The following is an 86,179-nucleotide window of genomic DNA, read 5'->3' on the forward strand; positions in this document are numbered from 1 at the left end:
GCACCGCTGGTGTACCTGTTATCGTGCCAACGGTAAACGCAGGGTAGCCATGTGCGGAGCGGATAACCGCTGAAAGCATCTAAGTGGGAAGCCCACCTCCAGATGATTGCTCTCATGGCATTAAGCCAGTAAGGTCTCGGGTAGACTACCCGTTGATAGGCTCTAGATGGAAGCTCGGTAACGAGTGCAGTCGAGGAGTACTAACCGACCGAGGGCTTGACCTGATTCTTCTTTCACCACTTTTTTCCTAGCTTTTGCAGTCTTGAGGGTTCTACCCTTCCTGGTGTCTTTAACGTGATGGCACCACTCCGATTCCATCCCGAACTCGGTTGTGAAACTTCACCGTGGCCAAGATACTTGTCGGGTTGCCGACTGGGACAATAGCTCGATGCCAGGATTATTCTTTCCTACCCCTCAATCCGACAAGATTGGGGGGTTTGGTTTTTAGGAAAAATCAGAGGATTTTAAATCTAAACCTCGCTCAAATATTGTATCTATGGCTAACATTTCTCCGTCGCTAGTCATAAATTTATGATCTTTGGTTGCTTGGATAGTTTGGCCATTTTCTAGGGTGTATTCAAAGACTTCTTGTAAACCTCGCTCGTGCCATTGAGAGATTGGTTGACTATAGATAAAGCCATTTTTATCTACACTATAAACAGTGCAGTTAATTTCTTCGCTCACAATTTTAGCAATTGGTAATAATCCGTATTCCTCAGTTAAAATTAACGTCTCACCTCCCAGACAATATTCGGCAAAATTTACCATCTGTTCAAAGAGATTTTCAGCGATTCTTTTTTCCACACCATTTTTAGCAGCACCATCGATAAACATCTCCCTTTGTTTCTGCATTTCGGAGGCTTTTTTCTTACCCATTGCTCGACGTAATAGATCTGCTTCTCCGAGAGAATAACCCGCTAAATCCTGCGCCATTTTCATAATCTGTTCTTGATAGACTAAAACTGCGTAGGTTTCCTTAAGAATTGGTTCCAATAAAGGATGATCATAACGAATGGGTTCTCTACCGTGTTTTCTGCCAATAAAGAGAGGAATTAATCCCGCATCTAAAGGACCGGGGCGATAGAGTGCTAGGATTGAAGATATGTCCTCAATACCCGATGGTTTTAACTCTTTAACAATCTGTTTCATCCCCGACGATTCTAACTGAAAAATACCTTCTAAATCCCCTTCTTCTAGTAATCCGTGGGTTTTGAGAATATCGGGAGGTAGTTTTTTATGTTCCCCTTTAGCCCGAATTTGCAGGGCTTTTCTTTCATCTAAAGGCAATTGATCAAGATCGATATCTATGCCCTGATTTTGTTTAATTAAATCGGCGGTTTTTTTCAAAGTGGTTAAATTTCTTAACCCTAAAAAGTCCATTTTTAACAATCCCAATGATTCTAAATCCTCCATGAAATATTGGGTAATTACCGCCCCATCATTATTTTTCTGGAGGGGAACCACTTCATCTAAAGGTTGGGAAGAAATGACGACTCCCGCAGCATGAACTCCGAAGGTTTTGTTAGTACCTTCGATACGAATTGCCATATCTAACCAATGACGCACATGGGGTTCCGTATCGTATCTTTCTTTAAACGCTGGTTCGGGAGTTTCATCGGAAATCATCACTTTTAAAGGTGTGGGTTTACCGCGAGAAACGGGAATCATTTTCGCCATTTTATCCGATTCGGCATAGGGAATATCTAACACCCGCGCCACATCTTTTAAAACAGCTTTTGATGTCATGCGGTTAAAAGTAATGATTTGAGCAACATTAGCCTCACCGTATTTTTCCGTAACGTATTGGATCATTTCATCCCGTCTCTCGATACAGAAATCCGTATCAATATCAGGCATAGATTTCCGTTCAGGATTGAGAAAACGCTCAAATAATAAACCGTGATGAACGGGATCAATATTGGTGATTTTTAAAGAATATGCTACCAAAGAACCCGCAGCAGAACCCCGTCCTGGACCGACGGGTATATCATGATCTCTAGCATATTTTATATAGTCCCAAACCACGAGAAAATAGGTAGAAAATCCCATTTTCTGTAACATTTTTAATTCGTATTCAAGCCTTTCTTTGTAAACAGGCTCAATCTCGTGACGAGAAGGACATTTTAATCTTTCTAGTAATCCTAACCAAGCAATTTCTTCTACATAACTATCAGCAGTATGTCCCGCAGGAACTGGATAATTAGGCAGTCTTGGTTCATTAAATATGTTATAAGGTTCGACTTTTTCTGCTACTTCTAAGGTGTTATTAATCGCTTCTTCAATCACATCTTCTGGCAGATGATCACGGAAAAGTAAGCGCATTTCATCAGCAGATTTTAAGTATTCTGTGCCACTATAACGGAGGCGTTTGTCTTCAGTAATTAACTTGGCAGTTTGAATACAAAGTAAGGCATCGTGTGCCTCTACATCGTAACAGGAAATAAAGTGAGAATCGTTAGTAGCAACTACTTTAATTCCTAATTCTTTAGCAATTTTAACTATTTCTACATTGACAATCCGATCTTCTTTGGAACCGTGGTCTTGAATTTCTAAGTAAAAATCATCACCAAAAAGTTTTTTATACCATTTAGCAGTTTCCTTAGCCAGTTTCCTGTTATTAGCTAAAATCGCTTGGGGAATCTCTCCACCCAAGCAAGCACTGGTAACTATCAATCCTTCGTGGTATTGTTGGAGTAAATCTTTATTAATACAAGGACGAGCAAAAATCCCTTTACCCTGAATACCTTTCAGATTAGAAATACTCGTTAATTTAACCAGATTTTTATAGCCTTGGGTATTTTTGGCTAAAACAACTTGATGATATTTTCGGTGGCGAAGATTGACTTCAATATCACCATTGACTACATACATTTCGTTGCCAATAATTGGTTTTATTCCCTTATTACGGCAGGTTTTAATTAATTCGATCGCACCATACATGACTCCATGATCGGTTAAAGCGATCGCCGGTTGTCCTAATTCGATCGCTCGATCGATTAGTGCCGGCAATTGGGAAGCACCATCAAGTAAGCTATAATCACTGTGAATATGTAAACCGACAAAAGACATAATTTTTCAGAAAAAAGTGACGAGGAAAAAGGAAAAAAACAAGAATTTACTGACCTTTAATTTTCAGCAACTACAGTCTATTTTTAGGGTTGATTGAGAATCCTATAGGGGAAAGAACTTTCTTCTAAATTAAACCATTGTTCTCGTAGTTTCTGGTTATCATTGCTGCCGACAACAGTATCAACAAATTTTTTCCATTCGGGATCGTTTTTGGGTAAAATACAGCCATAAAGTTCGGTGGTAATCGGTTGACGGGGTAGTAGCACAAATTGTCGCGGATCCTGTCCTTGTTTAACGATTTCCCCCAGTAGAAGAATTCCATCACTAACCACTGCGTTTACTTCTCCCCTTTGTAATTTTGCCACTGCCTCACTTAGATCGCTGACAGCTTGCCAATTAGCCAGAGGATAGACATAACGAATAATACTATCGGTGGTGGTGTGGGGAATATAGGCGATCGCAACTGCCGCTAAAGTGTTATTAATATCTATTTTATCAACATTTTCCCTTTTAGTTAAAAATTGCGCTCCTGTCATAAAATAGGGAATAGAAAAATTAACCCTTTCTAGTCTTTCTTCCGTAATTGTTGCCGCATTACAGGATAAATCTACTTGTCCCTGTTCCACTTGCTGAAAACGATTATTAGTCGTCGCTTCTGTAAAGGTTATTGTAATCGGTTTACCCAATTCTTGTGCTAATCGACGTTGGACTAAGCGCATTAATTCCACTCCGTAACCTGTCCATTGTCCAGTTTTCTCATCGATATAACTAAAGGGAACAGCATCTTTTCTGGCTGCCGCTTTTAATTCTCCTGTGCGAGCAATTCTTTGTAAAACTGTTTCTGCCAAGGCTGATAAATGTAGATTATTTATCAGTAAAAGACCTAGAAAAATAAAGCAAAAGTTTTTAGACATATCAAGAAAGCAAGAAGGAGATAGGGAGAAAAAAGCTAACAGCCGATGTGCGATTAGCAAATGCAGCTATATTTTAACTACGATCCTCAAATAATCCACTCAAACGTTCTACTTCTGTTTGTGCTGTGTACATAGGAGTTCCGGCCAGAATTCCGGTAACATTGCGGAAAGGTTGACCGATGTGCATACCTTGATGATCGATCGAAAACTCACGAATATCCTTATCGTGCATAGAACCGCGCATTTTTAAAACAGTGATACCGCGGCGCATTTCTCCATACATTTCAACATAACGCAGCAGAATAATTGAATCAGTAATTGTAGAAATATGTGCTTCTGTAATCGAGGAACCACCTAATAAAGTGGGAGTGGTGGAAGTAAATAATCCTCCTACCTCTTTTTGCTTAATAAAAGAAGTCAAACCGATAATAAATTCCCGAAATCCTTTCAGATTAGAGACCCTTTCTAAAGCAGATAAACTATCTACTGCCACTCGATTAGGTTGAAACTCCTCGATAATTTCCTTCATCATAATTAAATGATTTTCTAAACCCGTAGTTTCGGGATAACGACAGACTACCTTTAATTTACCTTCCTTTTCCATGCGGTCATAATCCACCCCCCAACCAGTAGCATTTCTAAATAACTGTTCGCGACTTTCCTCGAAGGCAAAAATTAAACATCTTTCCCCATTGGTTACTCCCCCGGCCATAAATTCTGTCACCATCAGGGTTTTTCCTGTTCCCGTGGCTCCTGAAACCAAAATAACCGAATCGCGGAAGAAACCACCACCACACATTCTATCGAGTTCCAGACTGCCGGAAGTAATACGAATATTCGAGGATTTTTGTTCTAATTCAATAGCTGATAAAGGAATAATCACGGCCCCTTTATTGGGAATAATTGTAAAAGGAAATTCTCCTTTTTGGTGATCGGTTCCGCGATATTTTAAAATTTCGATCGTCCTTCTTCTTTTCTCATCGGTTAAAACGTTGCGTAAAATCACCACATTATCGGCCACAAACTCCTCCACCCCATAACGACTGATTTCGCCGTATTCTTGGGTTCTTTCTGCGGTCATAATCGCTGTTACTTCCAATTCTCGCAAAGCGGTTGCCAGACGAAAAAGATCACTTCTCACTTGAGCGCTATCACTCAAATGGCTAAAAATTGCGCCTAAAGAATCCATAGACACCCGTTTGGCTTTATTTTTGCGGATAGCAAACTCAATGCGAGCGATTAATGCGCCTAGGTCGTATTCTCCTGTCACCATCGGCTTTTCTTCCGGTTGGGGGGAAGCATCAACAAAGGCCCATTGGCGATTCTCCTCCCACTGCCGGATATTCCAACCAAAACCACCCATATTTTTTCTGAGTGCGTGGGGTGGCTCCTCAAAGGTGACAAAAACGCCATTTTCTCCATTTTTGATGCCTTCTGCGAGAAATTGACAGGCAAAGACCGTTTTAGCACTTCCTGCCGTCCCCGCTATCAAAGTTGCTCTTCCTTTCGGTAATCCCCCTTCCGAAAGAAAATCAAAGCCGGGGATTCCTGTTTCTAACTTCTCAATCAACTCTAGGGGATTATTTTGCGTCATTCTAAGTTCTCTATGAAAACGAGCTAATGTTTATTGTACCTATTTCAGTGACCAGCGATACCAGAAATTCATCCCTAGTTTGAGAGTTTGAGCATTGGTAATAAAATTTCCAAGACATCGTTTAAATGCAGGACAGCTTAACCCAAGAATAAATGGAAACTATATAATACTAAATCCGTTGAGTAACGCACAGAAAACGGGGGCTCTTCTGGTTTCTGTGTGAAAATGAGGTCTATACTGATAGTTTATTTAACAAAATAGTCCTAAAAGTCTTTCCCAGTAAACATTTCACGATTTCATAAGCAAAAATTATCACACAAAGTCGAGAAGAACCAAACGGGTTTCTCCGAGAAACCCGTTTTCTACTCATGCAAAAGGCAAAACGGAGAATAAATAATCAGTTTTTAATAACTGGATTTAGTATAAGCAGGCAAATCTCCGCCACAATTAACACAGGAAGGAGCCAAACCGAAAAATAGATAAATTCTGTTTATTTCAGGGTTCCTTGAGATGCGTCAAATAATGGCGCATCTCAAGGAAAAATCAAGTAAATTTCTCTAACTATAAAGGAACTTTAGTAATCCAATCTTGATACTTTGGTTCCTGATTGAGAACGATAGAACTTAACTTTTCTTTTAACTGATAAGTAATCGGTTTAGCCGCAGGTAAAGAAAAAGTTTCAATTTTTTTAATCGGAGTAATTTTCGCCGCAGTGCCACTTAAAAACACCTCATCAGCGATAAATAACTCCGTCTTATCTACAGGTCTTTCAATAACCGGAATACCCAAATCCCGTGCGATAGTTAAAACACTATCTCTAGTAATCCCCTCTAGAATATCTTGGTCAAAACTAGGAGTAATTAGCTGACCATTTCTGATGATAAAAATATTCATTCCCGTCGCTTCACAGACTTTACCCTGAGAGTTCATTAAAATTGCCTCATCAAACCCCGATTCTACCGCTTCCGTTTTTGCTAAAGCAGAAGTGATATAAGCGGCGCTAATTTTACCTCGCAACGGGAAACTTCTATCTTCTTGACGATACCAAGAACTAATCCGACAGTTAACCCCATCGGCTGCTAAATAATCATCCATTTCTAGACCATAGACTAGAAAATCCTTCTCGATACCATGTAATCGCGGAGCAATTCCCAACCCTGAACTATAGACAAGGGGACGAATATAAAAAGGTCGATTACACTGATTATTTTTGACAAAATCGATAATTATTTCATAGATTTTATCAGCAGAAATCTCGTAATTAAGAAACTTAGCACTTTGACTTAAACGCTGACAATGACGTTCTAATCTAAATAATAATATCTGTCCTGGATTGTTAGGGTCGGGAGTACCTCGTAAACCCCCAAAAGCGGCGGTTCCGTAGTGTAGTGCGTGGGTAGCAACAGATAATTTTGCCTCACTAAAAGGGATAAATTTATTCTCAAAATAGGCGAGAGGAAGGAAAGGAATTTCGGCGGTAATAGACATTTTTTTGTTGATTTAACCAAGAGCTAAACGGGATTTACCCATGCGGAAAAATTTTGTTTCTGGCTATTAGAAGGATTTTCTACCCTGATAATTTCATAGCGAATCGTCTGCGGGGTGGCCAGTGGAACAGCAAGGGTTCGCAATTCATCGAGATGAAAGACTGTTATCTGAATAATATCACCTGCGCGGTAGTCTTTTAATCTTTCGTTTAACTGTTCCGCCGTCACCCGCAATCCATCGATAGCCAATAATTCATCATCAGCATTAATTCCCGCTTTTTGGCAAGGGGAACCCATCTCGACAAATTTAATTATTTCTTTACCCGCTTCACTCTGTACCCGCATTCCCAGATAAGGTATCGTCTCCCCATTGCCAACACCCCGCAGATAGAGTCCAAAAGGTTCAAGATATTCATTAAAGGGTAATTCTGCCAAACCGTCGATATAACGCTGGTAGAAGTCGCTTAAATCCACTCCTGCGGCAGATTCGAGAATTGCCTGCAACTCCCCATCGGTATAACCAATCTCCTCTTTCCCGAAATGTTGCCACATCGAGCGTAAAACATCATCGAGAGAACGACGGTTATCGGTGTGGGTGCGAATTAGTAAATCGAGAAGCAGCGACAATAATTCCCCCTTGAGATAGTAGGAAATTTGACTATTATCGCTATTGCTATCCCGTCGGTAGAGTTTTATCCAAGCATCGAAACTCGATTCGCCTAGAGGTTGGACAAGACGGCCGGGTATATTGAGATAACGGGTGATTTCTTTGCTTAAAAGCTCTAAAAAAGTCTTACTATCGTATATTCCCGCCCGTAGAGGGATTACTATATCGTAATAACTGGTGGTTCCTTCGGCAAACCAGAGGGAAGAAGTATAATTTTCTGCATCATAATCGAAGCTTTCTAAAGCTTTTGGGCGAATACGCTTGATATTCCAGAGATGAAAGAACTCATGGGCGACTAATTGCAGAAAACGATTATATTTATCCTTATCTCGTAATCCCAAACGCGCATAGTTAAGGGTACAGGAATTTTTATGTTCTAGTCCCCCGTAACCGCTGGCCGAAAGATGTAGCAAAAAGAGATAATTATCATAGGGGAGTCCACCGAACATAGCCGACTCGGTTTGAATAATTTTAGTGGTATCGGCGATAATTTGACTAGGATTAGCGTTTCCCCGTCCCCAGATAGCTAATTGATGGGGTTTTCCCTCGACGACAAAATCGTATAACTGATGAATACCCACTTCCACAGGACTGTCCACTAGGGTATCGAAATCGGGAACGTAAAAGGTGTTTTTCTGTCCGGGTAAAGATTTTAAGGCAGTGGTAACGCGCCAATCGCCATGGGGGGGGATAATTGTCAGGGTGAGGGGATGTTTTTGATAATCGGGGATATAGAAAAATAAAGCAGCCCCGTTGAAGTAACCGTGAGTATCATCGAGATGGTTGGTTCTGACGCTTAAATCGTGGGCAAAAACGCGATATTTGACCGTTATTTCGGAACTGTCACCATTGTCAATCTGCCAGTGATTTTTAGCAACTTTGCGACTCTTGAGGTTAACAGCTTGAAAATCTTGGACTAAACGGGAGTATTCCCGCACCAGATAGGAACCGGGGGTCCAAACCGGCATTTTTAGGTTTAAAATCGGAGCTTGCCAACCGGTAATCTGTAGAGTGACTTCAAAGAGGTGTGAAGTCGGTTCCGACATAGCCACTTGATAGCTGAGACTTAAACGAGTTGAGGAGATGGTAGTGGGGGAAATAAGACTGGTCATCGGCATTAAACAAGCTTTTAAGTTATTATAGCGGCAAGCTTTCGGCCAATTTACCCGGTTTCACCGCCAAAAATCCGATGGTTTTGCAAGATTTTACCGAGCAGTTTTGGCACTGTAACCCCCGCAAATCCTGCGAGGGTTGTCGTGCCGATTCAGCGTCTTTCTGCTGGGGGTGCGGGAGGAGCCACATCGGGGGGAGGAGTTACCGGTAGGGGAACCGAACGAGTTTCGGGAGCTGCCACAGTGACGGGAACGGTAATCGGTTCGGCTGCTGCGGGGGCCGTATTTTCAGGACTAGGAGCAGCGGCACTGGTAGGAGCAACGGTAGTACGCCGACGACTAGAACGACGTTGGCTCGGTTCGCTAGTATTAGAACGGACGATAGTTTGCTCACGACTTACCCGAACCCGTCGCCGTCTGCGGATGGGTCCTTCGGTGGGGGAACCCTCATCGCTGCTGGCTAAACGATTGTTAGTAGTTTGGGTAAAGTAGGTACGTCGGGGTTTAATTGGTTCCGCTTTTAATGTCACCGGACGTTTACCTAAATTCGGTTCTGGGAAACCTTGATAGGGAATATCCTTGATTGCTTCTAACATAAATTGTCGCCACATCCAAGCGGACATGGTACTGGCTCCATTGGTGGGTTTATTATTGTCATTACCGAGCCAAATTCCCGTGACTAATTGGGGAATATAACCGACAAACCAAAGGTCGCGAGCCTTGTCAGAAGTGCCAGTTTTTCCTGCCACCGGACGACCAATTTGTGCGGGGGTTCCCGTTCCCGAATTAACCACATCCTGCAGCATCCAAGTCATCGTCGCTGCCGTGTTTTGATTCAGAGCAGTTTTCGGTTTAAAATTGGCTTGATAAATTACTTTACCATTGCGATCAAGTACCTGATTAATACCATAAACTGGTTGATGCACACCATTATTAGCAAAAGTGCCGTAGGCGCTGGTCAATTCTAAAAGATTGACTTCCGAAGCACCCAAAGCCAAAGAATAAGTGGGTAAAAGTTTCGACTGGATCCCCATATCTTGAGCTAATTTAATCACCGGATTCCAACCGACGGCCACTAACACCTGAACTGCCACCACATTCAGGGAAGAAGTCAAAGCATCGCGCATGGACACCTCGCGGCCACTATACCTATCGCCGTAGTTTTCCGGTTTATAACCATCCACCACATACTGAGCATCTTTATAATTAGAATAAGGGGATTTACCCGCCGCAATCGCCGCCGCATAGACAAAAGGTTTAAAAGTAGATCCTGGCTGACGTTTTGCCTGTGTGACCCGATTGAATTGATTCTTATCGTGGTCAATTCCCCCGACCATAGCCTTAATTTGCCCATTTTTGGGGTCAATTGCCACTAAAGCCGCCTGTTGGAAGTGCTGCCACCTGCCATAACGAGAAACCGCTCTTTCTACCACTTCCTCCGCTTCGCTTTGCCAACGAGGATTAAGGGTAGTTTTTACCACCAATCCCCCCGCTTCTAGGGTTTTAGCGGGAACCAGTTGCGGCAGTTCTTTTTCCACATAATCGGTAAAATAGGCTGCTTGCCGTTGCAGACGTTTTAGGGGACTGGTTTTCAGTCCCAGGGGAGATGCGATCGCTTGTTCGGCTTGAGCGTTAGTAATAAATCCCACCTCGGCCATAGTTTTGAGGACGATATTACGCCGTTCTAGGGCAGATTTAGGGTTTTCGAGGGGAGAATAGAGACTAGGAGCGGGAACAATGCCGGCAAGGGTGGCAGCTTCGGCTAGAGTTAATTTATCGACGGGTTTACTGAAATATAACCAAGCGGCATCGGCCAGACCGTAGGCCCCGGAACCGAGATAAACTAGGTGAAAATAACGCTCTAAAATCTGGTCTTTTGTGTATTTATCTTCTATTTTCTGAGCGATACGCATTTCGCGTAATTTGCGATCAAAGCTCCTTTCTTGGGATAAAAAGACAATCCGGGCCAATTGTTGGGTGATGGTGCTGCCTCCTTCCACCACTCCCCCGGCTCTCAGGTTAGAAAAGAGAGCGCGAGCAATACCCTGGCCATCAACTCCCCCGTGTTCGCGAAAACGGCGGTCTTCACTAGCGATAAAGGCCTCCTGTACCAGTGGGGGAACTTGGGCAATTTTCACGGTTTCGTAGGTACTAGGGCCATTTTGCTTGAGGATTTCCCCATTAGCGGCTTGAATTGTCAGGGTGCCTGGACGAGCATAGGTTTGTATATCGGCGATATTTTGCGGTAGAGAGGTTTCAAGACGATAAATGCCCCAACCTACCCCCAAAATACCCCCAGTTACGCCTAATCCCAATCCCAAGTACAAGCCAAAGCGGGGATGTTGTCGCCATTGCGGTAAGGGAGAACTGCCAATCAGGGTAGTAATTTTGTTCTTTAAGGGTTTAAATGTCTCTAGAGCCTTGCTACTGGTTTGGGAGACTAAATTAACCTTTTTTTCTTCGGGAGTGGCTTCTACTGGCTTTTCTGGGGCAACTGGCGCAGATTTGGAGTCGATAGGATCGACTTTAGGGGGTTGCTCGGAATTTTCTAATTTATTAGCAAGATTATGAAAAAATTGACTAAGTTTTTGTTTGTATTTCATGTTAGTTGAGCGGGTGAGGGAGTGGGAATTATGAATTATGAATTATGAATTGGGGAGAGGGGAGCAGGGAGAATAAATAAAAATAATTTCCCGACGACCGACTCCTGACTCTTTAAAGATCGCTAAATTGTCGCCACCATTGCTGGAGAGGGTAATAGAGGAGGGGAGTCCAGAGACTACTAAGCAGAGCAGAAGTGAGGCCAATGCGTTGATAATCGAGCCAAAGATCAGCGAGATTTTTGCCTCCTTGTAGATAGTATTGAAAAGCGAGCGCACCATCAGCGATTAAAGTCATAACAAAGACAATTAAGACCACGGCGATCAATTCTTCTTTAACATAACGTTGTCGGTGTAAACGGGAAGTAAGGAAACCGATCAGACCAAAAACCATGATATGGGAAGGATAATTAGAGGTTAAACTATCTTGAATAGCGCCGATCGCTAATCCGGCCACCACACTATCGAGACAAGAGCGATTGAGACTCCAACTAACCAACCAAATCAGTAACCAGTTGGGAGCGATGCCTAAAATCTCCATACCGGGCAGCCGCATTAAGGAAAGAAAGGTACAGAGAAGCAGTGAAGCGATAGTGACTAAAATATTCAGGATAAAACGAGAACGGGCTGATAAACGGCTTAATTTCAGCATAATTCACCCTCTCACTGCTGGGGTTGCGGGTGAACGAAGACCCATTCGAGATTGTCCACGGTGGCGGTAAATTCAATTTTGGCGGTGGGGGCGGGATTTTCCTGTAAATTAAGGGAAATTATGCGACCGATGGGCAACCCTGGCGAAAAAAGGCTACTAAAAGCCGAAGTTGTCACCACATCTCCCGGTTTCACATCGGGAGCTTTTTCAAAAAAGCGCAGGGTGGCGACCTGGGAATTCTGACCTTGAATTAAACCCATGGCCCGACTACGGTTCACCGTTGCTCCGATGCGACTTTGGGAATTACTGATCAATAAAACTTTGCTGGTGTGGGGAGTAACTTCCGTAATCCGTCCCACTAAACCGCCAATTCCCGTCACCGAAGCACCCACTGGCACACCATCGGCGCTACCCCGACCAATAATTACCTGTTGCCACCAATCATCGGCGCTGCGGCCAATAATTGGGGCAGAAATCAGGGGTTTTTTCTGGGTTTGATAATAACCAAGCTGTTTTTTTAATTGTTGATTTTGATATTCGACTTCACTTAAACGATTTTGTAATTCTCGCACCCGTTGATCGGCCAGAAGTTGCTCTTGCAGATTAGTTTCCTCTCCCTGAAAAGGGCGGGTTAATAAACCATACAATTCTAAAATCGCCCCACTTTGATAGGTGCGAATGTACCAAGCCCCCCCCAGAGCGGCAGCGAGCAGAAAAAGCCGCCATCCCTGCTGTGTCCATTTTCGTCGTGCTGAATACATGAGCGATTTTAAACCTCTTGGCTGTGTAGAGTGAGAATCCGTGTATTTTGCCGCTAACCGATCCTAGTGACCTTTAGACATTGCGAGTTGTTTCATTAACGATCCGCTCAAAGAGTTTCTGATTTTTTAACACTTCTCCCGTGCCTTTGACCACACAGCGCAGGGGATCTTCAGCGACATGGGTAACGATACCGGTTTCGTGACTGACTAGGCGATCGAGTCCCCGTAATAAAGCACCTCCTCCCGCTAACATGATGCCGCGATCGATAATATCGGCCGCTAATTCGGGGGGAGTTTTTTCTAGGGTACGTTTGATCGCATCAACGATCACGGAAAGTGGCTCATCCATACTTTCCCGCACTTCCTCCGCTTTGATCGTCACGGTGCGGGGTAAACCCGACATAAGATGCAATCCCCGCACTTCCAGAGGAGGAAATTCATCTCCGGGGGAGGGATAAGCCGAACCAAGGCGAATTTTAATATCTTCGGCCGTGCGTTCCCCGATAATCAGGTTATGGACTTTTTTCAGATAGGCGATAACTGCTTCCGTCAGTTCATCCCCGGCCACACGGACTGATTCGCTGATCACGGTCCCATCAAGACTGAGAATGGCCACTTCCGTGGTGCCACCACCGATATCGATGATCATATTACCCGTCGCTTCCGAGACGGGTAAACCGGCACCCAAGGCCGCCGCAACCGGTTCATCAATTAACCCCACTTCTCGGGAGCCGGCATTTTTGGCCGCATCCACCACCGCACGTCTTTCTACGCCGGTAATGCCACTGGGAACACCGATTACCATGCGGGGATTGCCAATCGTGCCATCGAGCGCTCGTTTGATGAATTCCGCTAACATGATCTCGCAACTGTAAAAATCGGCGATTACCCCATCGCGCAGGGGTCGCAGAGCGGTGACATGGCCCGGAGTGCGACCGAGCATTTTTTTGGCCTCCTCCCCGACGGCGACCGGGTTACGATCTTGATCGATCGCCACTACCGATGGTTCCTCTAAAACAATACCTTTCCCTGATACATAAACGAGGGTGTTTGCTGTCCCCAAGTCTATACCTATGTCCCTTGATAAGCCTAGACCTCTAAAAAAACCCGCCACTTGTTTTCACTCCTGTTCTTATAAAACGTTGCTATAGCTAGACTTTCGATCGAATCGACTTGGATTTTATTACGTTTTGTTTCTCAAGTCTAGTTAATTATCGCTTCTTTCTCCCCAGATTTACGCAAGTCTTCGGCCTAATTTTCTGGCTGCCCACCGGTCAAGTTCAAGGTTTCGGGCTAAAATAAACATACTATTGTACTAAATTGAGGATTTAAGACCATGAGTTTAAATCTGGTTCATTTGGTGGGACGAGCGGGGAGAGACCCGGAAACCAAGTATTTCGAGTCTGGCAAGGTTTTATGTACCTTCACTTTAGCGGTTAATCGTCGCTCTAAAAATAGCGATCAGCCGGATTGGTTCGATCTGGAAATTTGGGGCAAAACGGCGGAAGTGGCCGCTAATTATGTAAAAAAGGGCGGTTTAATTGGGATTAAAGGTTCTTTAAAAATGGATACCTGGAATGATAAAAACACGGGATTAGCTCGCTCTAAACCGGTGATTCTCGTCGATCAATTAGATTTACTCGGTTCTAAACGCGATAGTGAGGCTTATTCCGAGCGAGAATTTTAAAGCTTGAGCGGCATCATTTTCCGATTTTAGGTGTGTTAGCCTCTAGTAACACACCTTTATTCGACCTCTTGTAAAAATCAAAAATTGTTGTTAGGGTCAGGAGTCAGGAGTCAGGAGTCAGGAGTCAGGAGTCAGGAGTCAGGAGTCAGGAGTTAGGAGAATTAAGAATGAATAATAATCAATTAAGTAGCTGGTTATAGTTAAATTGAAGATAGATTTTGGGTTCGATCCCCCCTGAATCTCCTCTTGATCAGGGGAGTATCTGACAGTTTTTAACACCTACCTACTTAAATAATCTATTCACAGATTTTATGCCATTTAATCCTTATTGTTATTGATTCTCAAATTGACTGGAAAAATATTGCTGTAAATCTGGCAAAATTTCTCTATAAATAGCTGTATTTATCTGTAGATTCCATCCAAGAATAGAATTAAAAGGGATAATTTCCACCAGAGAATTACTATAGGCGATCGCTTGTAAAGTCCTGACAAATTCAGGAGTCCAGAGATTTTCTTCTAGGGAAATATTTTGTTTTTTTAACCAGCCGATCAAAGCCGAGCGCCCGATCCCGGGTAAAATATCAGCAGTCAGCAGGGGTGTGTACCAGCAATTATCTTTCCATCCCCATAAATTGCCGGTGCTAGTTTCTAACCAATTCCCAGATTGATCGACTAATATCGCCTCTTTTGCTCCTTTTTTTTGAGCAGTTTGTGACGCTAACCAAGGGGTTAAATAATTACCAGTTTTATGTTCTCCTAAAACCCGTTGCCAAGCGGGATTATCTATTACCCAGCCAATAATTCCCCGCTCTTGTCTAAGGTTTAAATCTTCGGGGAGAAATCTGCCTTTAATCCACTCCCTACCATCGGGAAAAATTGTGATTCTCAGGACAGGATAGAATCGGGATAATTCTTCGGCTCCTTGGCGAATTCGCCGCCAATCGGGAGTGGACCAGTGGAAAACTTGTAAACTAGAGTGCAGACGTTGGAGATGTTCTTGCCAATGGGTCAGGGGATGATCTAAGCTTTGTTGATAGATACGCAGGGTAGTAAATATTGTCGCTCCATAAAGCAGCCCAATATCATCAATACCCAGACTGATTCGCTCATTCTCGATTAATTCGCCATTATACCAATACATAATCAGTTATCAGTTATCAGTTATCAGTTATCAGTTCATTAGAGTTCTTGCATAATTAATTTTTGAGAGGGCAAAAATGAGAAAAATAGACATAAAATTGCATAAAAGCCCTAAATAGAGCATTTAATTGATTAATGCTCATTCTTAATTCTCCTGACTCCTGAATACTGGCTCGGAGACTCCTCACCTAAGGTCAGATTTTTGATTTTTGCAAGAGGTCTATTAGACATATCCAAAAATTATAACTCAATCAGAGCTTGCTTGGCCGCCTTGTACTAATGAGTAGTTCGATGCTTATATGTATCATTGATAATTCAATTTAACTGAAAAATATGGGGAAATTAAAATCATTTTTACTTGGGTAATTTGCTTATCTAGACAAAATTTTAGTCTTGAGATAATATTAGGTAGAAGTCCACTGATTACTGATTACTGATAACTGCCCTAGCTTATGAACCGTCAAAAATTCACTTGGGGATATTCTAGTTATAAATTGCGTCAGAGAGAAAATTTTAAAGAATTTCTGTGTTTACTGGGATTATTAATAGCGGCCTTAATTATCTATCTAGTGGGATTAGGTAATTTACCCTTGCGGGATTGGGATGAAGCGACCATCGCTCAGGTGGCCAAGGAAATTAGCCAAACCCCCCTGGAACAATTGCGCTGGTTATTTCCTAGTTTTTGGGGTGATCCCTACCTGAATAAACCGCCGTTGATTCATAGTCTGATTGGTCTAACCTACCATTTCTGGGGCATCAATGAGGCCAATACTAGACTAATGCCTGCTTTTTTAACAGCTTTATCGGTGCCACTTCTTTATCTTCTCGGTCGAGAAATTTTTCCCGCTCGTTTGCCAGCTTTACTGTCGGCCTTGATCTATTTAACTCTTTTGCCGGTGGTGCGCCATGGCCGTTTAGCCATGTTGGATGGAGCGGTATTATGTTTTGAAATCCTGATGTTTGTTTGTTTACTGCGCTCACGGCGGGATTTACGCTGGTCTCTGGGGGTGGGGTTAGGATTTGCCCTTCTTTGTCTGACGAAGGGGATTATGGGGCTATTATTGGCGGGTATCGGCTTTATTTTTCTGCTCTGGGATACCCCCCGGTTATTAACTTCTGCCTATTTTTGGTCGGGTTGGTTATTGGGAGCATCCCCCGCTTTTGCTTGGTATGCCGCCCAATTTTGGCACTACGAGCGGGAGTTTCTCGATTCCCTTTTTGTTCAACAGTTAAAGCGAGTTAGTGACGATCTGGACAATCATCGCGGACCGTTTTGGTATTATCTGCTGGAAATTCTTAAATATAGTTGGCCCTGGTTAATTTTCTCGGTTTGGGGTTTACGTTTAGCACGTCAGGAATATCTCTACAGTTGGGCGAAGTTACTGTTAGTTTGGACGGTGGTTTATCTGTTCGTGGTTTCGGTGATGGCAACCAAGTTGCCTTGGTATATTCTGCCGATCTATCCGGCCTTGGCTTTAGCGGCCGGTTATGCCTTAGCGCAGCTGGTTAATCTTCCCATCGATCGCCCCTATAATCCAATCTGGTCAATTATTCTGGGTATTATCGGCGTTGTGACGGGTTTATTAGCTTTAATGGCCTATTTTTCGGGTCATTTTGCCCCGATCAAATCCATCCATCCCTTAATTCTTTTAACCTTATTGTCACTTTCCCTGACTATGGTGACAACGGCGATTTTGTTAGCTCGGCGCTCGGAACAATTCAGCGTGGTTTTACTCTGGGGAATGTTGGTTTCTTTGTTTATTTTTGTCAATTCTCCCCTGTGGATCTGGGAATTAAATGAGAATTTCTCCGTCAAACCGGTGGCGAGTTTAGTGCAGAAATATGTGCCGGCCGATCACCCTGTTTATATTGCTTTTGCCTACGAGCGCCCCTCGTTAAATTTTTATAGTGGTCGTCGGGTTTTTCCCCTTGCTGCTGAAGAATTAATCAATTATTGGCAAAGTCACAAGCAACCTTACCTAATTATCGATCGTCAAACTAAAGAAGCTACTGATTTAGAAGGATTAAAGGCGATCGGATCTACGAATTCCGGTTGGTTTTTGGTGACGAAGCAGTAGTGATACTAAATCCGTTGAGTATAGGCTACTTATGAGGACAGGCAAAAGGCAATAGGCAAAAGGAGCAATAGATAATCAGTTTTTAATAACCGGATTTAGTATGAAGTTAATTTTGTCCATAGGTCGATAGCAAATTAGCTTAGGCTTTAACTTGCTGGCTTCAAATATTACAAAAATTTTACAAGTTGCGTTAAAATCACCCCTAGCGATGAAACGCAGCACTTTTGTAATTGTTGAAACCGAGATTAATATGCTAAATAGGTCAATTACGGCCGAGAAAACCGAGGAATTCGCTCCTGCTGACCTGCAAGACCTGCTAGACTGTACCGATAGCTTTGTTAACCGTCATATTGGGCCGACGGAGACGGAAATCGAGAAAATGCTGGCGGTTTTGGGTATTGCTACCCTTGAGGAATTAATCGCTCAAACGGTCCCGTCAGGAATTCGTTTACAAAAAAGCCTTAATCTACCACCTGCCTTGAGTGAATACGCCGCTCTTGCCCAATTAAAAGCGATTGCCTCCAAAAATCAGGTATTTCGCTCCTTTATCGGCATGGGCTACCATGACTGTATCACCCCGCCGGTAATTCTCCGCAACATCTTAGAAAATCCGGGTTGGTACACCGCCTATACTCCCTATCAAGCGGAAATCGCCCAAGGACGCTTAGAAGCTCTCTTAAACTTCCAAACTCTCATCACTAGCTTAACTGGTCTGGAAATTGCTAACGCTTCCCTCCTCGATGAAGGAACAGCAGCCGCGGAAGCGATGACTATGAGTTACGGACTGTGTAAAACTAAAGCCAATGCTTTCTTTATCTCTAGTAGTTGCCATCCCCAAACGATCGAAGTTGTTAAAACCAGAGCGATTCCTTTAGGTATTGATATTATTATCGAGGATCATCGTCTCTTTGACTTCCAAACGCCGATTTTTGGCGCATTATTACAATATCCAGCCACCGATGGCGTAATTTATGACTATCGGGAATTTATCGCCAAAGCGCAGGAAAATGGGGCTTTAGTCACCGTTGCCGCCGATATTCTCAGTTTAGCCCTGTTGACTCCCCCCGGCGAATTGGGGGCTGATATTGCCGTGGGTAGCAGTCAACGCTTTGGGGTTCCCTTGGGTTATGGGGGTCCCCATGCCGCCTATTTTGCCACCAAAGATGTCTATAAACGCAGTATTCCGGGGCGCATTGTCGGGGTATCGAAGGATAGTCAGGGTAAACCCGCACTGCGTTTAGCTTTGCAAACCCGGGAACAACATATCCGCCGGGATAAAGCCACCAGTAATATTTGTACCGCACAGGTGTTACTAGCGGTGATTGCTTCCATGTACGCGGTGTATCACGGACCGGAAGGAATCAAGAAAATCGCCCAAAGAGTGCAGAAATTAACCGTTTTATTGGCAGCTGGCTTAAAACAGTTGGGTTATGAGGTGGGGAAAGAACCGCACTTCGATACGCTCAAAGTTACGCTATCCACGGGAGTTGAGGACATCCTTGCGAAGGCAAAAACCCATAAGATTAATCTGCGTTATTTTGATGAGAATAATCTAGGAATTAGTGTCGATGAAACCACCACTCTCAGGGATGTGTGGGATTTATGGCAAATTTTCGCCCCAACCGAGGAATTACCCTTTACCACGGCGGAATTAGTCGAGAAAATTAGTCTAGAATTACCCGCTAATCTAACCCGTACCAGTGCCTATCTTACCGAGCCGGTGTTCAATCGTTACCACTCGGAAACGGAATTACTCAGATATCTGCACCGTCTGGAAACAAAGGATCTAGCCTTAAATACTTCCATGATTCCCCTCGGTTCCTGTACGATGAAACTCAATGCCGTAGCGGAGATGATTCCGGTAACTTGGGCAGAATTCGGCAAATTACACCCTTTTGCCCCGATTGACCAAGCAGAAGGCTATCAACTGCTCTTTCAACAGTTAGAGACTTGGTTAGGGGAAATTACCGGGTTTGATGGCATTTCTCTACAACCGAACGCCGGTTCTCAGGGAGAGTATGCTGGTTTACAGGTAATCCGAGCCTACCATGAAAGTCGCGGTCAAGGTCATCGTCAGATTTGCTTAATTCCTGAGTCCGCTCACGGGACTAATCCTGCCAGTGCCGTTATGTGTGGTATGAAAGTAGTGGCGGTTAATTGCGATTCTCGGGGCAATATTGATATTGATGACCTGAAAACTAAGGCCGAGAAGCATCAGGATAATCTAGCGGCTTTGATGGTGACTTATCCTTCCACTCACGGCGTTTTTGAAGAGGGAATTAGCGAAATTTGCGCCTTGATTCATCAATACGGTGGTCAAGTCTATATGGATGGCGCCAATATGAATGCTCAGGTGGGTTTATGTCGTCCGGCGGATTTTGGCGCTGATGTCTGTCACTTGAATCTCCATAAAACTTTCTGTATTCCCCACGGTGGGGGGGGACCGGGTATGGGACCAATCGGAGTAAAATCCCATTTAGTGCCTTTTCTGCCGGATGTTTCCTTGGTTTTGGCGAAATTATCCCCAGAAACCGCTAACGGTAAGCATCAGGACTCGATTGGGGCAATTTCGGCCGCGCCTTGGGGTAGTGCCAGCATTTTGGTTATTTCTTGGATGTATATCGCTATGATGGGGGCCGCCGGCTTGAAAAAAGCGACAGAAGTGGCAATTTTGAACGCTAATTATCTGGCTTTTCGTCTGGAGTCGGCCTATCCGGTGTTATTTAAGGGTAGCGCGGGAACGGTTGCCCACGAGTGCGTGATTGATTTACGTCCCCTGAAAAAACAGGCCGGCATCGAGGTGGAAGATGTGGCAAAACGCTTGATGGATTTCGGTTTCCACGCGCCGACGGTTTCTTGGCCCGTGGCGGGTACAATGATGGTGGAACCCACGGAAAGCGAATCTTTGGGCGAATTAGACCGTTTTTGTGAAGCTTTGTTAACTATCTATCAAGAAGTACAAGCGATCGCTAATGGTAGCATGGATCCCCACGATAATCCCTTGAAAAATGCCCCCCACACAGCTGCGGTTTTAACTGCCGATGATTGGAGTCGTCCCTATTCCCGTCAACAGGCAGCTTACCCGCTTTCTTGGCTAAAAGATTATAAATTCTGGCCGGTAGTGGGACGGGTTGATAATGCCTACGGGGACAGAAATCTGGTTTGTTCCTGTGAGGGTATGGACGCTTATAAGTAGGGTTTGCTGAAAAAGCTTTTCCTGGGGGTGGGGTGTAGGGTGTGGGGTGTAGGGGAAGTGGGAAGGATAAATAAAAATAATCTTCTGAATCCTATCTCCTATCTCCTATCTCCTGTCTCCTGACTCCTATCTCCTGACTCCTGAATCCTAACAAAGGCCTATTTTAAACACCTCTTGTGCCACTCGCTCACAACTGCCTACTGTTCCTAAACCGGCCTTGGTTTCTGCGTATTCATCTAACATTTTTTGGCGACGTTGCTGATTTAATAATAGGTCTAGACATTCCTGCATAATTCTCTCTGGGTTAGCTTCCTCTTGTAATAATTCGGGAACAATTTCTCGCATTAGAACTAAATTTACCGGTGAGACAAATGGTACAGAAAGCTTCATAATATTGCGGGCAATCCAAGCAGTAACTGCACTTAAACGGTAAACCACCACCTGCGGCACATTTAACAAAGCAATTTCGAGATTAACTGTACCAGACTTAGCCACAGCCAGATCGGCCGCAGCAATCGCTTCTAAAGTCTGATCTCGTTCCATAATCACCGCATTTAATCCATATTCCGCCACTAATTCTCGCATTTTTGGTTCGTATAAAGCTAGGGGAACGGGAATTAAAAACTTAATATCGGGAATTTTTTCCTGTAATTTTTGGGCAGCAGCGCACACCGTCGGCACGAGATATTTAAACTCCTGTTGACGGGAAGCGGGTAACAAAGCGATCACTGTTTCTTCGGGTTTTATTGCCCATTTTTGCCGCATTTCTTGGCGATTGGGAGCATTGGCCATACGATCCACTAAAGGATGTCCCACCCAAGTTACTGGTAAACCTTTTGTTTCAAAAAAACGAGCTTCGGCAGGAAAAATTGCCAATAATTTATCGGTGACGGCGATTAATTTTTCCGTATTAAATAACTTTTCTGCTGTGGATCTTAGTTTAGCTGAAGGGATATTTTCTTCTGACCAAATCCACACCTGTGGGGCAATATAATAAATTATTGGCACATCGGGAATAATTTTTTTAGCTGATTGACCGATCGCCACATTTGCCCCCACATAATCAATTAAAATAATCAGATCAGGGGGATTATCTCTAAAAAACTCTTTTGCTCGTTTTTGTAGTTGTAAAGTTGGCCAAATAAAGGGGATAGATTCAATTAATCCCATGGCAGCCAGTCGAGTGGTTTTACCCAACATTTTTGCTCCGGCTAACTCCATGCGATCGCCACCTAGGGCAAAAATTTCTAACTCAATTGCCTGGGTTTTAGCTAGTTTAAAAAGGGATTCAATCAGCATCGCTGCCTGTAAATCACCCGATACCTCACCCGTGCTAATAAATATACGCATTTGGATAATTATTTGATAATAAAAGAAGTCAGGAGTCAGGAGTCGGGAGATAGGAGTCAGGATTGAGAAGACAGACTTCGGAGTGAGCTTTTGTCGAACGCTTTTTCTTCCCGCTCCCCAATTCATAATTCATAATTCATAATTCCCACACCCCACAGACTGTTCCTCAATCAAGAAATTATTTTCCTGGAATTAAACCGCGACGTTTTTCTCCGGTGGTAGAGGATTGTAAAAATTGACAGAAATGTTGAACATGGGGATTATCGGTTAAGAGAGAAACTTGTTCTAAAGCCTCCTGAAGATTTATATTAGAACGATAGATAATCCGAAAAGCTTTTTTCAGTAAAGCTAGATCTTCATCGGTAAAACCGGCCCTTTGTAAACCGACTAAATTAAGAGTTCGCACGCGACAGGGATTGCCTTCCACTAAAGTAAAAGGGGGAACATCGCGATCAATACGACTCATTCCTCCTAACATGGCCATTTTGCCAATATGAACAAATTGATGTACTCCTAAAACTCCCCCGATAACTGCTTTTGATTCGATCTGGACATGACCGGCCAAGGCGACACTATTAGCGATAATAATGTTATCTTGCAAAATACAATTATGGGCAACGTGAACATAGGCCATTAATAAATTATTATTGCCAATTTGGGTAACTTCTCCCGTATCGGTGGCACGATTAATCGTGACAAACTCGCGAATTTGGTTATGATCACCAATTTCTACGCTACTTTCGCCCCCTTTATACTTTAAATCCTGTGGTTCGTTACCAATAACAGCCCCAGAAAAAATATGATTACCCTTGCCAATTTTGGTTGGACCCTCAATGACCACATGGGCATCAATAATTGTATCAGCTTCAATTTCCACATGGGCCCCGATCACAGCATAGGGACCAACTTTAACCTTGGGATCAAGTTTTGCCGACGGATGGATAACCGCAGTGGGGTGGATTAACGTATTCAAAGGGAAGTCTCCCGCGCTCAACTTCGTCACTGTATGAATCATGGTATAGCTTATCCTATATTGGACAGATTGTGATCAAGATTGATAGCGGTTGCTTAGGGAGGGGACGACTTTAATGGGGAACCAGAACCCGATAAACTATTAACCAGATTCTCTTGGTTCCTTCGTCCCTCCCATCCTGATAAAAAATATATGAGCAATAATAGACCTAAAATTATAGTCTTAGATGATGACCCGACAGGTTCCCAAACAGTCCATAGTTGTCTGTTATTGATGCGGTGGGATGAAGATACTCTCCGCTTGGGATTGGCAGATAATGCGCCAATTTTCTTTGTTTTGACCAATACTCGCGCTTTAACCCCCGAAAAAGCCGAGTCTGTCACGCGAGAAGTCTGTCATAACCTGAAAACTGCCTTAACTAAAGAGGGAATCGAGGATTTTTTGGTGGTTAGTCGTTCCGATTCTACCCTGCGCGGGCATTATCCGATCGAAACTGATGTTATTGCCGAAGAATTGGGCGGTTTTGATGCTCATTTCCTGATTCCGGCCTTTTTTGAGGGGGGAAGAGTCACCCGCGATAGTATTCACTATTTAATCATCGATGGCGTTCCCACTCCCGTCCACGAGACGGAATTTGCTCGCGATTCGGTTTTTGCCTACCATTACAGTTATCTGCCGGATTATGTGGAGGAGAAAACGAAAGGTAAAATTAAAGCAGATGATGTAGAGAGATTTTTACTGGCAGATATCCGTCAAGGTAGTTTAGAACGACTGCAAAAGCTCAAAAATAATCAATGTGGCGTGGTAGATGGGGAAACTCAAGCGGATCTCGATCGCTTTGCTGAAGATATTTTAACCGCCGCAGGGGAGGGAAAAAAATTTTTATTCCGTAGTGCCGCCAGTATTTTAACTTCTTTGGCTAATTTAGGAACTCAACCGATCGCACCCGAATCTATGGGTAAGTATAAGCCCACGGGGGAAGCCGGGGCAATTATCGTCGGTTCCCACGTCAAAAAAACTAGCCAACAATTAGATGAACTGCTTCAACAACCCAACACCGTCGGAGTCGAAATCGATGTGACGGCATTGCGCGATCGTCCTGAGCAACGAGAGCAACTCTTAGCACAAGTTCTGGAAAAAGTCAAGCTTATTCACAAAAATAAACAAACCCCCGTGATCTATACCAGTCGGCAAGAGTTAACCTTTGCTTCTGTGCAGAAACGTCTTGATTTTGGGGTTGCCGTCTCCACCCTGTTAATGGACATTGTTAAGGGTTTACCCAGTGATATCAGTTTTTTAATCAGTAAAGGCGGAATTACCTCCAATGATGTCTTAAGTACGGGTTTAAGTCTGCAATCGGCCCGTTTACTCGGTCAGATTCTCCCCGGTGTCTCCATGGTCCGCACAGCAGCCGATCATCCCCTCTTTCCTAATTTACCTGTGGTTCTTTTCCCGGGTAACGTCGGTGATGTCCAAGCTTTGGCCACAGTTTATCAACGTTTGTGTCAATAGAAGGGGATAGGAGACAGGAGATAGGAGACAGGAGACAGGAGACAAATTCAGCTTTTTCTCCCCAACACTCAACCTCATCTGCTCACTCCTATCTCCTATTCCCTGAGCAAGGTTCATAATTAAAGAAACATCTATACTGATAGCCAGTTAATTTTTATGAAAACTGTTGCCGATACGGACTTGCAAAGGCTAGAAGACTTAATTATCAACGGACAAAAAGCGATCGAAACTCGTTTCACGGCGATCGAGAATAGTATCATCGAAATTAAGGCTGATATTGGCGAAATTAAAGCTGATATTAAGGAAATCAAGCAAGATGTTAAATCCCTAGAGATAGGACAGGCAAAATTAACCGAAAGAGTCGAAGGGATGGATAATCGCCTCAAAATAGTTGAGGGCAGTCAAAAAAATCAAATTTGGGCATTGATAACCATTTTAGGCGGTTCACTGATTACCGCTTCCGTCGGTTTGCTGATCGCTATTTTGCGCTTTGTCTTGTTTAAGTAAAAAATTATCTTTATGGATGAAACTAAAACCGAAATAAATCAAGAAATCGACCTAGAAACCGAAAAAATTGAGCCATCAGCTTCGTTAAGGTCAAGATACGCCCAAATTCACCTAAAAAGTGAGGGCGAGAAATTGGTGCTAATTTTACCCAAAACCGGCGCCGGGGAGACAAGTCAGGATTGGACAGATATCTTGACAGGATTGAAATATTATCTCCGTAATAGCGGTCAAAACTGCCCTGCTAGAACACCAGTACACCTACGGGCAAGCGATCGCCTGATGGATACGCGGCAACTACAAGCGATCGCCACAATTTTAGACAGTGCCGAATTACCCCTGCACACGATCCAAACCCAAAGAAGACAAACCGCAGTGGCAGCGGCAACCATGGGTTACAATGTCGAACAAATGCGCTCAAATCCCACGGTTTTCGGGGACGAGCAACCTTCCCAATCTCCCCTCGCCGAACCTTTGTACTTAAAAACCACCCTGCGATCGGGTGTAGAAATCCGTCACCCGGGTACAGTTATGGTCATGGGCGATGTCAACCCCGGCGGATCGATCGTCGCTGATGGCGATATATTAGTCTGGGGGAGTTTACGCGGTGTGGCCCATGCTGGATTCCGCGGCGATCGAGCAGCGGTAATTATGGCCCTGCGAATCGATTTAACTCAACTGAGAATCGCTGAATTAGTGGCACGGGCCCCGGCTTTAGATAGCGATCGCATGGAACCAGAAATTGCCTGTATCAGCGAAGGAGGAATTCGCATCATTGGGGCTTATAATTTTTCCAGAACCTACACCTTTAAAGATAAAGTTGGATGGGTCGAAAAAAAGTGATCAGTGACCGGTAAACAGTGATTCAGTGACCAGTAAACAGTTATCAGTGACCAGTAAACAGTGATCAGTAAACAGTGATTCAGTGACTGGTAAAAATAGGGATTAACTGCGTTGAAACGAAAAACTCTATAAAACTGATAACTGATAACTGATAACTGATAACCGGTAACTGATAGCTGATAACTGATAACTGATAACTGATATAAATTATGGCTCGTGTAATTGTGGTGACATCGGGAAAGGGAGGAGTCGGTAAAACGACAGTAACGGCGAACTTAGGTTCAGCCTTATCTCAATTAGGCTGTCGAGTCGCCCTTGTCGATGCCGATTTCGGACTAAGAAATCTCGATTTATTGTTAGGATTAGAACAGCGTATCGTTTATACTGCCCTCGATGTGGTGGCGGGAGATTGTAGCCTTGATAAAGCTTTAGTTAAGGATAAAAGACAGGAAAATCTGGTCCTATTACCGGCGGCACAAAATCGTACCAAAGAGGCAATTACTGCCGATCAAATGAAAGATTTAGTCGCCCAATTGTCAAAAAGTTATGATTATGTATTGATTGATTGCCCGGCAGGAATTGAAATGGGTTTTCGCAATGCGATCGCACCTGCCCAAGAAGCGATCATCGTTACTACCCCAGAAATGTCGGCGGTGAGAGATGCCGATCGAGTGGTGGGATTACTAGAAAGCGAGGATATTAAAAGTATCCGTCTGATTGTCAACCGGCTGCGGCCGGAAATGATTCAACTCAACCAGATGATCAGCGTCGAGGATATTCTCGACCTCTTGGTAATTCCCCTGTTGGGGATTATTCCCGACGATCAAAAAATTATTATTTCCACTAATAAAGGGGAACCATTAGTATTAGAGGAGAAGACTTCCCTTCCCGCCATGGCCTTTAGAAACATTGCCCAACGTTTACAGGGTCGCGATGTGCCGTTTCTAGATTTAATGGCCGGTCAGGAAGGTTTTCTTACCCGTCTGCGTCGTCGCTTGTTTGGGCCTTAAACTCTCTCATCTCAACCCCTTAACCTACTATGAATGACCTGATCGATAAACTTCTAGCATGGCGCGGTTCGGGCAAGAGTGGCGACCAAGCTAAAAAACGCTTAAAACTTATTCTAGCCCACGATCGCGCCGATCTTAGTCCCGAAATTCTCAATATGATGCGTCAAGAAATCTTAGAAGTAGTCAGTCGTTATCTTGATATCGACACCGAGGAAACCGAGTTACTCTTAGAAAGTGACCAACGAACTACCGCCCTGATTGCTAATTTTCCGATTCGTCGCATCAAACGCCGTCCTTTAACCTAAAAATTGCCATGAAAACTCAACCGATCGAGCTTTGGCTTAGTCTAGCGGTCAGTCCCTTTCTTCTCTCCTATCTGGCCTTGCGGTCCCTCAATCATTGGTTAATTGAATTGGGCCAGGAAAGTGAGGAATTGTTTCGCGGCGATCGCTTACCCCTTCTCAATATTGCCGATCAGTTACCGGCAAACAGTGACCGATGATCTTTTCTGGAAAGAGTTACCAGGAAAAAAGTCCTTTTGCTCCTGAAAAGAGGCTAGGATAGTGAAATTTTTGTTAAAAATTGCAAAAAATGTGATTCTTTAGGATACAATCTCATTTTTGACAAACCGTAAAGAATTAATCCCCATAGATCAGCAATTGAATTACAGCGTTTTTCATTTCAACAAAGTACATCCCGATATATCAGGGGACAGGGGATAGGGATTTAGGGAGATAGGGATTTAGGGAGATAGGGAAATTTCAGCCCCACTGCCCCACTACCCCAACACCCCACTCCTGACTCCTGACTCCTGACTCCCGACTCCCATCTCCTTTTCACTTTTTACTGAAATTATGAGCGTCCTTGTCCCCTCAACCGAAACCGAACAGGATATTTTCAGCACTTCCAACCTGTTTTTGCAGCAAAGACTGAAATTAATCGAAGATTTATGGAAAGAAGTCTTGGTCTCCGAATGTGGTCAAGAATTAGTCGATTTACTGGAATTACTGCGCCATCTCTGTTCTGAGGAAGGACAAGTGACCGATGATAGTCCGGAAGCAACGATCGCCAAAATGATCGAAGACTTGGAACTAGGGGAAGCGATCAAAGTTACCCGCGCTTTTGCCCTCTATTTCCAGTTAATCAATATTATTGAACAACATTACGAACAAAGGGATCAGCAACTACTGCGACGGACGGTGATCGGGGAAGAAAACGAAAGTCCCAAGACTGACCCAAGGCAAAAAAGCCTTTTAGCCACCATTGTCGGGGCCGATTGGCTAGAAAAAACCCTGAACGATTCCGATAACTCCAGCCCAAAATCGGGACTATTTCACTGGTTATTTCCCTATCTCAAACAGGTTAACGTCCCTCCCCAAGAAATTCAGCGTCTTCTCGATCAGTTAGATATTCGTCTGGTTTTCACGGCCCACCCCACAGAAATTGTCCGTCACACCATTCGCATTAAACAGCGCCGCATCTCGGGCATTCTCGAAAAACTCGACCAAGCAGAAGAAATCTTTCGCAGTATGGGGTTAACCAACTCCAGAGAAGCACAAACAGTCACCAAACAGTTAAAAGAAGAAATACGTTTTTGGTGGCGAACAGATGAACTACACCAATTTAAACCCACTGTCGTCGATGAAGTGGATTATGCCCTCCACTACTTCGATGAAGTTCTCTTTGAATCCCTACCCCAGTTAACCCTGCGTCTGCAGCAAAGCCTACAATCCTCCTTTCCCCGTTTACAAGCGCCGAAAAATAACTTCTGTCGCTTCGGTTCTTGGGTGGGGGGGGATCGGGATGGCAATCCCTCCGTTACCCCCGAAGTCACCTGGAAAACCTGCTGTTATCAGCGCAATCTGGTTATTAAAAAATATCTCGATGCTATTCGCGACCTGACCAGTATTTTAAGTGCCTCCCTGCACTGGTGTCACGTCTTGCCGGAGTTGCTAGACTCCCTGGACAGAGATAAACAGCAAATGCCCGAAATCTATAGCCAGTTAGCCATCCGCTACCGTCAGGAACCCTATCGCCTCAAATTGGCCTTTATTCAAAAACGTCTGGAAAATACGCGTGACCGCAATAATCGCCTTAATGACCCGGAAGAACGACAATTATTAACTAAACTCAACGAAACCAACATCTATCGCTCTGGTTCCGAGTTTTTAGCCGAATTAAAGCTATTACAGCGCAGTCTCCTTCAAACCGGTCTTTCCTGTCAAGAACTGGATCAACTGATCGCCCAAGTAGAGATTTTTGGCTTTGTCCTGACTCAGTTAGATTTTCGGCAAGAATCTACCCGTCACGCCGAATGTATCGAAGAAATCGCCGCATATCTGGGAGTTTTACCGAAACCCTACGGCAAATTAACCGAATCAGAAAAAATCGCCTGGTTAGTGGAGGAATTAAAAACCCGTCGGCCCTTAATTCCCCGGGAAATGCCCTTCTCGGAAAGAACCTGCGAAACCATTGAAACCCTGCGAGTTTTAAGAAGTCTGCAAGGGGAATTCGGTCTGGACATCTGCCAAACCTACATTATCAGCATGACCAACGAGGCCAGCGATGTGCTAGAAGTGCTGTTATTAGCCCAAGAAGCCGGGTTATACGACCCCGCCACTAGCCGCAGTTCCCTGCGCATCGTTCCCCTCTTTGAAACCGTCGATGACCTCAAACACGCCCCCGGCATCATGCAGACTTTGTTTGAATTGCCCCTCTATCGGGCAACCCTAGCTGGCGGTTACGACTATTTAGCAGCTTTAAACGGGGAGGACGTGACCCCGGAACCGGCCATCCTCGAACCGGGTAATTTACAGGAGATTATGGTGGGTTACTCCGATAGTAACAAGGATTCTGGCTTTTTAAGCAGTAATTGGGAAATTCATAAGGCCCAGAAGGCTTTACAAAAAACCGCTAAACAATACGGCGTGGATCTACGTCTTTTTCATGGCCGGGGCGGTTCCGTCGGTCGCGGTGGTGGACCGGCCTACGCCGCTATCCTCGCCCAACCCCGGGGAACTATTAACGGTCGCATTAAAATCACCGAACAGGGCGAGGTTTTAGCCTCGAAATACTCTTTACCGGAATTGGCCTTGTATAACCTCGAAACCGCCGTAACGGCAGTTATACAGGCAAGTTTACTGGGCAGTGGTTTTGATGATCTCGAACCCTGGAATCGCATCATGGAGGACTTGGCCACCTGTTCACGGCAAACCTATCGCAGTTTGATTTATGAAGAACCGGACTTTTTAGACTTCTTTCTGTCTGTAACTCCCATTCCTGAAATTAGTCTTTTACAGATTAGTTCCCGACCGGCCCGCCGGAAAAGTGGTCAACAGGATTTAAGTACCCTGCGGGCAATTCCCTGGGTGTTTAGTTGGACGCAAACCCGTTTTCTTTTACCGGCTTGGTATGGTTTAGGGACAGCTTTACAGATGTTTCTCGATGATTCTCCTAGCAGAAATTTGGAATTGTTACGTCATTTTTATCACAAGTGGCCTTTCTTCCAGATGGTGATTTCTAAGGCAGAAATGACTCTATCGAAGGTGGATCTACAGATGGCCTATCACTACGTCAGTGAACTTTCTAAACAGGAAGATCGAGAACGTTTTCAACGTCTGTTTGAAAGGATCAAAGAGGAATATAATCGCACTAGCGAGATTGTTCTCCAGATCACCGGCGAGAAACATTTATTGGATAATGATCCGAATTTACAGCGCTCGGTGCAGTTACGCAACGGTTCGATCGTTCCCCTCGGTTTTCTACAGGTGTCTCTCCTGAAGCGTTTACGTCAATACAATAGTCAAGCTCAATCCGGTGTGATTCATTTCCGCTATTCTAAAGAGGAGTTATTAAGGGGTGCTTTAATGACGATTAATGGTATTGCCGCAGGGATGAGAAATACCGGTTGATTACAGATAATTAATGGTAATTTTCGGGGGGGTTATCTTGAAGGTAATCCACCCTGTTTTTTGGATTTGTAAACTTTTTGTAGAACTTCTACTAGGTTGTTATTTTTAAAGGGAAAATCACCGCTAAAATTGGGCATTACTTCCGATTTTATCACTCAATCCAAGCTTTTGGGGGGTTCTACCCCCCAAACCCCGGAGCGCATTAGCTTTTCGGTGGGATGCTTACAGGCAGCTGCTGATACATTTGTAATTATTTAAAAGTCACTGATAATTGCTGATTATCGGTATTTCTGCAAATGTGAGATGCACCCAATCTGCTTAACCCGAACTGACGTTAATATTACTATTACTTATTGACTAAAAATGAAGATTTTACCGCTAACAGTTGACAATTGATCATCGCTTCCGAAGAGAAACAATTAAGCTCACTGGTGTGTCGGAAGATTAGAGATTGTGCCAAAATGGAAGAAGTGACCCAATGATTACAGGTAAATTGTTAAAAAAAGGATCGAGTAACCGTGACTGATACGAACTTAGATATACTATCCTTGACGGATCCAGCGATCGCAGGGATTTTGCAAAAAGAACTGCAACGTCAAAGAGATCACCTAGAATTAATCGCTAGTGAAAACTTCACCTCGGCTGCCGTCATGGCCGCCCAGGGTTCGGTTTTAACCAACAAATATGCGGAAGGACTGCCCAAAAAACGCTACTATGGCGGTTGCGAATACGTTGACGAAGCGGAACAATTAGCGATCGATCGGGTTAAACGACTATTTGGGGCAAACCACGCCAATGTACAACCCCACTCCGGGGCCCAAGCTAATTTCGCCGTTTTTCTGACCCTCTTGCAGCCAGGCGATACGATTATGGGCATGGATCTATCCCATGGTGGTCATCTTACCCACGGTTCCCCCGTTAACGTTTCTGGGAAATGGTTCCGAGTAGTACAGTATGGAGTAAGTCCCGAAAGCGAGCGCCTGGACTACGATCTCATCCTTGACATCGCCCGCAAAGAAAAACCCAAACTAATTATCTGCGGTTATTCTGCCTACTCGCGCCAGATTGATTTCGAGAAATTCCGCGCCATCGCTGACGAAGTGGGGGCCTACCTGATGGCAGATATCGCCCATATTGCCGGTTTAGTGGCCACCGGTCATCATCCTAACCCCCTACCCCACTGTGATGTGGTCACTACCACCACTCACAAAACCCTGCGCGGTCCTAGGGGGGGGTTAATTATGACCAAAGACGAGGAATTAGGCAAAAAATTCGATAAATCCGTCTTCCCCGGTACCCAAGGCGGACCCCTAGAACACGTGATCGCGGCGAAAGCGGTGGCTTTTGGGGAGGCCCTGAAACCAGAGTTTAAAATCTATTCGGGCCAAGTAATCGCTAATGCCCAAGCTTTAGCCAGTCAGTTGAAGGCTAGAGGGATTAAAATTGTCACTGATGGTACGGATAATCACTTGATGTTACTCGATTTGAGATCCGTGGGCATGACTGGAAAAGAGGCCGATCGCTTGGTGAGTACGATCAATATTACCGCTAATAAAAACACTGTTCCCTTCGATCCCGAGTCTCCCTTTGTCACCAGTGGTCTGCGCTTGGGTTCCCCGGCTATGACCACCAGAGGACTAGGAGAAACGGAATTTATCGAGATTGGCAACATTATCGCCGATATTCTCCTTAATCCAGGTGATGAAGCCCTGAGAACTGCTTGCCGTCAACGGGTAGCCAAACTCTGTGAAAGCTTCCCCCTCTATCCCCATCTCCATATTTCCGTCCCCGCCTTGGCCTAAAACGAGAGATAATAAAAATTCATAATTGGTGATTGCCTGTCAGTTGCCAATTGTGAATTAAATCGCCCCCCAATTCCCATGTCCGGAGATTTATACTATCTAATTGCCTTTCTGATCGCCCATACCGTGGTACTTTGGAGTACCCCCCTCGTCAGAACCGTCGGACTGAAAAGCGGTTACGTCGATAAACCCAACGAAAGGAAGGTCCATGAAAAGCCTATGGTTCGACTGGGGGGAGTTTCGATCTTTATCGGTGCTTTAACTGCCCTCCTGATTGTTTGGTGGTTGGGAGGGTTTGCCGGTTTAAACAGCGATCGAGAATGGGAAGTGTGGGGCGTAACCCTAGGCGGTTTGGGCTTTTTCCTCATCGGTTTAGCGGATGATCTTTTTAATCTTTCGCCCCTCAATCGTCTGGTAATGCAGTTTAGCGTCGCTTTTCTAGCTTGGCAAGCCGGCGTTAGGATCGATTTTCTCTCTATTCCCTTCGGCGATTTATTACAAATTCATTGGCTAAGTTTACCGGTTACTCTCCTCTGGTTAGTGGGGATGGCTAATGCGATTAACTGGATTGACGGTTTAGATGGATTAGCGGCGGGGGTTTCGGGTATATCTGCCGTGGTGATTTTGATTGTAACTTTGGTGATGGGACAACCGGCCGCCGCTATTATCGCCGCCGCTTTAGCGGGTGGGGCCTTGGGTTTTCTGCGTTACAATTTTAACCCCGCTCAAATTTTTATGGGGGATGGTGGGGCCTATTTTATGGGTTTTACCCTGGCGGGTGTGGCGGTGATTGGATTGGCGAAAACTACTGCTGTGACTACTGTTGCCGTTACCGCCGTCCTATTACCCTATCTCATCCTCGCGGTTCCTCTCCTCGATATGTCCACGGTGATTATTTCCCGTCTCAAACGCGGAAAATCCCCTTTTGTGGCTGATAAACGTCATTTACACCATCGTTTACTGAAAGCGGGTATCTCTCACCGTCTGACTGTATTATTTATCTACGCTCTAACTCTCTGGGTGGGCAGTTTAGCCCTCGGTTTCTCCAATGTTCCCAGTGGTTGGGGTTTTGCCTTTGGTGCGACTCTCCTCCTCGGTTACGTCGGTTGGCAAGTCTGGCGCAATCGTGGCAGTGAACCGTAAGCCGTCTTAAACTAGAAAAAAGATTAATAATTAAGATAGCGGCAGGATAACTCTGGGAGTTTAGCAAAATGTCTAACGAAACCGTAACTTATTCCCTAGAAGCGGTCCTGACAAGGATTGAGGGAAAAATCGACTCTTTACAAAGAGATGTTAATGAGCGTCTAACTAAGCTAGAGATAGGACAATCAGAAATAAAAGGGGATATTAAAGCCCTAGATTCTAAAGTTATGGAAATAGAAAAGCCTATTGATGACCTGAATGCACGGGTGAATATTACTACTAATGGGTTTCTTGGCATTGTCGGAATTGTGGTGACAGGAATACTAGGCATTCTGGGAAAAATCGTCTTTTTCCCTAATCCCTAAAAGTTATCCCTAATGGTAATTCGTACAGATTTGTTTACTCTACAATTTTCAAGGATACAGAGAAAAACAATCTGCAAAAATCCCTCTTTCCGTTCTCCTCTCTGCCACTGTAGCGCCTCTGCGTGAAACAAAAAATATAAAACTCAAGCCCTAATTACAGTAATTCTATATTGATTTTCTGTCACCACAACTTCAGTGGATAATCTTTCTTCCATTGGTAAAGCATTTTTCCGCCTATCAAAGATAAATAACCAACCAAAATCTAAACCCAAACGTCCTAAATAAGATTCTAATTGTTCAATTCCATCAGCTTGCGGATTGCGTTTTTTATCCCGCCATACTTTCAATTCAATCCCTAAAATTACATCTTTATACTGTAAACATAAATCCATTCTATCGCTACCAATTGCATATTCCCTTTCTAAAACTCCCCCACCATTAATCACACGATGTAAAAAAGCCATTAATACAATATGCGGTGCGATTTCATGATAGCCAGTGCTACCTAATAACGGTTCTCCGTGCTGTCGCCAAAATTTGAGAAATGCTGTTAATAAAGCATCTATATTTAACTCCCCTTCCAGTGTTAACCAAGTCGGTGCAATCATTGGTAAAGAAGCCATTGGTGTGACAGTTAATACTCTGGGTAACACTTCCCGATAAATGGGATTAGCAATAGTTAAACCTCCGTAGGGGTGCATTTTACATAATCCCAAATCAATCACAAATTGAATATCATCATTAGGTATATTTCCTAATTCTAAACCGGCTAACATTGGTTCAATAATGGCTTTAATTCTTGGTTCTCTTAACCTTTCCGCTAAACTATCTAAATGAGTATCCTGACGAGCTATTAATATTTCTTTGGCTGTTAAAATATGTTCTTTAGTAATAGGAATACTTCTATCTTTCACCATTTTTTCTACAATTTCTTTAGCTAAAGCATTAACTAACCAAGGTTGTCCTTGAGTTAAATCATAAGCTGTTTCTATTGCTTCAGGTGTAAAAATTTGTCCGGTTGCTGCTGTATGTTGTTGATATAATTCTTCTACTTCTGCAAGATTAAAATTTCGCATAGTCAGAGAAGCAACTTTTATATTAAAAGGACTAGAAGTATTTAATCTGTCACTACCTCCCGATGCTACTTTATAATCTCGCACATCTCGTAAACCAATTAATCCTACAGATGAGGGAAAATTTTCAGGACGATTAGGAAAACCATCTCTTAACTGTCGCAAAACTGATATTAATGTTTGGTCTTGTAAAGAGTCAATTTCATCTATAAATAATACTATGGGACGATTGATGGCTTTTGCCCAACCTCTTAAAAAAGCCTTAATTCTGCTTCCTGGTTCTTCCTGTTGCCATTGTTTAGCAGCAGGTTGTAATTCGGTCGGTAAACTATCCTCAATTGTACTATACCAAGTTCCTAAAATTGCCAATTCTGCGGCAGTAGGATCATGATTAAATGCACTTCCTACTTCCACTGATACCATGACTGCGGCATAATTTCCAGTATCGGTAAGTTGTTTTGCTAGGGCTAACATTGCGGTGGTTTTCCCCGTTTGTCGTGGTGCGTGAAGGACAAAATAACTACGTTGTTGAATTAGCTCCTCTAAATCTGGTAATCGCACTGTGGGAGAGAGCATATAGTGGATATCGTCTTTACAGGGACCGGCAATATTAAACCAGCGAGTCATAGCATTTTATTATTTAGTGGACATTTTAATTTTAGATGATTTTGGTGGGGTTTGTAATGGCGGGAAGGAAGATGTGATGATCGGCAATACTTTGTTCTGCTTGATTATGATCAATTATTGTTATATAAGGGAATAATACGCTGATTTTATGTTTGCTAAATCAGATATGGGCTGTTCAGCAAGAAAGTGGCATTTAATATACAAGACCTTGATTGTTGATAGCTTACTGGTATAATGTGGGAGCGCACTGGTAGGGTTAACTTCCATGACCATCGTTACCTAAACCCGATCGAACGATGGTGACAGGAGATCAGTTAATGATCAAAATTGAAAATCTTAAGCTAATTGTCAAAAATTATGGCCGCTGAAATTATTTGTGTAGGAACGGAATTATTATTAGGGGATATAGTTAACACTAACGCCCAATATTTAGCCCTAGAATTGGCAAAATTAGGCATTCCCCATTATTATCAAACGGTGGTGGGGGATAATGTAGAAAGACTGAAAAAAGCGATCGCTATTGCCCGAGAACGTTCTTCAATTTTAATTTTTACCGGCGGACTCGGACCTACTCCCGACGATTTAACCACAGAAACAATCGCCGATTTTTTCCAAACGCCCCTCAGAGAAGATAAAGAGATTTTAGCGGAAATCGAGGCTAAATTTACGAGTTTAGGGCGAGAAATGCCTCCTAGTAACAGTAAACAGGCTTTAATACCCGTGGGAGCCGATTTTTTGCCAAATCCGACGGGAACCGCCCCCGGGATGATCTGGCAACCACAAGCTAACGTGACTATTCTTACTTTCCCCGGAGTACCCGCAGAAATGAAGAGAATGTGGGTAGAAACGGCGATTCCTTACCTAGAAAGTCAAGGATGGGGCAAAGAGAGGATTTATAGTCGTTCTCTCAAATTTCGCGGTATCGGTGAGTCAGCTTTAGCGGAAAAAGTTGTCCATTTATTTGATCTGACTAATCCCACCGTTGCCCCCTATGCTGGTTTAGGCGAAGTGCGTTTGCGAATTGCGACGAAAGCACCTTCTTTAGAGGCTGCTTTGCAGGTAATTGAACCGGTAGCGACGGAAATTAAGGAAATCGCCGGATTAGATTATTTTGGGGCTGATGATGATACTTTACCTGCGGTGGTGGGGGAACTTTTGCGGCGGCAAAAACAAACTTTGAGTGTGGCAGAATCCTGTACCGGAGGGGGATTAGGGGAAATTATCACCCAAATCGCCGGCAGTTCCGATTATTTTGGGGGTGGGGTTATTTCCTACGATAATCGGGTAAAAGTTGCCCTCTTAGACGTAAATGAGCAGGATTTAAATAATGTCGGGGCTGTCAGTGCCATTGTTGCCCAACAGATGGCCCTAGGGGTGCAAAAACGCCTCGCTACGGATTGGGGGATCAGTATCACGGGTATTGCCGGACCAGGAGGAGGCAGTGAGACGAAACCCGTGGGCCTAGTTTATATCGGTTTAGCCAGTCCTGACGGAAAAGTGACTGTATCTGAGCATCGTTTCGGAGAAAATCGATCTCGCTCGACTATTCGCCAGATTAGTGCCTATACCGCCCTCGATCGCCTACGCCGGAATTTATTAACAATATCTTAAAAAAGAATTGCCAAGAATATATACTCAGACTAAAAAGTTATGTTAAGCTTAACATAAGTACAAGATATAGATTCCCCCGTTCGTCAGATTGAACAGCCAAACGATAAAAATTAGTTAAAATTCTCTAGAATCAAGCTTTTGCGTGGCTGTTGCGGGGATCAATCGACGAAAACTCATAGCTAGTATCTCAAAGGAGCCATTTGGTCAATGGACTATTTAGATGAAGTGATAGACAAGTTGAGAGAATGGGCGCGCAAACTAATCGAGAGTGTTTTTGGTCCGGAACCCGAACCCGAACCCGAACTAATCCCGATCCCCGTGCGCGATCACAGTCGATAAAGCCACCAGTCAAACAGAATATTGCGATAATATCAGTGCAAACTTACTATGAGTCTGCACTTGATTTTTAGGTGAAGCCAAGCCTAGCTTAATTTGGTGACAATTTGATTATTTAGTAACAATTCTTGACTGAGTAAATCTTCCACATTAATCCGCAGAAAACACTGATCATCAATCCAGAACTGCACTTTAATGCGATCTTTACCCCGGAAACCTAAAGGCTCGAGTTTAGCGATCGAACGGGCCCCCTCGCGATCATTTAAGGGTTGGACGCTAGTTTCTCCATTACCCAGGGAACGAGTAATTAATTTATCGCCATCAAAATAGACCTCCATTGCCCCACTTTCTCTGCCTAATTCGCCGATAATTAACTCAATGCTGGGTTGATTGTCCACGGAAGCACCTAGGACTAATTCCACGGGTTTTTCCATGGGATAGGGTTGTCCAGAGTTAATAATCGGATGCCAAGCGTGGGCATTTTTGCGACGATTCCAGTAACGAATCCCGTAGCTATGATAGAGAAAATCTTTGACTTGATAACCTTGGGCTAATTGTAACGCTCCTAAAGCGATCGCTTCAAAGGGTCGATCCTCTTTAATTTTACTACTATCAAAATACTGTCGCACCCAATCTTTTACCGCCGGAATTTGTACGGTTCCCCCGACTAATAACACCGCATCGATATCGCTAACTTCAATTCCATTGCGTCTTCCCTGTTGCAAAACTCCCGTCATTAAATCATCTAATTGATTAAAAAAGTTTTGTTGTTGGAGAATATCGGTCAATTGTTCTCGATCTAAACTTAACTCGTAACTCTCGAAATTTTCCTCATCAAAATATACCTCCTCGGCGGTTAATTGGGAAGAAAGTTTAATTTTTAATCTTTCTGCTAGACGAGTAGTCAAGGAAGTTTTCCCTAAAGATTGCTTTTGGGCAAAATAATCGACAATCCAATCGTCGATATCTGACCCCCCTAAATTTGTCCCCGCCTTGGCTAAAACTCTCGCTAGTTTAGTTTTTTGGGCGGAATTATTGCCTAAAAGTTTTTCTCCCCACTTGAGAATAAAACCTTGATTTTTTTGAGGATTATCTAAATCTAATTGTACCAAAGAAAGATCGAGGGTGCCACCGCCAAAATCTACCACTAAAATCACCTGATCACCCGTGGTTCCATAACCCAAAGCGGCGGCCGTGGGTTCATCAATTAGTCGAATTTGTTCGATTTCCCAACCCTGACAAACATTGCTTAACCAATTGCGGTAACTTTCAAAACTATCGACGGGAACGGTTAAAACTAGAGATTGGGGGGTTTCTGGGGTGGTGTTTTTTAATTGGTCGATGATGCTATCGAGAAACCATTGACCAACCCCCTCGAAACTGAGGACAGTTTCCTCTAATTCTGGTAAAAATCCTTGAATTTTTGCCCCGATACCTCGTTTAAAGCGACGAAAAAAACGCGGATCTCGATCGATATCTAAACCCCGATCGCGCACTGCTTGACCGGCAATTACTTGCAGAGGATTGGCCGATTTAATATAGAGTAAACTGGGAATTAGGGGGGGATTGTCGGCTATTTGTTGGGATAACTCCGATAATTTCACGGTTTCGGCCCTATTTGTCGCCCCATTCCAACGAGTAATGACGGTATTACTGGTTCCGAAATCAATAGCGTAGAACACGATCGATGGTTTTTAGATAAATTTAGTTAATTATTCGCTATTGTAACCTGTTATTTACTGAACCCGCCCGATCAAGGTGGAAGCTTCCGAAAAACCTAGGCAATTTGGTCAGCGCAAGCTCAAGAAGTCTGTGCAGAAACTTGACAAATAATCTTTAATAGTATATATGAGTTCCACCTGATCAAAGGATTATGTTAGCAGTTACTACCTCACCCGAAACCCTCTCCTTAGAAATTCCTATGGCGATCGCTCTCTCTATTACCCTTGAACAGTTTGAAGCCCTTGCTGTGGTCAACCGTGACTTAAAATTAGAACGTACAGCCCAAGGAGAATTAATCGTGAATCCCCCGACAGGTGGCGAATCAGGACAGCGTAATTTTAGCTTAACGACTCAACTGGGTCGCTGGTGCGAAGAAAATGAAGCTTTAGGAGTCGGGTTTGACTCTTCCACTGGATTTATACTACCAAATGGGGCGATTCGTTCCCCCGATCTATCTTGGGTGAGTCGAGAAAGCTGGGAATCTTTAACCCCTAAGCAGAAAAAAGGATTTATTCCCCTCTGTCCCGATTTTGTGGTGGAATTGCGGTCTGAATCCGATAGTCTTGACAAATTACAGAAAAAACTGCTCGAATATAGAGAAAATGGCGCAAGGTTAGGCTGGTTAATCGATCCCCAGAATCGGCAAGTTGAAATTTATCGTCAGGGAAAGGAGGTAGAAATATTAGAAAATCCCACTGATTTGTCGGGGGAAGATGTTTTACCCAATTTTAGCTTAAATTTAAAGCTCTGATGTTTTCAGGAGTAATCCTGCGATATTAGACTTCTGGCAGAAGTCTGGCAAGAGGCAAGCTAAATTGGTTTACCAAATCAAAGTAAGATTTAAACTAAATTCTGGCAGCATATTTTCCCCCGATAAACTCTCTGGATTAGTTAAAATTTCTACTGCCTGTCCTTGACGATAAATTTCTACTTCTCTAGTTTTTCTATTGATTAACCAACCTAAACGAGTCCCATTATCTAAATATTCCTGCATTTTTTTCCTAGCGGTTTCTAGGCTATCACTAGGAGACATTAATTCAATGACAAAATCGGGAGATAGAGGTAAAAATCTTTCCTTTTGTTGTGGGGTTAAAGCTTGCCATTTTTCTAAAGGTATCCAAGCAGCATCGGGAGAGCGATCGGCCCCATTCGGTAGTTTAAACCCCGTGGAGGAATCAAAAACTACACCTAATTTATTTAGGTTATTCCATAACCATAATTGGGCAGTGATTCCAGCGTTAGAATTGCCCGTTTTTCCCCCCGTCGGTGGCATAATAATTAAATCTCCTTTGGTGTTGCGTTCCAAGCGCAAATCTCGGTTATCCTGACAAAGTTGAAAAAACTGTTCATCGCTGAGTTGCCAAGATTCAAATTTAATTTCTACTACTGCCATCATAGATTCTCTTTTATAGAATTATAGAATTACCAAATATTATCAAGTTCTAAGACAAACTGAGATAAAATATTCTCCCCCGATAAACTTTCTGGATTAGTTAAAATTTCTACTGCCTGTCCTTGACAATAAATTTCTACTTTTCTAGTTTTTCTATTGATTAACCAACCTAAACGAGTCCCATTATCTAAATATTCCTGCATTTTTTTCCTAGCAGTTTCTATATTGTCATTAGGAGACATTAATTCAATGACAAAATCGGGAGATAGAGGTAAAAATCTTTCCTTTTGTTGTGGGGTTAAAGCTTGCCATTTTTCTAAAGGTATCCAAGCAGCATCGGGAGAGCGATCGGCCCCATTCGGTAGTTTAAATCCTCCAGAAGAATCAACAACTACACCTAATTTATGTAGGTTATTCCATAACCATAATTGGGCAGTGATTCCAGCGTTAGAATTGCTGGTTTCTCCTCCAGTCGGGGGCATAATAATTAAGTCTCCTTTTGCGTTGCGTTCCAAACGTAAATCTCGGTTATCCTGACAAAGTTGAAAGAACTGTTCATCGCTGAGTTGCCAAGATTCAAATTTAACTTCTACTGTCATTATTATCCCCAACCTACTCTCGTCTAAAATTCATGGTAACGCCCTAGGGCAAGAGATGTTCCTGGATGAAATTAGTGTAAACATCTCCGGCTAAAAAAGCTGGAGTTTCCAGTATTTTACGATGGAAATCAATAGTCGTCGGTACTCCCGTGATCGCACATTCCCGCAGGGCCCGTTTCATGCGTTTAATCGCAGTTTCGCGATTTTCTCCCCAGACAATTAATTTCCCAATTAGGGAATCGTAATAGGGGGGGATTTCGTAATCGGTGTAAACGTGGGAATCCATGCGGACACCAGGACCACCGGGGGGCAGATAACCGCTAATTTTGCCGGGGTGGGGGCGAAAATTGCGATCGGGATCCTCGGCATTAATGCGACACTCGATCGAATGCCCTCTAAATATCACCTGATCTTGCTTAATTTGCAGTTTTTCGCCCTGTGCTACCCGAATTTGTTCTCGGATCAGGTCTATCCCCGTGATCATCTCCGTGACGGGGTGTTCCACCTGAATACGGGTGTTCATTTCCATGAAGTAAAAATTACCGTGTTTATCGACTAAAAATTCCACGGTTCCCACCCCGACGTAATTAATTGATTTAGCGGCTTTAACGGCGGCATTACCCATTTTTGAGCGTAAATGGGGCGTTAAGAAGGGACTGGGGGCCTCTTCTAGCAGTTTTTGGTGTCGTCGCTGAATCGAACAGTCTCTTTCTCCTAAATGGATCACGTTACCGTGACTATCGGCCAAAATCTGAAACTCGATATGTCGGGGACATTCGATAAATTTTTCTAGATATACTCCCGAATTGCCAAAAGCCGCTTCTGCTTCCCCTTGGGCGGCTTTTAACATACTACCTAGTTCATCTGCACTATTGACAAGACGCATCCCACGCCCTCCACCCCCAGCAGTGGCCTTAATCAGGACAGGATAACCGATGTCATCAGCGATACGCTTTGCTTCCGCTTCCGAGGTAATTAAACCACCACTGCCGGGGATAGTGGGAACTCCCGCTTTTTGCATGGTTTTTTTAGCGGTGGATTTATCGCCCATCGCCAGAATAGCACTGGGAGACGGACCGATAAAAGTTAACTGATGATCGGCACAAATTTCGGCAAAACGGGCGTTTTCTGCCAAAAAACCGTAACCGGGATGGATCGCAGTGGCGTTGCGTGTTAGGGCAGCCGAGATGATATTAGGGATATTTAGGTAACTTTTGCTGCTCGGAGGCGGACCAATACAAACACTCTCATCGGCCAATTGAACATGAAGGGCATGGCGATCGATGGTAGAGTGAACGGCAACGGTTCTAATGCCCAATTCTTCGCAACTATGAAGGATTCTTAAGGCGATTTCCCCGCGATTGGCGATTAATATCTTGGCAAACTGCATTGGACGACCACGAGATCAGGCTGGTGTGATAGGCGACTATTTAGTAGAATATCTGGTTTTGTTACCTTGGGGAAATCCGGAAGTGGGTAATTATAAATTATGAATTATGAATTATGAATTATGAATTGGGGTGTGGGGTGTGGGGAGAATAGACCTCTTGCAAAAATCAAAAATCTGACCTTAGGTGAGGAGTCTCCGAGCCAGTATTCAGGAGTCAGGAGAATTAAGAATGAGCATTAATCAATTAAATGCTCTATTTAGGGCTTTTATGCAATTTTATGTCTATTTTTCTCATTTTTGCACTCTCAAAAATTAATTATGCAAGAACTCTAATAAATAAAATAATCTCCTATCTCCTGACTCCTATCTCCCGACTCCTGACTCCCGACTCCTGACTCCCGACTCCTGACTCCCGACTCCCGACTCCTGACTCCTATCTCCCGACTCCTGACTCCCGACTCCTGACTCCTATCTCCTGACTCCTGACTCCTATCTCCTGACTCCTATCTCCTGACGGCTAAAATAACCGACTTCGTCTCCCTCCCCGGTCAAGATTGAAAGCGATAAGCTAGAGTGTGAGAAGTGAAAACCTTTTAATCTCGTTTCGCCCCTAGAGGATAATAGCTCGATGTTGCGAATTATCACAGAGCCATGGTCAGCCAGAACGGAACTGAGACGAATTCGGGAACGGTTCGACGATCCGGAAATTCGGGAAAAAGAATCGCTTGTCCGAGAGATTGTCGATCAGGTGCGACTTACTGGCGATCGCTCGTTGGTGGATTACACGGAAAAATTCTACCAACAGTCCCTTAATCTACAACAACTGAAGGTGAGTGGCTCGGAACTCGATGCTGCTTATCAACAGGTGTCCCAGGATTTATTAAATGCGATCGCTGTTGCCTGTGAAAAAATGGAGGCTTTTCATCGTCAGCGTCTTCCCAAAGCTTGGGTGCAGTTTCCTGAGGATGGTACGGTTCGGGGGAAACGTTATCAACCGCTTAACAGTGTGGGAATTGTTGTTCCCGATGGTAAACGGGCCTATCTCAGTTTACTGCTCCAACAGGCGATTCCTGCCAAAATAGCGGGGGTTAAACGGATTGTCATGGTATCTCCCGCCGATGAGGATTTACGCATCCATCCGGCAATTTTAGTGGCAGCCCAATCGGTGGGTATTAGTGAGATTTATCGGGTGGCTGGACCACAGGCGATCGCCGCTTTAGCCTACGGCACAAAAACGATCGCTCCCGTGGAGATGATTGCTGGAATAGGTGATTTTTATACTAATTTGGCTAAAAAACTGGTTTCTGACCATGTAAAAATCGATTGTCTCTCTATTACTTCTGATTTGGTTATTATTGCCGACAGTCAAGCTAATCCCAGACAGTTGGCCCTAGATCTATTAGCGCAAGCGGAACAGTATTCCCTAGCGGCAGCGATTTTATTGACGACGGATAAGGCTTTGGCCCTAATAGTACAGGAAGAGGTACAAAAACAGTTACAGGTACATCCCCAGAGATTGTTAACGGAAAAAGCGATCGCTCATTATGGTTTAATCGTGGTGGTGGAATCATTGGCAAAAGCGATCGAATTATCGAATCTTTTTGCTCCCACCCATTTATCCTTAATGATCGATGAGCCTTGGGAAAAACTATCTTCTGTGAGACAATCGGGAACTATTCTCCTCGGTTCCACTACTCCAAAAGGGGTGGCTGATTATTTAGGTTGTCCCGTGGGAGTGGAAACTTTTCTCGATTCCGCCACTTTGATCGAATATCCTGCCGATTCTTTCGCCTCCATAGCCCATAATCTGCAAATATTAGCGCAAGCGGAGGGCTTGACCGCAACGGATGCGGGTATAAAATCCCGAGGCCAGGACAAGAACTAGAAAAACTATAATCTTCTCAAAGCAACTATTGGGTCTAATTTAGCGGCACGATGAGCGGGAACAACACCGAAAATCAGACCGATGGCACTGGAAACTCCTAAAGCGAGAATTATGGCAGGGATTGAGACACTGGTGGTTAAAGCGGCAAAAATTCCAGCTAGGTACATTCCTTGAATGCCGACAAAAATCCCGATAATTCCGCCAGTAGTGGCTAAAATCACCGATTCAATCAGAAATTGACCTTTTATATCCCCTTCTTTCGCTCCTAAAGCCTTTCTTAACCCAATTTCTTGGGTTCTTTCCGTGACTGACACGAGCATAATATTCATGACACCGATTCCCCCGACAAAAAGGGAAATACTGGCGATCGAGGCTAACATTCTAGTTAAACTATCGTTAGTTTCTTTGGCCATTTCTAAGACTGCGGTTTGGGGGAAAATCTGCACATAATTCTCGTCGCTGACCTGATGACGCATTTGCAGTAGGTTGCTAATCTGAAACTGGGCGGCTTTAATTTGGGCAGAGTTTTTGGCCAAGACAGAAATATGAGTCAGGGGAATGCCAAAGATAGCTCTGCGGCCTTGAACCTGATTAGACATGGTAGTTAGGGGAATTAAGGCTCGATCGTCCTGATTAGTCTCAAATAAGGAGCCTTTCGCCTGTAAAACTCCAATAACTTGAAAACTAAGATTGCCGATGCGAAGATTTTCGCCCACGGGATTGCGATTACCAAAGAGATTTTTGGCTAATTCCGATCCCAAGACAATCACCCGATTATCCCGTTTCAGGTCAGATTCCATGATAAATCTACCTTTAGATAGTTGACGGTTACGCACATTTAGGTACTCGGCTCCCACCCCGATTAGGGGACTATTACTGGTTCTATTACCGAAGGATAGGATTTTTTTACCGCTCAATTCGGGAGAAATGGCGGCAATGGAGGGAACTTGAGATGCGATCGCTTGAGCGTCTTCGTAGGTGAGCGGCCGGGGATTAGGAATTGTCCGCCGGACATTGCGCGAAGAGGTGGAAACAAATAAAACATTCGGACCGAGGGCTTCAAATTGCTCGATAGCAACTTTTTGCGCTCCTTCACCCACTCCCACTAGGGCAATGACGGAGGCGTTACCGATAGCAATCCCCAGCATAGTCAGACCACTACGCAGTTTATTGGCCATCAAAGCGGAAAAAGCCATTTTCAGGTTTTCGAGCATTTCCATGGTTAGTTACATTCAGTGATCAGTGGGGAATTATGAATTATGAATTATGAATTATGAATTATAGCGTTTCCCAATCTCATGAGGTACACCAAAATCTTAACTCCTGACTCCTGACTCCTGAATCCCGAATCCTGACTCCTGACTCCTGAATCCTGAATCCTGAATCCTGAATCCTGACTCCTCAAAACCTAAGACTCTGTACCTCACAACTATGGGAATTGCTATAAGTACCTAAGCAAAATTAATTACACATTTCGATAAAGCTTTTGCCTATTGCCTATTGCATGAGTGCCTATCCTAACCAAGAAATTAATTTTGCACGACTACTTATGAATTGGGGAGTGGGGAGAATAAATAAAAATAATCTCCTGACGACTGATAACTGATAACTGATAACTGATTAGCGTGCAGAGATTTGGATCGTTTCTGGTTTACTTAAATCGCCAGTAATAGTTAAACTGCGCCCATTAGCGTTGAGATGACGGACGATTTTATAGATAGCCTCAACTTGGTCACTAGAGCCGATTTTGGCCGCTAGTGTGGTTAGGTCGAGAGCAGTTCCCGTTTCCCGAACAACTTGCACGATTTTTCTTTGTAAATCCAGAATAGAAGCGGCGGCTTTTTTCCCCGCTTCTACCCCAGGTTGATGGTAGGCGTTAATATTAACTAAACTAGCATAGAAACTAACAGCCCTTTCGTAGAGGGCGATTAAAGCCCCCACCTGACGAGGAGTAACCTCTGGGATAGTGATAGTGATAGAGTGGCGACTTTTTTCGTATAAAGCTTGTCGAGTACCTTGCAGTAATCCTGAGAGGAAATCGCCAGCAGTGGAGCCGGTTTCCACTTCCATGGAATCTCCTTGTCGGTCTTTTAACACTTCAATAAAAGTGGCGAAGAAATTGGGAATCCCTTCGCGTAATTGTTGGACGTAGGCGTGTTGGTCGGTGGAACCTTTGTTACCATAGACGGCGATACCTTGGTACACCGTCTTACCATCGAGGTCTTTTTCTTTACCGAGGGATTCCATGACCAATTGTTGCAGATAGCGGCTAAAGAGATAGAGACTGTCTTTGTAGGGCAGAATCACCATATCTTTCTCTCCCTTGCCATTGCCCTCATGATACCAAGCTAGAGCAAGTAGGGCGCTAGGATTTTGTTTCAGGTTATGGACGCGGGTGGCGATGTCCATTTCTTTGGCCCCGGTTAACATTTCGTCAATGTCGATACCCTGCAAAGCGGCCGGGAGAAGACCGACGGCGGATAGTTCTGATGTACGACCACCGACCCAATCCTGCATGGGGAAACGAGTTAGCCAATCTTGGGCGTATTTGTCCAGTTGGCTACCCGGCATGGTGACGGCGACCGCGTGTGGCGGAAAGTCTAAATCCTGTTTTTCGTAAGCGTTGCGGACTTCTAACATTCCATTTCTCGCTTCGGGAGTGCCGCCGGATTTACTGGTGACGATAACCAGGGTGGTAGCTAGGGGTAAATGGGCTAGGGTGCGATCGATCCCTTTGGGGTCGGTATTATCAATAAAAGCAATCTCTAAGGGGGGATTAAGGGGGGATAGAGCCGAACCGACGAATTGGGGACCCAAAGCAGACCCCCCGATGCCTACACAGAGAATATGGGTGAATTTTGACCGATTGGGCGGCTTAATTGCTCCGGAGTGAATTTTCTTGACAAATTCTTTGATCTGTGCTAGGGGTTCGGTGATTTCGTCCCGCAATTCCTGGTTAGGAGCGAGTTCAGGAGCGCGCAGCCAGTAGTGGCCGACCATACGCTGTTCGTCAGGATTGGCGATCGCACCCTGTTCTAAAGCTGTCATATCTTGGAAAGCACGCTCAAATTTTGCTTCTAGACCTTTGAGAAAAGCCTCATCGAAGGGAATCCGACTGACATCGAGATAAAGTTCTAGGTTAGGGTGATAGTATAACCAATCTTGGTAACGTTGCCAGAGTTGCAGATTATCCATAAAAAAAAGCGAAATTTTTGTTTAATTACTCGTTTAGGAGAGATAAGATTCTATCCTCTCCAATCATCATACAGGTAGTTTTAGACTAGAAGATGACGGTTAAGCATATATTATGGGGTTGGCAAAATGCTAACAGTGACCGAACTATCCCCTAATTGTTCGGTTTGCTGGTGTTGGCTGTTGATTTTTTAACTGGTTCTATGGCTATCTACTCATCTCCTCTCAAAATCGGTAACTTAGCAGTACATAGCCGGGTCTTGCAATCACCTTTATCCGGTGTCACCGATTTAGTTTTTCGGCGCCTGGTGAGACGCTTTGCTCCTGATTCCATGCTCTATACCGAGATGGTCAACGCGACAGAAATCTCCCAGCTGCAAGAGTTACCGCAATTGATGGTTATCGGGGACAAAGAACAACCAATTAGTATGCAGTTATTTGATTGTCGTCCCGATTTTATGGCTGTGGCGGCGGAAAAAGCGGTTAAAGAAGGGGCGATGACCATCGATATTAATATGGGTTGTCCTGTTAATAAAATTACTAAAAAAGGCGGCGGTTCTTCACTTTTACGACAGCCAGAAATTGCCGAGCAAATTGTTAGGGAAGTGGTGAGAGCGGTATCGGTGCCAGTAACGGTGAAAACTCGCTTAGGATGGAACGCTCAGGAGATTAATATTATCGATTTTGCCCGTCGTTTGGAAGATGCGGGAGCGCAAATGTTGACCCTGCACGCACGCACTAGGGAACAGGGTTATCACGGGCCGGCCGATTGGCAATGGATTAAACGGGTGAAGGAGGTTTTATCGATTCCTATCATTGCTAATGGTGATATTGTTTCTGTGGAAGCGGCGATTAATTGTTTGGAATTTACCCGGGCCGATGGGGTGATGTGTTCGCGGGGAACCCTCGGTTATCCCTATTTGGTGGGGGAAATCGATTATTACCTCAAAACAGGCAAAAAGTGGCCGAAACCCACCTCTATTGACCTGTTAAGCCTAGCTAAAGAGCATTTACAGGGGCTATGGCTATACAAGGGACAACGCGGTATTTGGCAAGCGCGGAAACATCTGGCTTGGTATTGTCAGGATTTTACCGGTGCGGCGGTTTGGCGCGATCGGTTTTCGCGCATCGAATCCCTGGGGGAGGGCTGTGATTTGATTGATGGAGCTATTGCCCAATTAAACCTTGAAAACGAGAATATTTACAGATAATGATCGCACCGACCCGCTATCATCAACCTTGAATGATATTATACTAAATCCGTTGAGAATCTTGTCATACTCGGAGTGCGACCCAACCCAGAACCAAACTATCTTTTCTTCGTCTGACTTTTTAATCCCTAATGCTCGCCATCCAATGCCGACTCTGACTGACCAGATTTTTTCTCTTGGTTTCACCTCTTTGAACTCTAGGCTGGGGTGAAATGGATTTTCTTGCCAAATCTCGTAATTTTTCTTGGCTGTTTCTTGTACCCTTTGCGGCAAACTGAGAAAAAGTTGACGAAACCTCTTGGTTCTGGCTGACTTCATTCTTTCCCAAAGCCTTTATCTTCTGTTCTCCCCTCTTGTTCTTCTATCAGGGCTTCCTGTGCCATTGTTATTAAAGCTCCCAATTCCAGATCTTCGTTAGAAAGGCTTTGCTGCCATTTTAATTCACTTTCAATATCTTCTAGCAATTGTTGAGCAAGTTCATCCTGAAGAGACTCTGGCAGTTTCTGGATTTCTGTGAATGCTTTTTGCAACAGAGTAGTCATGTTTTGTTCATGTTTTACAGGCATGGCACTATTTTACTACTTTTTCTACTCTTGCAATTCAACTATTTGATTATACAGAAACTTTCCGAATAACCAGAGTAAGGATATGCCGAAAGTTTCCGCATATCACCCCGTTTTGTGGATTCCTGACAATCAGCCGAAATAACATCAGCTTTTCCCCAAGGTTGCAGCACCAATTGTTCAATCTGACTGCACTTCGTAACAAAAATTTACAACTTGATCATAAGCGATCGCACTCCCATCGATCACTGTGCCTAGACGTTTTTAGATTATTATCATTTACTTGAATCAATGAGCATGGTGCGTTCCCCAAAATTGATCGCTGCAGCGGTAGGAATTGCATAAGGGAACGCACCCTACCAGAGCAGCGATCATACTATTCCCAAGTTAGAGTTATGCCTTCTAGGTTGCATACTCTCTGAATAGTTTCCAGTTTACTTTCAGTCAATTTCCCAAATAGGTGAACTCTCATTTTATGCTTGGGATAATACTGTCCATAACTCTTTATTTGCCCGATCGCTGATTTCCAGCCTTTTGTATTTTTAACTTCAATTATTTCCGTATTAGTTAAGACATCTATTCTACCTACCTTATCAATGTAAACCTCGGTTTTTCCTCCTAATTCTCTAGCCAGTTTGTCCCGATACCAAGCCTCTGTCTCCTTCACAGGAGTATTTATCTCCGGCTCAATAACTATGCCATTAAGCTGATTAATAAAGTCCCGAATTGCTCCTCTTACTAATTTTTGAGCAGCATTGGGGGACTGTCTTTTCCGTTTAGCCATTGCTTACTCAGTGAATAATTTAGAGATCCCATATCCAGCTAAACCAATTACTGCTCCTACTGCCGCTACGGGAGCCATTGTCACTGCAACTGCCGTCCCCCCTACTGCTAATCCCATACCCCCAACCAATGCTGATATACCGGCTCCAGCACCCGCACCAATTGCCGCTGCTCCAATTGCCGTTGCGTCTTGTTCTTCTATTGCTTTTTTGGTTCCGTAAACTGCTGTGCCAACCACTGCTCCTGCCGCTGCTACTGGAGCCATGCCGACTCCTAGAGCAGTTCCTCCTACAGCAAGTCCCATACCGCCAACTACTGCCGATGCACTAGCTCCAATGGCTGTACCCACTCCCACTGAAATCATTGCCTGTTGAACTTCTTCTGGCTTATTTTTGTCCGTCATTTCTGGCTTATTTTTGTCCGTCATTATTTTGCCTCATTTTTTAGGTTTAACTAATTATACAGAAACTTTCCGAATAACCAAAGTAGGAATATATGGAAACTGTTGGCATATCACCCCGTTTTGTAGATTCCTGACAATCAGCCGAAATAACATCAGCTTTCCCCAAGGTTGCAGCACCAATTGTTCAATCTGACTGCACTTCGTAACAAAAATTTACAACTTGATCATAAGCGATCGCACTCCCCTCGATCACTGTGCCTAGACGTTTTTAGATTATTATCATTTACTTGAATCAATGAGCATGGTGCGTTCACCAAAATTGATCGCTGCAGCGGTAGGAGTTACATTAGGGAACGCACCCTACAGCTTGGAGATGTCCATTAATTATACCGCTCCCTGCTGCCAACTCCGGCACTCATGGACAGTCTTTTAGAGAGTCAACCGCTTAGTGGTCTGTCAATCTTGAAATTGTGGATAGGGGAATGCTGCCAAACTATTCGCCCCCAATCCCTCAAAATCATCTTAACAGACCAATAGAATCGCCCTTAATTTTTGTGGATTGTCGGTCCCTAACTATATTCTTCCCCGACACTGAGATTAAAGAGCATTTGCAGGGATTGTAAACAGCGCTTGCGGGCTTCGATATCCTGTTGGGCGCGCAGTTGTACCATGGGTTCGTGAAGGATTTTATTGACGATACCGCGGGTCATCGCTTCGATAACTTCTTGGTGTTTTTCGGCGAATTCCGTCCCCAGACGGGAGAGGGCCTTTTCTAATTCCTGTTCGCGAATATCTTCAATTTTGCTTCTTAAACAGCTAATTGTCGGTACAGTGTCCAAAGAACGCCACCAAAGCTCGAAAGCTTCCACTTCCTGCTCTAGGAGTGCCTCTGCTTCCCTGGCCATCTGACGGCGACTTTCCTGATTGGCGGCCACCACCGCTTTAAGATCATCGACGTTAAAAGCTTGCACCTGTGCCAATTCCTTCACGTCGGTGTGGACATTGCGGGGAACAGAAATATCGATCAACATCAGCGAGTTAGCAGTAATCGTCACTTCTGTCAATAAATTTTTGGTTAAAATTGGTTCCGTGGCTCCGGTACTGGTAAAGACGATATCCGATGCCGCTACCGTAGCCATCATCTCTTCTAAGCCATATAGTTGGATTGGTACGTTAGGAAATTCACGGGCTAACTCCTCGGCCCGTCTTTGGGAGCGGTTGACGATCGCAATTTGCTGAGAACCCTTAGCCAGAAGGTGCGTAACTAATAATCGGGACATTTTCCCTGCCCCGATAATAGCGATTTTCTTGCTGCTGAGGTCTGCCACCTTAGCATGGGCTAACTCCACCGCCGCCGAACTGATCGATACGGCTCCCGTGCCGATGCTGGTTTCAGTGCGGACGCGTTTACCGGCAGTCATCGCTTGTTTAAACAGGCGATCGAGTAATTGGCTAATACTATTGTACTTCTGAGCTAATTTATGGGTATTTTTAACTTGAGCGAGAATTTGTCCTTCCCCGAGGACAAGACTTTCTAAACCGGCCGACACCCGGAGCAGATGGCGGACAGCGTCCTGATGCAGTAGGGTAAACAGATAACGACGCAGGACATTAAGGGGAATATGCCCAATTTCAGCGAGAAACTGGGTAATTTCTACCACACCCTTCTCCGTATCCGTAACCACGGCGTAGATCTCCAAACGGTTACAGGTGCTGATAATAGCCACCTCTTGGATGTGGGGATAACCCTTGAGGTGGGTAAGGGCGGACTCGATTTTCGCTTCCGGGATACTCAATTTTTCGCGAATTTCCACCGGGGCTGTCTTGTGACTCAAGCCCACTACAGCAATATTCATTTATGTTCTCCTACAAATGTTGCTCAGGCTACAAAAATTATTGATAAAGATCAGTGCGTTATGTCTCTAATTGTTGCAATTTAGTCCCAATCGGGATGCAAATAAAAGATGTTTGAAAAAAAACTTTATATATTTTTACCAATGGGGGCGAGGTGAGCCATGCCCACCCCACCCGATCAGAGAATTATCTCAGTTGAATGTATTTGGGTTGGTCGAACAGGTGAACGGTATCGACAAAGCGAGCGGTTTTCGATTGGGTGGAGATAACCAAGCTTTGGGTACGAGCGCCACCATGGAAGAAGCGTACCCCTTCCATCAGGGTGCCGGGGGTGATCCCACAGGCGGCAAAGAGGACGGTTTGGCCACTGGCTAATTCCTCGCAACCGTAAACGCGATCGGGATCGGTGATGCCCATTTCTTGCAGACGAGCGATATTACCCTCGCGACTTTCACCGATTAAACCGGTTTTGACCACTTCGGGATCATAGATTAATTGTCCCTGGAAGTGACCGCCTAGACAACGCATAGCCGCTGCCGAGATTACCCCTTCTGGAGCGGCACCGATACCCATGAGAGCATGAATATTAGTTCCCGAAAAAGCGCAGGAAATAGCGGCCGATACGTCACCATCGCTGATCAGACGAACTCTGGCCCCGGCGTTGCGGATTTCTTGGATTAATTCCTTGTGACGGGGACGATCCATAACCACTACCACCAGTTCTTCGATCGAACGATTGAGACAATCGGAAAGAACTTTCAGGTTTTCCGTCGCCGATTTATTAATATCCACATGACCTTTAGCTGCTGGGGGAGCGGCTAATTTTTTCATATAAAAGTCAGGAGCGGCGAATAAGCCGCCTTTTTCGGAGATCGCTAACACGGCCATAGAACCATTTTGACCGTAGGCGACCAAGTTAGTGCCTTCGCAGGGATCGACGGCGATATCGATTTCGACTAATTCGTCGGGATTACAATATTGTTTGGCATCAACTTGGGTACAGATACCCACTTCTTCGCCAATATAGAGCATGGGAGCTTCGTCTCTTTCCCCTTCTCCGATAACGATGCGACCGCGCATATGGATTTTATTCATCCGTTCGCGCATCGCTTCCACAGCGACGTGATCGGCGGTATTTTTTTCGCCTTTACCCATCCACTTGGAGGAGGCAATGGCAGCCTGTTCGACCACTTCGATAATTTCTAACCCTAGCGTACTTTCCACTCGATGATCCTCCCTACAGCTGATCTATGATTTATCTAGTGAGTTTGTTTCCTTAACAGTCAAAAGTCTATCACCAGACGGGGATCATTCTTAAGTTTTTATGTAGATCATCTGGAGGAGACCGGTATGCCTAGGGAGTTTTTGCCGGCACTGTCGCCTCCATCTCGGTTATGGAGAGCTTGATCGCTGATTGCGGCTCGCGATCGCATGAAGGAAAGTTCTTGCCCCTGTTGTCAGTGCTAGACAAGGGCAGCTTTGTCGATACTAAACATCTGCTATAGTTTTGCCGAGCAAAATTATCCACCCTATTCCGTTAATCCTTCAGTGTGTTTAACCGATGCTAGAATGCAGCAAGAGACTCGGTTATTCTAGACAAGCTAAAACCCACTTTTCTTGGCAATTGAGTTAAAACGTCATCGGGTCAGGTTTTAAAATCAGCCATTTTAGTTGACAGTCTTTCTCATAAAGATGCAGTATAACCTAATTTGCTATCGACGACCGAGTCCCCAAAGGGAAAATTTCTTACCTCATCATTAAGATAAGCTAAGACGCATTTTAACCGCCTATAACTCGGTTTGTTAACGAAGAAAATAAACTATAGCGATAATAATACTGAGAATTACCACAGTCTTACGCAGATAACTAGGAGAGATAATTCTAGCTAGTTTTCCCCCCAATAAACCCCCAATTAAAGAGCCAATTGCTACCACTATCGCCGCCGACCAATATACCTGATTAGAAAAGAGGAAAAAGCAAGCTGCCGCCACGTTAACCACCAAAGAAAGCAACTGTTTTAAAGCATTTAATCTCGTGAGATTATCCTTGAGAAATAAGCCCAAAATTGCCAACTCAATCACACCTAAACCCGCTCCGAAATAACCACCATAAATTGAAGCGAGAGCGATGGGTAAAACCGCCAAAATTTCTGGGATATGACCATTTTCGTCCCCCTTTCGCCGCTGTAGCCAAGAGCGTAAAGTATCTTGAAAAGCCAATAAAGCCGCCGCTAAAAGAATCAGAAAAGGAATCAGGCGCTCAAATACTTGATCACTACTATTTAACAGTAAAATACCACCGATAATGCCGCCAATAACTGCCGATGGTAGTAATAACCGAATCCGTTTTTCTTGCCCGTGCAGGTCTTTTTTTTGGGCGAGAGTTGCCCCCAGATAACCGGGGCATAAAGCGACGGTATTAGTCACATTTGCCATCACCGGTGGGATACCCACCGCCATCAGGGTTGGAAAAGTAATCAGACTACCGCCACCGGCAAGAGCGTTAATTAAGCCAGCAGCCACGGCAGCGATTGCTAGGAAGCCATACTGAATAGGCGTGAGCATTTAGGCGTTAGGGATAGTAATTAGGGCTAAATCAATTTTTTCCTCGTCAACTTGCTTAATTTCGGCTCTAATTCCTGGTCCAAAGTATCTCTCGATTTTTTCCTGTTTTGCCAGCCACTTTTCTAGGGGTAAAAGGGGCGATTCAAATTCTAGGGTGAGACAATAGGCGGAATCAACAGCAGTTTCACGAATTGCCACTAAAGTCGGTCTTTCCTCGTCCGTGGGGCTTAATCCCAGCTTTTCTAGGGCTTCATCCAGATGCACTTCCTGTCCGTAGCGATAGCGGGTGACATCGTTGCGAAGTTTGGTTTGGGTGACAGTAGCCTGTTGTTGGCGCAATTGCAAGATTTCGGGGCTACTGGGTTGACTAAAGGGTATAGGTTTGATTTCTGAGGCTTTTAGGGCTAAACCTCCCAATAATAACGGTAATCCGTAGAAAAAACCCGCTAAATTGACCGTGGCGTTACCTTGGGCATAACCAATAATCCCGATAACCGTTAAAATACTGCCTAAAATTAAGCCAAAGTACGATAGTCTAATTTTCCTGAGCATGAAATAATTTTTTTCTTGAGTACGCTAATCCTTTAGAGATTATACAACTCAAGAGAATCTTTTTTGCAGAGGGGCAGTGGGGAGATTTTTGAGCTATCAGTAAACAGTCATCAGTCATCAGTGAAAAGAAAGCGGCGAACTTGCCACTTAATAAGTAAGTAATCTGAATTAATTGTTAGATAGTGGCACAGGCTTCTGGTTCTTTGTATTTTATCTTTGATTGTAACCAGCTACTTAGTTGATGATAGGTGGTGCGTCAGGAATTTTTGTCGTCTAACGCACCCTAGGTTTTACTATTGCCTATGTACTCGCAATTTTTCAATTAATTGAGATAATTTCTGGTCAGAAGCGGCAGTGATAAAGTCTAATTTAAACTTTTGTCCCTGACTGAGATATTCTGCATAACTAGACAGAAGAAAAGGACGAAACTTGTCATTATCGGCAATATAAACTTCAAAAAAAGCCACCAATAAAGCCCCCGCGTAATCCCCGATTAAATTTTGATCGGGTAAAGTGATATTGACCACAGACTTCAGTGTTTTTTGCATTCCTGCATCCAATTCCGTAAAATTTACATGAGCTTGTCCCTCCACCATGGCCAGATATTTATCCGGGGTTTTTAACCAAGTAAAAGGAATGGCCTGTTCAAAAATCGGATTAGCTGCCGGGTCATAACTTCCCGAACCCAAGAGGACAGGAATTGCTATTTTGCTTAAACCTTTTTCCCCAAAAATACTGCGGTTAACGGGATTAGTCGCAAAGACGGCCGTGACTCGTTCATCGCGAAAATTATAGACCTTTCTAGGCAATTCCAGGGCGCGACATTCCAGTAAAATGGCGATATTAATCCCGGAGTAAGGACGATTACAATCTTGGGCGAGATTATCAAAGTCAATTTGTGCGCCAGCAACAGCTAGAGATGTATAACCCCCGAAGGAATGACCCGCTACTCCCACATTAGTGAGGTCCAGTTTACCTTGAAATTGACTAGGATTACGTCTTGCTAATTCATCGATGACAAAGCTAATATCTTTGGGTCGATTAATAAACTCATTGCCATCAAAAATATTGCGATAATACCCCCCTAACATTCCTTGCAGGTATTTGATATCACTGCCGGGGTGTTGCGGTGCCGCTACTAAAAATCCGTAGGAAGCTAGATGTTCAATTGCTTGGGCATAATCTTCTGGTCGCGAGGCTAATCCGTGGGAAAAAATAATTACAGGTGTTTTGCCTTCTCGGAAAGTTTGCGGGATATAAACATTGACATATAAACTGCGATTGCGACTGCTATCGGTTAGGTTCCAAACTTCTTTTTTTACCTGAAAGCTACCGCGCTGGCGCAGATCGGGTAAACTGGTATAATTAATCGCTGGTTTAACGGCAGCGGCTTCCTCGGCTGTCCAGAGGCGCATATCTTTAATAAATATTTCCGCCACATAAACCGCATAATCGATGGTTTTAGCTAATCCGAGGATTTCTTCCCCCTGTAACTGGATATTATTGGGGAATTTTTTCAGCACATTTAAAAGGGTTAATCCTCCCGGATCGAAAGCGGCACTAACAATCGCACCCCGCAGGGCATATTTACCATTAATTCCCCCTTGAATGGTGATGCCTTTGCCCAAACGAGAGAGCATATCAGCACCCATCACACTATTAAAAAAACGAGATAGTAAAATAGGATCGATGTCAATTTTTTTTAATAAAGCCTCACGAAACTTCTCTCTTGCCTCGGGAGTTGCTCTGGCCATAAATCTTTTTAAATTAGCATCGATTTTTCCTTCTTTAGCAAAGGTTTCTAGGGATGCTACCGATACAGAAAAGACGAGGGGAGTATAGACAAATTCAATTTCTTCGGCGGCTTTTAGGGGTAAAGTGGTGATACCTGCAGCGAAAAGACCTAGGAGAAAAGCTCGTAGCCGACGGGTGGGATTATTTCTGGGAAAACGATTTTGTAAACGGGGGATAATCATGGGATTTTTAGTTAGGGTAAATGACAACAATTAAAAGGGAAAAGTGGGACTACGAGTGATGTCCATAAGGCCAATTTAAGGCTAGGGCAAGCGATAAAGTGCCAAGCAAAGTAGGACGAAAAAGCATTAGCAAAACCTCGATATATTCATCTGGGATATTTTAATTATAGATTATTGATAATTTGTGAATATACTATCTAGAATAGTAAGTTATAATTGTTTTTATGTCAAGATATTAACCATTAATAAAAAACGATAAATACATGAATTTAATAAGTGAAAGTGATATATTTGGCGATGAAAATAATCAGATAAGATTTTTGACCAATATAAATTGCTAATTATTACGAATGTGAATATTTTGTTGCGGGAAGGGAATCTCGATACCCTGTTGAGTAAACCGATCAAGAATAGCACAATTAATATCACTAATTACTCGCTTTTTTCTGTTGACATCATCCAACCAAAACTTTAATTCAAAGTTTAAACTAGAATCGTCAAAATTAAGAAAAAAGGCTACTGGTTGCGGGTTTTTAAGTATGTGAGGATGTTGATCGGCAATCTCTAGCAATAAATTCATCACCTGTTGGGCGTTAGAATTATAACCAACTCCGATAACAATTGAACAATAAATCAAGTTATCACTACCCGTGTAGGTGGTGACATCCTCAGTAAAAAACTTTTGATTGGGAATAATTTTTTCGGAATTGTCTGTAAGAATTTGCACTGTTGTCGCTCGGATACCTAGCTTTTTTACCTGAGAAGTCTGTCCTTCAATATTAATTATATCACCGGGTTTGAGAACTTTTTCAAATAATAGTAAAATACCGCTAATGAAATTACTTACCACTTGCTGCATACCGAAACCAATACCCACCGATAAACCGCCAGTAATTGCCGCTATTGCTGTTGCATTAACTCCCACATAACCCAAGATGATAATAAAACCTAAGACAATGAAAAAATAACGTCCTAACAGTAAAGTTGCTTCAATTTCACCGCGACTCGCTTGCTGATTTAAATTAGTAATACTCAGAATTATACTCTCTATAAGAATAACAATAATTACCAGAAAATAGGGAGCTATTATCAAAATAAATATGCTTCTCAATGTGATCGGACTATTGAATAAATTGAAGGGAGATACTTGGGCAATTTCTTGAATATTATTGTAAACACCAATAATAATAGTTCTCAGGAGGAATAATACCAATAAAGGTGCTAAAAGCCGACCATGATAATATTTAATTGTCTTGAGGGAAAACTTGGCGTATAATCCAGCTAATAAACCACGATAAACTAAATAAAACCACATTAGTTTTATCGATAAACTAATCATTCCTCTTGTCCAGTTTTGACTCAAAAAAATTAGATAATTAAAGTCAAGTAAAATTATACTAATAACTGGAAAATTAAGAAACTGTATCAGGATAGCAAAATATTGACGGAGGGTTAAATTTTTATCCCTATGAATAAAACTGGTGACGTGAGGAAATCTTTTTTCCAAGTAAGACCATAACCATTTTGATAATAACCAAGCAACAATTAAAGAGAGAAAAATAATCGTTAATTGATTTTGAACGTCTCTGCGTCCTAAAAATAATAATTGGTTAGCAATTATTTCCGAAAGAGAGGGAATATTGTTGTTCATATTACTGATCAAGATCTGATTGAATATAAAGTGTTAGTTTTTGTGCTGCTGCTGAGGAAGATATTTCACCAGCGATCGCTCTTTCATACCAAAATTCTCCCTCTTCTAAAATTTTATTCAACTTTTCCCAATCATCCAGAGGAACTGCCACAGCATTGTGAGATTGTTGTAATAATACCGACTCAATCGGTAGTAAATTTCCTTCGATCTGCACCCGTCGATTAGTGGGAATAAAACTTTCTGTTTGGATGATTGCTTGCAATTGTTGTTCGGGATTAGTGAGAAATTTTCCTAAAGCTAATCCCAAACTATTTTCATTATCACTATTATTGCGATTAAATACCATCACCCTTGTATAGAGAATTGGTGCTGCTTTACCTTGAGTTTCTTGGGGAAGTAAAGCGACTCTGAGATCATCTTGTAGGCTATTTTTTAAATCGGCAATTTCAATAGAACTACACACATAATAGGTTAAGCGGCCTCTAGCAAAGGCATCATGGAGTAATTCCCGTTGACGATTGAGGATAAAATTAGGCTGTGACGAGGCAAATTTTAGCCATTCTAGCCATTTTGCCCAACCATATAGGCGAGGTTGCAGGCTACCCTGATCATCCCACAAATAGCCGCCAAAAATTGCCATTCCCCAAAAAGTATCTTCAAAAGAGGACACCATCCCCACAGAATAGCCTTTGCGCGCACGTTCCACTAATCCCTCTAAACTGGTGGGAGGTTGCTTCAGCAGCGGATCGGGACTAACTTGTAATTTTTTTTGATTATAACACAGTACATTGGTACGAGAACCCAAGGGAATGCCATAGATTTTTCCTTGATAGCTAACTTGTTTCAGCGTCGGGGGATAATAAATAGATAAATCTAGATTGTTCTGGTCAATTTCCTTCAGTACTCCTTGGGATACTAATCTGGGTATATTTCTCGAAAAAATTAGAATAACACTCGCACCCAATCCGCTTTGAGATTGTTTAAACAAAAGTTCGGGTATCTCATCGACAGGAATAGCTTGTTCGAGAATTGTCACTTGCGGATTTAATTTTTCAAACTCTTGCAAACCCAGACCTAGTACTTCAGTTAAATTTCTCTCTTCTGGATACCAAACCGAGAGGGTTCCTTGCAGTTGCTCCGATGATTGAGTAGGAAGATAACTAAAACAGGCATAAAGAAAAATTGGCATCAAGATAAAAAGCAATAGGAGCGATATAATTCTCCTTATTTTTTTACTTCCCCAAGCAGTTTTAACTTTGAGCCTTAGAAATTGCATCGCTCGTGATCCTTCAAAAATCTTGCCATATATTCATAGTACATGAAAAGGTGAATAATAATCTTCATCAGAAAAATAATTAACATGATCTTTTGTCAAAAGCCACCAGTATAGAAACAATTCCAGTTAAAAATTTGTGCGAGTTAAGCTGCTGACGTATCTAAATTACCTGTTACGTCCAGAAACCTATTTAGAAATCTTTGTCAAGTACAATTTATATTAAATTGGGTGAGCTTACCCTGCATACCAAATAGGTTTTTAATAGTATGATTAACCCCCGAGTTATGGATTATTTCTCCCCGCTCTCCTATACCTTTCAAATAGGATTTAGTATCACTCCTCCTCATTTCCTCAAAATCTTTTCCCATTTGGGGCATTTAATCCCTCCTTTTCAAGGATAATTGGCTAGTGGCAATAAATATTAGGATGAGGATCGGGATTTTGGGGAGGAGGGGATTTAGTTAAATAATCTTTGCAGAAAAGTGCTTTGATCCCGCAGAAAAACCTGAGCGCAATTACGCCCCGGCATCCCCGAAATTGAGCCGCCGGGGTGAGTTCCTGCCCCAGTTAAATAAAGGTTTTTAATGGGGGTTTTGTAGTTAGCTATTTCTGGCAAAGGACGCAGGAAAATCATCTGATCTAAGGTCATATCAAGATGATAGTAATTACCTTTATAGGAACCCAAACGATTAGCTAATTCCGCCGGACTTTCCACCCGACGAGCAATAATGGCGGATTTGAGATTGGGGGCATAATTGGCCAGTTTATCAAGAACTCGATCGGCCACGCGATTTTTTAATTCTTCCGTCCATCCCGTGCCGTTTAATCCCGTTCCCTCAGCCCCGGCAATCTGATAGGGGGCAAAAAATTCGATCCAGAGGGTATGCTTGCCCTGGGGAGCCATAGAGGGATCGAGAATAGTGGGTACATCTAGGTACATCGAGGGATTTTCGTCGGGAATCTGCCCCAAAATCGTTAAAGCGTGGGCTTGTTCAACGTGACGCACGGAATCGGCGATAAGAATCGTTCCCTGTAAATACTCCTCTTTGTGATCGTAAGCCTCGAACCTTGGTGCTTCCGCGAGGGCGCAATCAATTTTAAGAATTGTTTCATTGTTATTGACAATTCGCCGTTCTACCCTTTCTCGCAATTCCGGATCGGCGGCATCCACATCGGCGGGGGCGACTAACTGTAAAAAGACTCGTCTAGCGTCAATATTAGAGATAACCCCCGCTTTTGCCAGATATTCCTGCCCAGAGTCCACCCTAACCCCGATCGCTTGTCCTTCCTCGATTAGAATCTGTTTAACTTTCTGCTCGGTTAAAATCACCCCACCGAGACTGACAACACATTTCACCAGAGCCTCCGTTAGTGCGCCCGTACCACCACGAGGGCGAGCTACCCCGGGGGAGTGACGCATCGCCATCATCATCATCCCAGAGGTAATGCCTTTTTGGGAGGGAGGAGCGCCAATTTCCGCCGCTAGACGAGCCAGGGGTGCTTTGACAAATTCGCTTTCGAACCACTCATTAAGGACATCTTCGGGGGAAGTAATCATCGTGCGGATGAAGTCGAGCAGTTTCTTTTTCGAGCCGATCGCTTTCCAGACACTAGCTAAGGCACTAGAGTTATAATTGCGGGCGATTCTGAGCAAATCTTGAGGCGGAGCGTTAAACCAAGGCCCGATCGCATTCATCAACTGCGCCCAATAGTCGATAAACTGAAGGTAGCGATCGGCATCTCGCGGACAAAACTGGGCAATTGCGGCGTGAGTTTTTTCCAGAGAGCGATAGGAAAGAAAATATTGGCCAGAAGGATGGGGACAGAAAACGGTAGGATCGAAGAATAAATACTCTAATCCGTGGCGTTTTAGCTCTAATTCCTCAATTACCGGCCCCAAAAAAATAAATTCGTGATCGATCGCACAGAGATTAAACTTAAAATCGGGGGCCAGATCCGGGATAACCGCTTCTGTGGTAGCTGCTCCTCCCGGTACGCTACGCTGTTCCAGAAGGAGGACGCGATAACCGGCTTTGAGGAGATAGGCGGCACAAACTAAACCATTATGCCCCGCACCGATGAGGATGACATCGTAACTTTCCATGCAGTTTCAAAAATTCCTATTTTTAATTTTGCGCTTTTCTTGACCCTAATATGTTAAAAATAGTTAAAGATTGGCTGCTGTCAGCAGATTTCAGCGAGCAGTTATCAGTGAGCAGGTAGAAAACCTTTAATTTTTCCTTTTTTTATGAGTTCTTCCATCAAAGTTATTCAACCATCGGGTATTTTAGATGGCAACCAAGCTGGCCAATTTCGCCAAGAAATTGCCGAAGCCGTGCGGGGAGGTTCCGAGGTTATTATCGTTGATTTCAAGGATGTCACCTTTATGGATAGTTCTGGTTTAGGGGCGCTAGTTTTATCCTTAAAAACCGTGCGTTCTGCGGGGGGTAAACTATTGATCTGCTCGATTAATGATCAGATAAAAATGTTATTTGAATTGACCGATATGGATCGAGTTTTTGAAATTTTTAATAACCGAGAAGAATTAGAACAAATAATCTCGGAAATTAATTAATAAAAATCCACCTGCATGATCGAAAGATCATCCTTAAAATTACCATCGAATTGTAAAGCTTGAATTTTTTCAATAAAATAATCGAGATTTTTGGCGTAATTACAATGATAATTTCGTAAAGATTGAATAAAGTTCTCTAGTCCCCACATCCTGCCATCAGCACAATCGATCTCGTAAATTCCATCGCTAAAAAGATAAAGCCTACTGGGTAAATTCAGGCATTTAACCTGATTAATATATTCCGCTTCTGGAAACATCCCGATGGGAAAACCGGGGGCTTTCAGTCTGGTTTCAATCATCTGGCCAAAAGGTTTTTGCGTCAGGAGAACTGCCGGGGGATGACCGGCGCTGGCATAGGTTAACTGTTGTTGTTTCCGATCATAAATTCCGTACCAAATAGTAAAATATTTATCATTCTTAGGGCTGATTTGATACACTTGATTTAACCCCTGTAAAACCTGATTAGGTTGATAGTAATTCACCTGAGTTAAACCACGAGAACGGAGTAAATTAATCACCGAAAGGGAAGGTAAAGCCGCTCGCAACCCATGGCCCGCCACATCTAAAAGATATAACACCAAATGGTCATTATCTAACCAATAATAATCAAATCCATCCCCCCCCAATCGACGAGAAGGAAGGAAGCGAAAATCGATAGCAAGTTTTGGAGAAATAAAAGGTTCTGGTAACAGCGATCGCACATAGTCCGCCGCCTCCGCTAACTCCATTTCTAGTAATTGTTTTTGCGCTTGCAGATCATGACTTAATTGATGCAAACGAATTCCCGCTCGCACACGCGCTCTTAACTCATTAATCTCGATCGGTTTACATAAAAAATCATCGGCCCCCGCATCCAATCCCTTCACCCGATCCTCCACCGATCCCAAAGAAGTTAAAAGGATAAAAAAAGTCGTTGACAGTTGGGGATTGAGCTTAATGTGCCGGCAAACTTCCAACCCATCGATCCCCGGCATCATCCAATCACAAATAATCATCGCCGGTTTTATTTGCCCCGCTTGCTTTAATCCTTCTTCCCCATCACTGGCAACAAAAACCTCGTATTCCTTCTCCAAAGCTCGTCTCAGAAACGTTTGAATTACTCCATCATCATCAATTACTAAAATTCGTACCATCTTTTTTGTGACTCGACTATCTCAATCTTACTGCTTACACTAGAGGGGAGTGGACGACTTTGCTTGTACCTCAAGACAGGATTAAATCCAGAATCGAGCTAATACATCAGTCATAGTTTGGGAAAAATGGTATAACTTCTAGCGTAAGGCATTGCAGAGGTAAACCGGGGGTGAAGATTTCTTTTCAGGTAGATAGCGATCTCAGGTCCTTAGATACCGTTTTAAAGTATTTTGAGCAACTCGAACCGGCGGGCATTCCCCAAAAAGACTGGCTCCAGTGTCAGCTTGCTCTTGCCGAAGGTTTTACCAATGCTGTCCGTCACGCTCACCGACACCTCCCCCCCGAAATCCCGATCGAGATCGAAATCGAGATTAGCCGATCCCGGATGGAAATTCGCATCTGGGATCGGGGTTCCGTCTTCGATTTAGATGGCTTTATCGAGAAAAACGCCCATCTTCGCCATAGTTTCTCCGGTCATGGGCAAGGACTGCCGATCCTCCAAAAAATCGCCGATCAACTCAGTTATACTCGCAGCGAAGATCAGCGCAACTGTCTGTTAATTATTAAACAATTTTCCCGCCATGAATCCGATCGCGCCCCTCGTTTCTCCTAGTTGGTTAGTGACTAATCTCGATCGCCCCGATCTGATGGTCATTGACTGTCGTTTTCAATTAAACGATCCCGATCTCGGTTATCAACAGTATTTAGCCAATCATATTGAAAATGCCTTCTATTTACACCTCGATCGCGATTTATCGGCTCCCATTGCCCGTCATGGCGGCCGTCATCCTTTACCGAATCCCCAGACGATAGCCGCTAAATTAAGCTCTCTAGGGGTGATTTCTGGTCAAACCCATGTCATCGCCTACGATGCCTCCCGTTTTGCCTTTGCCAGTCGTCTCTGGTGGTTATTACGTTATCTGGGCCATGAACAAGTCAGCATTCTCGATGGTGGTTGGCAAAATTGGTTAAATGCCGGTTATCCCGTCTCTAATCAGATACCTGTGCCGAAAACCGGCGCTTTTCTCCCCCAAGTTCGAGAGGATTGGGTAGTCACAATTGAGCAGGTAAAAAGGCAAAAAGAGCAAGGGGGAGTGGTGTTAATTGATGCCAGGGAAAGCGATCGCTATCGGGGTGAAAGGGAACCGATCGATCCGATCGCCGGTCACATCGAGGGGGCGCTGAATTATCCCTGGTTGGAAGTCACCGATAGTCAGGGTTTTTCTCAACCCCTGGCCCAGCAAACACAACGTTGGCAAGAGCGGCAAGGCGATCGAGAAATTATCCTCTACTGTGGTTCAGGAGTGACAGCCTGTGTTAATATCTTTTCCCTTACCCTAGTCGGATACGAGAATGTTAAGCTATATTCTGGAGGTTGGAGTGATTGGTGTTCCTACCTGATCTAACCGGCCCTATTGATACCCATCTATCGAGAAAGATTATCAAAATGACCTAATTACTGTACAATCCCTCTATTATCACTTTTAATTATTCCGAAACTATTATCTAATTTGTCTCCTAAGTGGGTGGGTGGAATTAAATATAAGATGAACGTAGGTTGGTCTTCGGCCGTGAGCTTTTGCCGAACGGTTGAAGCATGAAACCCAACGCCAGATTATGTTACGCTACCGCTAACCCATCCTACAAATAATTGTGCCGCCCTACTTAGACAAAAAAGCTAATTTTTATTTTAGTTGCTATCTTTTTGCTCTCAAATCACCGCTATTCCTCAAAGAATAGTCATTTTCCCCCGTAAAATTACTAAAAAGTAATTTTATAGTTAAACTCTATAAAAAATTAGGTATGTATTTTGTATGACAGAAGCCGGTCTTTGTCATTGTAATGGTGGCACCCGTCCGAAAGATCGCCTTTCGATTTTTGTGGATGGCAATAATATGTTTTATGCTCAACAAAAAAATGGTTGGTTTTTTGACCCGCGCAAGGTGTTAAATTACTTCACTAATGACCCGAATATTATGTTAATTAATGCCTTTTGGTACACGGGTTTAAAAGATTCCCAAGATCAAAGAGGTTTTCGCGATGCTTTAATTAGTTTGGGTTATACGGTGAGAACAAAAATTTTGAAAGAATATTATGATGATAGTTCCGGTCGTTTTTCTCAGAAAGCTAATTTAGATATCGAAATTGTCGTCGATATGTTTAATACCGTCGATCAATACGATCGAGTGATTTTATTTAGTGGTGATGGCGATTTTGAACGAGCGATCGAACTATTGCGCTCTAAAAATACTCATATTACCGTAGTTTCTACGGAAGGGATGATCGCTAGGGAATTGCGAAATGCCACCGATCGCTATATTGACCTGAATGATCTTCGCAAAGATATCGAAAAAAGTGATTATTAATCGGCCGTTTTGTCTTTAAACCGGCTATTTATCCCATTTTTCTTTATTGGTATTCCTCACCCCAATCCCTCTCCCAGAAGGGGATAGGTGAGGCAATTAACCATCTCTTGTTTATTTTTCCTTGAGTCGAAAGAGTAAAAACTGATTGACCTGATTCGGATTAAAATTATCATCACTGACTAAAATCAAAGAGCGACTACCATCAGCTAATCTTGGACCGAGGGTCATTCCTTCTAAATTATCTAAATCAATCCCCAAAGTCCCTAAATCTAGTAATAATTTTTTCCGCAAGGGTTGCACCTGTAAAGCTTCTAATTCTCCCGGTATCCGAGCAATTTTCGACGTATCAGTGGCACTCCCATTAACTACCTGAAATAGTTTCGCTCCAAAACCTTCTAAACCAAAAGTTCGCTCTAAACTGAGAAAATAACCCTCTTTTTCTAAAGCTAATAATTCCGTTAAACCGTAGTATCTCGCACCACTGGCCGGCTCATCTAACACATACAATTGTTCTGATACTAACACCGGCGCACCAATCGGATCAATAACATAATGAAGAAGTCGCACTCTGAGATTTTCTGCTCTTTTTCCCGTGGGACTATCTTGAATTAAAGCGTTTTCTGTGGCAGTAAACAAACGAAAAGGATCGTCTTTGAGAGTGCTGGTAATCCCTAAAGTTAAGGATTCAAACCCTAAATTATCCTCTATTCCTTTTTGATTGCTATCATCCGGTAAAAAGCGATTAGGAATTAACAAAGACTCCTTTAATTGTCCCTGCAAATCAAATTCAGCAATAAAAGGAGCAATTCCCTGTTTAACCGCACCTTCACTGGAAATAAACAAAGTTTGTCGGGGCGAAAAAGCGATACCTTCTGGGTCGATCGATCCCTTTTTAAAAGTTTCTCCCTTGCCATCTTTTAGGAACGTGACCGCCTCTAAATTCACTTTTTTGATTTTTTCATCATTTATCTGCAAACTAGCCCGATAAAAGCGGGCTGGAGCTTTCTGAGAACGATCATCACTGAGGAGATAAAAGCGGTTATTGGCGCGATCATAGGTAATTGCCGATAATCCCCCCACCCTTGTGTCTTGATAATCCGCTTCTGGTAATTGATATTCTCCCAAAAACTCGATCGAGAGGGGTAGAAACATTCGTTGTTCTGCCAAAACTTGCGGGGAGACACCACAGGCAGCCAGACTAAAGGTTACAATTAAACTAGCAATTAAACCCAAAATTGGGAAACGGAAATTTTCGGCAGTCAGTCTCTTATAGAATTGATCGATCACAAAATATCATCCTCTACTACGCTCCTATCAATCTATTATGCTACGTTTTTCTCTCAGTTTATGGCTCTGTTTGATCGGTACTTCCCTTCCTCTCCTAGCACAAACAGAAACCCCTACACCCAATCCCCTCGAAACTCCCCTAAAAAGTCCTTTATTACCCGCAATCGATCGCCCTTTAACTCCCTTAGAGCGTCGTCAACTGTTATTATACATCGATCAACGCGATGCTGAAGCTCAAGCTAAATACGATGCGGGATTAAATGAGGAAGCTTTTCCTATCTGGTATGAAGTGATTAAATTAAATCGTTATTTAGGAGCCAAAGAAGAAGTAAAATCTTTGGGAAAAGTGGGGTTAGCCGTTTGGAATCGAGATCGAACTGAGGATGTTAAATTAATTACTGCTCGTTTAAAATCTCTGCAACAAACCGCAGAAAATAACCGGACAATGGACGAGGAATTATTAGCATTACTAGGTACATCCTATCAACAGGTACGAGCTTTTAATGAGGCGATAATCATCTATGATCAAATCCTAGCTAATGCCAGAAAATCTGGGGATAATGTGGCAGTAGAAGCAACTTTAAATCAACTTGGTCAAATTCATTTATCCCGTTTTGATTATCAAAAAGCCGCCCCAGTCTATGAGGAATTATTAACTATTTCTAAGGCACAGAATAATTCTTTAACTCAAGGTATTTATCTGCAAAGATTAGCAGAAATTTATCGAGAATCTCTGCAGCCAGCTAACGCAGTAAAAATTAAAGAAGAAATAGCTGAAACCGAGATCAGAAATCAGCAAATACAGTTAATCCCCGCTCTAAAAATTCAAATTGGTTTAGATTATCAAGCTTTAAAAGACGCAAATAAAGCCAGCCAAAACTTTCAAGAAGCCTATTCTCTCGCTTTTGCTTTACAACAGTACGGCACCGCAGGAGAAGCTTTAAGTAAGTTAGCCGAACTTTATAAAAGTTATCAACAGGTAGATTATGCTTTACAAATCTATCAAGAATTAATTAAAGTCCATGAATTGGGTTATAATTACTACGGTTTAATGAACACCTACGATCAAATCGGTCAAATTTATCTAGAGAGAAAAAATTATCCCCAAGCTTTACTAGCTTTCCAAAAAGGTGGGGAATTAGCCCAAGCTATCCGTTATCGTGAACAATATTTTCAAACCCAAATCACCCAAATTAATCAAGCAATAAATAATCCTGAACAGTGATCTTTAAGTAGGTAGTCGTTAAAAATTATCAGATCCCCCCGCCTATCGGCACCCCCCTTATCAAGCTATCCCTTATAGGGATCTTTCTTAACAATTTTTGCAGTAAGCACTCCAACCCTTATCCTGACTTGATTTCAGTTTTTTCCTTGTCAGTAAGGGTGTCAACAAGGAATATTACAGATTGTTAACCGAGTCTTGAAAGCCTTGTGCTACAAAGGTTTGAAATGTTAAGAAAGATGTGACTAAAGAACAGCTTATCAAGGGGGGCAGGGGGGATCGAACATAAAATCCATTTTTAATTTAATTATAACCAGCTACTTAAGTCTTTGAATAGTTAACTGTAGTCATTTCGATTAAGATTGAGAATATCAAGGCCAGAGTTCCTAAGGGTTTAACTGGTCTAGAATGTATCAGACTTATCTGAAATGACTATAAACCCTAGGCTAGAGTTTCTGGACAGTATCCTAAACCCTTAGTAAATTGTTGGCGAAAAGCCTCTATATCTTGCTGATCTGGGGTACCATGGGACACAATCGCCACTTGGTAACGACGCATAACATCAATGGGAGATTGTCCCGTTTCCAAACTCCAAAAAACCATCTGGAGACGCATTTCCGGTTGATGGGGAATCCCTAACTCATTCATGTAGGCGCGAAAATCACCGTGTTGGCAAGGAGTGAGCATTTGATTAAACTTGACCTTGACTACCCAACCGTTGATCTGATGGATAACCGTCATCACGGAGGAGGGCAGATGAGTCATCGATCGCAGGTATTCGGTGACTCGTAGCGTTAAACTAGCATTAGCAAGAAAATAGAGATAGTCCATAGTGGCCGCTGGGCTGTTGGCTAATAGTCACAATTAGTGTTATATCTCTAGTCTGACGATAAACCGTCCTATACACCAAGGGGAGAAATCCCCGATTTAGTGAAGTTCGCCTGGGTAGGATTACCCAACTTTTGCGAAGATCTTTATTATGATAATGATGATGATCCCTGACCAATTACTCTCCAGCTACGATTATCACCTTCCTCCGGAGTTAATTGCCCAAAATCCCGCAGAACCCCGAGACAGTTCCCGTCTTTTGGTGGTAGATTCTCCCAATAGTCATAATTTGGCTATTTTTCGGGATTTACCCACCTGGTTAGAGTCGGGGGATTTGCTGGTTTTCAACGATACTCGCGTGATTCCAGCCCGTTTATTTGGACGTAAAACCACGGGCGCCCCCGTAGAAATATTACTACTAGAAGAACAGGATGACCATCGTTGGTTATCCCTAGTCAAACCGGGAAAACGCTTTAAAGTCGGTTCAGAAGTCCTTTTTTATCCGAAAACAGGGCGAACGGAAGACGAAGCAAAATTATGGTTAGCGAAAATAATCGACCGAGATATGAATACCGGTGGTCGTCTGCTGGAATTTCAACGTCATCCCGGACGCAGTTTTTGGGATATGTTGGAGGAGTACGGTCATATTCCTTTCCCCCCCTACGTCACCGAATCAGAGGCGGAAGAAGACCGTTATCAAACAGTTTACGCTGATAAACAGGGTTCTGTGGCCGCTCCCACGGCTGGACTACATTTTACTCCCGAATTGTTCCATAAGCTCGCCCAGAAGGGTATAGATACCGCCTATATCACCCTTCATGTGGGAGTGGGAACCTTTCGTCCCGTGGAAGTGGAAAATATTGCAGAACACATAATGCACCAAGAATTTTTAGAGATTTCCGCCGAAACTGCCGAAAAAATCGCCCAAACAAAGGCCAGAGGTGGCCGGGTTATTGCCGTGGGAACCACGGTAGCCCGGGCCCTGGAAGGGGCAATTAAAGAAAGTAAGAGCGAGAAATTAACCGCTTTTCAGGGAAAAACGAATTTATTTGTCTATCCAGGTTATCAATGGCGGGTTATCGACGGCATGATCACTAATTTTCACCTACCCAAGTCCAGTTTGATGATGTTAGTTAGTGCCTTAATCGGACGGGAAAGACTACTGGCATTGTATCAAGCAGCTATCCAAGAGCGTTTCCGTTTCTATTCCTTCGGTGACGCTATGTTAATCCTACCCAGCGCTCGCAGCAGTAATCGGTAAGTAGAAGGAGGGCTAGAACTGCGGAAAGGACAACAGGGAAGGGAAAAATATGTGTAAGCGGCCCTCGCATCTAAATTGGTCTAGGTCAATTATCCAACCACCTCTAACCTGTTGTCTATCCTAACCAAGAAATGAAAAGAAAAGACATTAAAATCGGTCGCCGCTATTCTAGCAAACCCCTGCAAATATTTTTAATTATTGCCTTCATCGTCGCCGCTCCCTTTGCTATTTTTTATCTTATTGCCTTGGCTTATCTTTGGCAAGGCGATCGACTTTTGGCCGCGGGGGAGAAGGAATCGGCTCTGTCTGCTTACCGAACAGTTTTATCTTTTCACGAAAATTCAGTCCAAGCCCATATAAAAATCGCTCAGGTCTTACAAAGTCAAAAACGCTATTCTGAAGCCTTACAAGCCTATGATCGTGGCTTTATCATTAATGATAAACCACCGATGGAACCCTCCCTAAGTAATCATTTAGTCGCTTTGGGAGATATTTTCGCCCAAGAGGAAAAATGGTCAGAGGCGATCGATGCTTACCAAAAAGCAATGATCATTAAACCAACTTTTAAAGGGCAATTTCAGCTAGGAAAAGCCCTTTATAGTTTACAACGTTGGGATGAGGCGGCGAAAGCTCTGCAAGCAGCGGTTTTTCTCGATCCTCGTCAGGGAAAAGCCTATTTTTATCTGGGAAAGGCCTACAGTGAACAGCAACTCTGGCAAGAGGCCAGTTATGCCTATCAGCAAGCTCTAGAATTGATACCTAGTCAGGGTGAAATCTACAAAAAATTAGGAGAAACCCTAGCAAAACAGGGAAAATGGGAGCAAGCAGAGCAAATATATCGACAGGCTCTAATTTACTCCCCTAAAGATGGGGATATTTATAATTATTTAGGGAAAGCTTTAGCGGAACAGGGAAAACTAGGGGAAGCCATGGCAGTTTTTCAACAGGCACGCCAAATTAGCCCCAAAAATGCCGAGATTTACGAAAATCTCTGTTATACCTATATCAATAGCGGTCAGATCGATGAGGGTCTAAATTGGTGTCGGCAGGCCGTAGAAATTGATCCCAATTTATCAGAAGTTAGATTTATTTTACAGGAAATCCAACGGGGGCGATTAATTCACGACAATCCCGAATTATTAAAAATGCCAGAGATAATTCCCAGTGTTAACAGTGATCCTCTGGTGAATTTAAAACGCTCAATTGTTAAAATTATCGTGCGCGGCAAAAATAACAATGGTATCGGCACGGGTTGGTTATTAAAACGAGATCAAGATAGAGCTTGGATCGTGACTAATCGCCATGTGGTCACGAATTCTCGTCAAGAAATCGATGCAGGGTCCCGCATTTTTGTGGAGTATTATAGCCAACCACCCCAGGGAAAAATTCGCAAGCGTTCAAAAGCTAAAATTCTCCACACTACCCCCCCTAACGATTGGCTAGATTTAGCAGTATTAGAGGTAAAAAATCCCCCCCCAGATTTAAAACCTTTAGCTTTAGCACCCCTACCAATTGCCGCTAATCAACCAGTAATCTCGATCGGTAATCCTTTTAATCAAAAAGATTGGACTGTCAGCAAAGGCACGGTTAATGATAATAACGAAAAATCCTTAAGTTTATCCATGTTTGTCGTTTCTGGACAGTCGGGAAGTCCAGTTTTAAACGATAAAAATCAAGTGGTGGGAGTGATTTCCCAAGCGAGTTTATTTTGTGCCAATCCCTCTACTCCTAAACCCCTAGAAAATGCCGTTAAATTGGGCTGCGGTTTAGCGATTCCCATTGACAGAGTGCGAGAAAGGTTAAGGGAGTGGCAATTATAAATTATGAATTATAAATTATGAAGTGGGGATCATCTTATATTTAATTCCACCTCGCTTGCCCTGAACTAACTACATCCTTGCCAACTTGTTCGGCTAAAACTTCCCCAGTAAACTCGGCAATGGCAGCATCATAGTTTTTCACTTGATCGCACCATTGGAATTGAGAAGATAACTCATATAGCTTTTTTTCAGATCCTCCGGCTTTTCCCACTGATTTCTTGGCAAGCTTGCTGATTTAGCGATCGCCACCCAAAAGGCAATAACTAAGAAAAATTTGATAATCTTTTTCTGATTCATTAGACAGCTTTGGGGGTAGATTTATGGCTGTCATTGGGGAAAATAGATTTTATTTCAATTAAATAATAGCCTAAAATACAGGTAGCGACCACATTTTTTCTAACCGTTATCAGTCTGATATTTAGAGTGATATAAGCTATCGGTTCCGATCTATACAATCTGTCAGTATTTGCATTTCGTAGGGAGTGATTGCGTGTTTTGGATCATTTTCTGGAATACCCGCCTCAGATGCACAATTTTTTACAAGCTTTGTCGCTGGATCATCCGCTTGTTGATATTCATCCCATTCTGAAGATGAGGGGGAATATGTTTCCTTTTGAGTTTCTGAAGATGAGGGGGAATATGTTTCCTTTTGAGTTTCTGAAGATGAGGGGGAATATGTTTCCTTTTGAGTTTCTGAAGATGAGGGGGAATATGTTTCCTTTTGAGTCGGAAAATAACTATGGTTTATCCAAGCTAATGCGAACCCACCCAAAATAGTAAAAAAAATTATCCTCTTTATTGTTAGCGACATAACTCTATCCTGTTTTTTACAATAGCGTTACTATCCTACTTTAGTCAAGATAAGGGTTTAAAGGTATAGTGGTTAAATAAGAAAATAACCAATCTCCCCATTTTTCCCTCTCTCCAAGAAAAATTAATAAGAGTTAGACATAAGCGGGAATAGAATACATCCAATCTTATCATTATTTTTGACAAGAAAAACATAAAGAGTAACGAAGATCCTTATTAACCGCGAAAACGAGAGATGGTTTTCACCTGTCCTGGTGTTGCCTGATAACTGATAACTGATAACTGATAACTGGTCACTGATAACTGATAACTGCTATGCTACTCTAGGCAGAAAACCATTCGATCGAGATCACCGTGGCTAACCAAGAAGCAACTTCCCCCGCTATTCGTACCCCTTTATACGAGCTAATTGCCCAACAAACCAGCAAATTTACCCCTTTTGCGGGTTGGGAGATGCCGATACAGTTTAGCGGCCTAAAAATCGAACATAATGCTGTCCGCAATGGTGTGGGGATGTTTGACATTTCCCACATGGGCAAATTTATCTTAACTGGCGATAATCTGGTTCAATCTCTCCAAACCCTAGTTCCCTCTAATTTAGCCCGTTTAAGGGCAGGAAAGGCACAATATAGCGTTTTACTTAACCCGGACGGTGGCATAATCGATGATATTATCTTTTACTACCAAAGCGAAAACCAAGGCGTATTAATTGTTAATGCCTCAACCACCGATAAAGATCGAGAATGGATTTTAGGCAATTTAGAGGGATCGGGGGTCAAATTAAAGGATTTATCCCGAGAAAGGGTCTTAATCGCCCTGCAAGGACCCAAGGCGGCGACAATTTTACAGCCCTTGATCGGGGAAAAATTAAGCGATTTTGGCCTATTTAATCACTGGGAAAGCCAGCTTTTCGGGGAAAAAGTTTTTATCGCCCGGACCGGTTACACGGGAGAAGATGGTTTTGAAATTATGGCCCCCCCTGAAATCGGACAGCAACTTTGGACGGAATTTTTAAATTTAGGGGTGACTCCCTGCGGTTTGGGGGCGCGGGATACCCTGCGTTTAGAGGCAGCTTTAGCCCTTTATGGACAGGATATCGACGATAGCACGAGTCCCCTAGAGGCTGGCTTAAATTGGTTGGTTCATCTGCCAGAAAAAGGCGATTTTATCGGTCGCAATGTCCTTGAAGACCAAAAACTTAATGGTGTCAATCGCCTCTTGGTGGGATTGCAGATGTCCGGCAAACATATCGCCCGTCACGATTATCCGGTAGTATTCGCCGGGGAAGCGGTGGGTAAAGTCACCAGTGGCACTTTATCACCAACTTTAAACACAGCGATCGCTTTAGCCTATCTTCCCACACCTTTCGCCTCGATCGGACAGGCGATCGAAGTGGAAATCCGCGGCACCACCTACCCCGCTACCGTCGTTAAAAAACCCTTTTATAAAAGTAAAAAGTAAAAAAGGGGATTTGGAGTCAGGGAGTCAGCTATCAGTTACTCCTGTCTCCTGTCTCCTGTCTCCTGTCTCCTGAATCCTGAAAATGCAATCCGTAGACTTTACCACCCTCAGCGCCACTTGTGCCGAAATTGCCGCCACTTGGCTACCGGCGAGACTAGAACAAGTGTATCAAATTGATCGCCAAACGATCGCCCTCTATTTACGAACCTTCGATCGCAAGGGATGGTTAATTATTTCTTGGCATCCCCAAGGGGCGCGGCTGCATATTGGTGATCCACCGCCAAAAGTCCCCGATACCTTCACTTTTAGCGATCAATTGCGTCATCAACTCAATGGTTTTGCGCTGACAAAATTAGCATTTGTTGCCCCGTGGGAAAGAGTCATCGATCTACAATTTGCCCAACGTCCCGATGATCCGGCGCTGTGGCATTTGTATATAGAAATTATGGGCAAATATAGCAATGTCATTTTAACTGCGGCTGACAATCAAATTGTCACCGTTGCCCATCAAGTCAATGCCACCCAGTCTAGTGTTCGCACCGTACAAACGGGACAAATCTATCAACTACCCCCCGTTTTATTGGCCACAGATCCCAGTTTAGAAGAATCCTTGAGCAGTTGGCAAGCAAGAGTTAGTTTAATCCCTAAAACTATCGAAAAACAGTTAGTTAGTACCTATCGTGGAGTTAGTCCAGTTATCGCTCGATCGCTGTTGCAAAAAGCCAAGATTAACCCGAAATTAAACACGGATCAGTTAGATAATAACGATTGGGAAAAGCTCTTTTCAGTTTGGCAAGAATGGTTAACAATGCTCGAAAATAAAACCTTTCAACCCGGATGGACAAGAGAAGGTTATACAGTGATCGGTGGGGAGATACTGGCAGCGGCTAAAAATGTTCAAGAATTATTAAACCGTTATTATAGCGACCAAATTAATCAAGAAAGCTTTCGACAACTACAGCAAAAGTTAAATCAAAAAATCACATCTTTACTGACTAAACTGCAAACTAAAGCCGCAGGATTTCAAACAAGACTAGCAGAATCTGCTGATGCTGATCGCTATAAAGAGCAAGGGGATTTATTAATGGCCAATCTGCAACAAATACAGCAGGGAATGACTAGCATTACTTTGGCGGATTTCCAGACAGGAAAACCTGTCATTATTCCTCTCGATCCCGAAAGAAATCCCGTACAGAATGCCCAATATTTTTATAAACAACATCAGAAATTAAAAAGGGCCCGGTTAGCGGTGGAACCTTTATTAGAGGAAGTGGTCAGTGAAATTAATTATCTCGAACAAGTGCGATCGAGTTTAAGTCAACTAGAGAATTATAGCAGCGGCGAAGATTTACAGGCTCTAGACGAGATACAAGAAGAATTAATCCAACAAAAGTATCTAGAAAGCAATTACCAGCGTAATCGGACGAATAATAAAGAATCGGAACCTATGCGCTTTACTACTCCCTCTGGAATAGAATTATGGATCGGCAGAAATAACCGTCAAAATGATCGGCTAACTTTTCGTAGCGCCGGCGATTACGATATCTGGTTTCATAGTCAAGAAATCGCTGGTAGTCACGTTTTACTCCGTTTAACCCCCGGTACAGTTCCAGAAGCCGCCGATCTGCAATTTGCCGCCGATTACGCCGCTTATTATAGCCGCGCTCGCCATAGTGAACAGGTTCCCGTCGTCTATACCCGCCCCAAATACGTCTATAAGCCCAAGGGCGCCAAGCCAGGTATGGTGGTTTACAAACAGGAAACGGTAATCTGGGGCTGTCCTCAGAGGGTTGAGGATTACCGCAAAAAATAATTTTTTACCAAATTGTTTACTTTTTTTTACACAAAATGGGTATTGTCTGTTACAATTGTTACTAGAGAGACAAATGCAGTTCAGGCGCTTGGGAACGCAAGAACTATATTTCCTCGGATTACAACAACAAACAACAGCAAACCAGTGGTAGCAGCCGATAGTCTCGGGAAAGACACAAAAAACCGACTATTTAGGTGGTATTAAAGCGACCACTGGTATTTTATCTTCACCTAACTGGTTCTGTCACATTTTGTAGTCGTGCAAAATTAATTTCCCTGCAGCCAGAAGGCTTTAAAACATCTAGCCTTTTCCTTGATCCCAGCCATGTAAACTTTGATTAAGAGAAAGATTTCTAGCCCCGATCCGATGTTATATTAATAATTGAAGCTAAAGAAAAAAGCTTCCCTGACAGATCAACTGGCAAGGTTATAAGGTCAAGTTCACAAAGGAGTAAACCCTGTTAAAGTTACATTCTGTCTCGATGACGACGATAACAGCGATCGACCTGAACGCTCATATTTCCTAGAGTAGAGAACAAGGGAGTTAGGCAATTGGAACTAAGGTTCAATGCTTCTCCAACCAGTCTCAAGTTGTGAGGGGAAATACCTGAGAATCGGTAAACTGATCGCTGTTATTGTTTGTCAACACAAGTAATTGATAATTGCAGTCGTTCTCCTTTGGTGAGATAATAGAAAGTCTTCTGTTCAAAAGGATATCGATAGGATGCGACTCTCTCAACAGCTTTTTGTCACTCTCCGGGAAGACCCGGCCGAGGCGGAAATCCCTAGTCATAAATGCTTAGTCCGTGCCGGTTACATTCGTCGCATTGGCAGCGGCATTTACGCCTATTTACCCCTGATGTGGCGGGTTTTACAGAAAGTCTCCCAGATAGTCCGGGAAGAAATGAATAAAGCCGGCGCCCAAGAATGTTTGCTTCCCCAACTGCAACCGGCGGAACTCTGGCAAGAATCAGGCCGTTGGGACACCTACACAAAAGCAGAAGGGATTATGTTTGCCCTGACGGACCGGCAAAACCGGGAGTTAGGATTAGGACCGACTCACGAAGAAGTAATTACTGCCGTCGCTCGTGATTTAATTCGTTCCTATCGACAATTACCAGTTAATTTATATCAGATTCAAACTAAATTTCGCGATGAAATTCGCCCTCGTTTTGGTTTAATGCGAGGACGGGAATTTATTATGAAAGATGCCTATTCTTTCAATCTCGACGAGGAATGTTTAAAGAAAACCTATCGAGCGATGGATATAGCTTACCGCAATATTTTCCGCCGTTGTGGGTTAGCTTTTCGGGCAGTAGAAGCCGATTCTGGAGCGATTGGTGGTTCCGCATCCCAAGAATTTATGGTCTTAGCTGATGCCGGAGAAGATGAGGTTTTATTTACTGCCGATGAAAAGTATGCGGCTAATGTGGAAAAAGCCGTTTCTTTGCCAGCAGACAAAGTGGCTTCTCCCTTTAAAAAGTTTACTAAAAAAGAGACTCCTAACACCAACACGATCGAAAGTTTAGCTAAATTTCTCGATTGTTCCGCCACTGCTATCGTCAAAAATGTTCTCTACGAAGTGGTGTATGATAGCGGCATAACTGTTTTAGTTTTGGTGAGCATTCGCGGCGATCAAGAGGTTAACGAAGTTAAACTACAAAATGAATTAGTTAGACAGGCGAGCCGTTACAATGCTAAAACAATTTTGGCTTTAAAAATACCCGATGCTGCCGCTCAACAGAAATGGGCAACTAAACCTTTACCTTTAGGTTATATTGCTCCCGACTTAGAAGATAATTTGCTCAAAAAAGCCAGCGATATAGCTCCTCAGTTTTTACGCATAGCAGACAACACGGTGACAGACTTAGAAAACTTTATCACTGGTGCTAATGAAACCGGGTTTCATGTAGTGGGAGCCAATTGGGGTAAGGATTTTATCTTACCGGAATTAATCGTCGATCTACGCAAGGCCCGGGTAGGCGATCGAGCTATTCATGATCCTAATCAAACCTTGCAAAGTGCCAGAGGAATTGAAGTCGGTCATATCTTCCAATTAGGCTATAAATATTCTCAAGCCATGAATGCTTTTTATACTAATGAAGCGGGAGAATCTACCCCCATTTGTATGGGTTGTTATGGCATAGGAGTATCGCGTTTAGCCCAGGCAGCCGTAGAACAATCCTACGATAAAGATGGCATTATTTGGCCCGTAGCTATTGCCCCCTATCAAGCGATTGTGGTTATTCCTAATTTAGCCGATGCCGAGCAGGTAAAAACCGCCGAAAGTTTATACAATGAGTTAAATCAAGCGGGCATTGAAACCCTTTTAGATGACCGGGATGAACGTGCAGGAGTTAAGTTCAAAGATGCGGATTTAATTGGGATTCCCTATCGCATTGTCACGGGTAAATCTCTCAAATCGGGTAAGGTGGAATTAGTCGAAAGAGCCAGTAAAAAAGCGTCAGAAGTAGCAATTAATGAGGTGGTTTCCTATTTAAAAACTGCTATTTCAAAGGTAAATGCTTCTGATTAAGTGATTAAATATACAGATAATTTTGCCTGTTTATGGTTATGATGATCGAATATGAGTCGGGAAACCTCCTGTTATAAAGGGCATCTCAAAAGCTATTGACAATTGGCCAATTTTGTGATCCGCGTGGGCATTTTAAGTGATACCAGTCAATCAGAATAGTTACGAACTCGACCTATTTGGTCGATTGTTGCTTAACAATTGAGATGGCAAATTCTACTCAAATATGCCTGAATTGCCCTCTGGGTAGGCAACCCACATAAAGTTCATTTTGTCAAGGATTGTTAGGATGCGCTTACCCTGGGATGCTAATATGCCATAGAGTTTTTTATCTTTGTGTTCGAGGCAAAAGGTGCGAAAACGTTGCAAAACACTTTTTATACTAAATCTGGTTATTAAAAACTGATTATTTATTCCCTTGTTGACTAATTTCCTTCAGTTGTTTGTCAGTTTCTTTTTGGGCAGCAGTTAATTCGGCTAAGATTCGCCATACGTCTTCTGATGTAGTTGCCATAGATGATTTTTTTACTCTGATTTGTTCTATTACTATTTTACTAAATTCTTCCTATTCATGAAGAAAAAAGTGTTTTTTCCTGTGGGGAAGAGAGCAATCACATCTAAATTTTTAATAGATTTGAGGTTGAAAATTATCGGGAATATCGAGTTCAAACACTTGGTCATGAATCCGAGCCACATAAAACCCTTCTTGCAGAATTTTTTCGCGTAATCCTGGGGATACATGAACCGCCGCTAATATGCCATAGAGTTTTTTATCTTTGTGTTCAGGGAAAAAGCTGCGAAACCGTTGCAAAATACTTTTTAATTGTGTAATAGATTCCTCTCTAGCATGACTTTTAACCTCGACGATATAGGCAGTATTTAACTCACCATTAGTATAGGCAAGGACATCAATTTCTAGGTGTTGTCCATCTTCGCTGGCTCGCACACTGGGACTAACAACTTTCATGCCGAACCGTTGTCTGAGAATCGTTTCCATTGAAGGGAGAGCAAGTCCTTCGGTAAAGCTGCCGAATTTTGCCCCGAGTCCCCCAATTTGCTGACCTAATTCTTTGAGTTGTTTGTCAGTTTTCTGCTGTTGTCGGTCAGTTTCCTTGATTTGTTGGGCGTTTTCCTTCTGTTGTTGACTAACTTCCTTCAATAGTAGGTCAGTCTCCTTCAGTTGTTTGTCAGTTTCTTTTTGAGCAGCAGTTAATTCAGCTTGAGCAGTCGCTAATTCGGCTAAGATTCGCCATACGTCTTCGGATGTAGTTGCCATAGATGATTTTTTCCCGATGTCACCTATTAACTATGTTATCGGATTTCTGTGCTTGTCGAAGACACTGGGGAGCAGACTGCTGATTCAATTGGATAAGGCGGAGGCTAATTCATAGAACAAGAATCACCGCCACCAGCGACTAACATCCCTAATACTTTAATACACTTCTCTTAAAGCGACCAGTCCCCCAAAATGAAGGATTAAAGGGACTAAGTTGGGAATAGAATTAACAATTATCTTCATTCTCTTTGATTTTTTGACTAATTCATGACTGGTTCGCTGAACGCTGGAAAATGCTAACGTTGATGGGTTATTCATTTGACAGATCATAGAGTTCTAAGCCTTGAATAAAACAAAAATCTCTCAAATTCAATGTATATAGCTTAATATTCTGCACTAATGCTGTTGAGGCAATGATAGCGTCAGGGATGTTGAGTTTGTGACTGAGGGAGTAGGTTTCCATTAAGTTAATAAATTGATTGGATATTGCGACATCTACAGGAAAGGTATGTAGCAATCCGAGATGTCTTTTGATTTTGTTTAGTTCATTTTTATTGATTGCTCCATAATATAATTCGGCTTGAGTAATGGAACTAATGGCTAGTTGATTTAGTCCAATATGGCGAAGCTCTTCGATAATTCTATGGTTGTTTTTATAGAATTAAATGAGGATATTGGTGTCACATAAAATCATCGTTTTTCTTCTCGCCATGCTGCTTCACGGATAGATTTAGGGGTAATATCCCTGTCTTCCCACAATCCTGCTAGGGCAAAGAAGTCTTGCTCGTGATCAGATAATGTTGTTTGATCTTCGATGATTTCTACGGAGTCAACAAAATCTAAAGCAGTTAAAATTTTAGAGAGTGTTTCTGCTTTTTCTTGGTCACGAATGTGTACGATTAGTTGTTTCATGGTAGTTTATTTTGTATTGATTTGGTATTAATGATCATTGTCTAATTCTGTTTTTAGCCAATTAAGAATCGGAGAACTAATACGAATTCCATAATCAACTAACTGTTGTGATAAATCTAAAATTTTTTGTTTAGATAGATAACCTGCATAAAAACCAACCAAGAGAATTCCTAATGTTCCTTTGACGGGTAATTCCATAGCTTTGGCAACTCTTCTTGCTAATTTCTCATCTATAATTACCCAGTCTGGTTTGATTGAAATTGCCAAGAGAATAACTTCTAATTCTCCTCGATCTAATCCTAGTAATAGCGGTTCAAGAGGAGATGATGATGCAACTTCTTGAACTTGAATCCAATTGGCATTTTTGAGTTCTTTTGCCCCCGGTTTATTATCTCCAGCGATGACAATTTCTTGATAAACTGCCCAAGGAATAATCACTTCATTAAATAGCTGATTAAGAAGATCTAATTGATTAATCAAAGATAAGGCGATGATCGGTGTAGAATTAACAATTATCTTCATTCTCTTGGATTTTTTTGGCTAATTTACGGCTGGTTTGTATTTCTGATTCCCATTCTTCTGCTGTGTAATCAATAATGGAAAAACCATACTCAGAGAGAAGTGTATAAAATGTATATTTATCGCATCCTAATACTTGTGCGCCGATTCCTGCTGAAATTTTTCCTTCTTGATAAAGATGCCCTAATGTATAAATTATGACTTTACGAGAGAATGCTTCTTTTTCTTCTCTGGCAGCAATGAGGAGTTCTTCGGGAAATGTTACATTAATGCTCATGAGTGTTTAAAAATAATTTGTTTTTCTTGATTTTAGCAGGAATAATATCGCTAATTAATTGATGGTTGATAATTAAGATTCTCTATATTGTTCTCTTTAGTTGTTTATAAATTTCATCATCGTTTCGTTTGTCAATCAGCAAGATTTCTAGTGTTTGCTCCTCAACACGATAAACGATTCGATATTCACCAATATCGGCTCTATGATAAGAGTATCCTTTTAACTTTAGAGAATCTTGGGGATAGGGATTTGTTCTCAGTTCGGTTATTTTTGTGGCTACTTGTTTGGCGTGTTTATCTGGCAGTTTTTTTAAGCGTTTAGTTGCCTGTCGAGATAGGTTAATCTTAAGCATTTAAAATTTCTGACAGTAAAGCCTCACTTTCTGTTGTTCCGATAAAACCTTCTTGATGAGCTTTTTCTGCCTGTAAAGCCAAAAGTTGATTTTCTAACTCGGAAAATCTCTCAAATTCCTCGATTGACAGCACGACTGCAACATTACGTCCCTTTTTTGCTATCTTTACTGGTTCTCTTCGAGCCAAGTCTAACAGTTCGCCAAAGCGATTTTTTGCTTCTGAGGCTCCTAATGTTTTCATAACTAACCTTTATAGAAACTAGCCATTATGACCATTTTAGCTATTATAGCAATTATTGACAGGAGAATCACCGCCACCAGCGACTAAGATCCCTAATCCCTTGAAACACCTCTCTTAAGGCGACCTCTCCCCCAAAATGAAGGATTAAAGGGACTAAGTTGGGAATGGTTTCGAGGAAATTAGGACGAGTGAGAGTACCCAAAGCATGAAGGATATCTTGCCAGAAAGATAAGTCAACATTAGCAGGGGTTAAGGTGGCGGTTAATGCTTTTAATGCCTCTGCACGCGGGTATTCAGACCCAATCGTTCTGGCAATTTCTAAGGGTTTCGGGTAACACTTCAGTTGACATACTCCGCGCCGTGAACGGACGTGGATTCTTCTATCATCACTGATTGGAATTTCTGGCTCAACGAGTTCGCTTAAATCAGACCCCTTGCGGTATCTAACCCAGAGGCAAGTCTCTCCTCAGACTTTCGCGACCTTACAGAAGCCTGTTCTCGTATGCCCTACGATACAGTTCAAAACCTCTAAAATAATTGGTTTCTCTGGTACTTGATGCTTAGAGCTTTTACCCATAAAAGCAATCCTTTATGGAACCCTATAACTCTAGTTTTCAAGGTGCGCCTATCGATTAGATAGCTAGGTTTTTAGAGCGGTTGAATACCTTATCCGCTATGGTCTAGAATTATACATCAGAAGCTCCTCAAGGGTGATGATATGAAGATAGGTCAATTTACTTTATCCTGCCAGCGTTTTTTGATGGCGTTGGCGGTCGCCTGTTTTCTCACTTTAGTTTGGATGAATCCGGCAATGGCACAAGAACAAGTATTACGAACGCTGACAGTTACCGGACAGGGTTTAGAAAGGATTCCCACCACCCTGACACAAGTGCAGCTTGGGGTAGAAATTCAGGATAAGACAGCAGCAGAGGTACAGCAGGAGGTCGCCAAGCGCACCTCAGCTGTCGTCGATTTCCTGCGCTCTCGCAAGGTGGAACGGTTACAGACTTCGGGCATTAGCCTACAACCGAACTATCAATACAACAATAATGAAAGGCGCTTGCTGGGTTACATTGGCACGAATACGGTTAATTTTCGCCTCCAGACGGAGCAAGTGGGGGCGCTGTTAGATGAGGCGGTGAAAGCGGGAGCTACCCGCATTGATGGCGTGAGTTTTACCGCTACTGAAGAGGCGATTTCTGCCGCCCAAAAAGAAGCCCTCCGCCAAGCGACTACAGACGCGCAGCAACAGGCGGAGGCGGTTTTGGGGGCTTTAAATTTTACGGCTAAGGAGGTTGTCAGTATTCAAATTGGGGGAGCTAGTCTCCCAAACCCCAGGAGGGCTAATAATGAGCAATTTGCAGGTGGAGGGGCTAATTTCAGTACACCCGTTATTGGTGGTGAACAGTTAGTGCAAGCTTCGGTCACTCTACAAATTAGCTACTAATATCGCTTTCTAATTCTTTTTACCTTTGAGTCCTGAACCTAAGCCTAAACCACCGATTACTAATAACCCTAGTATGGTAGATGGCTCAGGAATTGGACTTTCCGCAACTGCCATATTTATCCAACCACTAACGTTGCCTGCCCCTATTTGATTATAAGTAAAGCGAAGGCGATTATCGATAGGATCATTAAAAATCTGTCCAAAAGTTCGTTGTGCCGGACCAGTTCCTGGATCTAGAGGATCAATGAAATCAATAGTGGCATTTTCACCTTGTTGAATAACTCCATCCATATTGGCATCAATCCAATTAAAACTCGAGAGGGTTAAGGCATGACCACTACCACTATCATACTGAAAACCAATTTCAATATCTTGACCACGAGAAAGTTCATTAAATAAAAAGTTCCATGTTGGAAAAACAGATTCTATAAAACTAGGTTGTGGTCTTTCTGCGGTCCAAGAACCATCTTTCACTTGCCCATGAATAGAAGTTGTTCCAGGAGCTTTGTCATTAAAATAATTGATCTTACCCCATACAAAATCGTGTGCGGAAGTACCACCATTAGCTAGATTGGTTCGCATATAGTTATATCCTGCTAAATCGAGAGCGGTTTGCTTCCAGCTTTCGTATGTGTTTCCTGTCAACTTATTACCGTAAATACCTGGGTACATATTTTGGAGAAAAATGAAGGAATTGACCGTAGCAACGGGGACACAAGCAACGGTACCAATTCCGGGAACATGATTTTGATTCAAGTAACCATACTTATTGATGTCCAGGGAAACATTATACGTTGTAGAAGCAAGAACCTTAGATCCTAATCCATTTGCAGAGAAGATACTAACTACAGAAGCTAAGAATGTATAACCTATCGCTTTAAGTTTCATGGTGTACATATTCCCTCGTTCAAATTAATAGTAGTGCAATCGCCTCCTCGTCGATACGTCAAGCAGCAGCCCAACTCAACTCCAATGGCGACTTAAAACAAATATGCACCTCCCCCCCCCCCCCCAC

72 protein-coding genes, 2 rRNA genes and 2 pseudogenes are annotated in these 86,179 nt (G+C 43.1%); 31 read left to right on the forward strand and 45 right to left on the reverse strand.

All coding sequences use genetic code 11. The features are described from left to right. Positions 1 to 224: ribosomal RNA gene (locus N0824_RS13815) — 23S ribosomal RNA — on the forward strand; the annotation flags it as partial. 55 nt (positions 225 to 279) lie between these two features. Then, positions 280 to 397 (forward strand): 5S ribosomal RNA (gene rrf, locus N0824_RS13820). Positions 398 to 444: 47 nt separating this feature from the next. Here rrf and N0824_RS13825 read toward each other — a convergent pair. The 9 genes from N0824_RS13825 to N0824_RS13865 all read right to left on the reverse strand — a co-directional run bounded on the left by N0824_RS13825 (position 445) and on the right by N0824_RS13865 (position 13,970). After that, complete coding sequence (locus N0824_RS13825; RefSeq protein ID WP_108937168.1) at positions 445 to 3,069, reverse strand: DNA polymerase III subunit alpha; 2,625 nt, start codon at positions 3,067 to 3,069, stop codon at positions 445 to 447. Positions 3,070 to 3,152: 83 nt separating this feature from the next. Continuing rightward, positions 3,153 to 3,983, reverse strand: a complete 831-nt coding sequence (locus N0824_RS13830; RefSeq protein WP_108937169.1) for an amino acid ABC transporter substrate-binding protein — start codon at positions 3,981 to 3,983, stop codon at positions 3,153 to 3,155. A gap of 73 nt (positions 3,984 to 4,056) precedes the next feature. Continuing rightward, positions 4,057 to 5,577, reverse strand: coding sequence for a circadian clock protein KaiC (gene kaiC, locus N0824_RS13835; protein ID WP_002744832.1), 1,521 nt, complete (start codon positions 5,575 to 5,577; stop codon positions 4,057 to 4,059). A gap of 561 nt (positions 5,578 to 6,138) precedes the next feature. Continuing rightward, entirely contained in the window at positions 6,139 to 7,065 is a 927-nt protein-coding gene (locus tag N0824_RS13840) for a branched-chain amino acid transaminase (RefSeq protein WP_108937170.1), read from the reverse strand. Positions 7,066 to 7,088: 23 nt separating this feature from the next. Next, positions 7,089 to 8,849 carry a M61 family metallopeptidase gene (locus tag N0824_RS13845; RefSeq protein ID WP_108937171.1) on the reverse strand — a complete coding sequence of 587 codons (1,761 nt, stop codon included), beginning with the start codon at positions 8,847 to 8,849 and terminating at the stop codon, positions 7,089 to 7,091. Positions 8,850 to 8,995: 146 nt separating this feature from the next. Continuing rightward, the gene (locus N0824_RS13850) at positions 8,996 to 11,446 is read right to left on the reverse strand and encodes a transglycosylase domain-containing protein (protein WP_108937172.1); all 2,451 of its coding nucleotides are present in this window, start codon (positions 11,444 to 11,446) and stop codon (positions 8,996 to 8,998) included. A 112-nt stretch (positions 11,447 to 11,558) separates the two neighbouring features. Next, a complete protein-coding gene (mreD, locus tag N0824_RS13855; RefSeq protein WP_108937173.1) occupies positions 11,559 to 12,095 on the reverse strand; it encodes a rod shape-determining protein MreD in 537 nt (178 codons plus the stop codon). A gap of 11 nt (positions 12,096 to 12,106) precedes the next feature. Continuing rightward, entirely contained in the window at positions 12,107 to 12,856 is a 750-nt protein-coding gene (gene mreC / locus N0824_RS13860; RefSeq protein WP_108937174.1) for a rod shape-determining protein MreC, read from the reverse strand. A 73-nt stretch (positions 12,857 to 12,929) separates the two neighbouring features. Beyond that, positions 12,930 to 13,970 (reverse strand): rod shape-determining protein, encoded by a 1,041-nt coding sequence (locus N0824_RS13865; RefSeq protein WP_046660454.1) that lies wholly within the window; start codon positions 13,968 to 13,970, stop codon positions 12,930 to 12,932. A 222-nt stretch (positions 13,971 to 14,192) separates the two neighbouring features. Here N0824_RS13865 and N0824_RS13870 point away from each other — a divergent pair, with 222 nt between their 5' ends. Further along, positions 14,193 to 14,543, forward strand: coding sequence for a single-stranded DNA-binding protein (locus N0824_RS13870; protein WP_008202758.1), 351 nt, complete (start codon positions 14,193 to 14,195; stop codon positions 14,541 to 14,543). 331 nt (positions 14,544 to 14,874) lie between these two features. Here the strand turns inward: N0824_RS13870 and N0824_RS13875 are convergent, their stop codons facing one another. Beyond that, on the reverse strand, positions 14,875 to 15,684 hold the full coding sequence (locus N0824_RS13875; protein WP_108937175.1) for an aminotransferase class IV: 810 nt from the start codon (positions 15,682 to 15,684) through the stop codon (positions 14,875 to 14,877). Between the two features lie 451 nt (positions 15,685 to 16,135). On the opposite strand from N0824_RS13875, the gene N0824_RS13880 reads away from it, so the two are divergent. Beyond that, positions 16,136 to 17,761, forward strand: coding sequence for a glycosyltransferase family 39 protein (locus tag N0824_RS13880; RefSeq protein ID WP_108937176.1), 1,626 nt, complete (start codon positions 16,136 to 16,138; stop codon positions 17,759 to 17,761). A 208-nt stretch (positions 17,762 to 17,969) separates the two neighbouring features. Continuing rightward, a complete protein-coding gene (gene gcvP / locus N0824_RS13885; protein ID WP_199224918.1) occupies positions 17,970 to 20,957 on the forward strand; it encodes an aminomethyl-transferring glycine dehydrogenase in 2,988 nt (995 codons plus the stop codon). Positions 20,958 to 21,104: 147 nt separating this feature from the next. Here gcvP and lpxB read toward each other — a convergent pair whose 3' ends face one another. Together lpxB and lpxA are read right to left on the reverse strand one after the other, a co-directional pair. Then, the gene (gene lpxB, locus N0824_RS13890; protein ID WP_108937177.1) at positions 21,105 to 22,307 is read right to left on the reverse strand and encodes a lipid-A-disaccharide synthase; all 1,203 of its coding nucleotides are present in this window, start codon (positions 22,305 to 22,307) and stop codon (positions 21,105 to 21,107) included. Between the two features lie 178 nt (positions 22,308 to 22,485). After that, positions 22,486 to 23,322 carry an acyl-ACP--UDP-N-acetylglucosamine O-acyltransferase gene (gene lpxA / locus N0824_RS13895; protein WP_108937178.1) on the reverse strand — a complete coding sequence of 279 codons (837 nt, stop codon included), beginning with the start codon at positions 23,320 to 23,322 and terminating at the stop codon, positions 22,486 to 22,488. Positions 23,323 to 23,472: 150 nt separating this feature from the next. Between lpxA and N0824_RS13900 the strand changes: the two genes are divergently transcribed. The 10 genes from N0824_RS13900 (at position 23,473) to N0824_RS13945 (ending at position 34,370) form a co-directional block, all read left to right on the forward strand. Beyond that, positions 23,473 to 24,792, forward strand: coding sequence for a four-carbon acid sugar kinase family protein (locus tag N0824_RS13900; protein WP_108937179.1), 1,320 nt, complete (start codon positions 23,473 to 23,475; stop codon positions 24,790 to 24,792). 156 nt (positions 24,793 to 24,948) lie between these two features. Beyond that, positions 24,949 to 25,299, forward strand: a complete 351-nt coding sequence (locus tag N0824_RS13905; RefSeq protein ID WP_108937180.1) for a hypothetical protein — start codon at positions 24,949 to 24,951, stop codon at positions 25,297 to 25,299. A gap of 12 nt (positions 25,300 to 25,311) precedes the next feature. Continuing rightward, positions 25,312 to 26,139, forward strand: coding sequence for a septum site-determining protein MinC (minC, locus tag N0824_RS13910; RefSeq protein ID WP_108937181.1), 828 nt, complete (start codon positions 25,312 to 25,314; stop codon positions 26,137 to 26,139). A gap of 209 nt (positions 26,140 to 26,348) precedes the next feature. Next, positions 26,349 to 27,149 carry a septum site-determining protein MinD gene (gene minD, locus N0824_RS13915; protein ID WP_008203116.1) on the forward strand — a complete coding sequence of 267 codons (801 nt, stop codon included), beginning with the start codon at positions 26,349 to 26,351 and terminating at the stop codon, positions 27,147 to 27,149. A gap of 29 nt (positions 27,150 to 27,178) precedes the next feature. Beyond that, complete coding sequence (gene minE / locus N0824_RS13920) at positions 27,179 to 27,454, forward strand: cell division topological specificity factor MinE (protein ID WP_002802177.1); 276 nt, start codon at positions 27,179 to 27,181, stop codon at positions 27,452 to 27,454. Positions 27,455 to 27,462: 8 nt separating this feature from the next. After that, positions 27,463 to 27,651, forward strand: coding sequence for a hypothetical protein (locus tag N0824_RS13925; RefSeq protein ID WP_108937182.1), 189 nt, complete (start codon positions 27,463 to 27,465; stop codon positions 27,649 to 27,651). 352 nt (positions 27,652 to 28,003) lie between these two features. Further along, on the forward strand, positions 28,004 to 31,060 hold the full coding sequence (gene ppc, locus N0824_RS13930; protein ID WP_108937183.1) for a phosphoenolpyruvate carboxylase: 3,057 nt from the start codon (positions 28,004 to 28,006) through the stop codon (positions 31,058 to 31,060). 518 nt (positions 31,061 to 31,578) lie between these two features. Then, positions 31,579 to 32,862 (forward strand): serine hydroxymethyltransferase, encoded by a 1,284-nt coding sequence (glyA, locus tag N0824_RS13935; protein ID WP_108937184.1) that lies wholly within the window; start codon positions 31,579 to 31,581, stop codon positions 32,860 to 32,862. A 78-nt stretch (positions 32,863 to 32,940) separates the two neighbouring features. Next, positions 32,941 to 34,005, forward strand: a complete 1,065-nt coding sequence (locus N0824_RS13940) for a glycosyltransferase family 4 protein (protein ID WP_080754268.1) — start codon at positions 32,941 to 32,943, stop codon at positions 34,003 to 34,005. A 68-nt stretch (positions 34,006 to 34,073) separates the two neighbouring features. Further along, positions 34,074 to 34,370, forward strand: a complete 297-nt coding sequence (locus tag N0824_RS13945) for a DUF4164 family protein (protein ID WP_108937185.1) — start codon at positions 34,074 to 34,076, stop codon at positions 34,368 to 34,370. A gap of 143 nt (positions 34,371 to 34,513) precedes the next feature. Here N0824_RS13945 and N0824_RS13950 read toward each other — a convergent pair whose 3' ends face one another. Continuing rightward, positions 34,514 to 36,070 (reverse strand): AAA-like domain-containing protein, encoded by a 1,557-nt coding sequence (locus tag N0824_RS13950; protein WP_108937186.1) that lies wholly within the window; start codon positions 36,068 to 36,070, stop codon positions 34,514 to 34,516. 357 nt (positions 36,071 to 36,427) lie between these two features. Between N0824_RS13950 and N0824_RS13955 the strand changes: the two genes are divergently transcribed. Together N0824_RS13955 and N0824_RS21610 are read left to right on the forward strand one after the other, a co-directional pair. After that, a complete protein-coding gene (locus tag N0824_RS13955) occupies positions 36,428 to 37,681 on the forward strand; it encodes a competence/damage-inducible protein A (RefSeq protein WP_108937187.1) in 1,254 nt (417 codons plus the stop codon). Between the two features lie 207 nt (positions 37,682 to 37,888). Further along, positions 37,889 to 38,020 carry a hypothetical protein gene (locus N0824_RS21610; protein WP_002757361.1) on the forward strand — a complete coding sequence of 44 codons (132 nt, stop codon included), beginning with the start codon at positions 37,889 to 37,891 and terminating at the stop codon, positions 38,018 to 38,020. Positions 38,021 to 38,103: 83 nt separating this feature from the next. On the opposite strand, the gene N0824_RS13960 is transcribed toward N0824_RS21610, so the two are convergent. Next, the gene (locus tag N0824_RS13960; protein ID WP_108937188.1) at positions 38,104 to 39,699 is read right to left on the reverse strand and encodes an Hsp70 family protein; all 1,596 of its coding nucleotides are present in this window, start codon (positions 39,697 to 39,699) and stop codon (positions 38,104 to 38,106) included. Between the two features lie 191 nt (positions 39,700 to 39,890). On the opposite strand from N0824_RS13960, the gene N0824_RS13965 reads away from it, so the two are divergent. Continuing rightward, entirely contained in the window at positions 39,891 to 40,490 is a 600-nt protein-coding gene (locus tag N0824_RS13965) for a Uma2 family endonuclease (protein WP_108937189.1), read from the forward strand. A gap of 69 nt (positions 40,491 to 40,559) precedes the next feature. On the opposite strand, the gene N0824_RS13970 is transcribed toward N0824_RS13965, so the two are convergent. The 3 genes from N0824_RS13970 to accC are packed head-to-tail and all read right to left on the reverse strand — an operon-like array spanning position 40,560 to position 43,121. Beyond that, positions 40,560 to 41,135, reverse strand: a complete 576-nt coding sequence (locus N0824_RS13970; protein WP_108937190.1) for a Uma2 family endonuclease — start codon at positions 41,133 to 41,135, stop codon at positions 40,560 to 40,562. Between the two features lie 26 nt (positions 41,136 to 41,161). Next, positions 41,162 to 41,731: a Uma2 family endonuclease gene (locus N0824_RS13975; protein ID WP_108937191.1), complete on the reverse strand. Its 570-nt coding sequence runs from the start codon at positions 41,729 to 41,731 to the stop codon at positions 41,162 to 41,164. A gap of 43 nt (positions 41,732 to 41,774) precedes the next feature. After that, positions 41,775 to 43,121, reverse strand: coding sequence for an acetyl-CoA carboxylase biotin carboxylase subunit (accC, locus tag N0824_RS13980; RefSeq protein WP_108937192.1), 1,347 nt, complete (start codon positions 43,119 to 43,121; stop codon positions 41,775 to 41,777). Between the two features lie 628 nt (positions 43,122 to 43,749). On the opposite strand from accC, the gene hisD reads away from it, so the two are divergent. Further along, positions 43,750 to 45,006, forward strand: a complete 1,257-nt coding sequence (gene hisD, locus N0824_RS13985; RefSeq protein WP_108937193.1) for a histidinol dehydrogenase — start codon at positions 43,750 to 43,752, stop codon at positions 45,004 to 45,006. A 5-nt stretch (positions 45,007 to 45,011) separates the two neighbouring features. Here the strand turns inward: hisD and N0824_RS13990 are convergent, their stop codons facing one another. After that, positions 45,012 to 46,226: an ABC transporter permease gene (locus N0824_RS13990; RefSeq protein ID WP_108937194.1), complete on the reverse strand. Its 1,215-nt coding sequence runs from the start codon at positions 46,224 to 46,226 to the stop codon at positions 45,012 to 45,014. A gap of 400 nt (positions 46,227 to 46,626) precedes the next feature. After that, positions 46,627 to 48,201: a glucose-6-phosphate isomerase gene (locus tag N0824_RS13995; protein WP_108937195.1), complete on the reverse strand. Its 1,575-nt coding sequence runs from the start codon at positions 48,199 to 48,201 to the stop codon at positions 46,627 to 46,629. Between the two features lie 200 nt (positions 48,202 to 48,401). Here N0824_RS13995 and dusB point away from each other — a divergent pair, with 200 nt between their 5' ends. Then, the gene (dusB, locus tag N0824_RS14000) at positions 48,402 to 49,409 is read left to right on the forward strand and encodes a tRNA dihydrouridine synthase DusB (RefSeq protein WP_108937368.1); all 1,008 of its coding nucleotides are present in this window, start codon (positions 48,402 to 48,404) and stop codon (positions 49,407 to 49,409) included. A 54-nt stretch (positions 49,410 to 49,463) separates the two neighbouring features. Here the strand turns inward: dusB and N0824_RS21375 are convergent. The 12 genes and pseudogenes from N0824_RS21375 to crtO all read right to left on the reverse strand — a co-directional run. Further along, a pseudogene (locus N0824_RS21375) lies at positions 49,464 to 49,727 on the reverse strand (hypothetical protein); the annotation flags it as partial. Continuing rightward, a complete protein-coding gene (locus tag N0824_RS14010) occupies positions 49,724 to 49,951 on the reverse strand; it encodes a hypothetical protein (RefSeq protein ID WP_002765161.1) in 228 nt (75 codons plus the stop codon). The gene N0824_RS14010 and the pseudogene N0824_RS21375, both read right to left, overlap by 4 nt. 397 nt (positions 49,952 to 50,348) lie before the next feature. Further along, positions 50,349 to 50,756 carry a hypothetical protein gene (locus N0824_RS14015; protein WP_108937196.1) on the reverse strand — a complete coding sequence of 136 codons (408 nt, stop codon included), beginning with the start codon at positions 50,754 to 50,756 and terminating at the stop codon, positions 50,349 to 50,351. Between the two features lie 3 nt (positions 50,757 to 50,759). After that, positions 50,760 to 51,158, reverse strand: a complete 399-nt coding sequence (locus tag N0824_RS14020; RefSeq protein WP_052278563.1) for a hypothetical protein — start codon at positions 51,156 to 51,158, stop codon at positions 50,760 to 50,762. 569 nt (positions 51,159 to 51,727) lie between these two features. Then, positions 51,728 to 53,014 (reverse strand): glutamyl-tRNA reductase, encoded by a 1,287-nt coding sequence (locus N0824_RS14025; protein WP_108937197.1) that lies wholly within the window; start codon positions 53,012 to 53,014, stop codon positions 51,728 to 51,730. Between the two features lie 184 nt (positions 53,015 to 53,198). Further along, positions 53,199 to 54,236, reverse strand: a complete 1,038-nt coding sequence (gene glpX / locus N0824_RS14030) for a class II fructose-bisphosphatase (RefSeq protein WP_108937198.1) — start codon at positions 54,234 to 54,236, stop codon at positions 53,199 to 53,201. A gap of 578 nt (positions 54,237 to 54,814) precedes the next feature. After that, positions 54,815 to 55,576, reverse strand: a complete 762-nt coding sequence (locus N0824_RS14035) for a sulfite exporter TauE/SafE family protein (RefSeq protein WP_108937199.1) — start codon at positions 55,574 to 55,576, stop codon at positions 54,815 to 54,817. Then, positions 55,577 to 56,128 (reverse strand): DUF2854 domain-containing protein, encoded by a 552-nt coding sequence (locus N0824_RS14040; protein ID WP_046660484.1) that lies wholly within the window; start codon positions 56,126 to 56,128, stop codon positions 55,577 to 55,579. Between the two features lie 293 nt (positions 56,129 to 56,421). After that, entirely contained in the window at positions 56,422 to 58,104 is a 1,683-nt protein-coding gene (locus N0824_RS14045) for an alpha/beta hydrolase (RefSeq protein ID WP_108937200.1), read from the reverse strand. Between the two features lie 337 nt (positions 58,105 to 58,441). After that, positions 58,442 to 59,755, reverse strand: coding sequence for a mechanosensitive ion channel family protein (locus N0824_RS14050; RefSeq protein WP_108937201.1), 1,314 nt, complete (start codon positions 59,753 to 59,755; stop codon positions 58,442 to 58,444). A 1-nt stretch (position 59,756) separates the two neighbouring features. Next, the gene (locus N0824_RS14055) at positions 59,757 to 61,031 is read right to left on the reverse strand and encodes an extracellular solute-binding protein (RefSeq protein ID WP_108937202.1); all 1,275 of its coding nucleotides are present in this window, start codon (positions 61,029 to 61,031) and stop codon (positions 59,757 to 59,759) included. Positions 61,032 to 61,488: 457 nt separating this feature from the next. Continuing rightward, positions 61,489 to 63,135, reverse strand: coding sequence for a beta-carotene ketolase CrtO (gene crtO, locus N0824_RS14060; RefSeq protein ID WP_108937203.1), 1,647 nt, complete (start codon positions 63,133 to 63,135; stop codon positions 61,489 to 61,491). A 144-nt stretch (positions 63,136 to 63,279) separates the two neighbouring features. On the opposite strand from crtO, the gene N0824_RS14065 reads away from it, so the two are divergent. Continuing rightward, on the forward strand, positions 63,280 to 63,606 hold the full coding sequence (locus tag N0824_RS14065) for an STAS domain-containing protein (RefSeq protein WP_108937204.1): 327 nt from the start codon (positions 63,280 to 63,282) through the stop codon (positions 63,604 to 63,606). Here the strand turns inward: N0824_RS14065 and N0824_RS14070 are convergent. After that, positions 63,603 to 64,739 (reverse strand): SpoIIE family protein phosphatase, encoded by a 1,137-nt coding sequence (locus tag N0824_RS14070; protein WP_108937205.1) that lies wholly within the window; start codon positions 64,737 to 64,739, stop codon positions 63,603 to 63,605. The two genes, N0824_RS14065 and N0824_RS14070, sit on opposite strands and share 4 nt — an antisense overlap. A gap of 170 nt (positions 64,740 to 64,909) precedes the next feature. Between N0824_RS14070 and N0824_RS14075 the strand changes: the two genes are divergently transcribed. The 3 genes from N0824_RS14075 to N0824_RS14085 all read left to right on the forward strand — a co-directional run bounded on the left by N0824_RS14075 (position 64,910) and on the right by N0824_RS14085 (position 67,106). Then, positions 64,910 to 65,353, forward strand: coding sequence for an ATP-binding protein (locus N0824_RS14075; RefSeq protein WP_108937206.1), 444 nt, complete (start codon positions 64,910 to 64,912; stop codon positions 65,351 to 65,353). Then, entirely contained in the window at positions 65,322 to 66,146 is an 825-nt protein-coding gene (locus tag N0824_RS14080; protein ID WP_108937207.1) for a sulfurtransferase, read from the forward strand. The genes N0824_RS14075 and N0824_RS14080 overlap by 32 nt, the downstream gene beginning before the upstream one ends. A 408-nt stretch (positions 66,147 to 66,554) precedes the next feature. Continuing rightward, positions 66,555 to 67,106, forward strand: coding sequence for an NYN domain-containing protein (locus N0824_RS14085; protein ID WP_002802138.1), 552 nt, complete (start codon positions 66,555 to 66,557; stop codon positions 67,104 to 67,106). Between the two features lie 111 nt (positions 67,107 to 67,217). Here N0824_RS14085 and N0824_RS14090 read toward each other — a convergent pair whose 3' ends face one another. Then, a complete protein-coding gene (locus N0824_RS14090; RefSeq protein WP_108937208.1) occupies positions 67,218 to 68,393 on the reverse strand; it encodes an esterase-like activity of phytase family protein in 1,176 nt (391 codons plus the stop codon). Between the two features lie 37 nt (positions 68,394 to 68,430). Between N0824_RS14090 and N0824_RS14095 the strand changes: the two genes are divergently transcribed. Then, a complete protein-coding gene (locus tag N0824_RS14095; RefSeq protein ID WP_108937209.1) occupies positions 68,431 to 69,618 on the forward strand; it encodes a lipopolysaccharide assembly protein LapB in 1,188 nt (395 codons plus the stop codon). Positions 69,619 to 70,056: 438 nt separating this feature from the next. Here the strand turns inward: N0824_RS14095 and N0824_RS14100 are convergent, their stop codons facing one another. Then, on the reverse strand, positions 70,057 to 70,446 hold the full coding sequence (locus N0824_RS14100; RefSeq protein WP_108937210.1) for a hypothetical protein: 390 nt from the start codon (positions 70,444 to 70,446) through the stop codon (positions 70,057 to 70,059). A gap of 160 nt (positions 70,447 to 70,606) precedes the next feature. Here N0824_RS14100 and queA point away from each other — a divergent pair, with 160 nt between their 5' ends. Both queA and N0824_RS14110 read left to right on the forward strand, forming a co-directional pair. Then, positions 70,607 to 71,704 (forward strand): tRNA preQ1(34) S-adenosylmethionine ribosyltransferase-isomerase QueA, encoded by a 1,098-nt coding sequence (gene queA / locus N0824_RS14105; RefSeq protein ID WP_108937211.1) that lies wholly within the window; start codon positions 70,607 to 70,609, stop codon positions 71,702 to 71,704. 131 nt (positions 71,705 to 71,835) lie between these two features. After that, a complete protein-coding gene (locus N0824_RS14110) occupies positions 71,836 to 73,524 on the forward strand; it encodes a serine protease (protein ID WP_108937212.1) in 1,689 nt (562 codons plus the stop codon). Between the two features lie 138 nt (positions 73,525 to 73,662). Here the strand turns inward: N0824_RS14110 and N0824_RS20750 are convergent, their stop codons facing one another. Both N0824_RS20750 and N0824_RS20565 read right to left on the reverse strand, forming a co-directional pair. After that, positions 73,663 to 73,821 carry a hypothetical protein gene (locus tag N0824_RS20750; protein WP_158269556.1) on the reverse strand — a complete coding sequence of 53 codons (159 nt, stop codon included), beginning with the start codon at positions 73,819 to 73,821 and terminating at the stop codon, positions 73,663 to 73,665. Positions 73,822 to 73,957: 136 nt separating this feature from the next. Next, the gene (locus N0824_RS20565; protein WP_146184290.1) at positions 73,958 to 74,335 is read right to left on the reverse strand and encodes a hypothetical protein; all 378 of its coding nucleotides are present in this window, start codon (positions 74,333 to 74,335) and stop codon (positions 73,958 to 73,960) included. A 353-nt stretch (positions 74,336 to 74,688) separates the two neighbouring features. Between N0824_RS20565 and gcvT the strand changes: the two genes are divergently transcribed. The 3 genes from gcvT (at position 74,689) to N0824_RS14130 (ending at position 80,143) form a co-directional block, all read left to right on the forward strand. Then, the gene (gene gcvT / locus N0824_RS14120) at positions 74,689 to 75,795 is read left to right on the forward strand and encodes a glycine cleavage system aminomethyltransferase GcvT (RefSeq protein ID WP_108937213.1); all 1,107 of its coding nucleotides are present in this window, start codon (positions 74,689 to 74,691) and stop codon (positions 75,793 to 75,795) included. 82 nt (positions 75,796 to 75,877) lie between these two features. Then, positions 75,878 to 77,608: an NFACT family protein gene (locus N0824_RS14125; protein WP_108937214.1), complete on the forward strand. Its 1,731-nt coding sequence runs from the start codon at positions 75,878 to 75,880 to the stop codon at positions 77,606 to 77,608. A gap of 723 nt (positions 77,609 to 78,331) precedes the next feature. Beyond that, positions 78,332 to 80,143 (forward strand): proline--tRNA ligase, encoded by a 1,812-nt coding sequence (locus N0824_RS14130; protein WP_108937215.1) that lies wholly within the window; start codon positions 78,332 to 78,334, stop codon positions 80,141 to 80,143. A gap of 415 nt (positions 80,144 to 80,558) precedes the next feature. Here the strand turns inward: N0824_RS14130 and N0824_RS21750 are convergent. The 8 genes and pseudogenes from N0824_RS21750 to N0824_RS14175 all read right to left on the reverse strand — a co-directional run. Next, positions 80,559 to 80,654: pseudogene (locus tag N0824_RS21750) on the reverse strand (DUF3782 domain-containing protein); the annotation flags it as partial. A gap of 111 nt (positions 80,655 to 80,765) precedes the next feature. Beyond that, the gene (locus N0824_RS14145; protein ID WP_108937216.1) at positions 80,766 to 81,416 is read right to left on the reverse strand and encodes a DUF3782 domain-containing protein; all 651 of its coding nucleotides are present in this window, start codon (positions 81,414 to 81,416) and stop codon (positions 80,766 to 80,768) included. 310 nt (positions 81,417 to 81,726) lie between these two features. Continuing rightward, on the reverse strand, positions 81,727 to 82,056 hold the full coding sequence (locus N0824_RS14150) for a type II toxin-antitoxin system VapC family toxin (protein WP_306438774.1): 330 nt from the start codon (positions 82,054 to 82,056) through the stop codon (positions 81,727 to 81,729). 50 nt (positions 82,057 to 82,106) lie between these two features. Next, positions 82,107 to 82,328: a hypothetical protein gene (locus tag N0824_RS14155; RefSeq protein ID WP_108937217.1), complete on the reverse strand. Its 222-nt coding sequence runs from the start codon at positions 82,326 to 82,328 to the stop codon at positions 82,107 to 82,109. 27 nt (positions 82,329 to 82,355) lie between these two features. Further along, positions 82,356 to 82,850 (reverse strand): DUF3368 domain-containing protein, encoded by a 495-nt coding sequence (locus tag N0824_RS14160; protein WP_108937218.1) that lies wholly within the window; start codon positions 82,848 to 82,850, stop codon positions 82,356 to 82,358. After that, positions 82,834 to 83,124 carry a UPF0175 family protein gene (locus tag N0824_RS14165; protein WP_002802052.1) on the reverse strand — a complete coding sequence of 97 codons (291 nt, stop codon included), beginning with the start codon at positions 83,122 to 83,124 and terminating at the stop codon, positions 82,834 to 82,836. The genes N0824_RS14160 and N0824_RS14165 overlap by 17 nt, the downstream gene beginning before the upstream one ends. Positions 83,125 to 83,206: 82 nt before the next feature. Next, the gene (locus tag N0824_RS14170) at positions 83,207 to 83,476 is read right to left on the reverse strand and encodes a type II toxin-antitoxin system RelE/ParE family toxin (RefSeq protein ID WP_002739840.1); all 270 of its coding nucleotides are present in this window, start codon (positions 83,474 to 83,476) and stop codon (positions 83,207 to 83,209) included. Next, positions 83,469 to 83,717, reverse strand: coding sequence for a type II toxin-antitoxin system Phd/YefM family antitoxin (locus N0824_RS14175; RefSeq protein ID WP_002739617.1), 249 nt, complete (start codon positions 83,715 to 83,717; stop codon positions 83,469 to 83,471). Before N0824_RS14175 ends, N0824_RS14170 begins: the two co-directional genes overlap by 8 nt. 718 nt (positions 83,718 to 84,435) lie before the next feature. On the opposite strand from N0824_RS14175, the gene N0824_RS14180 reads away from it, so the two are divergent. Further along, positions 84,436 to 85,164: an SIMPL domain-containing protein gene (locus tag N0824_RS14180; protein WP_108937219.1), complete on the forward strand. Its 729-nt coding sequence runs from the start codon at positions 84,436 to 84,438 to the stop codon at positions 85,162 to 85,164. A gap of 9 nt (positions 85,165 to 85,173) precedes the next feature. On the opposite strand, the gene N0824_RS14185 is transcribed toward N0824_RS14180, so the two are convergent. After that, positions 85,174 to 86,052, reverse strand: coding sequence for a PEP-CTERM sorting domain-containing protein (locus N0824_RS14185; protein WP_158269558.1), 879 nt, complete (start codon positions 86,050 to 86,052; stop codon positions 85,174 to 85,176). Between the last annotated feature and the right edge of the window lie 127 nt (positions 86,053 to 86,179).

Origin of the sequence: Microcystis sp. 0824 (assembly GCF_003112475.1) — a bacterium.
GTDB lineage: Bacteria > Cyanobacteriota > Cyanobacteriia > Cyanobacteriales > Microcystaceae > Microcystis > Microcystis aeruginosa_C.

Coding starts and splice junctions, on each gene's coding strand:
- N0824_RS13825 (WP_108937168.1), bottom strand. CDS start 3,069: ATGTCTTTTGTCGGTTTACATATTCACAGTGATTATAGCTTACTTGAT.
- N0824_RS13830 (WP_108937169.1), bottom strand. CDS start 3,983: ATGTCTAAAAACTTTTGCTTTATTTTTCTAGGTCTTTTACTGATAAAT.
- kaiC (WP_002744832.1), bottom strand. CDS start 5,577: ATGACGCAAAATAATCCCCTAGAGTTGATTGAGAAGTTAGAAACAGGA.
- N0824_RS13840 (WP_108937170.1), bottom strand. CDS start 7,065: ATGTCTATTACCGCCGAAATTCCTTTCCTTCCTCTCGCCTATTTTGAG.
- N0824_RS13845 (WP_108937171.1), bottom strand. CDS start 8,849: ATGCCGATGACCAGTCTTATTTCCCCCACTACCATCTCCTCAACTCGT.
- N0824_RS13850 (WP_108937172.1), bottom strand. CDS start 11,446: ATGAAATACAAACAAAAACTTAGTCAATTTTTTCATAATCTTGCTAAT.
- mreD (WP_108937173.1), bottom strand. CDS start 12,095: ATGCTGAAATTAAGCCGTTTATCAGCCCGTTCTCGTTTTATCCTGAAT.
- mreC (WP_108937174.1), bottom strand. CDS start 12,856: ATGTATTCAGCACGACGAAAATGGACACAGCAGGGATGGCGGCTTTTT.
- N0824_RS13870 (WP_008202758.1), top strand. CDS start 14,193: ATGAGTTTAAATCTGGTTCATTTGGTGGGACGAGCGGGGAGAGACCCG.
- N0824_RS13875 (WP_108937175.1), bottom strand. CDS start 15,684: ATGTATTGGTATAATGGCGAATTAATCGAGAATGAGCGAATCAGTCTG.
- N0824_RS13880 (WP_108937176.1), top strand. CDS start 16,136: ATGAACCGTCAAAAATTCACTTGGGGATATTCTAGTTATAAATTGCGT.
- gcvP (WP_199224918.1), top strand. CDS start 17,970: ATGAAACGCAGCACTTTTGTAATTGTTGAAACCGAGATTAATATGCTA.
- lpxB (WP_108937177.1), bottom strand. CDS start 22,307: ATGCGTATATTTATTAGCACGGGTGAGGTATCGGGTGATTTACAGGCA.
- lpxA (WP_108937178.1), bottom strand. CDS start 23,322: ATGATTCATACAGTGACGAAGTTGAGCGCGGGAGACTTCCCTTTGAAT.
- N0824_RS13900 (WP_108937179.1), top strand. CDS start 23,473: ATGAGCAATAATAGACCTAAAATTATAGTCTTAGATGATGACCCGACA.
- N0824_RS13905 (WP_108937180.1), top strand. CDS start 24,949: ATGAAAACTGTTGCCGATACGGACTTGCAAAGGCTAGAAGACTTAATT.
- minC (WP_108937181.1), top strand. CDS start 25,312: ATGGATGAAACTAAAACCGAAATAAATCAAGAAATCGACCTAGAAACC.
- minD (WP_008203116.1), top strand. CDS start 26,349: ATGGCTCGTGTAATTGTGGTGACATCGGGAAAGGGAGGAGTCGGTAAA.
- minE (WP_002802177.1), top strand. CDS start 27,179: ATGAATGACCTGATCGATAAACTTCTAGCATGGCGCGGTTCGGGCAAG.
- N0824_RS13925 (WP_108937182.1), top strand. CDS start 27,463: ATGAAAACTCAACCGATCGAGCTTTGGCTTAGTCTAGCGGTCAGTCCC.
- ppc (WP_108937183.1), top strand. CDS start 28,004: ATGAGCGTCCTTGTCCCCTCAACCGAAACCGAACAGGATATTTTCAGC.
- N0824_RS13940 (WP_080754268.1), top strand. CDS start 32,941: ATGTCCGGAGATTTATACTATCTAATTGCCTTTCTGATCGCCCATACC.
- N0824_RS13945 (WP_108937185.1), top strand. CDS start 34,074: ATGTCTAACGAAACCGTAACTTATTCCCTAGAAGCGGTCCTGACAAGG.
- N0824_RS13950 (WP_108937186.1), bottom strand. CDS start 36,070: ATGACTCGCTGGTTTAATATTGCCGGTCCCTGTAAAGACGATATCCAC.
- N0824_RS13955 (WP_108937187.1), top strand. CDS start 36,428: ATGGCCGCTGAAATTATTTGTGTAGGAACGGAATTATTATTAGGGGAT.
- N0824_RS21610 (WP_002757361.1), top strand. CDS start 37,889: ATGGACTATTTAGATGAAGTGATAGACAAGTTGAGAGAATGGGCGCGC.
- N0824_RS13965 (WP_108937189.1), top strand. CDS start 39,891: ATGTTAGCAGTTACTACCTCACCCGAAACCCTCTCCTTAGAAATTCCT.
- N0824_RS13970 (WP_108937190.1), bottom strand. CDS start 41,135: ATGATGGCAGTAGTAGAAATTAAATTTGAATCTTGGCAACTCAGCGAT.
- N0824_RS13975 (WP_108937191.1), bottom strand. CDS start 41,731: ATGACAGTAGAAGTTAAATTTGAATCTTGGCAACTCAGCGATGAACAG.
- accC (WP_108937192.1), bottom strand. CDS start 43,121: ATGCAGTTTGCCAAGATATTAATCGCCAATCGCGGGGAAATCGCCTTA.
- hisD (WP_108937193.1), top strand. CDS start 43,750: ATGTTGCGAATTATCACAGAGCCATGGTCAGCCAGAACGGAACTGAGA.
- N0824_RS13990 (WP_108937194.1), bottom strand. CDS start 46,226: ATGGAAATGCTCGAAAACCTGAAAATGGCTTTTTCCGCTTTGATGGCC.
- N0824_RS13995 (WP_108937195.1), bottom strand. CDS start 48,201: ATGGATAATCTGCAACTCTGGCAACGTTACCAAGATTGGTTATACTAT.
- dusB (WP_108937368.1), top strand. CDS start 48,402: ATGGCTATCTACTCATCTCCTCTCAAAATCGGTAACTTAGCAGTACAT.
- N0824_RS14010 (WP_002765161.1), bottom strand. CDS start 49,951: ATGACTACTCTGTTGCAAAAAGCATTCACAGAAATCCAGAAACTGCCA.
- N0824_RS14015 (WP_108937196.1), bottom strand. CDS start 50,756: ATGGCTAAACGGAAAAGACAGTCCCCCAATGCTGCTCAAAAATTAGTA.
- N0824_RS14020 (WP_052278563.1), bottom strand. CDS start 51,158: ATGACGGACAAAAATAAGCCAGAAGAAGTTCAACAGGCAATGATTTCA.
- N0824_RS14025 (WP_108937197.1), bottom strand. CDS start 53,014: ATGAATATTGCTGTAGTGGGCTTGAGTCACAAGACAGCCCCGGTGGAA.
- N0824_RS14035 (WP_108937199.1), bottom strand. CDS start 55,576: ATGCTCACGCCTATTCAGTATGGCTTCCTAGCAATCGCTGCCGTGGCT.
- N0824_RS14040 (WP_046660484.1), bottom strand. CDS start 56,128: ATGCTCAGGAAAATTAGACTATCGTACTTTGGCTTAATTTTAGGCAGT.
- N0824_RS14045 (WP_108937200.1), bottom strand. CDS start 58,104: ATGATTATCCCCCGTTTACAAAATCGTTTTCCCAGAAATAATCCCACC.
- N0824_RS14050 (WP_108937201.1), bottom strand. CDS start 59,755: ATGAACAACAATATTCCCTCTCTTTCGGAAATAATTGCTAACCAATTA.
- N0824_RS14055 (WP_108937202.1), bottom strand. CDS start 61,031: ATGCAATTTCTAAGGCTCAAAGTTAAAACTGCTTGGGGAAGTAAAAAA.
- crtO (WP_108937203.1), bottom strand. CDS start 63,135: ATGGAAAGTTACGATGTCATCCTCATCGGTGCGGGGCATAATGGTTTA.
- N0824_RS14065 (WP_108937204.1), top strand. CDS start 63,280: ATGAGTTCTTCCATCAAAGTTATTCAACCATCGGGTATTTTAGATGGC.
- N0824_RS14070 (WP_108937205.1), bottom strand. CDS start 64,739: ATGGTACGAATTTTAGTAATTGATGATGATGGAGTAATTCAAACGTTT.
- N0824_RS14080 (WP_108937207.1), top strand. CDS start 65,322: ATGAATCCGATCGCGCCCCTCGTTTCTCCTAGTTGGTTAGTGACTAAT.
- N0824_RS14085 (WP_002802138.1), top strand. CDS start 66,555: ATGACAGAAGCCGGTCTTTGTCATTGTAATGGTGGCACCCGTCCGAAA.
- N0824_RS14095 (WP_108937209.1), top strand. CDS start 68,431: ATGCTACGTTTTTCTCTCAGTTTATGGCTCTGTTTGATCGGTACTTCC.
- N0824_RS14100 (WP_108937210.1), bottom strand. CDS start 70,446: ATGGACTATCTCTATTTTCTTGCTAATGCTAGTTTAACGCTACGAGTC.
- queA (WP_108937211.1), top strand. CDS start 70,607: ATGATCCCTGACCAATTACTCTCCAGCTACGATTATCACCTTCCTCCG.
- N0824_RS14110 (WP_108937212.1), top strand. CDS start 71,836: ATGAAAAGAAAAGACATTAAAATCGGTCGCCGCTATTCTAGCAAACCC.
- N0824_RS20750 (WP_158269556.1), bottom strand. CDS start 73,821: ATGAATCAGAAAAAGATTATCAAATTTTTCTTAGTTATTGCCTTTTGG.
- N0824_RS20565 (WP_146184290.1), bottom strand. CDS start 74,335: ATGTCGCTAACAATAAAGAGGATAATTTTTTTTACTATTTTGGGTGGG.
- N0824_RS14125 (WP_108937214.1), top strand. CDS start 75,878: ATGCAATCCGTAGACTTTACCACCCTCAGCGCCACTTGTGCCGAAATT.
- N0824_RS14130 (WP_108937215.1), top strand. CDS start 78,332: ATGCGACTCTCTCAACAGCTTTTTGTCACTCTCCGGGAAGACCCGGCC.
- N0824_RS14145 (WP_108937216.1), bottom strand. CDS start 81,416: ATGGCAACTACATCCGAAGACGTATGGCGAATCTTAGCCGAATTAGCG.
- N0824_RS14155 (WP_108937217.1), bottom strand. CDS start 82,328: ATGAAACAACTAATCGTACACATTCGTGACCAAGAAAAAGCAGAAACA.
- N0824_RS14160 (WP_108937218.1), bottom strand. CDS start 82,850: ATGAAGATAATTGTTAATTCTACACCGATCATCGCCTTATCTTTGATT.
- N0824_RS14165 (WP_002802052.1), bottom strand. CDS start 83,124: ATGAGCATTAATGTAACATTTCCCGAAGAACTCCTCATTGCTGCCAGA.
- N0824_RS14170 (WP_002739840.1), bottom strand. CDS start 83,476: ATGCTTAAGATTAACCTATCTCGACAGGCAACTAAACGCTTAAAAAAA.
- N0824_RS14175 (WP_002739617.1), bottom strand. CDS start 83,717: ATGAAAACATTAGGAGCCTCAGAAGCAAAAAATCGCTTTGGCGAACTG.
- N0824_RS14180 (WP_108937219.1), top strand. CDS start 84,436: ATGAAGATAGGTCAATTTACTTTATCCTGCCAGCGTTTTTTGATGGCG.
- N0824_RS14185 (WP_158269558.1), bottom strand. CDS start 86,052: ATGAAACTTAAAGCGATAGGTTATACATTCTTAGCTTCTGTAGTTAGT.